The 115,343-nt window shown below is 61.7% G+C and carries 106 protein-coding genes and 4 tRNA genes (2 of these 110 only partly in view); 47 read left to right on the top strand and 63 right to left on the bottom strand.

Annotation, left to right across the window (positions count from 1 at the left end):
* Positions 1–894, bottom strand: partial view of an MATE family efflux transporter gene (locus QRN04_RS15955; RefSeq protein ID WP_284977001.1) — the 5' portion only. Its footprint begins 444 nt before the window's first position; 894 of the gene's 1,338 nt are visible here — the first part of the coding sequence; it begins with the start codon at positions 892–894; its stop codon lies off the left edge, out of view.
* A 67-nt stretch (positions 895–961) separates the two neighbouring features.
* Between QRN04_RS15955 and QRN04_RS15950 the strand changes: the two genes are divergently transcribed.
* The 3 genes from QRN04_RS15950 (at position 962) to QRN04_RS15940 (ending at position 4,618) form a co-directional block, all read left to right on the top strand.
* Positions 962–1,936, top strand: coding sequence for an acyl-CoA thioesterase (locus QRN04_RS15950; RefSeq protein ID WP_284977000.1), 975 nt, complete (start codon positions 962–964; stop codon positions 1,934–1,936).
* A gap of 200 nt (positions 1,937–2,136) precedes the next feature.
* Positions 2,137–3,183: a homoserine dehydrogenase gene (locus QRN04_RS15945; RefSeq protein ID WP_284976999.1), complete on the top strand. Its 1,047-nt coding sequence runs from the start codon at positions 2,137–2,139 to the stop codon at positions 3,181–3,183.
* Complete coding sequence (locus QRN04_RS15940) at positions 3,176–4,618, top strand: aldehyde dehydrogenase family protein (protein ID WP_284976998.1); 1,443 nt, start codon at positions 3,176–3,178, stop codon at positions 4,616–4,618. The genes QRN04_RS15945 and QRN04_RS15940 overlap by 8 nt, the downstream gene beginning before the upstream one ends.
* Before the next feature lie 21 nt (positions 4,619–4,639).
* On the opposite strand, the gene QRN04_RS15935 is transcribed toward QRN04_RS15940, so the two are convergent.
* Together QRN04_RS15935 and QRN04_RS15930 are read right to left on the bottom strand one after the other, a co-directional pair.
* The gene (locus QRN04_RS15935) at positions 4,640–5,095 is read right to left on the bottom strand and encodes an Lrp/AsnC family transcriptional regulator (RefSeq protein WP_284976997.1); all 456 of its coding nucleotides are present in this window, start codon (positions 5,093–5,095) and stop codon (positions 4,640–4,642) included.
* Positions 5,096–5,148: 53 nt separating this feature from the next.
* Positions 5,149–5,775, bottom strand: coding sequence for a TetR/AcrR family transcriptional regulator (locus tag QRN04_RS15930; RefSeq protein WP_284976996.1), 627 nt, complete (start codon positions 5,773–5,775; stop codon positions 5,149–5,151).
* Positions 5,776–5,877: 102 nt separating this feature from the next.
* Between QRN04_RS15930 and QRN04_RS15925 the strand changes: the two genes are divergently transcribed.
* The gene (locus tag QRN04_RS15925; protein WP_284976995.1) at positions 5,878–6,921 is read left to right on the top strand and encodes an agmatine deiminase family protein; all 1,044 of its coding nucleotides are present in this window, start codon (positions 5,878–5,880) and stop codon (positions 6,919–6,921) included.
* A 5-nt stretch (positions 6,922–6,926) separates the two neighbouring features.
* Complete coding sequence (locus QRN04_RS15920; RefSeq protein WP_284976994.1) at positions 6,927–8,693, top strand: amidase; 1,767 nt, start codon at positions 6,927–6,929, stop codon at positions 8,691–8,693.
* Here the strand turns inward: QRN04_RS15920 and dnaB are convergent.
* Positions 8,690–10,075: a replicative DNA helicase gene (gene dnaB / locus QRN04_RS15915; RefSeq protein ID WP_284976993.1), complete on the bottom strand. Its 1,386-nt coding sequence runs from the start codon at positions 10,073–10,075 to the stop codon at positions 8,690–8,692. The two genes, QRN04_RS15920 and dnaB, sit on opposite strands and share 4 nt — an antisense overlap.
* Before the next feature lie 607 nt (positions 10,076–10,682).
* On the opposite strand from dnaB, the gene QRN04_RS15910 reads away from it, so the two are divergent.
* Positions 10,683–11,156: a hypothetical protein gene (locus QRN04_RS15910; protein ID WP_284977019.1), complete on the top strand. Its 474-nt coding sequence runs from the start codon at positions 10,683–10,685 to the stop codon at positions 11,154–11,156.
* A 5-nt stretch (positions 11,157–11,161) separates the two neighbouring features.
* The gene (locus QRN04_RS15905; protein WP_284976992.1) at positions 11,162–11,740 is read left to right on the top strand and encodes a hypothetical protein; all 579 of its coding nucleotides are present in this window, start codon (positions 11,162–11,164) and stop codon (positions 11,738–11,740) included.
* A gap of 29 nt (positions 11,741–11,769) precedes the next feature.
* Here QRN04_RS15905 and QRN04_RS15900 read toward each other — a convergent pair whose 3' ends face one another.
* From QRN04_RS15900 to QRN04_RS15890, 3 genes are all read right to left on the bottom strand, one after another.
* Complete coding sequence (locus tag QRN04_RS15900; protein WP_284976991.1) at positions 11,770–12,399, bottom strand: FMN reductase; 630 nt, start codon at positions 12,397–12,399, stop codon at positions 11,770–11,772.
* Positions 12,400–12,584: 185 nt separating this feature from the next.
* Positions 12,585–13,781, bottom strand: coding sequence for an APC family permease (locus QRN04_RS15895; protein ID WP_284976990.1), 1,197 nt, complete (start codon positions 13,779–13,781; stop codon positions 12,585–12,587).
* Positions 13,778–14,740, bottom strand: coding sequence for a carbon-nitrogen hydrolase family protein (locus QRN04_RS15890; RefSeq protein WP_284976989.1), 963 nt, complete (start codon positions 14,738–14,740; stop codon positions 13,778–13,780). Before QRN04_RS15890 ends, QRN04_RS15895 begins: the two co-directional genes overlap by 4 nt.
* Before the next feature lie 118 nt (positions 14,741–14,858).
* Here QRN04_RS15890 and QRN04_RS15885 point away from each other — a divergent pair, with 118 nt between their 5' ends.
* A complete protein-coding gene (locus QRN04_RS15885; RefSeq protein ID WP_284976988.1) occupies positions 14,859–15,467 on the top strand; it encodes a TetR/AcrR family transcriptional regulator in 609 nt (202 codons plus the stop codon).
* A gap of 65 nt (positions 15,468–15,532) precedes the next feature.
* Here QRN04_RS15885 and QRN04_RS15880 read toward each other — a convergent pair whose 3' ends face one another.
* The 3 genes from QRN04_RS15880 to QRN04_RS15870 form a co-directional block, all read right to left on the bottom strand.
* Entirely contained in the window at positions 15,533–16,024 is a 492-nt protein-coding gene (locus QRN04_RS15880; protein ID WP_284976987.1) for an SRPBCC family protein, read from the bottom strand.
* 82 nt (positions 16,025–16,106) lie between these two features.
* Positions 16,107–16,844 carry a GAF and ANTAR domain-containing protein gene (locus QRN04_RS15875; RefSeq protein WP_284976986.1) on the bottom strand — a complete coding sequence of 246 codons (738 nt, stop codon included), beginning with the start codon at positions 16,842–16,844 and terminating at the stop codon, positions 16,107–16,109.
* A 77-nt stretch (positions 16,845–16,921) separates the two neighbouring features.
* Positions 16,922–17,821, bottom strand: coding sequence for a diacylglycerol/lipid kinase family protein (locus QRN04_RS15870; protein WP_502868812.1), 900 nt, complete (start codon positions 17,819–17,821; stop codon positions 16,922–16,924).
* A gap of 236 nt (positions 17,822–18,057) precedes the next feature.
* Here QRN04_RS15870 and QRN04_RS15865 point away from each other — a divergent pair, with 236 nt between their 5' ends.
* Genes QRN04_RS15865 through QRN04_RS15855 form a run of 3 tightly spaced genes read left to right on the top strand, consistent with a single transcriptional unit; the run spans position 18,058 to position 20,540 of the window.
* Entirely contained in the window at positions 18,058–18,270 is a 213-nt protein-coding gene (locus QRN04_RS15865) for a hypothetical protein (protein WP_284976984.1), read from the top strand.
* A gap of 43 nt (positions 18,271–18,313) precedes the next feature.
* A complete protein-coding gene (locus QRN04_RS15860) occupies positions 18,314–18,991 on the top strand; it encodes an ABC transporter ATP-binding protein (protein WP_284976983.1) in 678 nt (225 codons plus the stop codon).
* Entirely contained in the window at positions 18,978–20,540 is a 1,563-nt protein-coding gene (locus QRN04_RS15855; protein WP_284976982.1) for a DUF6297 family protein, read from the top strand. Before QRN04_RS15860 ends, QRN04_RS15855 begins: the two co-directional genes overlap by 14 nt.
* 22 nt (positions 20,541–20,562) lie before the next feature.
* Here the strand turns inward: QRN04_RS15855 and QRN04_RS15850 are convergent, their stop codons facing one another.
* From QRN04_RS15850 to rpsF, 5 genes are all read right to left on the bottom strand, one after another.
* Positions 20,563–21,414 (bottom strand): PhzF family phenazine biosynthesis protein, encoded by an 852-nt coding sequence (locus QRN04_RS15850; RefSeq protein ID WP_284976981.1) that lies wholly within the window; start codon positions 21,412–21,414, stop codon positions 20,563–20,565.
* Between the two features lie 109 nt (positions 21,415–21,523).
* Entirely contained in the window at positions 21,524–21,976 is a 453-nt protein-coding gene (gene rplI / locus QRN04_RS15845; RefSeq protein WP_284976980.1) for a 50S ribosomal protein L9, read from the bottom strand.
* A gap of 17 nt (positions 21,977–21,993) precedes the next feature.
* The gene (gene rpsR / locus QRN04_RS15840; protein ID WP_003800144.1) at positions 21,994–22,233 is read right to left on the bottom strand and encodes a 30S ribosomal protein S18; all 240 of its coding nucleotides are present in this window, start codon (positions 22,231–22,233) and stop codon (positions 21,994–21,996) included.
* A gap of 126 nt (positions 22,234–22,359) precedes the next feature.
* A complete protein-coding gene (locus tag QRN04_RS15835; protein WP_284976979.1) occupies positions 22,360–22,938 on the bottom strand; it encodes a single-stranded DNA-binding protein in 579 nt (192 codons plus the stop codon).
* Between the two features lie 55 nt (positions 22,939–22,993).
* The gene (rpsF, locus tag QRN04_RS15830) at positions 22,994–23,299 is read right to left on the bottom strand and encodes a 30S ribosomal protein S6 (protein WP_028267876.1); all 306 of its coding nucleotides are present in this window, start codon (positions 23,297–23,299) and stop codon (positions 22,994–22,996) included.
* A gap of 228 nt (positions 23,300–23,527) precedes the next feature.
* On the opposite strand from rpsF, the gene QRN04_RS15825 reads away from it, so the two are divergent.
* A complete protein-coding gene (locus QRN04_RS15825; RefSeq protein WP_284976978.1) occupies positions 23,528–23,866 on the top strand; it encodes a YnfA family protein in 339 nt (112 codons plus the stop codon).
* A gap of 74 nt (positions 23,867–23,940) precedes the next feature.
* Here QRN04_RS15825 and QRN04_RS15820 read toward each other — a convergent pair.
* A tRNA-Leu gene (locus tag QRN04_RS15820) sits at positions 23,941–24,023 on the bottom strand.
* Between the two features lie 166 nt (positions 24,024–24,189).
* On the opposite strand from QRN04_RS15820, the gene QRN04_RS15815 reads away from it, so the two are divergent.
* Positions 24,190–24,849, top strand: coding sequence for a DUF1345 domain-containing protein (locus QRN04_RS15815; protein ID WP_284976977.1), 660 nt, complete (start codon positions 24,190–24,192; stop codon positions 24,847–24,849).
* Positions 24,850–24,900: 51 nt separating this feature from the next.
* Here the strand turns inward: QRN04_RS15815 and QRN04_RS15810 are convergent, their stop codons facing one another.
* Both QRN04_RS15810 and QRN04_RS15805 read right to left on the bottom strand, forming a co-directional pair.
* Positions 24,901–26,319 carry an amino acid permease gene (locus QRN04_RS15810; protein WP_284976976.1) on the bottom strand — a complete coding sequence of 473 codons (1,419 nt, stop codon included), beginning with the start codon at positions 26,317–26,319 and terminating at the stop codon, positions 24,901–24,903.
* 223 nt (positions 26,320–26,542) lie between these two features.
* On the bottom strand, positions 26,543–27,859 hold the full coding sequence (locus QRN04_RS15805) for a M18 family aminopeptidase (protein ID WP_284976975.1): 1,317 nt from the start codon (positions 27,857–27,859) through the stop codon (positions 26,543–26,545).
* Between the two features lie 134 nt (positions 27,860–27,993).
* Here QRN04_RS15805 and QRN04_RS15800 point away from each other — a divergent pair, with 134 nt between their 5' ends.
* From QRN04_RS15800 to QRN04_RS15790, 3 genes are read left to right on the top strand one after another with little or no spacing between them, the layout of a single operon-like run.
* Positions 27,994–28,470 (top strand): hypothetical protein, encoded by a 477-nt coding sequence (locus QRN04_RS15800; RefSeq protein WP_284976974.1) that lies wholly within the window; start codon positions 27,994–27,996, stop codon positions 28,468–28,470.
* The gene (locus tag QRN04_RS15795; protein ID WP_284976973.1) at positions 28,470–29,219 is read left to right on the top strand and encodes a cyclase family protein; all 750 of its coding nucleotides are present in this window, start codon (positions 28,470–28,472) and stop codon (positions 29,217–29,219) included. Before QRN04_RS15800 ends, QRN04_RS15795 begins: the two co-directional genes overlap by 1 nt.
* A 29-nt stretch (positions 29,220–29,248) precedes the next feature.
* Entirely contained in the window at positions 29,249–30,037 is a 789-nt protein-coding gene (locus tag QRN04_RS15790; protein ID WP_284976972.1) for an IclR family transcriptional regulator, read from the top strand.
* Between the two features lie 72 nt (positions 30,038–30,109).
* Here QRN04_RS15790 and QRN04_RS15785 read toward each other — a convergent pair whose 3' ends face one another.
* Entirely contained in the window at positions 30,110–31,186 is a 1,077-nt protein-coding gene (locus QRN04_RS15785) for a metallophosphoesterase family protein (protein WP_284976971.1), read from the bottom strand.
* 141 nt (positions 31,187–31,327) lie between these two features.
* On the opposite strand from QRN04_RS15785, the gene QRN04_RS15780 reads away from it, so the two are divergent.
* Together QRN04_RS15780 and QRN04_RS15775 are read left to right on the top strand one after the other, a co-directional pair.
* Positions 31,328–31,957, top strand: coding sequence for a cation efflux transmembrane domain-containing protein (locus QRN04_RS15780; protein ID WP_284976970.1), 630 nt, complete (start codon positions 31,328–31,330; stop codon positions 31,955–31,957).
* A complete protein-coding gene (locus tag QRN04_RS15775; protein ID WP_284976969.1) occupies positions 31,954–32,409 on the top strand; it encodes a YkvA family protein in 456 nt (151 codons plus the stop codon). Before QRN04_RS15780 ends, QRN04_RS15775 begins: the two co-directional genes overlap by 4 nt.
* Before the next feature lie 11 nt (positions 32,410–32,420).
* On the opposite strand, the gene QRN04_RS15770 is transcribed toward QRN04_RS15775, so the two are convergent.
* From QRN04_RS15770 to QRN04_RS15715, 12 genes are all read right to left on the bottom strand, one after another.
* The gene (locus QRN04_RS15770; RefSeq protein ID WP_284976968.1) at positions 32,421–33,176 is read right to left on the bottom strand and encodes an IclR family transcriptional regulator; all 756 of its coding nucleotides are present in this window, start codon (positions 33,174–33,176) and stop codon (positions 32,421–32,423) included.
* A gap of 80 nt (positions 33,177–33,256) precedes the next feature.
* Complete coding sequence (locus QRN04_RS15765) at positions 33,257–34,720, bottom strand: amino acid permease (RefSeq protein ID WP_284976967.1); 1,464 nt, start codon at positions 34,718–34,720, stop codon at positions 33,257–33,259.
* A 185-nt stretch (positions 34,721–34,905) separates the two neighbouring features.
* A complete protein-coding gene (locus QRN04_RS15760; RefSeq protein ID WP_284976966.1) occupies positions 34,906–35,598 on the bottom strand; it encodes a response regulator in 693 nt (230 codons plus the stop codon).
* Positions 35,595–36,902, bottom strand: coding sequence for a sensor histidine kinase (locus tag QRN04_RS15755; RefSeq protein ID WP_284976965.1), 1,308 nt, complete (start codon positions 36,900–36,902; stop codon positions 35,595–35,597). The genes QRN04_RS15760 and QRN04_RS15755 overlap by 4 nt, the downstream gene beginning before the upstream one ends.
* A 27-nt stretch (positions 36,903–36,929) precedes the next feature.
* Positions 36,930–37,829, bottom strand: a complete 900-nt coding sequence (locus QRN04_RS15750) for an ABC transporter permease (RefSeq protein WP_284976964.1) — start codon at positions 37,827–37,829, stop codon at positions 36,930–36,932.
* 5 nt (positions 37,830–37,834) lie between these two features.
* Positions 37,835–38,779, bottom strand: a complete 945-nt coding sequence (locus QRN04_RS15745) for an ABC transporter ATP-binding protein (RefSeq protein ID WP_284976963.1) — start codon at positions 38,777–38,779, stop codon at positions 37,835–37,837.
* Positions 38,780–38,959: 180 nt separating this feature from the next.
* Entirely contained in the window at positions 38,960–40,465 is a 1,506-nt protein-coding gene (locus QRN04_RS15740) for a bifunctional phosphatase PAP2/diacylglycerol kinase family protein (protein ID WP_284976962.1), read from the bottom strand.
* 9 nt (positions 40,466–40,474) lie between these two features.
* Positions 40,475–41,677, bottom strand: a complete 1,203-nt coding sequence (locus QRN04_RS15735) for an MFS transporter (protein WP_284976961.1) — start codon at positions 41,675–41,677, stop codon at positions 40,475–40,477.
* The gene (locus QRN04_RS15730; protein WP_284976960.1) at positions 41,677–43,359 is read right to left on the bottom strand and encodes an ABC-F family ATP-binding cassette domain-containing protein; all 1,683 of its coding nucleotides are present in this window, start codon (positions 43,357–43,359) and stop codon (positions 41,677–41,679) included. The genes QRN04_RS15735 and QRN04_RS15730 overlap by 1 nt, the downstream gene beginning before the upstream one ends.
* 52 nt (positions 43,360–43,411) lie before the next feature.
* Entirely contained in the window at positions 43,412–45,409 is a 1,998-nt protein-coding gene (locus QRN04_RS15725) for a penicillin-binding transpeptidase domain-containing protein (RefSeq protein WP_502868811.1), read from the bottom strand.
* A 77-nt stretch (positions 45,410–45,486) separates the two neighbouring features.
* Positions 45,487–46,143, bottom strand: a complete 657-nt coding sequence (locus QRN04_RS15720) for a response regulator (RefSeq protein ID WP_284976958.1) — start codon at positions 46,141–46,143, stop codon at positions 45,487–45,489.
* Positions 46,140–47,414 (bottom strand): sensor histidine kinase, encoded by a 1,275-nt coding sequence (locus QRN04_RS15715; protein ID WP_284976957.1) that lies wholly within the window; start codon positions 47,412–47,414, stop codon positions 46,140–46,142. The genes QRN04_RS15720 and QRN04_RS15715 overlap by 4 nt, the downstream gene beginning before the upstream one ends.
* 194 nt (positions 47,415–47,608) lie before the next feature.
* On the opposite strand from QRN04_RS15715, the gene QRN04_RS15710 reads away from it, so the two are divergent.
* Positions 47,609–48,703 (top strand): ABC transporter permease, encoded by a 1,095-nt coding sequence (locus tag QRN04_RS15710; RefSeq protein ID WP_284976956.1) that lies wholly within the window; start codon positions 47,609–47,611, stop codon positions 48,701–48,703.
* Positions 48,704–48,727: 24 nt separating this feature from the next.
* Positions 48,728–49,429: an ABC transporter ATP-binding protein gene (locus QRN04_RS15705; RefSeq protein WP_284976955.1), complete on the top strand. Its 702-nt coding sequence runs from the start codon at positions 48,728–48,730 to the stop codon at positions 49,427–49,429.
* A 48-nt stretch (positions 49,430–49,477) separates the two neighbouring features.
* On the opposite strand, the gene QRN04_RS15700 is transcribed toward QRN04_RS15705, so the two are convergent.
* Positions 49,478–49,876 carry a winged helix-turn-helix transcriptional regulator gene (locus QRN04_RS15700; RefSeq protein ID WP_284976954.1) on the bottom strand — a complete coding sequence of 133 codons (399 nt, stop codon included), beginning with the start codon at positions 49,874–49,876 and terminating at the stop codon, positions 49,478–49,480.
* Positions 49,877–49,959: 83 nt separating this feature from the next.
* Here QRN04_RS15700 and QRN04_RS15695 point away from each other — a divergent pair, with 83 nt between their 5' ends.
* On the top strand, positions 49,960–50,565 hold the full coding sequence (locus QRN04_RS15695; RefSeq protein WP_284976953.1) for an NAD(P)-dependent oxidoreductase: 606 nt from the start codon (positions 49,960–49,962) through the stop codon (positions 50,563–50,565).
* On the opposite strand, the gene QRN04_RS15690 is transcribed toward QRN04_RS15695, so the two are convergent.
* The 5 genes from QRN04_RS15690 to QRN04_RS15670 form a co-directional block, all read right to left on the bottom strand.
* Positions 50,562–52,007: a phytoene desaturase family protein gene (locus tag QRN04_RS15690; protein WP_284976952.1), complete on the bottom strand. Its 1,446-nt coding sequence runs from the start codon at positions 52,005–52,007 to the stop codon at positions 50,562–50,564. The genes QRN04_RS15695 and QRN04_RS15690 overlap by 4 nt on opposite strands.
* On the bottom strand, positions 52,000–53,475 hold the full coding sequence (locus QRN04_RS15685; protein WP_284976951.1) for a glycosyltransferase family 87 protein: 1,476 nt from the start codon (positions 53,473–53,475) through the stop codon (positions 52,000–52,002). The genes QRN04_RS15690 and QRN04_RS15685 overlap by 8 nt, the downstream gene beginning before the upstream one ends.
* Positions 53,476–53,505: 30 nt before the next feature.
* Positions 53,506–53,646: a hypothetical protein gene (locus tag QRN04_RS15680; protein ID WP_284976950.1), complete on the bottom strand. Its 141-nt coding sequence runs from the start codon at positions 53,644–53,646 to the stop codon at positions 53,506–53,508.
* Positions 53,647–54,168: 522 nt separating this feature from the next.
* Entirely contained in the window at positions 54,169–54,750 is a 582-nt protein-coding gene (locus QRN04_RS15675; protein WP_284976949.1) for a histidine phosphatase family protein, read from the bottom strand.
* Positions 54,747–56,258, bottom strand: a complete 1,512-nt coding sequence (locus tag QRN04_RS15670) for a CCA tRNA nucleotidyltransferase (protein ID WP_284976948.1) — start codon at positions 56,256–56,258, stop codon at positions 54,747–54,749. Before QRN04_RS15670 ends, QRN04_RS15675 begins: the two co-directional genes overlap by 4 nt.
* A gap of 196 nt (positions 56,259–56,454) precedes the next feature.
* Between QRN04_RS15670 and QRN04_RS15665 the strand changes: the two genes are divergently transcribed.
* The 5 genes from QRN04_RS15665 to trxA all read left to right on the top strand — a co-directional run bounded on the left by QRN04_RS15665 (position 56,455) and on the right by trxA (position 62,470).
* Positions 56,455–56,958, top strand: a complete 504-nt coding sequence (locus QRN04_RS15665; protein WP_284977018.1) for an NUDIX hydrolase — start codon at positions 56,455–56,457, stop codon at positions 56,956–56,958.
* 26 nt (positions 56,959–56,984) lie between these two features.
* Positions 56,985–59,009 carry a murein biosynthesis integral membrane protein MurJ gene (gene murJ / locus QRN04_RS15660; protein ID WP_284976947.1) on the top strand — a complete coding sequence of 675 codons (2,025 nt, stop codon included), beginning with the start codon at positions 56,985–56,987 and terminating at the stop codon, positions 59,007–59,009.
* Positions 59,010–59,149: 140 nt separating this feature from the next.
* A complete protein-coding gene (locus tag QRN04_RS15655; RefSeq protein WP_284976946.1) occupies positions 59,150–60,964 on the top strand; it encodes an ABC transporter substrate-binding protein in 1,815 nt (604 codons plus the stop codon).
* A gap of 190 nt (positions 60,965–61,154) precedes the next feature.
* Positions 61,155–62,111 (top strand): thioredoxin-disulfide reductase, encoded by a 957-nt coding sequence (gene trxB, locus QRN04_RS15650; protein ID WP_284976945.1) that lies wholly within the window; start codon positions 61,155–61,157, stop codon positions 62,109–62,111.
* 32 nt (positions 62,112–62,143) lie between these two features.
* Positions 62,144–62,470 (top strand): thioredoxin, encoded by a 327-nt coding sequence (trxA, locus tag QRN04_RS15645; protein ID WP_284976944.1) that lies wholly within the window; start codon positions 62,144–62,146, stop codon positions 62,468–62,470.
* A gap of 5,203 nt (positions 62,471–67,673) precedes the next feature.
* Here trxA and QRN04_RS15640 read toward each other — a convergent pair.
* The 8 genes from QRN04_RS15640 to rpmH form a co-directional block, all read right to left on the bottom strand.
* Complete coding sequence (locus QRN04_RS15640) at positions 67,674–68,846, bottom strand: ParB/RepB/Spo0J family partition protein (RefSeq protein ID WP_284976943.1); 1,173 nt, start codon at positions 68,844–68,846, stop codon at positions 67,674–67,676.
* Between the two features lie 67 nt (positions 68,847–68,913).
* Complete coding sequence (locus tag QRN04_RS15635) at positions 68,914–69,927, bottom strand: ParA family protein (protein WP_502868808.1); 1,014 nt, start codon at positions 69,925–69,927, stop codon at positions 68,914–68,916.
* 129 nt (positions 69,928–70,056) lie between these two features.
* Positions 70,057–70,707: a 16S rRNA (guanine(527)-N(7))-methyltransferase RsmG gene (gene rsmG / locus QRN04_RS15630; RefSeq protein ID WP_284976941.1), complete on the bottom strand. Its 651-nt coding sequence runs from the start codon at positions 70,705–70,707 to the stop codon at positions 70,057–70,059.
* A 6-nt stretch (positions 70,708–70,713) separates the two neighbouring features.
* A complete protein-coding gene (locus tag QRN04_RS15625; RefSeq protein WP_284976940.1) occupies positions 70,714–71,259 on the bottom strand; it encodes a Jag family protein in 546 nt (181 codons plus the stop codon).
* Entirely contained in the window at positions 71,259–72,218 is a 960-nt protein-coding gene (gene yidC, locus QRN04_RS15620) for a membrane protein insertase YidC (protein WP_284976939.1), read from the bottom strand. Before yidC ends, QRN04_RS15625 begins: the two co-directional genes overlap by 1 nt.
* Before the next feature lie 16 nt (positions 72,219–72,234).
* On the bottom strand, positions 72,235–72,702 hold the full coding sequence (yidD, locus tag QRN04_RS15615) for a membrane protein insertion efficiency factor YidD (RefSeq protein ID WP_284976938.1): 468 nt from the start codon (positions 72,700–72,702) through the stop codon (positions 72,235–72,237).
* A complete protein-coding gene (gene rnpA, locus QRN04_RS15610; protein ID WP_284976937.1) occupies positions 72,650–73,060 on the bottom strand; it encodes a ribonuclease P protein component in 411 nt (136 codons plus the stop codon). Before rnpA ends, yidD begins: the two co-directional genes overlap by 53 nt.
* Before the next feature lie 43 nt (positions 73,061–73,103).
* On the bottom strand, positions 73,104–73,241 hold the full coding sequence (rpmH, locus tag QRN04_RS15605) for a 50S ribosomal protein L34 (RefSeq protein ID WP_011776797.1): 138 nt from the start codon (positions 73,239–73,241) through the stop codon (positions 73,104–73,106).
* A gap of 465 nt (positions 73,242–73,706) precedes the next feature.
* Between rpmH and dnaA the strand changes: the two genes are divergently transcribed.
* The 11 genes from dnaA to QRN04_RS15550 all read left to right on the top strand — a co-directional run bounded on the left by dnaA (position 73,707) and on the right by QRN04_RS15550 (position 85,894).
* Positions 73,707–75,125 (top strand): chromosomal replication initiator protein DnaA, encoded by a 1,419-nt coding sequence (gene dnaA, locus QRN04_RS15600; RefSeq protein ID WP_284976936.1) that lies wholly within the window; start codon positions 73,707–73,709, stop codon positions 75,123–75,125.
* Between the two features lie 573 nt (positions 75,126–75,698).
* Positions 75,699–76,823: a DNA polymerase III subunit beta gene (gene dnaN, locus QRN04_RS15595; protein WP_284976935.1), complete on the top strand. Its 1,125-nt coding sequence runs from the start codon at positions 75,699–75,701 to the stop codon at positions 76,821–76,823.
* A gap of 20 nt (positions 76,824–76,843) precedes the next feature.
* The gene (gnd, locus tag QRN04_RS15590; protein WP_284977017.1) at positions 76,844–77,773 is read left to right on the top strand and encodes a phosphogluconate dehydrogenase (NAD(+)-dependent, decarboxylating); all 930 of its coding nucleotides are present in this window, start codon (positions 76,844–76,846) and stop codon (positions 77,771–77,773) included.
* Between the two features lie 23 nt (positions 77,774–77,796).
* A complete protein-coding gene (gene recF, locus QRN04_RS15585; protein ID WP_284976934.1) occupies positions 77,797–78,990 on the top strand; it encodes a DNA replication/repair protein RecF in 1,194 nt (397 codons plus the stop codon).
* A complete protein-coding gene (locus tag QRN04_RS15580) occupies positions 78,977–79,531 on the top strand; it encodes a DciA family protein (RefSeq protein WP_284976933.1) in 555 nt (184 codons plus the stop codon). Before recF ends, QRN04_RS15580 begins: the two co-directional genes overlap by 14 nt.
* A 336-nt stretch (positions 79,532–79,867) precedes the next feature.
* Positions 79,868–81,946, top strand: coding sequence for a DNA topoisomerase (ATP-hydrolyzing) subunit B (gene gyrB, locus QRN04_RS15575; RefSeq protein WP_284976932.1), 2,079 nt, complete (start codon positions 79,868–79,870; stop codon positions 81,944–81,946).
* A gap of 57 nt (positions 81,947–82,003) precedes the next feature.
* Entirely contained in the window at positions 82,004–84,673 is a 2,670-nt protein-coding gene (gene gyrA / locus QRN04_RS15570) for a DNA gyrase subunit A (RefSeq protein ID WP_284976931.1), read from the top strand.
* Positions 84,670–85,395 (top strand): DUF3566 domain-containing protein, encoded by a 726-nt coding sequence (locus tag QRN04_RS15565; protein ID WP_284976930.1) that lies wholly within the window; start codon positions 84,670–84,672, stop codon positions 85,393–85,395. The genes gyrA and QRN04_RS15565 overlap by 4 nt, the downstream gene beginning before the upstream one ends.
* A gap of 113 nt (positions 85,396–85,508) precedes the next feature.
* A tRNA-Ile gene (locus QRN04_RS15560) sits at positions 85,509–85,582 on the top strand.
* A gap of 46 nt (positions 85,583–85,628) precedes the next feature.
* Positions 85,629–85,748: a DLW-39 family protein gene (locus tag QRN04_RS15555; protein WP_284976929.1), complete on the top strand. Its 120-nt coding sequence runs from the start codon at positions 85,629–85,631 to the stop codon at positions 85,746–85,748.
* Between the two features lie 70 nt (positions 85,749–85,818).
* Positions 85,819–85,894: transfer RNA gene (locus QRN04_RS15550), tRNA-Ala, on the top strand.
* A gap of 52 nt (positions 85,895–85,946) precedes the next feature.
* Here QRN04_RS15550 and QRN04_RS15545 read toward each other — a convergent pair.
* Positions 85,947–87,944 (bottom strand): glycoside hydrolase family 84 protein, encoded by a 1,998-nt coding sequence (locus QRN04_RS15545; RefSeq protein ID WP_284976928.1) that lies wholly within the window; start codon positions 87,942–87,944, stop codon positions 85,947–85,949.
* A 181-nt stretch (positions 87,945–88,125) separates the two neighbouring features.
* Here QRN04_RS15545 and QRN04_RS15540 point away from each other — a divergent pair, with 181 nt between their 5' ends.
* Positions 88,126–89,034 (top strand): DMT family transporter, encoded by a 909-nt coding sequence (locus tag QRN04_RS15540; RefSeq protein ID WP_284976927.1) that lies wholly within the window; start codon positions 88,126–88,128, stop codon positions 89,032–89,034.
* Between the two features lie 2 nt (positions 89,035–89,036).
* Here the strand turns inward: QRN04_RS15540 and QRN04_RS15535 are convergent, their stop codons facing one another.
* Together QRN04_RS15535 and QRN04_RS15530 are read right to left on the bottom strand one after the other, a co-directional pair.
* Positions 89,037–89,909: a glycosyltransferase family 2 protein gene (locus tag QRN04_RS15535; protein ID WP_284976926.1), complete on the bottom strand. Its 873-nt coding sequence runs from the start codon at positions 89,907–89,909 to the stop codon at positions 89,037–89,039.
* A gap of 179 nt (positions 89,910–90,088) precedes the next feature.
* Entirely contained in the window at positions 90,089–91,117 is a 1,029-nt protein-coding gene (locus tag QRN04_RS15530) for a hypothetical protein (protein WP_284976925.1), read from the bottom strand.
* Between the two features lie 153 nt (positions 91,118–91,270).
* On the opposite strand from QRN04_RS15530, the gene QRN04_RS15525 reads away from it, so the two are divergent.
* Both QRN04_RS15525 and QRN04_RS15520 read left to right on the top strand, forming a co-directional pair.
* Complete coding sequence (locus tag QRN04_RS15525; RefSeq protein ID WP_284976924.1) at positions 91,271–91,813, top strand: peptidylprolyl isomerase; 543 nt, start codon at positions 91,271–91,273, stop codon at positions 91,811–91,813.
* A gap of 21 nt (positions 91,814–91,834) precedes the next feature.
* Positions 91,835–92,689: a rhomboid family intramembrane serine protease gene (locus QRN04_RS15520; RefSeq protein WP_284976923.1), complete on the top strand. Its 855-nt coding sequence runs from the start codon at positions 91,835–91,837 to the stop codon at positions 92,687–92,689.
* 650 nt (positions 92,690–93,339) lie between these two features.
* Here the strand turns inward: QRN04_RS15520 and QRN04_RS15515 are convergent.
* The 6 genes from QRN04_RS15515 to QRN04_RS15490 all read right to left on the bottom strand — a co-directional run bounded on the left by QRN04_RS15515 (position 93,340) and on the right by QRN04_RS15490 (position 96,761).
* A complete protein-coding gene (locus QRN04_RS15515; RefSeq protein ID WP_284976922.1) occupies positions 93,340–93,990 on the bottom strand; it encodes a DNA-3-methyladenine glycosylase I in 651 nt (216 codons plus the stop codon).
* 72 nt (positions 93,991–94,062) lie between these two features.
* Positions 94,063–94,779, bottom strand: a complete 717-nt coding sequence (locus tag QRN04_RS15510; protein WP_284976921.1) for an alpha-ketoglutarate-dependent dioxygenase AlkB family protein — start codon at positions 94,777–94,779, stop codon at positions 94,063–94,065.
* The gene (locus tag QRN04_RS15505; protein ID WP_284976920.1) at positions 94,776–95,426 is read right to left on the bottom strand and encodes a methylated-DNA--[protein]-cysteine S-methyltransferase; all 651 of its coding nucleotides are present in this window, start codon (positions 95,424–95,426) and stop codon (positions 94,776–94,778) included. The genes QRN04_RS15510 and QRN04_RS15505 overlap by 4 nt, the downstream gene beginning before the upstream one ends.
* On the bottom strand, positions 95,423–95,956 hold the full coding sequence (locus QRN04_RS15500) for an RNA polymerase sigma factor (protein WP_284976919.1): 534 nt from the start codon (positions 95,954–95,956) through the stop codon (positions 95,423–95,425). The genes QRN04_RS15505 and QRN04_RS15500 overlap by 4 nt, the downstream gene beginning before the upstream one ends.
* Positions 95,956–96,465 carry a methylated-DNA--[protein]-cysteine S-methyltransferase gene (locus tag QRN04_RS15495; protein ID WP_284976918.1) on the bottom strand — a complete coding sequence of 170 codons (510 nt, stop codon included), beginning with the start codon at positions 96,463–96,465 and terminating at the stop codon, positions 95,956–95,958. The genes QRN04_RS15500 and QRN04_RS15495 overlap by 1 nt, the downstream gene beginning before the upstream one ends.
* Positions 96,466–96,509: 44 nt before the next feature.
* Positions 96,510–96,761, bottom strand: coding sequence for a cell division protein CrgA (locus tag QRN04_RS15490; protein ID WP_284976917.1), 252 nt, complete (start codon positions 96,759–96,761; stop codon positions 96,510–96,512).
* A 172-nt stretch (positions 96,762–96,933) separates the two neighbouring features.
* Here QRN04_RS15490 and QRN04_RS15485 point away from each other — a divergent pair, with 172 nt between their 5' ends.
* Positions 96,934–97,749, top strand: a complete 816-nt coding sequence (locus QRN04_RS15485) for a class E sortase (protein ID WP_284976916.1) — start codon at positions 96,934–96,936, stop codon at positions 97,747–97,749.
* Positions 97,750–97,919: 170 nt separating this feature from the next.
* Positions 97,920–98,561: an aminodeoxychorismate/anthranilate synthase component II gene (locus QRN04_RS15480; RefSeq protein WP_284976915.1), complete on the top strand. Its 642-nt coding sequence runs from the start codon at positions 97,920–97,922 to the stop codon at positions 98,559–98,561.
* A 48-nt stretch (positions 98,562–98,609) separates the two neighbouring features.
* Here the strand turns inward: QRN04_RS15480 and pknB are convergent, their stop codons facing one another.
* The 7 genes from pknB to QRN04_RS15445 are packed head-to-tail and all read right to left on the bottom strand — an operon-like array spanning position 98,610 to position 108,196.
* On the bottom strand, positions 98,610–100,547 hold the full coding sequence (gene pknB, locus QRN04_RS15475) for a Stk1 family PASTA domain-containing Ser/Thr kinase (protein ID WP_284976914.1): 1,938 nt from the start codon (positions 100,545–100,547) through the stop codon (positions 98,610–98,612).
* Positions 100,548–100,556: 9 nt separating this feature from the next.
* Entirely contained in the window at positions 100,557–102,383 is a 1,827-nt protein-coding gene (locus QRN04_RS15470; RefSeq protein WP_284976913.1) for a protein kinase domain-containing protein, read from the bottom strand.
* On the bottom strand, positions 102,380–103,837 hold the full coding sequence (locus tag QRN04_RS15465; RefSeq protein ID WP_284976912.1) for a penicillin-binding transpeptidase domain-containing protein: 1,458 nt from the start codon (positions 103,835–103,837) through the stop codon (positions 102,380–102,382). Before QRN04_RS15465 ends, QRN04_RS15470 begins: the two co-directional genes overlap by 4 nt.
* Positions 103,834–105,264, bottom strand: coding sequence for an FtsW/RodA/SpoVE family cell cycle protein (locus tag QRN04_RS15460; RefSeq protein WP_284976911.1), 1,431 nt, complete (start codon positions 105,262–105,264; stop codon positions 103,834–103,836). The genes QRN04_RS15465 and QRN04_RS15460 overlap by 4 nt, the downstream gene beginning before the upstream one ends.
* The gene (locus tag QRN04_RS15455) at positions 105,261–106,958 is read right to left on the bottom strand and encodes a PP2C family protein-serine/threonine phosphatase (protein ID WP_284976910.1); all 1,698 of its coding nucleotides are present in this window, start codon (positions 106,956–106,958) and stop codon (positions 105,261–105,263) included. The genes QRN04_RS15460 and QRN04_RS15455 overlap by 4 nt, the downstream gene beginning before the upstream one ends.
* 3 nt (positions 106,959–106,961) lie before the next feature.
* A complete protein-coding gene (locus QRN04_RS15450; protein ID WP_284977016.1) occupies positions 106,962–107,441 on the bottom strand; it encodes an FHA domain-containing protein FhaB/FipA in 480 nt (159 codons plus the stop codon).
* Positions 107,442–107,446: 5 nt separating this feature from the next.
* Positions 107,447–108,196, bottom strand: a complete 750-nt coding sequence (locus QRN04_RS15445; RefSeq protein WP_284976909.1) for an FHA domain-containing protein — start codon at positions 108,194–108,196, stop codon at positions 107,447–107,449.
* A 341-nt stretch (positions 108,197–108,537) separates the two neighbouring features.
* On the opposite strand from QRN04_RS15445, the gene QRN04_RS15440 reads away from it, so the two are divergent.
* Positions 108,538–108,620, top strand: a tRNA-Leu gene (locus QRN04_RS15440).
* A gap of 195 nt (positions 108,621–108,815) precedes the next feature.
* Positions 108,816–110,303 (top strand): FAD-dependent monooxygenase, encoded by a 1,488-nt coding sequence (locus QRN04_RS15435; protein ID WP_284976908.1) that lies wholly within the window; start codon positions 108,816–108,818, stop codon positions 110,301–110,303.
* 23 nt (positions 110,304–110,326) lie between these two features.
* Here QRN04_RS15435 and QRN04_RS15430 read toward each other — a convergent pair whose 3' ends face one another.
* Positions 110,327–111,034 (bottom strand): TetR/AcrR family transcriptional regulator, encoded by a 708-nt coding sequence (locus QRN04_RS15430; protein ID WP_284976907.1) that lies wholly within the window; start codon positions 111,032–111,034, stop codon positions 110,327–110,329.
* Between the two features lie 137 nt (positions 111,035–111,171).
* Between QRN04_RS15430 and QRN04_RS15425 the strand changes: the two genes are divergently transcribed.
* Positions 111,172–112,548, top strand: a complete 1,377-nt coding sequence (locus QRN04_RS15425) for a flavin monoamine oxidase family protein (RefSeq protein ID WP_284976906.1) — start codon at positions 111,172–111,174, stop codon at positions 112,546–112,548.
* Between the two features lie 69 nt (positions 112,549–112,617).
* Here QRN04_RS15425 and QRN04_RS15420 read toward each other — a convergent pair whose 3' ends face one another.
* Complete coding sequence (locus tag QRN04_RS15420) at positions 112,618–113,181, bottom strand: hypothetical protein (RefSeq protein WP_284976905.1); 564 nt, start codon at positions 113,179–113,181, stop codon at positions 112,618–112,620.
* A gap of 531 nt (positions 113,182–113,712) precedes the next feature.
* Between QRN04_RS15420 and QRN04_RS15415 the strand changes: the two genes are divergently transcribed.
* Positions 113,713–115,197 (top strand): C40 family peptidase, encoded by a 1,485-nt coding sequence (locus QRN04_RS15415; protein WP_284976904.1) that lies wholly within the window; start codon positions 113,713–113,715, stop codon positions 115,195–115,197.
* Positions 115,198–115,290: 93 nt separating this feature from the next.
* Positions 115,291–115,343, top strand: the 5' portion of a protein-coding gene (locus tag QRN04_RS15410) for a hypothetical protein (protein WP_284976903.1). 253 nt of this gene lie beyond the right edge of the window; 53 of the gene's 306 nt are visible here — the first part of the coding sequence; it begins with the start codon at positions 115,291–115,293; its stop codon lies off the right edge, out of view.

Here is a 115,343-nt window from a genome sequence, read left to right as displayed (position 1 = left end):
CAGCTCTTTGCCGATCAGCGCTTGGGCCGCAATGGCGAGTGCGTCCAATGCGAATGCCAGGAACGAAAAGATGGTCATGGCCAGCTGGTGGGCGGCCAAATTCACGGGACCTTGGGCGGTCACCACCAGAACCGTTCCCAGAATGGCGAGTCGAAGGCTCAGTGTCCTCAGCATCAACCAGGAACCCACCTTGGTCATGGTCCTGATGCCGTGCCAATCCGGCCCCAGTGACACACCGTGTCGCCGCGCGTTCCGTCCCACCATGACCAGATACACGGCAGCCATGGCCCATTGAGCGATGCTGGTGCCGATGGCCGAACCGGCAACTGATAAGTCCAACCCATAAACAAGGAACCAGTTCAGTGCGATATTCACGGCGAACCCTGCGGTAGCAACCACCAGCGGCGTCCGGGTGTCCTGAAGGCCTCGGAGCACGCCGGTTCCGGCGAAGATCAACAACATGGCCACGAGGCCCGGCATGGACCAGCGGAGGTATTCGACGGCGAATCCTCCCACGTCGCCGCCCGCACCCATGAGCCCAACGAGCGGCCGGGCAGCAACAAAACCGACAGCCGCGAGCGCCACACCAAGCAACAACGCCAGCCATACGCCGTCGCGCCCTGATGCCAAGGCCTTCCCCAGCTTTCCGTCGCCGATCGCGCGGGCCACTGCCGGCGTCGTCGAGTACGCCAAAAAGACCATGAGTCCGACCGCGGTGTAGAGGAGGGTGGAGGCCAACCCCACGCCGGCGAGTTGGTCGACGCCGAGGTGGCCGACGATGGCTGAGTCCGCAAGCAGGAACAGCGGTTCTGCGATGAGCGCGCCGAAGGCGGGAACCGCCAGTCTCAGGATCTCGTGGGCGTTGGAACGGGTGCTGATGGTGGTTCGGGACACCCGACAAGCGTAGTCGGGGTCCCGGACACACTGACGTCATAAAACCAAGCCCCAGTAAACTTCCAGCATGAGCGACGCTGCTTCCAATTCCGTGACCCTCCGCTTTTTGGCAGCACCCACGGACGTGGGCCATAGCGGATCGGTCGACGCCGGCACGGTCCTTGAGTGGGTGGATAAGGCAGCGTATGCGGCAGCGGTGGGCTGGGCGAAGACGTACTGCGTCACGGCGTATGTGGGCAACATTCACTTCGCCGATCCCGTAAACAGCGGTGACATGGTGGAGGTCACCTCCACCATCGTCTACACCGGCAAGTCCTCCATGCACATCCACACCGTGGTCAGTTCCCATGATCCGAAGGGCGGACCGGCGACCATGCACAGTCAATGCATGGTGATTTTTGTGGCGGTCGGGCCCGAAGGGAAGCCGGTGCCCGTACCCCATTTCGAACCCTCCACGCCCCGCGAGGTCGAACAACGCGACCACGCCCTCGCCCGTATCGACGTCCGCGAGCAGATCGTCAAGGCCATGAACGCACAGGAATATACCGACGCCGGTACGGCCGAACGCGTCGTCTTGCGGTTCCTGGCGTCCCCCACGGATGTGAACTGGGGCGGGAAGGTCCACGGCGGCATCGTGATGAAGTGGATCGACGAGGCAGCCTACGTTTGCGCTTCGCGCTACTCGGGCAAGGACACAGTGGCCGTGTTCTCCGGCGGCGTCCGCTTCTACCGGCCGTTGCTGATCGGGCATCTGGTTGAAGTTGAGGCGCGGCTGGTTTACACCGGCGCCAAGGGCATGCACATCGCCGTTCATGTCCGGTCCGGTGATCCGAAGACCGGCGAGATGAACCTGACCACGTACTGCCTTACGGTGATGGTGGCGCGGGATGACACCGGAACGGCCGTCCCGATTCCACCGTGGGTTCCTGTCTCCGCGGAAGACAGGAAGCTCCACGCCCATGCTCGGGAGCTCTTGGAGATTCGCGGCCGGGCTCCGGGAAACCGCCTCCCGGACCACCTGCTGCAGGCATCCGGCAGCTAGTGCGTGCGGAGCACGGGGCACGTGGCCGGCACGGGGGCAGGCGCACGGGGCCCGACAGATGGGCCGCCTAACCGGCTGATTTTGGACGTTTCGTCAGTACTCGCGAGCGGTTTGCTCCTAGTGGACTGACACTCCAGGGACCGAGGCTTGAAGGACAGCAACACAGTCCAGCAGCAACACAGTCCAGCCAAGGAGACAACGTGACCACTTACAACCTCGCCCTGATCGGTTTCGGCGGCGTCAACCGTGCTTTGGCGGAGCTCATCCGGGACGAACCCGAGCGCTTTGCCTCCCTCGGATTTGAGCTCCGCGTCGTCGCGATCACTGATCTGGCCTTCGGGTCACTCGTGCAGAGTGAGGGTATTGACTTGGCCGCGGTCCTCGCGATGCCCCGCGGATCCAGCTTCGAGAAACTCCCCGGTGGCAGTGTTGTCCCCCGGAACGAGGAACTCATCAAGAACTGCCCGGCGGACATCGTTGTGGAAGCTACGTTCACCAACCCCCTGACCGGGGAACCGGCCATCTCCCATGCCAAGTGGGCCTTGGAATCCGGCAAGCATGTGGTGACCACCAACAAGGGACCCGTGGCCTTGTGCGGACAGGAATTGCGAAGCCTGGCCGCCGCCAACGGTGTCCGCTTCGAGTACGAGGGTGCGGTGATGAGCGGGACACCGGTCATCCGAATGGCGCACAAGATGCTCGGTGGGCTCGAGCTCACCTCAGTCCAAGGCATCCTGAACGGAACCAGCAATTATGTGCTGGGCCGCATGGAAGCGGGCTTGGGGCTGGATCAAGCGATTGCCGAAGCCCAAGGCCTTGGTTATGCGGAGGCAGATCCCACCGCCGATATTGGCGGATCAGACGTTCGGTTGAAGGTGGCGATCCTGGCCAACGAGCTGCTGGGTGGCAACATCCGGCCGGGCGACGTCGATACCACCGGAATCCAAGACATCACCAGCGACGACGTGGCCCGAGCCCGGGCCGAGGGCCTCCGGTGGAAACTCGTCGGCGAGGCCCGGCGCGCGGATGACGGGCAGGTCCTGGCATCTGTCAGGCCCATGAAGCTGTCCCCCGAGCACCCGCTCGCAGGCATCTCCGGTGCCACCAACGCCCTGTCCTTCACTACTGACTTGCTCGGCCCTGTCACCGTTTCAGGCCCTGGCGCCGGGCGGGTGGAGACGGCTTATGCGCTGATCTCGGACATCATCGCCGTCGACGAGTTCATCAAGGCAGGCGTCAATGCTTAAGCCGGCCTTCACACCCGCTTCCGCGCAGGCAGCAGCACCGACCCTCGCCAGCGCCCCGTCCCAACCTGACCTGGTGGTGTTCAACAAGTTCGATGGGGCCGTCTTGGCCACGCTGCCGCAATGCACGCCGTCGGGGGTTGAACGGGAGCTACGACGGGCATTTGCCGCCGGGCCGATCGCCGCGTCCATGCCCCGGCATGAGCGTGGGCGGATCCTCGATGCCGCCGCCGGGCTGCTGGAAGAACGGGCCGAAACAGCTGCCGAGCTGATAGTGGCGGAGGCGGGCAAGACCTTCACCCAAGCCCGGAAAGAGGTCTCCCGAGCCGTCAACACCCTCAAGCTCTCGGCCGCAGAAACACGCCGGAATGTAGGCGAAGTTGTTCCGTTCGACTCATTCGCCGGTTCCGAAAACCGGCAAGGCTGGTTCACCCGGGAGCCCTTGGGGCTCATTGCCGCCATCACCCCGTACAACGATGCGCTGAACCTCGTGGCACACAAGATCGGACCGGCGATTGCCGGCGGCAACACGGTCATCCTCAAACCCTCGCAACTTACCCCCCTGACGGCCCTGTTCCTCGTTGACCTCCTGGTCGAATCAGGACTTCCGGCGGACTGCATCGTAGTGGTCCTCGGCGACCGGCGGGTGGCGCAAGCCATCATCTCCTCCAAGCTGGTCCGCATGGTGTCGTTCACGGGCGGCTTCGCCACTGGCCGGGCGATCGCCGCCAATGCGGGTATTAAGCGGTTGTCCATGGAGCTGGGCGGAAACGCACCGGTGATCGTTTTCGACGACGCCGACATCCCGGCTGCCGTTCAAGCCAGCGTGTCCGGCGCATTCTGGGCAGCGGGCCAGAACTGCATCGGTGCCCAGCGGATCCTGGTGCAACGGGCAGTTTTCGATTCCTTCCTCGAATCCTTCGTGGCCCGGACGGCGGGCCTGAAGGCGGGTGACCCGCGAAGTGAAGCGACCGACGTCGGCCCGATGATCAGCGCCGCCGCCGCAGCGGAGGCGAAGCGCAAGATCGACGACGCCGTCTGCGCCGGCGCGCGTTTGCTCACGGGCGGTTCAGTGGAAGGCGCTGTTTTGACGCCTGCTGTGCTCACTGGGGTACCGCGGGCGTGTGAGGCCTGGAGCGAGGAGCTCTTTGCACCGGTGGTCCTGGTGGAACCCTTCGATTCAACAGAGGAAGCGATTGAGCTCGCTAACGACAGTGAGTATGCCCTTCAGGCCGGGATCTTCACGGCGGACCTTCGTCGGGCACTCGACACGGCCAAAGCCATTGACGCCGGGGGCGTGATGATTAATGACTCGTCCGATTACCGCCTCGACGCGATGCCGTTTGGGGGTTCAAAGTACGGCAGCATGGGGAGGGAGGGAGTCCGGTTTGCGTATGAGGAAATGACGCAGCCTAAGGTAGTAGCGATCGCCTCATAGAGGGCGGCCCTGTGGGCCGCCTCAGAGAGGCAGCTGCCTGTCGATAACGGTCGACAGTGACAGTGCCGTAGTGATGTCCCTGACGCCGGGAAACTCGGAAACTTGCCGCCAGATCTCTTGGATCCGCCCGGCGTCGGGAGCCTCCACCCGAACCACCAAATCCAGCTCGCCGCTGACCACATCGCAGGTGGTGATCTCCGGGATGGAGCGCAAACCGGCGATCACGTCGCTGCCCCGCATCCTGTCGTGACGCTGAACCAGCAGAACCGCATTAACGGTAGGCCTGCCTTCGCCGGCTGATTCCTTGATGGTGTACCCGTTGATGTAACCATCACGTTCGAGGCGCTCGATGCGTTGCCGTACCGCGTTCCGTGAGAGCAGTACCTTCTCCCCCAACTGCGCCAGGTTGATGCGGGCATTGCGCCGAAGTTCGGACAGGATCTGGCCGTCCAACTCGTCACGCGGACTCTTGGGCACGGGCGCTCCTGAAGGGATGATGCAGACAACTGGACCAGCAAAGCCTAAAGCACCTAGTCCACGGCCAAAAGTCCGTCCGCGGCCCCCACCATTACCTCCACTGCCCGCGCCAGATGCGTTCCACGGTCAGGGACCCCCTCCCAGCGCACCAAGGCTTGGGCGTTGAGCCCGTCTACCATTCCCAATATCTGCCAAGCCACCGCTTGGGCGTCCGGCATGGAAAATTCTCCTGCTGCTTGGCCCTCATCGAGAACCACCCGGATGACGTCCTGCCAAGCATCCATTTGGCTCCGCACGGTGGCCGCTAACAGCTCACTGCGACGCCCGAGGGTCCATGCGTCCACCCACACTGCCGTCACGTCCAAACGCTTCGCTTCAAGCATGGTTTCCACCAGATAGCCCAAGCGCGCGCCGGGACCGGCGATCACTTCGAGGGTCGAACGGACCTCTGCGATCTCCTCTGAGACGATCGAGCCGAAGATGCGGGCAACCAGTGCCTCCACGCTTGGCTCGTAGTGGGCGATAAGTCCGGACGCCACTCCGATCCGAGCCGCTACTCCCCTCAAGGTGATGGCACCCAACCCCTCTTCCAAGGCGATGGCCCGGGCTGCGTCGGTGATCTCCTGCGCACGCTCGTGGGGTGCCTTGCGGCTGCTCGGTTTTCTCGGAGTGTTTGACATCACTTCCAAGTGTAAAATAGAATTTTGCTAATTGATCATATGATCAACAACGCACATCGGTTCCCTGCTGAAACACCCAAGTACTTGAAAGAAGGACCAACGATGACGTGGTCAATGCCCTCCGAAACCGCACGCCATGACCGAACCTGGATGGCATTCCCCCGCGCTGGACAAACCCTCGGCACTGATGAGGCCTCGGCCAATGAGGCGTACGACGCATGGTCTACGGTCGCCTTGGCGATCGCTGAGTTCGAGCCGGTAACAATGGTGGTGGATCCCAGCGAGCGTGAGCGCGCAGCGAACAGGTTGGGACGGGACATCGAGCAACGTGAGGCACCGTTGGACGAGTTTTGGATGCGGGATGTGGGTCCGACTTTCGTGATCGACGAGTCCCGGCCGGGCGTGCTCGGAGCTGTCGACTGGATATTCAACGGCTGGGGCGCCCCCGCATGGGCTGAGTGGCAAAAGAGTGCACAGCTTGGACGTTTCATAGCTGAGGAAGCAGGTGCTGAACTGGTTAGCTCCCTCCTTGTCAATGAAGGCGGGGCGATCCACGTTGATGGACGTGGCACGGTTCTCGCCACCGAGACTGTTCAGCTGGATCCGGCCCGGAACCCCTTCGCCGACAAAGCCGCCGTCGAATCCGAATTCGCCAGGACCATCGGGGCACAAAAGACTGTTTGGCTACCGCGCGGGCTGACCAGGGATTATGAGGATTTTGGGACGCGCGGACACGTGGACATGGTTGCCACCATGCCTGCACCCGGAAAAGTCCTGCTGCACGTGCAATCCAACCCGGAGCACCCGGATTTCGAGGTGTCCCGCAGCCTCAGGTCCTTCCTTGAGACCCAGACAGACGCCACCGGAGAAAAGTTCGACATCATCGACCTTCCCGCTCCCCAAGCCGTGCGCGACGACGAGGGATGGGTGGACTGGAGCTACGTCAACCACCTCGTTGTCAACGGAGGAGTCATTGCCTGTGGCTACGGTGAAGAGAAGGCGGACGCCATCGCCGCCGAGATCCTCGCCGATGCCTATCCCGGCCGCAAAGTGGTCACCATCGACGCCCGCCCGATCCTCGCCCGGGGCGGCGGCATCCACTGCATCACCCAGCAACAGCCTTCCACCCAGCCCGAAGGGAAATGACGATCATGCCTTTTGATGTCGTCGAAGCATCGATTAGCGAAATACGGGCAGCCTTGGATGCCGGAGACATCAGCAGCGAGGACCTGGTCAAGCTGTACTTGGACCGCATCGCCGAATATGACCACTCTGGTATCCGTTTGAACTCGGTTGTTGTTTTCAACCCGGATGTCCTGGCGGATGCGCGGGCCTCGGATGAACGCCGGGCCCGGGGGCTGCTGCTCGGCCCTTTGGACGGGGTCCCGTACACGGCCAAGGACAGCTTCCTCGTGAAAGGGCTCACCGCCGCAGCCGGCTCACCGGCTTTCAAGGAACTCGTCGCGCAGAAAGACGCGTTCACCATCGAGCGGTTGCGCGCAGGCGGGGCAGTCCTGATCGGCCTGACGAATATGCCCCCCATGGCCAACGGTGGGATGCAGCGCGGGGTCTATGGCAGGGCGGAAAGCCCATACAACAGCGAGTTTCTTACATCAGCCTTTGGCTCCGGCTCATCCAACGGCTCCGGCACGGCCACTGCGGCCAGCTTTGCCGCTTTTGGCTTGGGCGAAGAGACGTGGTCCAGCGGCCGGGCGCCGGCGTCGAACAACGCGCTATGTGCGTATACCCCTTCGAGGGGAGTCATTTCCGTGCGGGGCAACTGGCCGTTGGTGCCCAGCTTGGATGTGGTGGTGCCCCACACCAGGACCATGGCGGACATGCTCCAGGTTCTCGACGTCATTGTTGCGGAGGACACCGACAGCCGCGGCGACCTGTGGCGGATGCAGCCGTGGATTCCCCTTCCCAGGGTGTCGGACGTCCGGCCCGCCTCCTACGCGCCCTTGGCGCCAAGTGACGCGGGAGCGGCAGCGGAATCCTTGAGGGGCAAGAGGTTCGGCGTCCCCAAGATGTACATCAACGCAGACCCTGATGCCGGAACTGGCGAGCACCCCGGGATCGGCGGGCCAACCGGCCAGCGCATCCACACCCGGCCGTCGGTGCTCAAACTGTGGGACGACGCCCGGAAGGCACTCGAGGCAGCCGGGGCAGAAGTTGTACTGGTCGACTTTCCGGTGGTCTCCAACTATGAAGGCGACCGCCCCGGGTCCCCCACGGTGTGGACGCATGGCCTCGTTCCGCCGTCGTACCTCCAGCAGGAAGTCATGGAGCTCAGTGCCTGGGCGTGGGAAGACTTCCTGAGCGCCAACGGAGACCCTGAACTTTGTTCCCTGAGGGACGTGGACGGCGCATCCATTTTCCCCCACCCCGAAGGTGCCCTTCCTGACCGGTATACAGGTTTCGACGACGACATCGCGGCCTATCCCGAGCTCATCCGCACCGGAGCGGTGACTTCCTGGGCTGACATTCCATCCCTTGAACAAGGCCTTCGCGGCCTCGAACAGACGAGGACAACGGACCTTGAGGACTGGATGGATCTCAACGCCCTGGACGCCGTACTATTTCCCGCGGTGGCCGACGTCGGGCCGTCCGATATGGACCTTAACCCCGACTCGGCAGACCTGGGCTGGCGCAACGGAGTTTGGGTGGCAAACGGCAACCTCGTGCCGCGCCATCTGGGCATCCCAACCGTCACGGTTCCCATGGGCACCATGGCCGATACGGCCATGCCCGTGGGTCTGACATTTGCCGGAAGGGCCTATGACGACACGCTCCTGCTCAGCCTGGCTTCGGCCTTCGAAGCACTGGAACGACGGCGGACCGAACCACCGCGGACGCCTCGCCTGAGGGCGGCGGGGGGCCATGCGGCCCTCCCCATCACAACGGCTGGGGTCTCCTAGAAGCCGCCGCCACCAGCAGTGTCCCCGGCCATGTTGGCAAAGCGCGAGTAGTGACCTTGGAACGCAACAACGATGTCCTTGGTGGGGCCGTTACGGTGCTTGGCAATGAGGATGTCGGCCTCACCGGCGCGCGGCGATTCTTTGTCGTAGACGTCCTCGCGGTGAAGCAGGATCACCATGTCCGCGTCCTGCTCGATGGAGCCTGATTCACGGAGGTCGGACACCATGGGGCGCTTGTCCTGGCGCTGCTCGGATCCACGGTTCAGCTGCGACAGTGCAATGACGGGAACTTGGAGTTCCTTGGCGAGCAGCTTGAGTGCCCGGGAAAACTCGGAGACTTCCTGCTGGCGTGACTCCACTTTCTTGCCGGAGCTCATCAGCTGGAGGTAGTCGAGGATCACCAGTTTGAGGTCGTGCTGCTGTTTGAGGCGACGGCACTTGGCACGGATTTCCATGAGCGACATGTTGGGGCTGTCATCGATGAACAACGGGGCATCGTTCATTCGCCCCATGGTGGTGGCGATCTTGGACCATTGCTCGTCCTTGATGGTGCCCTTGCGAAGGTCCTGCAGGCCGATCGTCGCCTCAGCCGAGAGCAGGCGCATGGCGATCTCGTTCCGCCCCATTTCCAGGGAGAACATCACGGTTGCCAGATTGTTCTTTATAGCTGCGGAGCGGGCAAAGTCCAACGCGAAGGTTGACTTACCGACGGCGGGACGCGCGGCGATGACGATCATCTGCCCCGGGTGGAGGCCATGCGTGAGGTCATCGAGCTCGTAGAAGCCTGTTGGCACACCGGTCATGCCCTCGCCGCGGTGACCCGATGCCTCGATCTCATCCACCGTGGCTTCCATGACGTCCTTCAACGCCACGTAGTCCTCGGCGGTGCGCTTCTCCGCAACCGCGTACACCTCGGCCTGTGCTTGGTTGACGAGGTCTTCTACCTCGCCATCCTGGCCGTACCCCATCTGGACAATTTTGGTGCCGGCGTTGACGAGCCGCCGGAGTACCGCACGTTCAGCGACGATCTCGGCGTAGTAGCCTGCATTGGCCGCGGTGGGGACGGTTTGAATCAGTTCGTGAAGATAGGCCGGTCCGCCGATCCGGTTGATCTCCCCGCGCTTGGTCAGCTCGTCGGAGACCGTGACGGCGTCAGCCGGTTCACCCCGCCCGTACAGATCAATGATGGACTCATAGATCGTCTCGTGGGCCGGCCGGTAGAAGTCGTGGCCGCGAACGATCTCCACGACGTCAGCAATCGCGTCCTTGGAAAGCATCATGCCGCCCAATACCGACTGCTCCGCGGGAATGTCTTGGGGAGGCTTTCGGCTCGATTCGGATGACCTCGTGCCCTCGATTGAGTCCAAGTGGGTTACTGACAAAGCCGTCCTCCATGTGTGTACCGCATTTATTAGCTGATCCGGTTCTACATCGAGGCACAGACATTGAAACTTCAGTCGCCCGCGAAGAGGTCATGCAGCATGAGGAAAGTATCCACAAGTTTGTCCACAAGTCCGCCGGGGCGGCTTCACTTGAGGGCTGGCTACGAAGCGGATAGCAATCAAACCAATCACATTGGTACCTAGGTCAGGTACCCCAGCCACGCTAGTCGCGCATGGGCACCACGTCTAACTCGTTGTCAACACCCGCATGTGGATAACCGGTGATTCCTGTGGAATACGTGCCCCACGTTGTGCACAGACTGTGCGTTCAGTTGTGGATAAAGAATTTCTTTTGTCGGAAATCATGGCCTGACCTGCGGAAACGCTGAAATGAACCTGTGGAACAAATAAAGATTTGGTGGAAAACCATCCACAGGCGTGGCGGCCCCGCGTGTCGGAGGACCGGCCGGAAACGTGCTAAGCATGCCCGAAATGTGATGCATCTTACTCTTCAGGCAAGATGTGATAGCACGCTCTAACGGACCCTATTCCGGAACAGGAATGTGCTGTGGATAACCGAGTTCTGGCATAAGCTCTAAGCATGGGGATGAACATTGGTGACGTGGTGATGCTTGCCCTTCCGCTGGTAGTCCTCGTCGGCCTTCTTTGGGCACTTACCTCGGCCTTTAAACCACGCGATACCGGCCTTTCAGACGCTGAAAGATACCAGCGCGAACTGGCCGCGCGCTCAGCTGCGCACCAAGCTTCCCAAGTGCAAGCGGCCCTTGCTCTGAGGGCGCGCATCGAGGCAACTACGCAGCCCAGCCAGAATGCAGCGCAACAGACCCAGCAATCGGACCAAAACAGGATTGCCATCCAGGCACAGGCCGCACGAACCCAGAGCACGGGACAATCTTCGTCCCATCCGGCCGTGATGCCCAATGGCGAGCTCAACCCCCAGCTCGCCGTCCAGCTGCAGAGCCTTGTCCGCAACGGGCAGCGGATCCAGGCCATTAAAGTCCTGCGCCAGGCAACCCATTCGGATCTTCTCACCGCCAAGAACTACGTAGATCGGCTCTGAACCGCATGGAATCCATCCTCATTCCGCTCCTGATACTCATTGCGGTCGTAGCGGGGGTACTCCTTCTGACCCGGGCCGCGTCCAAGCACTCCCAAGAGGCGAAGGAGAGTGCCGCGGCCGCCAGTACTCCGAAGGAGCCGGCGGAACTAGCGCGGGAGTCGGCTGCCAAGCTAAACCAGGAGCAGCATCGCCGGCTCTACTCGCTGATCGCGCAGGGGCAGGGCATGGCCGCCATCAAGCTTTACCTTCAAGCTACCGGTGAGGGCCTGCGCGCCTCACGCGACGCCGTCGGCGCGCTGGCCGCCCATCCTCAACCGTTCACCCAGGAGGAGCCCGCACAAAGCCCCCTTGCCGACGAGGACGACGACGAGCCGGAGCGTTTCCCGTACCGGTACCGGGCAATCGTCAGCAAAGGCGATGTCACGCGTGAAGTCAGCAGCAACATGCTCAATGACGAGATCTACGGCAGGATCCGAACCCTGGCCAAGAGCGGGGATACCGAAGGTGCAGCCCTTGCCCTGACGCGCCACTCGGACATCAACATCAAGCAAGCGCGCGAATTCGTGGAGCTCATGGACGACTAGTTACCTAGGGGTTAGCTGCACACGCAGGCTTACCTGCCGCCGCCGGAGATCCCGGCAAGCAGCTGCTCAAAAGGAAGCGAGTCCAGCGTGGCGTTCTTGCGGCCCGGCTGCGGGCCGCTCAGCAACTGGACGAGTTCACCCGCTGCGCGGTCCACGCGGGCAGAAAGCGGCGAACCGCCGTCGTCGGTGTTGCCCCAATCCTGCGGCCCGGCAAAAACGCCGGTGGCGGCGATCCTGGTGCGGAGGTAGCTGAACAGGGGCCGCATGGCGTAGTCGAGGACCATCTGGTGACGGTCGGTGCCACCTGTTGCGCCCAGCAGCACGGCCTTGCCGTCCAGCGACTTGGGATCCAAGACGTCGATGAAGGACTTGAACAATCCGCTATAGGAAGCGCTGAAGATGGGGCTTACGGCGATGATGCCATCGGAATCTTCGACGCCGGCAATGACCTCGGCCAACCGAGACGCGGCATATCCAGTGACGAAGTTGTTGGCGATATCCACGGCGAGATCCCGCAGTTCCACCACGTCGATCCGCACGTCGTAGCCGGCCGCACGGAGCTGCCTGTCGGTAGAGGCGGCGAGCTGGTCGGCAAGCAAACGGCTCGACGACGGGACGCCAAGCCCGGCGGAAAGGACGGTGATGCGGCGGGTTTCCATGACATTCTCCTGTTGCTCGTTCACTTACTTTACATGCATTTGCATCTAAATCAATGAACAGTGCGTGGGCTGATGCTATTCCCGCTGTTCCGGCTAGCCGGTAGTAAATGCTGCGCGACGACGGCGGGTGCTCGCCGCGGGGGCGAGCACCCGCCGTCGTGGGGTGTTGTTGGCTGTGTAGTCCTTCAGGCTCCCAGCAGGGCCTCCGCCGTACCTTGGTTATCCTTCGGGTCTGCCTCCGTGTTCATTTCGGGTGGGGTCTTTCTGAATCCCTTGGTGAGGATCGCCAGGTAGACGATTCCCAGGGCGAGCCATCCCAGCCCGAGATAGATCGCCACAGGTCCGAGTTGGGTCAGGAGGTAGAGGTCAACGAGGGCTCCCAAAACGGGCATCACGAGGAATCCGAGGATCGAGGGCCTGGTCTTCAGCTTCCACTGACGGACGAAGTGGACGATGACACAGACGTTGACCATGGCGAAGGTCAAGAATGCGCCAAAGTTGATGAAGGAAGTGGCCGTGTCCAGGGAGAGGTTGATGGCCAGCATCGCGGCGGCACCCACGAGGACGAGGTTCAGCACGGGCGTTTTCAGTTTCGGATGCAAACGCCCGAAGAAGCGGCGCGGGAGCACGCCGTCGCGGCCCATGACGTACATCAACCGGCTCGTGCTGGCCTGGATGGCTACCAACACCGTGAGCAGAATGCCCCGGGGGATGTTTCGCTTGGGGTTGATTGTCTCTTCGCTCAAGGTGCTGACAGCGTCAAAGCCCAGGAATGAGTATGCGGCGATGGCGGCACCTGCCGAGACAGCTGCTATGGAGGTTGTGGGGTTCCAAAGCGGTGTGGTGCCGACGACGTCGGTGGCGGTAGTCAGGTGCCTGACGCACATGATCACGAACGCCGCTATGCCGACCATGGTCAGTGTCATGAGGGTCTTATTGACCCGGTCGGCCAGGACGATGCCCAAGACGTTGACCACGGTGGTGGCCAGGACGTTTATCAGCAGCCAGATCCAGACGGGAACTGCAGGGAACTGGGCGTTGAGGTACACGGATTGGATCAGCCAGGCGACCATCGGCAGGAAGAAGTAGTCCAGCAGGATGGCCCATCCCACCAGGAAGCCCACACGGGGGCCAATCATCTTCCGGGCGTAGGTGTAGGCGGAACCGGACGCCGGGAAGATGCGGGACATCTTGCCGTAGCTGAACGCGGTCAATGACATGGCCAGGGTTGCAAGGATGTAGGCCGCCGGGGTTGCCCCGCCGCTGCTGGAGGCGATGACACCGAAGGTGAGCATGACGATGGCCGGTGACATGTACGCGACGCCGAACATGACCACGGAGGCCAGGGACAGTTTGGCGGTGAGTTGGGGTGCGGAAGTCATGAGTCGGACCCTTTGCCGGCCGTTGCGGCGTCCCCTTCGGATTCCTCTACGCCTGATTCCTCCAGGCCTGATTCCTCCAGGCCTGGTTTCTCGGTTATCGGGCTCCAGCGGGTGGGGTCAAGGCGCCCGGAGTACAAGGGCAGGTCCAGGCTGTCCTGGAATTCGTCGAACTGTTGCCAGGGCCTGGTCACCCCGGCGGTGCCGTATTCGCGGGCATTGCTGACGTCGTCGAGGTCGATGACATCTGTCAGGACGCGAGACTCAGCCGTTTCGGATTCGACCCGGACCCGCCCCTGTGGGTCAACGAGCAGGCTTCTGCCCAGCCCTTCAGGCCCAGCGGCGTTGACGCTGGCGACGAAGACCTGATTCACGATGGCGTTGGCTTTGGCGATGATGACTTCCTGCGCCCGGTCGGACGTGGGAGTTTGCACGACGTTGAGGATGAGATCAGCCCCCATCCAGGCCAGGTGCCGGCTGCTTTCGGGGAACCACGCGTCGTAGCAGATGGAGAGACCCACCCTGCCTATCCCGGCCATGTCGAAGACCACGAATTCGGACCCGGCAGCAACGCGCTCATAGGGGCGCCACGGGAAGATCTTGCGGTACGACGCCACACGCTTTCCTTGTGGCGAGTAGGCCACGGAGGTGTTATAGATCTTGCCGTCGGCGCCACGCTCATAGAAACTCCCCGGAACGAGCCAGATGTTCAAGTCGCCCGCGAGCTGCGCCAGAACACGGCCTGTTGGCCCATCGAGGGGTTCGGCCATGGCCTCGATCATTGCCGGAACGTCCTCGGCGGGGGCGTCACCAAGGTGGTTGAGATGGAGTTCCGGATAAACGAACAACTTTGTCCGCGAGTGCATACGGGTCAAAAGCTCCAAGGAGGCGCTGAAGGCCGAAACATCGCTTCCCGGCACGCCAGCCGCCTGAACGAGGGCAAGAGGAAGGGGTCTGCTCATATCACTACCATTCTGGAGGGTGTGGTCCACGCCACAATGAATTAATTAAATAAAATTTAATTAATTAACTCGGGGCTGTCAAGGGTTCCGACTGTCCTGGGTATGCCATCATCGGTTAATGGCCCGACCAAAAGACCAGAAGAAGCGGCGTGAGCAGCTCATTGCGGCAACCGCAAACGCCGTCCTGCTGCATGGATCAACTGAGATGCGCCTGGCGGACATAGCCGAAGAAGCCGGACTGGCTTCCGCCTCCGTCCTCTACTACTACCCGGACGTCCAGGAGCTCTTCACCGCAGTATTTGAGAAGGGAAGCGTTCAATACTGCGAAGAGCGCGAGGCGCACGTCGCTCGGGAAACCACGCCGCTTGAACGCCTCCATGCCTGCATCCGCTCGGGGATACCCCGGACCGGTCCAGCCGAGGAGGCAAGCCGCATCCTATATGAGCTCACCCCGGTGGTGCTGCGCAATGAAGCAGCAGCAGCCCAACACAAATCCTTCATCTCCCGGCAGGCCGCCCTGTACGAACGCGTACTCGAAGAGTGCCAACGCACCGGCGAGTTCCGGCTCCTCATGCCCGTGAAAATCCTGGCCCGGAGCTTCGTGGCCCTGGAGGACGGCTATGGGATCGACGTCCTCACCGGCGCCATCACAGCCGACGAAGAAGAACAGTGGCTCCTCCAGTACGCCCAGACCGTGCTGGCGCCAGAGTCGATGCCAATCAGCTAACGGCTCTTGCCGACTCAAAGGAGGCGAAAAGCGCTATGCACCAGCGCCATCTGATGCAAACAGCCTCAGCCTTCGACCTGGTTTGGCGCCGCGTCCCCTTGGGCCTCTTGGTTCTTACGTCCGGCCCCACCGGCGGCCATGAGCTCCAAGCGCTTCAAGGTTTCCCGGTTACGCAGGTCGATCAAAGGGTCTCGTAACGCTTTGGGAACCAGTTTGCCGGGCCCGCGAACAGCGTCCTCGGCGATGGAAACCCGACATTTACCGTCGTCGAGGCCTTCGAGAGAGATGCGGACCTTGGCTTCGCCAATGGGCCACCCCCGGGCGAGCAGCTCGAGGGACACCCCCGGCTGCGCAGCGGTGACGCGGGTGCTGTCATTGATCAACAGCGGCCAGGAACCCACCGAGTGATGGAGCTGGGAGCCGACCTCCGGCCACTCCTCGTCCACGTCGCGGATCCGCGAAGCACCCACAACCCAACCGGAGTAGAGCCACCCATCGGCGATCACCTTCCAGACGTGGGCCGGCGGTGAATCAAAGACCTGGGTCACAGTGGACATGTGGATCCTTTCTACACGCCATCAAGCAACGGCATAGCCTTAAGCTAAGCATGCTTACTGATTGTCTGCCAGCAGCGGGAGATCAATCTTCGAAATGGGCCTCCGCCCGCTGCTGTCCTGACACACGGGCGACCATGTCCATCGCGATTGCATACAGTTTTTGGTTGCGATCGCTCGATGCTCTCCGGAGGACGTCGAACGCCTCGGCCTGGCTGCAGCGGTTCTGGGCCATGATCATTCCGCACGCCAAGTCGATCACCGTTCGGCTCTCCATGGCGGCCTTGAGGTCATCCCCGCGCTGGTCAGAAGCAGCAATCCTCAGTGCCAAACGCAGGGCCTTACTGGACATGTCAGCGAACAACACAGCGTCAGCGACCACACCCTCGGTGTACAGGCCCGCCTCGGGAGCAAAGAAATTCAATACCGCCTGCGAGTCATCGCCCAACGTCATAGGGACGCCCAAGGCGCTGTCGATTCCGGCGTGAAGCAACGCGTCCGAGTATTTCGGCCACCGCGGATCCGAATGCACGTCGCCCAAAAGAACGGGGACCCCACTATCGAGCGCGTCCACACACGGACCCTGCCCCAAGGTCTGTTCAATGCGGTCCAGCACGATTGCCCGTTCGCTGCTGCCGCCAATGGTCGCCGTCCGTTTGCGTCGACGCAATGTCACTGCGCATTCGATCCGCGTATTGGTGACCCTGGTCATCATCCCGGCGCCGAAGCCGGTCATGCCCTCCAAGAACGTCTTAACATCCTCCGTGGCGCCGATGAGATCAACCAACCGCTCAAAATCATCTGCCCAATCCTCGGCCACCATGGATCAAATCTAGAAGAACCGGGGGCACCCCACAACAGTTGCGTGATCCAACCTCGGTATCCCCGCTGGGTCTCCGTCTAACCGATGGTTGGCAGGACGCCCGGAGCGCTTTCCACCCTCACCTTGACCTCGGCGTCGACGGTCCTGACTTCTCCGTCCACCTGGTAAGGGAGGGGCTTGACGGTGGTGAACTCGTAACTGCTGACGCTCGGCTGTTCGCCCAATCCCTGCGTGGTGGCCCGCAACGCAGTCAGCAAAACTCGCCACTTGGGCATGTGCGGAAAGACGATCACCTCGAACTTCCCGTCCGACGGTATGGTCTCAGCTTCGCTAAGCGTGGCGTACTTGGCCATTTCGCGGATATTGGCGAAGACCAGGCTATCGAACTTGCGGCGCTTTCCGTCGGACTGCCGGATGGAGAACGGCTTGAACTTGGAGAAGGTCTTGATGACAGTCACCATTTCCTTCAAGGCACCTTTACTGCCCTTTTCAAGCTCCGTCGCAACCACGGGACTAAGGCCGAATCCGATGTACGAATGCGCGTACTCCAGTGGCTCGTCATCGTTTTGGCCGGTATGGATACGGAGGAGATCGATGTTCCGCACCCGGCCTTCCACAATGGCGTCCTCGAGCGGCTTGGTTCCTGTGATCCGGCTGTGATCGTTGGCGTTCCCGGCAGCAAGCACCGCGCAGACGGCCTTGGGGTTCCCCGCCTGCATCACCCCATTGACTACCTCGTTGTATCCACCATCCCCACTGACAGATACCACCAGGACACTGCGGTCCCCCGTGGCGGCGTCTCGGGCAAGATCGACGGCGTGGCCAGCGTGTTCCGTGGGCCGGAGAACGATCTCCGGCGCGTAGCTGATGAGGTCTTGCAGCTTGTCATGCAACTGCTGCGCGAGCTCAGGCGCGTCCCCCGTGCTGTTGGGATTGAAAATGATGACGATCGATTCAAAGGTCCGGGCAGAATCCATGATGTGCTCCTGGTTCATTGCGAGGTACCTTACAGGCGGCTGTTTCCCTCGGAAGCTCCCATCCTATTCGCAAAGCAACAGTGCCCCTCGCATAAGGCGGTCCGAAAGGGAGGGTCCGAACGGGGTTCCGCCTGGGCTCGGGACATGAAAGCATGAAATTGCGTCTTCAGAAGTGGGGACCTCAGGGACAATGAGCTGGCGGACGCTTCGGACGCCCCCAGCGGCGGGGAAAGTCCATGGAATCAGATCCACTGCAGACTGCAAGAACGCGGGTGCAAAAGCACGACATATCCTTTGATGACTTATGGGCTTGGTATTGGGCAAACGGGGGAAGCGCAGAGCCCGTCGACTTTGACGCCTACCTTTTCGGCCTCGAACGCCGCGATCCCTTCGACATGAAGATTCTCGCCTGGGCGATGGAAGACTTGGAGGAGCGCTCCCTCCTCTAATTGAGCGACACCTCCCCTAACCCGCGACAGTTACTGTTGACCCATGGCTACAGTTCTTGAGGCCGACAGACTGGTTGTGGGCTACGCCGGGTCGCCGGTGTGCGGTGAAGTGTCCGTATCAGTGAGGGCCGGCGAGGTCTTGGGAGTTGTCGGGATCAACGGTGCCGGCAAGTCCACTGTGGCGCGCACCATCGCTGGCCGGCAGGCTCCCTTGTCCGGGCATGTCAAGGTCCACGGACTCCTCATAGACCCCGACGCCGTGCCGTTTCGTCGCGAGGTCGCAGCGGTCTTCGACGAGGATCTCTTCTTCCCGTCCTTAACCGTGCGCGAGCACCTGCTTCTGATCGCCCGTGGTCACTCGTTGGACCAACCCGAAGCGCGGGTTGAGGAGGAACTGGCGTTCTTTGGGCTCGCGGGACGCGCGCACGCAGTACCAGATGCCCTCTCCTCGGGCCAACGTCGCCGGTTGCTTCTGGCGGCCGGGCTGATTCGTCCGTCGTCGCTCCTTATCCTTGACGAACCCGAACAGCGCCTTGATCCCCAAATGCGCGTGGCCATTGGCGGCCGCATTGCTCACCACGCGCGGTCGGGAGGTGCAGTTGTCTTGATAACCCATGATCCCCAGTTGTTGCTCGCCACCGCGTCCAGGTGTTTGGTGATCGACGAGGAAGTGCAGGAATTCAAGCCGGACAAGGGAGCGTCCATCATTGCCGGCTCTTAAAGCCCCCGCCTCCGGGAAACAGGAGTCCAGCCGCGTACTGTCCGCAGAAATCGTCCGCTTCACGCATCGTTCAGCGCGTCGGTATGAACGCCGGCAGATCTCTTGGAGCGACCGCTTCATCGACGTCTACAACAACGTGCTCGGACTCGGCGTCGCACTGGCCATGGCCGGTTCCTTCGTCTTCGCCATGCGGAACGAGATTGCCCTGCGGACCGCGGTGTCGAGCATCGTTCGGAAGCAGTGGTTCGTGCTGCCGCAGCCTGTGCTCTGGACCCTTCTGGGCTTGGCGGTCCTCGCCGCCATGAGCAACCTGTCCCGCAAGCTGGGACCGATCACCGTTACCGGGCCCGAAAGCACGTGGTGGCTTCCGCTCCCCCTCGACCGGCGTCCGATGGTTGGTCCCCGGTTCCTCCGGAAAGTAGCCCTTACCGCCGTGGGCTCAGCACTGGCTTATCTCTTGTTCAGCGTGATGACTTCCCTCGGCCGCAGCCCCGGGGAGCACCTCATCGCATCGGTTGCGTTTGGTGCGGCCGGCATGATTGCAGTGCTTTTGGCAGCAACGCAACAGCTCGGCATCATCCGAGGACGGCTCGGACGATTCGTGGCCGCACTGGTACTGCTCGTGAGTGCTGTTGTGCCTGCCCTTGCGCCCGGGCCTCTGCCCGCAGCGGCGCTCTGCGTGGCCGCCGTCGGGCTCTTGATACTCGTCGCACCCAGAGCCGGGCTGGTGAGCGGAGAAGAGCTGACGCGGGGAGGAGCGCTGGCCAGCCAGGCCAGTGCGTCGCTGTTCGCAATGGACTCCAATGAGGCGTTGCGCGCGCTGGGCAGTGAGAAACTGCCGTCCAAGAACGACGGCGGTCGGGCGGCTGCGTTCTACGGCAAGCCTGTCCGCGGGCCGGCCGCGGCCCTGATTCGTGCCGACATAGTGGCCTTCCTGCGTTTGCACCCACCCCTGCTTCCGCCCTTCGTTTGGCTCGGAGCGTGCGTGGCTTCGCTGCTGGTGGAAGGGGGGCTGCCGGAATTCGTACAGCTGGCAATCATCGTCGTTGCCGGTTGCGCCACCGCCGCAGGGATGGGCAGCATTGCCCGACGTGCCGCACTGGTACCGGAACTTGATGCATTGCTGCCGTTGAACGGAGCAGTGGTCCGAACCAGCAGGATACTGATGCCTGCAGCTGGCATGGCCCTTTGGATGGCCGTTCTCAGCGGAATATTGGTGCTGCTCGGCGCCGCAGATCCTGCCCTCGTCCTCGTGGGAGCCCTGGCAGGTGTAGGAATGGGCGCCGGGACGCTCCGCGCGGCCACGAGACCAGGGGCGGATTGGTCGATACCGCCGATTGAAACGCCTTTCGGCCCGGTTCCCCGGGCTCAACTCACATCAGTAATGCGGGGACTGGATGTGACCATCCTGGCGATGATTCCCGTGGTCTTCTCCCTGTACTTGGGACGTGTCCCGTTGCCGGTCATGGCGGTGCAGGCGGTGTTCAGCGCGGGTATTTTCCTGGTGGTTGTTCTCTCACGTCCGCGCCGTAGCCAGGGCGGGGTTTAGTCCTTTCCAGAGCAGTACTGCATCAGAGCATGACGGTGCCCTCGATGCACGTGCTCGACGCTCCGCCGACCCACACCACACCATCCACGGCCTGGACATGAATCCGGCCTGCCCGGCCCAGCACCGTGCCCTGCGCCGCAACGTACTCTTGAGGCGCACGGCCACTGCCGGTCAACCACTGTGCCGCCCCGGCATTGAAGCTGCCGGTCACGGGGTCCTCCGTCATGGCATCACCGGGGATGAACGTCCGGACCTCAAAATCGACGCCGGTTCCAGCCCGATGCGGCCCGATCACGCCTACTTTCAGCTCACCCATCTGCGCAAGGTCCGGGTCGATGGCGAGCACTTCTTCAGCTGAACCCAGGAGTACTCCGATCCACTCGGGTCCGTTGACTAACCAGGCAGCGTCGAGCACGGATTTTGCAGGAATCCGCAGACTTGCAGCCAACCTGTCCCGCAGCGCGTCGCTTACTGCCTCAAAACGTGTCAGTGGGGGCGCTGCAAACGCCAGGCGCCCGGCGTCGTGCTTGATCCGCACCAAGCCGGCGGCGCATTCCTGGACCACCACCCCGTCGGCCCTGGGCGTACCGCCTGCTTGGAGCCAGGTGTGCGCCGAACCCAGTGTGGGGTGGCCTGCGAACGGGAACTCCTCGCTCCCGGTGAAGATCCGCACCTTGTAGTCCGCGGTGGGGTCTGTGGGCGGCAGCAGGAACGTCGTTTCTGAAAGGTTGGTCCAGTTGGCAAAGTGCTGCATCGTTGCGGCGCTCAGCCCCTCGGCGTCGACGACGACGGCCAGCGGGTTGCCGAGGTATGGCACTTCTGAGAAGACATCGACTTGGTGGAACGGGCGGATACGTGCGGATTCTGGGGTCACTGCTGCAGGCTACCATCGGCGGGCTGGACCCGGCGCGGTTGCAGGTGACGAAAGCAAAGGACCCCCACCTCCGGAATCCGGCGGCGGGGGTCCTTCTTGCAGTCTGGGACTACTTCCCTGCTACGACCTCAAGGTCGATCACGGCGGAGACGTCCTCGTGCAGGCGAACATTGGCCTGGTACGAACCGACAGACTTGATGTGGTTCGGCAGTTCAACATTGCGCTTGTCGATTGCGCCGAGGCCAGCGGCCTCAACAGCAGCAGCGACGTCAGCCGGCTTGACCGTGCCGAAGAGACGACCGGACTCGCCGGCCTTCACCTCGAGCTTGACTTTCTTGGAGGACAGCGCGGAAGCCTGAGCCTGTGCAGCTTCAACCGAAGCGTGCGCACGAGCAGCACGGGCTGCCGTGATGGACTCGACCTGCTTCTCGCCACCCTTGCTCCAAGTCAGAGCGAAGCCGCGGGGCACCAGGAAGTTACGTGCGTAACCGTCCTTGACCTCGACGACGTCGCCAGCAGCACCGAGACCGGTTACTTCGTGGGTCAGAATGAGCTTTGCCATGTTAGTTACCCTTTCCCTTAGCCGCGGCCAGCGCCGGAGTAAGGCAGCAGTGCAACTTCGCGGGCGTTCTTGATTGCCTGGGCGATCTTGCGCTGTTCCTGAACGGTAACACCAGTTACGCGACGAGCGCGGATCTTTCCGCGATCGGAGATGAACTTGCGCAGCAATGCTACGTCCTTGTAGTCGATGACAGTGATGTCAGCGGCCTTCAAGGGGTTGGACTTTGGTTTGGGCTTACGGAGTTCAGCCTTAGCCATCGTGGAGCTCCTATTCTATGGAGCCCGTGGATATTGATCCACGGGATGGTGGTGTTCGACGGCCTTCCCCGCCCGGGTGCCTTTCGGCAAACTGGCGGCATCCGGCGTCGGACGATTTCTTGGTGTTTAGAAGGGAGGTTCTGAATCCGGGCCGTTGCCCCAGCCGCCTGCATTGCTGACACCGGGCGTAGCCCAAGGGTCTTCCTGCTGTGCGGGCTGGTTGCCGCCCCAGGTTCCTCCGGAGTTGCCGCCACCCTGGTTTCCACCAGGAGCGCCGCCTCCAAAGCCACCGGAATTACCGGCGTTACCGCCACCGAAGCCACCCTGACCCCCGCCGGAGCGCTGGGTACGGTTGACCTTGGCGTTTGCGTAACGCAGGCTGGGGCCGATTTCGTCGACCTCCAGCTCGATAACAGTGCGCTTTTCGCCTTCTTTTGTTTCGTAGGAACGGCTCTTCAAACGGCCTGAAACAATGACGCGCATGCCCTTTGTGAGGGACTCGGCCACGTTCTCAGCTGCCTCACGCCACACCGATGCGCGGAGGAACAGGGTTTCCCCATCCTTCCACTCATTGGACTGACGATCGAAGGTCCGGGGAGTAGACGCAATGGTGAAGTTCGCTACCGCCGAACCTGACGGTGTGAACCGCAGTTCGGGGTCATTGGTGAGATTACCGATGACCGTAATAGTGGTTTCGCCTGCCATCTACTGCCTCCTTGTTCGTTCCTGCGGGGTAAAGATTGAAAGCCGGGAGCTGAAATTACTCAGCTACAACCTTCTGCTCTTCGGGGCGGGTGATCTTGGTGCGCATGATGGTCTCGTTGAGACTCAGCTGGCGGTCAAGTTCCTTGGCGGTTTCAGGCTTGGCGGTGAAGTTCACCACGGCGTAGATACCTTCGGACTTCTTCTTGATGTCGTAAGCGAGGCGACGGCGGCCCCAGATGTCAACCTTTTCGATGGTTCCACCATCGGTGGTGATGACATTCAGGAACTTCTGAAGCGACGGCTCTACGGTACGCTCTTCGACCTCGGGGTCGATGATTACCATCAATTCGTAAGGACGCATATGTGAACCCACCTCCTTTGGGCTAAGCGGTTACGGCATTTCCGTAACAGGAGGTTCATTTGCGATGCTGCGCACACGCCCCCACCGAAAGACCGGCAGAGGGCGTAACACAGACTTCAACATCTTAGTGCATCTCCTGCACTCAAAGCTATTCGGCAGGATTGGGCCGTGGAAGCGCACGAGTTGTCTATGTGGATAACCGTACGTGCCACCCGTGATACTTGGACCATGACCGTCTTGAAGTCCATCACCCTCTTCATCCTTGCTGCGGCGGCGGAAATCGGCGGGGCGTGGCTCATCTGGCAGGCCATCAGGGAGGGCAAGGCCTGGTGGTGGGCTGGCTTGGGCGTGGTTGCGCTGGGAATCTACGGGTTCTTCGCTGCCTTCCAGCCTGAGGCCCACTTTGGCCGCGTTCTCGCAGCTTACGGCGGGGTGTTCATCGCCGGGTCTCTCGCTTGGGGAATGCTGGTGGATGGTTTTCGACCGGACCGCTGGGACGTCATTGGCGCCCTGGTCTGCATGGTCGGAGTGGCCGTGATCATGTTCGCGCCCCGCACTGGCAGTTAATCCTCACACCGGTACGTTGTCCGAACACGACGAAACCCCCGGAAGATTGCGGATCTTCCGGGGGTTTCACACTGTGCGCGGAGGGGGACTTGAACCCCCACCCCCTTTCGAGGACTAGCACCTCAAGCTAGCGCGTCTGCCATTCCGCCACCCGCGCAGGTGGTCAGGAGAAGCGTGTTTCATTTTCTCCTCGACAGCAGCAAAGACACTAACACGAAGAGCGGCAATCCACAGATTCGGGAGTTGGGGCGCCCGGGGATGGGCATGGTGTGGGCAGCGCGAGGCGCGCGTCCCTACCACCCCGAAATGGTTAGGGTGAATAAATGAACAACGTCAGAGAGAGACGCAGCCGGTTGCGGTTAGTCATTATGTTGGTGGCCGGAGCGGCAGCCTTCGTTGCCGCCGGAGTGCTGTGGGGGTGGGTGGACGCCCCCGCAGTAGGTTGGGCGGTGGCGGCGCTGATCTACGTAGTGTGGGTGTGGCTCGTCATCGCGCGCATGGACCCTGACGAAACCCGCCTCCACGCGACCTCCGAGGATCCTTCGCGCGCAGCTACGGACCTGCTGATACTCGCAGCTAACCTTGCCAGCATTGCCGCGGCCGCCGCCGTGATCGTCAATTCACACATCGACGGCTCGAACAGCCGCGTGTACGCGGCCGTTCTGGCTTTGGCGTGTGTAGCCCTTTCCTGGATGCTCGTCCAGACGCTTTTCACGCTCCGATACGCCGAGCTTTACTACAGTTCGAATAAAGGCACCGGCGGGAAGCCAGGCGGCATCAGTTTCAACCAGGACCGGCCACCGCAGTACACCGATTTCGCCTACTTGGCCACCAGCCTGGGCATGACCTACCAGGTGTCGGACACCAACTTGGAAAATCATCGGATCCGAGCCGAAGCCATGAAGCATGGCTTGCTCTCCTACCTCTTCGGCACGGTAATCCTCGCCGTCACCATCAACTTGGTCATCGGACTGGCGCAGTAGCCATCCCGCACGTCCACTGACAACCAAAAACCCAGCGGTTGGTGCCAAGGATTACGACGTCCGTCCTGCGCCAACCCCTGCGCGCTCGGTTTCGGTGCTGCCCACACCGGTGTCCAAGCGGCCGTTCCGGCGGCGATACCGCACGATGCCGATGACAACCACCACGGCAGCCAGCGCCAGCGAGAGGAACAGGGATTCCCGCGTGGATTCAATAATGATCATTCCGATGATGAGCGCCACGATGCTGCCGATGGAGATCCAGGTGAGGTAGGGGAAGAGCCACATCCTGAGTTCAAGTTGCTCGGCAGCGGCTCCCATGCGCCTGCGGAGGATGAGCTGGGAGACGGCGATGACGAGCCACACGAAGAGCGCAATGGCACCGGAGGTGTTTACCAGGAACAAGAACACTGTGTCCGGCGCAATGTAATTCAGGCCCACGGTGATGAACCCAACCACGGTGGAAGCCAGCACTGCTGCAGCCGGAACGCCGCGCTTGGAGATCTTCATCCACGACTTGGGTGCGTCACCGCGCTGGGAGAGGGAGAACAGCATGCGGCTGGCAGTGTAAAGACCCGAGTTCAGGCAGGAGAGCACCGAGGTCAGGACAACGATGTCCATGATGGTGCCGGCTCCCGGAATTCCGTAGAGCTCAATGACGGCCACATACGGGCTCTTAGCAACGGAAGCGCTGTTCCACGGCAGTAGCGTCACCACAATGGCGATCGAACCGATGTAGAAGATCAGGATGCGCCAAACAGTGGACTTCACGGCCTTCTTGACCGCGTCCACGGGGTTCTCCGATTCACCGGCCGCGATGGTGGCAATTTCCGCGCCGAAGAAGGAGAAAACCACCACGAGGATGCCGGCGAGCACCGCTCCCGGACCGCTGGGCATGAAGCCGCCCTTATCCAGGAGGTTGCTGACGCCGGGCGCCGGAACGCCCGGGATGAGCCCGAGGATGGCCGCGATCCCGGCGAGGAGGAAGATGACGATTGCCGTGACCTTGATGGAGGCGAACCAGAACTCGAACTCGCCGTAGGATTTCACGGATCCAAGGTTGGTCAGCGTCAGGAGGACCATGAGCAGCAGCGCCCAAACCCACTGATCCACGCCGGGAACCCAGCGGTGCATGATGGCCGCACCCGCGGTGGCCTCGATGCCGAGAACAATGATCCAGAACCAGGCATAGAGCCAGCCGATACTAAAACCGGCCCAGCGCCCCAGGGCCTTGTCTGCGTAGGTGGAGAATGAGCCGGTTTCCGGGTTGGCGGCAGCCATCTCGCCCAGCATGCGCATCACGAGGATGACAACCAGGCCGGCAGCGAGATAGGCAACGAGGATCCCCGGGCCGGCCTGCTGGATGGCAGCGCCGGAGCCAACGAAAAGCCCTGCACCGATCACGCCGGCGATGGCGATCATGGAGAGGTGCCGTGGCTTCAGGGACTTGGAAAGCTGTTGGTCAGCGTGCATGGATTGGCGCCGTCCTTTAGGTTCGAGGTAGGCCACAGTGGTGTGCCACGGGCCACATGACTAGATCACGCTAACGTGCCGGGACTGGGCGGGTACTGTGCGACCAAACATTTTGCCTGTGCTCCAATTGGCACGCCCGCACAAAAAGTATGATTTTAGGAAACAAGTGTTTCATCAGGGGAATCCACATGCCCGCCCTGAAGCGAGTGCTTGATGCTTTGCGTCAGGCGCCTGCGCGGAAGAACACCTCAACGACGTCGGTCAGGAACCGTGGATCCCGAACTCCGCAAAGTTCGCGCGCCGAATGCATCGACAGGAGCGGAACGCCGACGTCCACTGTTCGAATACCCAAACGGGTGGCGGTCAGCGGCCCAATCGTGGAGCCGCAGGGCAGATCGTTATTTGAGACGAACTCTTGGTACGGCACGCCGGCCGCTTCGCAAAGCTTCGCCCAAACTGCCGCGCCCGGGGCATCAGTGGCGTAGCGCTGGTTGGCGTTGATCTTCAGCAACGGCCCGCCGTTGAGGACCGGGCGGTTCACGGGATCGTGCCTCTCGGCATAGTTCGGATGGACAGCATGACCGGCATCCGCTGACACGCAGAACGACGCCGCAAGGGCCCGCCGCCGCTCGCTCACGGATGCACCAAGGCCGTCCGAGACGCGCGTCAAAATGTCCTCGAGAATAGGCCCGCAGGCGCCGGAGCGGGAATTCGAGCCGAGCTCCTCGTGGTCGAAAGCTGCCAGTACAGCGATGGGCCCGCTGGTTGGTTCGGCTGCGGCATGCGCGATCAGGGCAACCAGCCCGGCATGGGTCGAGGAGAGGTTGTCCAGGCGCCCGGACGCAAAGAACTCACTGTTGGCCCCGAAAACCGCGGGTGCCTGCGTGTCTGCCACTACGACGTCGTACCCGGCGATCCGGGCCGGATCCACAGTGGCGCCTTGAACACGATCGGCGAGCACCGCCAGCAGATCCGCCCCATCGGCACCCTCATCCCCGGCCTGGCCGAAGATGGGGTTCATGTGTTGCTGCTTTGACAGCAGCAATCCGTTGTCATTGACTCCACGGTCCAAGTGGATGGCCAGCTGCGGGAAGCGGAGGAGCGGTCCGGTGGCGGTGAGGTGTTCGGTGCCGTCAAGCAGGACCAGGCGGCCGGCAAGCTGGAGCTCCCTGTCCAGCCACGAGTTCAGGAGTGGTCCGCCATAGACTTCGACGCCGGCCTGAAGCCAGCCGAACTTGGCAGTGGTGGGTTTGGGCTTGAGTTTGAAGGAGGGTGAATCGGTGTGGGCACCCAAAATGTTGAAACCGGTGGTAGGCCCTGCGCCCTCGGGGGTCAGCCACGCGATCAACGCACCGTCCCGGACGATGTAGAACTTGCCGGCCCCGCCGGCCCACGGTTCCAACTCATCCAAGCGTGTGAATCCGGCGGCATTCAGCCTGCGGGCGGCTTCGTGCACAGCGTGGAAGCTCGACGGCGACGCCGCCACATACGCGCCGAGGTCCTGGATGTGGGCATCTGCTGCGGAGGCATTCGAAGACATTCACCGAGTCTAGCCGCGCATGGTCTAAGGCACCTCCATCGCCATGAATGTGCACAATGAACATTTTCATATGCTTGTAATGCTCATCACAATGTGCCACGATAGCGCCAGCAGCTCATCTCGGAAGGCTCCTCATGAACATTGAACTGAAACAAGTCCGCAAACTCCGCATCCATTGGCCCATCGAGGTTGGAACGATGACGCAGCTGGCCCGTGGCAACCTCACGGCGTTGGAAGCTGACGCCGGTATCGCTTTGCTGCTGCAGACTCTCGCGGACATCCCCGAGTTGGGCGGGTTCGGCAACTACCACCATGTTTTCGAGTCCTCCGCCGGGTTCGAAGGCTTCACCGTGGCCGAAGGCGCCAACCCCACCTTGGGGCTGGTGGGGCAACGAACCATTTCGCCAACGTTCGTTTTCACAACGTACTTTGACTACGCCATGAGCGAGGCAGAGGTCCAGGACATGATCCAACAGATTGTCCGCATTCATCCATGGGAAGTTCCGGTTATCGAAATTTCCGCACCCATCAGCGTCTCCACCAGCGTTGAGGCACCGGCTTTCGGCATGCCGGTTGTTGGCATGCCGACTGTCGAAAGCCAGGTGGCCTGATGCAGGGCACGTCTCCAGGGTTGTGGGCCGACTTGGCGGCGCTCTTGAAGGGCCGTACCTACACGGACCTTACCCATGCGTTCCACCCGGGCCAGCCACGGTTCGCGGCATTCCCCGATGAAACCCGCGAAGCCCTCTTCGACATAGAGAAGGGGGATGGCTTCACAGCCCATCGGTACTCGATCGTGGGTCAGTGGGGCACCCACGTCGATCCGCCGTCGCACTTCATCCGGGGCGGCTTGACCCTGGACAAGATTCCTGTCGAACAGATGCTGCTGCCGTTGGTAGTCATCGATATCAGCCAACGCGTGGACGCCAATCCTGACGCGACGCCCACCCTTGCGGACGTGCAGGGTTGGGAAGCCCGGAACGGGGACATCCCCGAGGGTTCGTTCGTGGCACTTCGCACAGGATGGAGCCGGCGGTGGCCGGACCCCGAGGCGATGGCAAACAAGGATGCAGCGGGTATCAGCCATACTCCTGGCTGGTCGCACGAGGTTCTCAAGTACTTGATCGAAACCCGGCACGTTTCCGCCGTGGGTCATGAGCAGACCGATACCGATCCCGGCATCGCGACCTCCCGGCAGGACTTCAGCCTGGAAACCTACGTGCTCGCCCAAGGAAAGTGGCAGATCGAACTCCTGGCTAATCTGGACGGTGTTCCAGAGGCAGGCGCGATCATCATCGCCACGTGGGCCAAACCGTTGGGAGGCAGCGGCTTTCCGGCCAGGGTCTTCGCGATCCACTGACGCGGGATGGGTGTGGCTAGAATCGAGCCATGTCAAAGACCTCCAGCATGGGCCGCGGGATGATGGCCATCCTCGCCCTCGGGGCCCGTCATGCGCAAGGGTACGACGGCGGTTCGGTCGCCGACATCGCGGCCCAGCTGGATAAAGACCGCAGCCAAGTGTCAAGGAGCCTCAAGGGTGCCCAGCTGGAGGGCTTCCTGGCCCGTAATGACCAGCGGAACTACAGCTTGGATTGGTCCATCCTGACGGACGCCCAGCTCGTTACGGAGCAACGGCTCCGGACCGACGGCCTCACCGCGCTGGAGGGCTTGGCCACCGAAACCAACGAGGCCTGCTTTTTGGGAGTGCTCAGCGGAAACAGCACCGTGACCATCGCTGAGCATGTTCCCGCGAGTGCCAACCTCGTGGGTTCCTGGCTGGGACGCCCCTACCCTGCCTACTGCAGCGACGCCGGCCAGGCCCTGCTATGGGATACGCCCGACCACGAGGTCCGCAAAGTCTTCGAATCCGTGGAGTTCCTGAAGCATGGACCCAACACCCCCCGCTCCGTGGATGACTTCCTGGACCGCCTCAGGACCTCCCGCGCCCGTGGCTACTCCATAGTTGACGAGGAAGCCGAACCCGGCCTGTATTCCCTCGCCGCTCCCATCCGGGATTTCAAGGGCGAGGTTGCCGCCGCGATACAGATCGTCGGCCCTAAGTCCCGCATGGAGCCACTGAGGGAGAGCCACGCCGTCGTACTGAACTCCTGGCGGGATTGGCTCGAATCAACTGTTGGGGGACCAGCAGATACCAGTCCGGATATTTTCGGGAGTTGAGCTTCGCGGCAGGTCCGGCACCGGTGAAGGCGCCGGACCTACCCGCTCATTTTGCTTCTGGGAAGTTGCTTTCTAGGAAGCCGGGTGCGTGAACGGAACGCGATCGAACGAAATGACGTTTGATGAGTCACCGGGATCCACGGTGACTTTCAGCCAGTCCTTGGCATTGTTGGAGCCGTCCACCGTGACCCGGGTCAGGTTCTTCGCTGCCGTGGCTTGGCCATAAAAGGACAACCACGACGAGCCGGCCGCCAAAGGGTGGTCCTGGTTATAGACGTGGCTGTCTCCATTGATTAGGTAGACCGGCCCTCCGAAGGAGTTCGATTCCTCGATCAGAGTCTGCACCAGGGGCTTGAAAGCGCCAAAGTCCGCCTGGCTCGGGGCAGCGACCGTAGGGTCGAACATATCCGCCTGAGTCATCACGACGACGGCACGGTCACCGTTGTTTCGTGCGGTGCGGAAGGTGTCCTTCAACTCCTCGATGTCGGCCCGGGTCCGCGTCTGAACCTCGCTCACTTGGGCGGCGGTGGGCTGGGTTTGGCCAAGGCCCGTCCAAGGCAACATCGAGTTGTCGCTGCCGGGGATATTGACGGCTGTGAAGGCAACCTCGTGCTTGCGGAAGCTGACGTTCTCGGGGAAGCCCTCCTTGGCTTGCGACTTCACCTGCATCGGTGCGCCAAGCGTGACGCCGGGCTTGGGAAAGAAGGTTTCCCGGACCTTGGCCAGCCTTTCTAGGGGGTTGTAGGCTCCGTTGTTCGGGCGATGGCAATCTGTCCATTCGTTGTCCCCCGGAGTGTAGACAAGCGGGGCCGTGAAGCTGTCAAAGTTGCTTTTGATGGCGTCGAAGTACTGGTCTGTGCACTGGGAAGACCCGTTCTTGATGTCACCTACGTGGGCGACGAAGCTCAGTTCCTTGTGCGCGTTGAGATCCTGGATGTAGGAAGGGAACGCTTGGATTTCGGCGGCACCATACGGCACGTCCCCGATCACTCCGAAGCTGAACCCATCCGTGTTGCCTTGGTGTCCGTTCCCGTTCGGCTGTCCCGACGGGCCGCCGTCGTTGGCTGCAAGGGCGGGCGGGGCCAGCAGCGTCGCGGACAGTAGCGCGGCCCCGACCGTTGCTATGGCGACTCTAGTCATTGAACGCATGAAACTCTCCTCATCGTTGTCCGATACCGGGACGAGGCTATTGGGATGAGCTGAATGACAGGAGTCGCCCACGTGAATCTTTGCCCTTTGCCATGAAGCAAGATGTCATAACCTACGGTAGGGAAAGAGGGATTTGTGGTGATGACTGACGGAAAGGGTGCCGCCTTGGAGAGCAACCGCTTGTTGCGTCGCGGGTTGGCCCTTGAATATGCCACCCTCGGCTGGAACGTGATCGGGTTGGGCATCCTGGCCGTGGCCGCCGTCGGTGCCTCCTCGCCGGCCCTGGCCGGATTCGGCCTGGATTCCCTGATCGAGGTCTTCGCCTCCGTAGTTGTGGTGTGGCAGCTTAAGGGTGTCCATGCTGACCGTGAGGCGCGGGCCATGCGGTTGATCGGAGTGGCGTTCGCGGTTCTGGCTGCATACTTAGTGGTCCAGTTGGTCATTGTGATCGCCAGTGGTGTCCGGCCTTCCGGCTCGGCCTTGGGCATTGGATGGACGGCGCTGACACTCGTAGTGATGCTGGGCTTGGCTTGGGGAAAGATCCGCACGGGCCGTGTCATGGGCAACCCGGTGCTGAGAGCGGAAGGCAAGATCACCCTGATCGATGCCTGCCTATCCGGCGCGGTCCTCATCGGGTTGGTCCTCAACGCATTGTTCGGGTGGTGGTGGGCGGACCCGCTGGCTGGGCTGGTCATCGTATACTACGCCGTTCGCGAGGCTATGCACGCTTTGAAGCCTGAACCCGGGGCGCCCGGGGAAGCGACGGCATGAACTGGTGGGAACCGGTGATCGCTATCATCGGTGGCGTTGCGCTGATCTACGGGGTCCTACTGATCCTGCTGGCCGTTTACGCCCGGCGGCACCCGGAGACAGTAGGCATGAGGGAAGCACTCCGGTTGCTTCCGGACCTCCTCATCCTGTTGCGCCGGTTGGCTGCTGATAGGACACTGCCACGCGGCATCCGCATCCGCTTGGTCCTACTGCTGGTCTATCTCGCCTCACCGATTGACTTGGTTCCGGATTTCCTGCCCGTACTCGGATACGCCGACGACGTCGTCATCGTGGCCCTCGTGCTGCGCTCGGTCATCCGCAAAGCGGGTGCCGGACCAATGGAGAAGCACTGGCCCGGCACCCCCGCGGGTCTCGCAATGATCGAACGCGTGGCCGGAATGTCGGCGACGCCTTCTGCTGGGCCCGGGACGGATGACGCCGGGAGGCAGTAGGTTCCCGAACGCTACCCTGCACCCAGCCGTAGGGCGGCTGCGTGCAGGGCACCGGCGATGTCCCCTTCGGCTTTCTCAATACTGGTCCGCCCACCCAAAACGCTGATGGCAGCCATGACGCTGCCGGCGGGATTCCGAATCGGGACGGCGGCTTCCCATACGTCATGCTCGAATTCTTCCGCCGCCAGAACGAGTCCCCTCGGCCGATCCCGGTCCATAAGGTCACTGACCTCAGTGACTGAGTGGGCCGCCGCAGGACCGCCGACGCCGATGAAGTTGACGTCCCTGAGCAGGGAGTCGAGCTGGGCCCGGGAGTGGTCCCACAAGAGCGCACGCCCCGAGCCGGTGCACCAAACCGGCGTGACCATGCCCGGTTTGGCGAACCCGCCCAGTACTGAATTGTTGGTGGAAGAGCGCAGCAGGAGGACCCGGACACCCTCGCGAACAGAGAGCCGTGATCTGAGGCCGAAGGTAGATACCAGCGCCTCCATCTCGGCCGCTGATTCCCGGACCCAGCCGACATTGAGCGAGGCGGCCAAACTGAAGAACCGGGGGCCCGCCCGGAAAGGACCTCGCTCCACGCGTTCCAGCAGTCCCAGATCGCAAAGCTCCTGCGCCAACCGCGAAACGCGGCTCTGCTCCATGTCCAGCTCCGCCGCCAGCTGGGAAACACCTAAAAGCTGGCGTCCCTGCTTTTCGCGGTCCGTTACCATGCGAACGAGGCGAAGGCCTTGAGCCAACGAGGACGCCTCGGGTGATCCCTCCAAGAAACGGCTCCTTCCGAAAAGCGCTTCGGCCATTCTGACATGCCGCCAAACCTACGGGTGCCCAGGCAACCTACGAATGTTCAGCCAACCTGCGCCCTGCGGCCATAGCGGAAGTGGAAGAACGCATAGCACGCGCCAACGAACGGTACCCCAAAGTACAAAGCAGCTACCTGGTTTGGGTCCATGGCAATGCCTATGAGGGAGATGAAGCACAAGGCGAATGCAAGAATCGGTACCAGCGGAAAGAGTGGGGCCTTGTAGGCAAGGTCGCTGACCCGACCGCCGTTGCGGACGAACTGACGGCGATGGAAAAAGTGCGATGCGGTGATCGACATCCAAACCCCCACCACTGCGAAACCTGCAACGGAGACGAGGGCCAGGTACACGGTTTCCGGGGCAACAATGCTGCTGATCAAGGAAGCCAACCCGCCGAGCATGCTCACGGAGAGCGCAGCCAGGGGTATTCCGCGGCGTGTCAGCTTTTTGAGGGCTTTGGGCGCTTGGCCCTCATCGGCCAAGGAGTAGAGCATGCGCGCACAGGAGAACAGGCCGCTATTGCCCGCGGACAGGAGCGCGGTGATGATGACGAAGTTCATGATGTCCCCTGCGAAAGGTATCCCCACCGAGGAGAAGACCGTCACGAAGGGACTCTCGTCCAGACCCACCTGGTCGAAAGGCACCGTAGCTGCGATCACTGCAATTGCGCCGACGAAGAAGATGAGAAGCCGAACAACGGTGCTGCGCATGGCTTTGGGAATGTTCCGTGCAGGGTCTGCCGTTTCGCCGGCTGCGACACCGATGAGCTCTGATCCGGAGAAGGCATAGAAGACAGCGAGGGTTGTTACGAGGACGCCGCTAAGGCCGTTGGGGAACAACCCGCCCGACGTGTTGAAGTTTTCGAAAAGGAACGGGTGATGGTCCGATTCCGACAGCGGGTGGAAGCCCAGGACAGCCGCTCCGCCGAACACGATGAGGGCAATAATTGCACCGACCTTGACAATCGAGAACCAGAACTCCGACTCACCGAAAAACCGTGACGACACCGCGTTGAGGCCGAAGAGAACCACAGCAAACACGGCACACCAAACCCAGACGTCCACGCCCGGAAACCAGCGTTGCATGAGCAATCCGGAGGCCGTGAATTCGGAGCCGATTGCCACGGCCCAGCACAGCCAGTAGAGCCATGCAGTGGCGAAACCGGTTGCGGGTCCAATGGAACGTGACGCGTAGATATGGAATGCTCCGGACACTGGGTAGGCAATGGCCAGCTCCCCGAGGCACGCCATCACCAGATAGACCACGAACGCCCCGATGAGGTAGGCAATGACCGCACCCAAGGGGCCGGCCTGGGAAATGGTGTATCCGGAGCTCAGGAACAATCCGGAGCCGATCACCCCGCCCATCGCGATCATCACGAGGTGGCGGGCACCCATTGACCGGCGAAGGCCCGTTACGGGTGCCGGCGCCACGTGGGTTGCTAGGGGGTCAGGTTCATGTTGCAGTTCCAAAGGGGCTGAAGGGGCTGACGAGGCTGAAGAATCCATGTGATGTCTCCGTTGTGTGACAGATGCTGACGGTACGCCTGGGACATCCGGGGTGTGGCTGCCTAAAAGGGCGTCTGTAGTGACGAAGGTAACACAAAGTTCTCGCCCGTGGTCATTAAAGACATTTATTAATGCATATGTTGCACACGATTACACCTTGTACCTACCCGGAGCCGGACCTATCGTCAGTAGTCCGGATTACTGGGCACCACAAGGCCTGTTTCGTAGGCGTACACCACGACTTGGACCCTATCGCGCAGTTGCAATTTGCTCAGAATCCGGCGGACATGGGTCTTCACAGTGGCCTCGGAGAGGAAGAACTTGTGCGCGATTTCCGCATTGGACAGGCCTTCAGCGATGGTCGTAAGGATCTCCGTCTCCCTCGGCGTCAGGCCATCAAGCAGCGGATCCCTGGGCGGCGTCTGCGGGCCACCCGGCACTGAAGCGCCCCGGACATACGTCTCCAAGAGCCGTTGGGTCACGCGAGGGGCCACGACGGCGTCGCCACTGGCCACCACCCGCACCGCCTGCACGAGTTCGGCGGGCGCAACGTCCTTGAGCAGGAAGGCGGACGCGCCGGCCTGCAGGCCGCTGAATGCGTATTCGTCAAGGTCGAACGTGGTGAGGATGATGACCCGTGCTTCCGAGGACAAATCCGCAATTCGGCGCGTGGCCTCAATGCCGTCCATCGTTGGCATCCGGACGTCCATCAGTACGACGTCGGGCTGAAGCGCCTCTACTTGGCGGGCAGCTTCGGCTCCGTCCGAGGCTTCCCCAACCACGGTGAGGTCTTCCTCGCCCTCAAGGATGAGGCGAAACCCCATGCGTAGCAGCGGTTGGTCATCCACCAACAACACCTTGATCCTGCTTTCGATCACGATTCCCCCTTTTCACCATTCCAGAGCAGCTCAGCGTGGACCGCCCAGCCTCCCCGTTTACCCGGCCCGGCAGTAACCGTTCCGGCATAGATTCCAGCGCGTTCCCGCATCCCCGCGATCCCCTGCCCCGAACCCAGGCCGCCGAGGCCAGCCATGCCGCCTGCGGTATCGGCGGACGCATCCCGGGTGCCCCGGCCGTCATCGAGCACGTCTATGGTGACCAAATCGCCGTCGCGGGTAACGTGTACATCCACTCGGCCCAGGGACCGGCCGTACCGCAGCACATTGGTCAGGGACTCCTGCACGATCCTGTAGACGGTCAGCTCCAATGCGGGGTCCGCTGGGAGGGCCGGGCCCATGTGTGCATAGTGCAGCGGAAGGCCCGCCGTACGGAATCCCTCCAGGAGCTTGGCCAGGTCCAGTCCCGAAGCGAGCGGGGTCAGGGGCGCGGGTTTGCCGGTATCGTCGCGCAACACCCCGAGGACCCGGCGCATGTCCGCCAAGGCTGCCCTGCCTGTCCGGGACAACTCGCCCAGAACCAGTCCCGCACGGTCCGGGTCTTTCTTGACCACTACTGCGGCGCCGTCGGAAAGACTGATCATCACAGTGAGCGAGTGGGCCACGACGTCGTGCATTTCCCGCGCTATCCGGTTCCGTTCGGTGACCTTGCCGAGCTGCGTGGTCCTGGCGGCCCAGGCGGCGATTTCGGACTCATGCTCCCTGCGCTGCCGTACAGAGATCCCGATGCCCGTTGCCAGTAGGTTCGAGAGCATGATGGTCACCGCGGTGGCGATGTTGTTGATCAGGTGAAAATTTTCCGGGACATCCTGAAGTGTCCCGGCGTTGGACGGGCTTGTCCACATGAACAGGTACAGGAGGCTTAGCGGCAGGCTCGCACCGATAAAAATTGCCAGCGCCGAGGCCCTGGGCTTGGTGGCCGCCATCGCATAGAGGGCAAACCACAGTCCTGCCGAAACGTTGGAGCCCCATGGGTTGAGGATCGTCGCGGCCACTTCCAAAAGCGCGACGGCCAGCACCACCTGGACGGGGAGCTCTCGCCGGAAGACCAACGCTGTAGCAATCAGCAGGAGCAACGCAACCACCAACCACTTGCCTTCGCCAATCGAAGCGATGATGGTGGGCAAGGCCAAAAGCAGGTAGCAAAGGACCACGACGGCGTTCATGGCGCGGGGGTGCTGGTAAAAGTACCGCCGGATCCGGCCCCTGCGGCGTTGGGTAATTTCAGCGAAGGACGCGTCGACCGTCATGGCCGCCGCGTCCTTCTGCAGTGGAGCTTCACTCATGGAACGAGCCTAGACGGGCTGCCCTGCCTAGACGTCCCGCTTCTTGATAACCAGCAAAGCCGGAATCAGGAACAGGAGGACGTAGCCAAGGAAGATGAGGCCTCCCTGCCAGGGGTCAATGACACCGTCCACGTGTCCAATGGCCAGGAACCGGCCGCCGGCCTCGCTGGGGATGTACTGGGGAACGTACTTCCAGAAATCCCCCGGGACCAATGAAAGGAATCCGGAAGCGATCGACAGAACAAAGAACAGCGCGACCAGCACTGTCACGCCACCCGCGCTGTTGCGCAGCAAAGCACCGAGTGAGAGTCCGATCAAGGCAACTCCGGCAACGTAGAGGCCGCCGGTGAAAATGCTGTACATCACGCCGTCGGTGGACCATGTCAGGTCCAGGTTGTAGCCACGGAAGACCGGCATGGCAATGAGGAAAGTCAGGAATGCCGCAATGGTGGTGATGACGTAGGAAACCACCACCAGGAGCAGTGCCTTCGCCAAAAATGCCGGAATCCTTTTGGGAACCGCATTCATGGTGGAACGGATCATGCCGGTGGCGTACTCCGAGGAGATAAACAGCACGGCAAGGGATCCCAACACCAAGGTGCCGATCTGCAGGCCCGCATTAGGCAGGTTGTAGAGCTCAAACCCGGAACCCTTGGGGAATGCACTCGTCAACAGCTCCGGAGTGACGGTCTGGCCCGCCTCCTTGGCACGTTGCGCTATCTGGTTGATGAAGGAGTAACGGATCAGGACGGCCAGCGCCCCGATTCCCACGGTGGCCACGAGCGTCAGAATAAGGAGGATCTGCGTGGATGTCAGCGAGCGGAGCTTGATCCACTCGGACTTTACGACGCCGCCAAAGGTCACCCCGCCGGTGCCTGCGGAAGAGCGTGTTGGCACGCCTGCACGGTTCTCAGTAGTGGTGCTCATGGTGCTTACTTTCCTTCCGGTGCAGCGGCGAGTGCGGGTTCACCGGACACATGCGAGTGGTACTCGACTTCGTCTTTGGTGAGATTGAAGTATGCGTCCTCAAGGGACGACACCTGAGGCGTCAGTTCATAGACCAAGACCTGGTTTTCGAGCGCAATCTGCGCAATCTGGCGCGCCTGCAACCCGGTAACCTCGAGGGTTTCAGTCTCGCTTTGGTCCACCCGGACGCCGTCGCCTACCAGCAGCGACGACAGGTGGCTCGTCGCGGACGTCCGCACCAGGACCTTCGCCTGCTGCGCACCGGCGATGATGTCCTTGACCGGCGCGTCCGCGATGATTCTGCCGCGACCGATGACAATCAGGTGATCGGCGGTTTGCGACATTTCGCTCATCAGGTGCGACGACAGGAAGACGGTCTTACCTTGGCTGGCGAGGTAGCGGACCAAGTTGCGGACCCAGAGGACGCCTTCAGGATCCAGCCCGTTGACGGGCTCATCCAGGATCAACGTCTGGGGGTCTCCCAGCAATGCAGCTGCGATGCCGAGCCGCTGTCCCATACCCAGTGAAAATCCGCCGGCCTTCTTCTTTGCGACGGCGCCGAGGCCGGTCATTTCGATGACCTCGTGCACCCGTGAGGTAGGTATGCTGTGCGTCGCAGCCATGGCGAGCAGGTGGTTGTAGGCACTGCGGCCCGTGTGGACTGCCTTGGCATCGAGCAGGGCACCTACCTGGTGCAGGGGATCCCTGTGCTCGGAATAGTGCCGGCCGTTGACCTTCACATCCCCCGAGGTAGGCCGGTCCAAGCCCATGATCATGCGCATCGTAGTGGATTTACCCGCGCCGTTCGGGCCCAGGAAGCCCGTCACCCGCCCGGCTTGGACGGTGAAACTGACACCGTCGACGGCGGTCTTCGCGCCATAGACCTTTGATAGGCCCTTTGCTTCGATCATGGAAGCGTTCCCTCCTCGGAGCACAAGTGCGTGCAAATGAGTTTTGACTGTACTCACCACGCTAGTCACGAGGAGCCCGGAAATCGCCTGTCCCAGGGATGATTCATGGGCCGCCCAGGGTAGTCCTCATGGATGACCTGAGGGGGTAGGTTCCTACTCTTGGTTTCTACCCGGTGGTTCCTACCCGGCGACCGGAAGGGCCGAATACACCGTGAGCTGCTGTGGCCTAACGATGAACTCCGCGCTCCGGACGCCGGGCTTGGGCTCGCCGTCGACCGCCAAAACCAGTGGTTCGCCGATCGCTTCCACAACCACCCTGGTTGCTTCCGTGAGGTGCGTGACTTTCGACGACGCGACGGTGCCCGTCAGGACGGACCACAGGAGCCGTGCACGGGCAAACGGCTCATCTGCGGTAATCATGCGCAGGTCGAAGACGCCGTCGTCGAGTACCGGACGCCGCAGGGGAGCGTGATCGCTCGGGTAGAACCGGCCGCGGCCCATGTAAAGAATCCAGAGCGTGTGCTTCACACCGTCAACCAGGAGGGTCGTGGGCGAACTCGTGGCGAAGGTCCGCAGGGATGCAAGTACTCCGGCGAGCGGTTTACCCAAAGCCAGTTCAAGCCGCTCCCGCCGGCGCACAAGGTTGGGATACAAACCGATGCTGGCCGTGTTCAGCATCGCCAGCTCAAGCGTCTCGGGCGAATCGGGGAGCCCGCGTTGAACCACTACATGTCCCAGGTCGACGGACGCAGCATGGCCATGGGTGACAGCGTCGATGGCGTCATCGATGGAACTGGTGCCAAGGTCACGGGCAAAATGGTTGAGGGTTCCGCCCGGGAGGACAAGGAGCGGGAGTGAATGCTCGACGGCGGCAGCAGCGGCAGCACCCACCGTTCCGTCGCCGCCCCACACGCCAAGCGCCACGGTCCCGGTCCGGGTAGCCGCGGCATCCATTTCCGCAGCGACGTCCTTATCTTCACCGATCTCGTGAATATACGCCTTGGGGAATATTTTGAGGAGCAGCTCACTGGTTTCGGGCGTGTAGGAGCCGCCCAGCACGTTGACGGCGATGGCCAGTCCCTCGCCGTCGGCAATGGCTGGTGCTTCGGCAGGAGTACGCCGCGGACTGGGTTCAGCAGGCCGGGCCGGCCACCAGCTACGCGTTAGGAGCGCCGCGCCCACTCCGATCGCCGACCCCAGGACAACATCCGTGGGCCAGTGCGCGCCAGTATGCACTCGCGAGTACGCGACCCCCGCAGCCACGGGCACCAGGGCCGCTCCTAACGCTGGAGAGACCATGCCAGCACCAACGGCGAACGCCACAGCTGATGCCGAGTGGCCGGACGGCATGGAGGAGCTCGATGGCTGTGGATTGACGAAACGAAAGGCCGGAAGAATGTCCGGATGGGGACGCCGACGCGGCAACAGCGTCTTGAACACGAGGTTGGTCACCCCGGAAGCAACAGCCAAGGAAAGCAGGCCGTGCACGGCAGCCCTCCTGGGCTTGCCGGGGATGGTTGCCATCGCGCCTGCTATGCCGAACCACAGCTTGCTCTTGGTCGCGGACGAGGAAAGCCTGCGGAAGAAAACATCGTGGCTGCCCTGGGGCTGGCGGGACACCGCCCGGACCAGGAACTGGTCAAAAGTTGCAACCTGTTGTGGGCCCATGCCCAAGAAGCCTCGCATGCCCTTACCCTAACGCTTGGACATCACCCGCAACGGTTTGGCAGCACCGGCCAATGCGAGGGCAACCAGCATGGGGGCCACGATCACGATCAGTGCCAAGTGGATTCCGGTGTGGTCGCCGAGGTAGCCCAGCAACGGCGGACCCGCCAGGAAGGCGACGTAGCCGATAGTGGACACTACTGAAACGCGTGCAGCAGCGTGGTTGGGATCATCCGCGGCGGCCGACATCCCCACCGGAAAGGCCAATGCCGCGCCGATACCCCACAGCGCCGCACCTGCACTGCCCAGCACCACGTTGTCGGCAAATACAAATAAGGACAGACCCAAAGCGGCCGCGGCCATGCTGGCACGAAGGACAGCCACCCGGCCAAACCGATCGATTGCCCTACCGCCAAAGAACCTCATTCCCGTCATCGCGGCAACAAAGAGCGCAAACATCAGGGCACCCGTGGATTCTGAGACGTTCAGGCCATCCACAGCTGCCTTGGCGATCCAGTCATTGCCGGCACCTTCGGTGAGTGTCGCACCGAGGACTACGACGCCGATGAGCAGCGTCCTGGAGTCCCGCCAAGCAGAAGGTCCCCGCCTTACGGGGGCACCGGCGTCGTGCGTCTCCATGGGGGCAGGGACCCACGGGAGGAAGTACTTCGGTGCTGTCAGGGCCAGGACAACTGCGACTGCCGCAATAACGATCAGGTGCTCGGGCAGGCCGATGCCTGCCTGCGAGAGGCCGGCTCCGATCAGGGCGCCAAGAAAGGCGCCTCCGCTGAACGCAGCATGGAACTGCGGCATGACGGTGCGCTTCAGGCCGTGCTCAACATCGGTGCCTTCGATATTCTGGGCCACGTCCCAAAGGCCTATGCCGATGCCGAAGAAAAACAGGGCCACTGCCGTGCCCGGAATCGATACCGCCATCAGCGAGACGGCGATGGACGCCCCGGCAACGCCGACCACAACCCCAGCCAGGCGAACGGTGTTGGCGGGGCCCAGTTTGCCCACCACCCATCCGGCCGAAGGTAGCGCCACGAGGGAACCAACGGCGGTGCAGAGCAGCAAGGTTCCCATCTGTCCGGACGTGAGGTTGAGCGCGTCCGCAACAGCGGGGATCCGGGCAGCCCAACTCGCGAAGACGAGGCCGTTGAGGCCAAAGATCAGGAATGTCGCTACCGCAGCGGCGTTCAGGCTGGCGGTGCTTCTTGAACTGATGGTCATCAGCAGGCACGCTCCACGCGCTTCTCGTCCCACACTGGTTCTTCGGACTCGTAGACCTTGCCATCGGAGCCGAAGATCAGGAAGCGGTCGAAGGACCTCGCAAACCAGCGATCGTGCGTCACTGCGAGGACGGTCCCCTCGAAGGCGTCGATCGCCCGCTCCAAGGCTTCACCGGAGTGCAGGTCCAGGTTGTCAGTGGGTTCGTCCAGCAGAAGGAGCGTGGCACCCGAGAGCTGGAGCAAAAGGATCTGGAAACGTGCCTGCTGGCCACCGGACAGGGAGTCGTACTTCTGCTCGGACTGCCCGGCGAGGCCGTAGGAGTCAAGGGCGCCGGCAGCAGACTCGCGGGGGAGGCCGGAACGGTGCTCGTCGCCCCGGTGCAGGATTTCCAACAACGTGCGTCCCAGCAAGTCGGGCCGGACATGTGTCTGCGCAAAGAAACCCGGCCGGATGCGGGCGCCGAGCTTCACGGTCCCTTCGTGCGGGACCTCAGCGATGACGACGTCGGATACCGGTAGGTGCTCGCGCTCCGGATCGGTGCCTCCGGTGGCGAGCAGCCGGAGGAAGTGGCTCTTCCCGGAACCGTTGGAGCCCAGCACTCCTACACGGTCTCCGAACCAAATCTCCGTGGAGAACGGCTTCATCAGGCCGGTAAGTTCCAGTTTCTCCGCCACGACAGCACGCTTTGCCGTTCTGCCGCCCTTGAGGCGCATCTTGACGTTTTGTTCTATGGGCAAGGCCTCAGGCGGCCCTGCTTCCAGGAACTTGGCCAGCCGCGTCTGCGCCGCCTGGTACCTGTTGGCCATGTCCGAGCGGAACGCAGCCTTGTTCTTGTACATGTTGACGAGTTCCTTGAGCTTGACGTGTTCCTCGTCCCAACGCTTCCGGAGTTCCTCGAAGCGCGCGTTGCGATCCGCCCGGGCTTCAACATAGGAACCAAACCCGCCGCCATGGATCCACGCGCCGGCGCCATTGATTCCCGGCTCAAGGGTCACGATGCGACCGGCAGCATTGTTGAGCAGCTCCCGGTCGTGGCTAATGAACAACACGGTCTTTTTTGACTCATTGAGCTTGGACTCGAGCCAGCGCTTGCCGGGAACGTCCAGGTAGTTGTCCGGCTCGTCAAGGAGCAGAAGCTCATCGGGGCCGGCGAACAGGGCCTCGAGGACCAGCCTCTTTTGCTCTCCACCTGACAACGTCGAGGCACGCCGGAACTGGGCTTTGTCGAATGGGATGCCGAGTGCGGCCATGCAGACCTCATCCCACACGGTCTCGACGTCGTACCCCCCGGCGTCTCCCCAGTCCACGATCGCTTGGGCGTATTTCATCTGGGTGGGTTCGTCGTCGTGCTCCATCATGGCCAGCTCAGCGTCCTCCACCGCCTTGGCAGCGGCCGCGAGGCCCGCTTGGGCAGTAGAGACCAGAAGGTCTCGCACGGTCGATTCGTCTCGAACCTGGCCAACGAACTGCCTCATGATGCCCATGTTGCCTGACCTGCCCACGGCCCCCTCGTCGGGGGTGAGGTCACCGGAAATGATTTTGAACAGCGTGGTCTTCCCTGTTCCGTTGGGCCCGATCAGCGCGGTTTTAGTACCGTCGGGGACCTTGAATGTCACACCGTTGAGCAGCTGGGTGCCGTCGGAGAGGAAGTAGTCGATGCCGGAAACGTCTATATGGGCCACTGCCCCATCCTCCCACGGCGACGTATTTGATACCCGCCGAACAGTAGCTGAATCAGCCAGCAGCAGTAAGGAACGACTTCAGCAACGGGCCGCTGGTGGTGGCACCCAAGCCACCGTCTTCCACGAAGACCGCCACCGCCAAGTCACCATGCGTAGCAACGATCCAAGCATGTGTCTTGGGTGGGTTGTCATTGCCGAATTCCGCAGTTCCGGTCTTCGCTCCTACTGGCAGGCCCGGCACCTTGGCCAGGAACCCTGCGTGGCCGGAGGTGACAACCGCCTTCATCATGTCAGCCAAGCCGGCGGCCTCCGCCTTGATGATCGGCTGGGTGGATGCCGGCGAGGGTCTTGCAGTGGGCGAGGCTGTTGCAGTGGCCGGGGCTGTTGAAGACGCGCCGGGGCTTTGTGTGTTTTGCGCCTGGGTGGCCAAAGCGTTCGCATTCACCACGAGTTGCGGCGAGACGGGAGCGCCGTTGGCCACGGAGGCAGCCATGACAGCACCGGCGAGCGGGGACAAGAGCACCTTGCCCTGCCCGATCATCGATGCCGCGTGTTCCGTGCCTTCGGCAGCCGCCGGTACAGATCCCAAGAATGCATCGGCGCCCAGCTTTGGAGCGTCCACGGCCACACCCAAAGCCTGTGCCGCAGACGCCAACTGCTCCTGGCTCACGGTGTCGCGTTCACTGATGAAAGCCGTGTTGCACGAGTGTGCGAAGGCATCGCGAAGCTCTATGGATCCAAGGGAGGTTTCGGGGTACCCCTCGGAGTTCTTGAAGGTCCGGCCATCCACCGTCAGCGTCGGAGTGCACTGCACCTTGGTGTCCGGGGTGGCCCCTTTACGGAATAACGCGAGGGAGTCGACAATCTTGAAAGTGGATCCGGGAGCGTACTGGCCTAACATCGCCGTGTTGTAGCCATTACTACCCGGACCGGAAGCTGCCGCCAGGACTGCGCCCGAGGACGGCTTTATGGCAACAATGGCGGAGGCCGGCCCGACCCCTGTCAAAGTGTCCTCCGCCAGCTGCTGCAGCTTAAGATCCAGGGTGGTCTTGACGGCGGTTCCGGCAGTGGGAGGTACCGAGAAGAACACCTTGGCCGCCGGAGCCTGCCCAACGGTGGTGGTCGCGGGCTTGCCCACCACCTCCACGCCGTCCTTCCCGCGCAGGGCGGAATCGTACTTCTGCTCCAGCCCGCCGGTGCCCGTGGTCTCCCCGGCACGGAGGGCACCGTTTGACTTCTGGATTTGCTCGGCGCTGGCCTGGCCCACACTACCCAGAACAGCACGCGCGAACGTGCGTGTCGGTGCCAGGGACAAGGAATCGAGGATGCTTACGCCGCCCGGTATCGCAACAATCTTGGCTTCGTTGATGTCGGCGGTGTAGGCACGGAGAACCAAGCCCTCAACAAAGGCCTGGGGACCGGCCGCTGCCACTTGTTTGGCGTATTCTTCAACGTCGAGTCCCAGAAGGGCAGCCATGGCACGCGCCGAGGAGCCGACTTGGTCCGCGCCCACCTTGGTCTTGTCGATCCCTACCCGGAAAACCGGGCGGTCCTGCACGATTGGAGCGTCGCCGGCACCCAGGATCTGGCCGCGCTGTGCGGGCACCATGGTGACAGACAACGTCTCCCCCTCGGCCAGTTGCGGCGCCAGCATGGCCGGGTTCCACTGCACAGCCCACTTGCCGCCCGTTTTCTTGAGGCTGGCCTGGGAACTGTACTCCCATGCGGCCGAGCCGATGGTCCACGTGTACTTCAGCGGGAAGGTGGCGGTGTCGCCGTCGAGCTTTACATCACCGGACGTCACGGACGGCTTGGTTCCCAAACCTTGGAACACGGCCTTGAGTTGATCATTGGCGGCGGACACATCCTTGCCATCCACAGCCAACTGCCCGACGTCGAGCGCTGCCAAAGAGGAAGCGAGCTGTTTGGCCGCCGCGTCCGCGCCAGCACGCGCGTCATCGCAAGCAGAGAGCGATCCTGCCACCGAAAGGGCTACAAGGCCAAGGACCAGCTTCTTCTGTATTTTGCCGACATGCGCCGTTTTCCCCATCATCCCCATTTCCCACATTATGCCCGGTTCCTACAACAGTTTCTTGTGATGCCCAGTGGACGGACGGGAGTCGGTGTTCAGTGCCCGCGGATGATCCTGCGCTGCGTTGCCACGGCAATCGCCGCGGTGCGATTGTCCACGCCGAGCTTGGAGTAGATGTGCACCAAGTGCGTCTTCACGGTGGCCTCGGAGATAAAGAGCTGCTTGGCCATGGCCCGGTTACCCAGGCCGGTGGCCAGCAGTTCCAAGAGCTCCACCTCCCTGCCACTCAAGGCCGGCGACGGGTTCCGGATCCTGCCCATGAGCCTGGCCGCCACTTCCGGTGCCAGCGCGGTTTGCCCGGCTGCGGCTGACATCACGGCCTGCCGGATCTGCTCGGGCGGAGCGTCCTTGAGCATATAACCGCTCGCGCCGGCCTCCACAGCGGCAAGGATGTCTGCGTCCGTGTCGTACGTGGTCAAAATCAGCACCGGGGGAGAGGGAGTTCCGGCCTCGCCCGCCTTGATCTTCCTGGTTGCCGTCACGCCATCCATGCCCGCGCCCATCTGCAGGTCCATGAGCACCAACTCCACGGGCTCACCGAGGGTGTGAAGCCTGCCCAATTCAGCCAAGGCGGCGTCTCCGTCCGCTGCTTCAGCCACCACTTTGACGCCCGGGAAGTCCGCCAACATGGCCCGTAAACCTGCCCGGACCACCGGATGGTCATCCACCAGCAGTATCCGAATACCGCTCACGCCGTTCCTTCCTCAGTAGGCAGCGGCAACCGTATGGCCACCACCGTCCCCTCTCCGGGCGCCGATTCGACGTCGAAACTGCCCCGCAGCGAAGCAACCCGTTCGCGAATGCTCATAAGCCCGACGCCGGTGCCGTCGCCACGGGCTGAACCGGCCGCCGTCGACGGCTCGAAACCCACACCGTCATCGAAAACATCCAGTGCCACGCCGGCATCGAGGAAACTCAAAGTCACTACCGCCGTCCGCGCGTGGGCGTGTGCCCAGACGTTCGCCAGGGAGGCCTGGGCAGCCCGGAGAAGGGTGGTCTGGTAGGCGCTGGGCAGTCCCACCGGCATTCCAGCCGACTCGAAACGGCACTCAAGGTCCGTCCCTCGGGCGGCCGCCTCCGCCTCGGTCTTCGCGCACAGCCTGTGGAGCGTTTCCACGAGTCCTGATTCCTCAAGGGTTGGTGAACGCAGGCCGCGCACAAAGCTGCGGGCCTCCGCCAGGTTTGCCGAGGCGGTGTCCTGCACGATCCTGAGTCGCTCCTTAGCGGTTTGGGTATCACCGCCGTCCAATGCCTTTTCGGCGGACCTGCCCATCAGGACGATGCTGGAGAAGCCTTGCGCAAGGGTGTCGTGGATCTCGCGTGCCAGGCGTTCGCGCTCGGCCAGCATCCCGGCGTCGTGTTGGGTCTGCGCAAGCTCAGCCCGGGTGCGGCGGAGGTCATGGGCCACTATGCGCTGGTTTTCGGCTTCGAGGAACAGCGCGCGGTACGCCAAGCCGGTGACCACGGCGAAGCCCGCCCCAAAGAGGGGGCCCAAGACCATCGGAAGCTGCAGGCCGCCGTCGGCCGCTCCGCGGTTATGGAACCACAGGGCGCCCACCAGCAGCGCCGTGCTGGCGGCAATCGCCGGCAGGGCCCAACGCTGGGGGAGCAGGTGAAGTTGCAGGAAAAACAGGGGGAAGGCCACCCAGGCGAAGTCACTGCTGACGAGCAGGAGCAGCAGCCACAGCAACATCACCAGGGCCAACCACCAACGGGCGTAGGGCGCTGGATTGAAGCGGACTGCATCACCGGCGTGACGCTTCTCCAAGGCCGTGCCGGCGAGATAAACCACAGCCAGCAGCGCAGAAAGTCCCAAGCCGGCAGAAAGGGCCACAGGCGATGGCGCAGTTCCCACTCCAGCCAGCAGGCGGACCACAGCGACCAACAGCAGGACCGCGAAGCCTACGTGCAGGCTCACACGCAGCACGCGCAAAATGGTGGCCGTGCCCGGAGGTGACTGCATCCCACCAGCGTATCCTCGGCCACCGTCCCAGCGGTCCATATTCCAAGAGCCAACGCCTGAATCAACCAATCGGATGATCTACCAACCAAACCAACGGATAGCGCGAATCCATCTTCTTCCCGATTCCATCGGGCCGCATTGACGGAAATGTTGGATGTGCCGGGACCAAGCCCGCATCCAAACAAAGGAATCCGATGTTTCTCGCCATTCGCGACATCCGTTTTGCCAAGGGCCGCTTCGCGCTCATGGGGAGCGTCGTCGCCCTGATTACCCTGCTGCTGGTCATGTTGTCTGGGCTGACGGCCGGTTTGGGCAACCAGTCCACCTCCGCCATCGAAGCCCTGCCGGCACAGCAGATTGTCTTCGGAGCACCTGCCGGCGGTAGGCCCAAAGCGTCCTACACCGAATCGGAGATTTCCACAGCCCAGCTCGAGGCCTGGCGGGAACAGCCGGGCATCACTTCAGCGCGGGCACTCGGAATCAGCCAGACCCGGATTCAGTCCTTGGGTGCTGGCGGACTCCCCAGCGGGACGGCAAACGTTGCGGTGTTCGGCGGATCCGCCGCGCCGACGCCGCTGGCGGACGGGAACGCCGCAGACGGGAACGTGATCGTGGGCAAAACTCTCGCTAAGGATTTGGCATTGGACACGGGCAGCCGGGTCCGCGTTGGCGGTGTCGACCTCACCATCACGGCCGTGGTGGAGGACCAGTGGTACTCCCACACAGGAGTTGTCTGGACAACCCTGGCGACCTGGCGATCCATCGCGCATGCCGCGCCGGGCACGGCGACCGTCCTGGAAGTAACGCACGACGCCGGGCCCTCCGTGAACTTCGACGCCGCCAATGCGGCAGCGGGAACCGTCAGCACTGATCCTGTGGGTTCGTTCCAGGCCTTGGCCTCGTACAAAAGTGAAAACGGCTCACTGATGCTCATGCAGGCGTTCCTCTATGGGATATCGGCTCTGGTGATCATCGCGTTCTTGACCGTGTGGACAGTGCAGCGCACCCGCGACATTGCCGTGCTCAAAGCGCTCGGTGGCTCTTCGGGCTACATCCTCCGCGACGCATTGGCCCAGGCAGCCTTGGTGCTCGTGGCCGGCGCCGCGGTGGGGGGAGTCGCCGGCTTGGCCGGGGGACTGTTGGCCGCCCAAGCAGCACCATTCCTCATCACGCCCGTAACCACCCTGCTCCCAGTAGCTGGAATCATCATCCTCGGACTCGGGGGTGCCGTCCTCGCCGTCAGGACAGTAACGCGGGTTGATCCCCTGCTTGCCCTTGGCGGCAACTAGTACATCCTCCGAAAGGCATATATTGTGAACACTCCATTGAACATCGTCAACGTCTCCCTCGACTATCCTGACGGCGGCACCACCCTCAAGGCCTTGGACGCCGTCAACCTCACGGTGAACCAAGGGGAGTTCCTGTCCCTAGTGGGCCCCTCAGGATCGGGAAAGTCCTCCCTCCTTGCCGTGGCAGCGACCCTTATCAGGCCCACTTCCGGGTTGGTCTTCGTCGATGGGCAGGACGTCTCCGCTCTGACTGAAACCGAACGAACATCCTTGCGCCGGGACAAGGTGGGCATCATCTTCCAGCAACCGAACCTGTTGCCCGCACTGACCGCCGTCGAACAGTTGCTGATCCGGGAACACTTGCGCTCTAACCGGCTGCGGGAATCCCGCGCCAAAGCGTTGGAGCTGCTCGACGTCGTCGGGCTTTCCGCTGCCGTCCACAAACGGCCGCATCAACTCTCCGGCGGTCAGCGCCAGCGGGTGAACATCGCGCGGGCACTCATGGGCAGACCGACAGTGCTGTTAGTGGATGAACCGACGGCAGCGCTCGATCACGAACGCAGCGGGTCGATCGTGCAACTGCTGCGACGGGTCACGGACGAATTTTCGACTGCTACCGTCATGGTCACCCACGACACCGAATTCCTACCTGTGACCGATACCGTCGCGACCATGCGGGACGGACGGGTCAGCCGCGCGCACGTCCCGGCGCCACGGCCTAACTAGCGCGCATGAGTGTTTGTCAGGGACACCGGGAGCAACCGCTCATGCCAGCTACTTGGGGGAACCGATGAGGGATTGGTCCTGCGCGTCGTCATAAGCGTCGCGGGCCTCCAAAATGGCAGGGACGTGGCTTTCCGCCCATTCGCGCAGCATGGACAAGGGCTCCAGAAGGGACTTACCTACGGCCGTCAGCTCGTAATCCACCCGCGGCGGCACTTGGGCATGGACGGTACGCGTGATCAGCCCGTCGCGCTCCAACGTCCGCAACGTTTGAGTCAAGACCTTCGGTGTCACTACGTTGACCATCTTGCGGAGTTCGGAGAACCGCACCGGCCCGTCGCCGAGAACTTGGATCACCAAGGACGCCCACTTATCGCCAATGCGCTGGAAGATCACGCGCGACGGGCAGTTCGGGTCCATCACGTTGGCAGGAAGGGTGCTGGTATCCATAAGGTAACTCAGTTTCTTTGAAGCTATCAGTATCGAATAGATACTGTTGTCGTATTGCAAGCATACCAACCGCTAGGAGAGCAATGAAAATCGCAGTTTACGGCGCAACGGGCATGGTCGGCAGCCAGATCGTCAACGAATCCATCACTCGCGGCCACGAGGTCACGGCCATCTCCCGCAAGGGTGCGGAGATTCCTGGAGCTACAGCTCAGGCCGCGGACCAAGCCAACGGGGAGACATTCGCGTCCATAGCAAAGGACCACGACGTCGTCGTGCTGGCCACGGGCCCGAGCCGCACCGGCGGGGACCATGGAGAATGGCTCGACGCGATGGCCACTGCGTTCAGCAATGCTGAAGGCACCCGCCTCATGATCGTCGGCGGTGCTGGCACGCTGGAAATCGACGGCGTCCGCTTGCTCGACTCTCCCGATTTCCCGGAGGCTTACAAAGCAGAGGCCACAACCGCCGCCAAGGCCCTTGAAGCAGTGAAGCAGAGCCCCGAGACGCTCGATTGGACTGTCCTTGCTCCGGCGCCGGTCATCCAGCCCGGTGAGCGCACCGGCTCCTACAACATCGCCAAAGACTCTCCAGCGGGGAGCAGCATCTCCACCCAGGACTATGCCGTAGCCATGCTTGATGAGATCGAGAGCCCCGCGCACCGGCGTGCCCGCTTCACCGCGGCAAACTAGAGCCTGAGGCCTAGCCCGGGTACTTGCTTCTGGAATATGTCTTTGAGGGCATGTTTCGCGGCATGGTACCCGGGCATCCCCGTGACGCCGGGGCCGGGCGGCGTGGACGACGAACACAAGTACACGCCCTTGACCGGAGTGCGCCAAGGAACGGTGGACACCACTGGCCGCTTGAGCAAACCGCGCACGTCAACCCGCCCGGCACTGAAGTCTCCACCCACGTAGTTCTCGTTGTACGCCGACAGGTCCGCCGCCGTCGTGGTTTTCGATGCAACAACAACATCGCGGAAGCCGGGGGCGTAATTCTCTATACGGGCGGTAACTGCCTCAGCCATGTCGACGTCGGACCCCGCCGGTACGTGGCAATAGGTCCAGAGAATCTGGTGTCCGGCAGGGGCGCGGGTCGGATCAACCACGGACGGCTGGGAGACCAAAACGTAGGGATTGGCAGGGTGCTTGCCGGAGGCCACCTGATTTTCTGCCTCGGCGATGGAAGCGCGGGAACCCCCCACGTGCACGGTGCCTGCCTTGGCAAGCCCGGCTGCTTTCCAGGGGACCGGCCCGGACAGGATGAAGTCCACCTTGCACGCTGCATTCCCGAAACGGAATGTTTCGAGTGCCTTCCTGTACCTGCCAGGGATTTCCGCTCCGCCCAAGCGAGCAAGCGTTGGCGGGGCCACGTCCAAGAGGATTGCCCGCGCCGGACGGACTTGGTCAAGGGAGTCCACGCGCTGGTCCGTATGGATGGTGCCGCCGTGGGCCATGAGGTCCTCCGCCATCGCATTCGTGATGGACGCCGAGCCGCCAACAGGTACTGCCCAGCCACCCGAGTGCGCGAGGACTCCCAGGAGGAGACCTGCCCCGGTTGCGCTGAGGGAAGGCAGTGCTGAGACGGCGTGGGCCATGACTCCAGTGATCAGGGCCGGTGCTGCCTCTTCGCAAAAACGGCGGTTCCAAAGTGGTGTGCCTTGATCGAAGGTGGCAAGCCCGAATCGGATAGCGCCCAAGGGATCCCGGGGTACTCGGAGCAGTTGGTTGGACGTCAGGTCCACCACGCCCTCCACATGCTCCAGGATAGGGCCCATCAACCGCTTATACGCCGGACCGTCTGCTCCAAGTTCCGCCGCTGTTCTCTCCAGCGATTGAAATGCCAGCGCCGCTCCACCCACATCCAAAGGCGCGCCGTGCTGAACCTCGGGCACACGCAGCTCGACGCGGTCGGCAAGGTCGAAAGAGCGGAAGAACGGCGATGCCAAGGCCATTGGGTGAACGGCCGAACAAATGTCATGGAGATGCCCGGGCTCGATGAGTTCCGTGGTCCGGGTACCTCCTCCAATGGTTGCCCCGGCCTCGTAGACATGCACGTCAAGCCCCGCGCGTGCCATGACGAGTGCTGCGGCAAGCCCATTAGGACCGGCTCCGACGACGGCGACATCAACCATTGCTGCTAGCCTCCGTTGCTGGGGTGCTTGAGCGGCGGCCGCGGATCACGAACCGACCGATCACGAACCGGTCGTCAGCGCCGTCGAAGGGACCGCCGTGGGGGTCATCCTGGCCGCTGGCCCTGATCGGGTCATTGGATGGGATCCAGATTTCCCACGCCACGCGCGCCATGAGATAAGCGGTGGCAACCATGTGCAGAACCACGGCCAACACGTAATAGGACATGTCGATATTGTGCTGCGCCGCACCGCCGCTGGTGGCTTGGCCGAGGTACATCCAGATGGCCGCCCAGTGGAGTCCCTCTGCCGCCTGCCAGATCAGGAAGTCACGCCAGCGTGGGCGGGCCAGTGCGAGGAGCGGAATCAGCCAGATAACGAACTGTGGCGAATAGACCTTGTTGGTCAGGATCAAGGCGGCCACAATCAGGAAAACCAGTTGGGCCAACCGGGGACGGCGCGGCGCGGCCAAGGCCAAGGCTCCAATGAAGGCGCAGGCCAGCAGGAACAAGGACAGCGCCAACACGTTGATGGTCCCCGCATCGATCTGTCCGCCATGAAGCCGATCCGCAACGAGGTTGTAAGCGAACCACGGTGAGCTGTAACCGGCCGGGCGGTCGCGCGTGAACGTGAAGAAATAACCCCAACCGGAGGGATTAATGGCGGCAATGGGGAGGTTCACGGCCAGCCACGCGGCCAGCGTTGCACCGGCGGTGACCAGGAACGTCCGCAGCTTGCCGGTCCGGAGCGCTAGAACGAGAATGGCGCCAAGGATCAAGAGCGGGTACAGCTTGGTGGCAGCCCCAAGGCCAAAACAAACGCCGGCCAAAACGACTTTGTCGCGTGCGAAAAAGTACATCCCCAGAGCCAGGAGTCCCACGGCCCACATGTCCCAGTTGATGAAACCGGCCAAGACTATTCCAGGTGCCAGAGCTACCATCGCCGCATCCCACGGACGGTGCCTATTGATCCGGGCAGTGAGAAGTACCGTGACAATCCACACCGCGACGATCAACGTTGCGTTGACATCGAAGTAACCAAGGACTCGTTCATCGCCGGTACCGTGGCCCGGAACCAGGAGCGCCGTGACCCCGGCAACAATTCCCATCAGGACCGGGTATTCGAACTGACCACCCTGGGTGAAGAAGGGAAAAACGCCGTCGCCGAGGCCACGGTTACGGAAGAGCTCAGGGAAGTCCGAATAGCAGGTGGCGTAGAACTGATCCGGGGTGTGCCAACCGTTTACCCGGCAATAGTCCTTGGTCAATACCGCCACGAGGGCGGCGATCACCGTCAGAATGATAAGGACCAACTCGATGCGGAACAGGCCGGGGGAGATCCTGCCAGGCGACGCGTGCCTCCCCAGGGGACCACCCACAAGCTCCGTGAAATTGCGGAGCAGGGGGTCGCTGCGACTGGGAACCACAAAGCGGGCACGTTGAGGTTGGCTGCGCGGCTTGGTCTCCTGCATGGGTCGAGCTTACCGTCACGTAACCCGGCATCAGCGGATGAGTCCCAACTGGTGCAAGGCAACGTAGACGTCTTCACGGCGCTGGTCGAGTAATTTGTCATTGAATAGGGTGCGTTCCTTACGAGCTGTGACGGTCTTGAAGAAACGCATGTCTTCAGGGCGCTTTCGCATAGCTCACCTCCTTTCGGTGGAATAGCCTGCGTTTGGACGCAACAATTTGAGGCATTAATCTGTAGAGAAAATGCCAAAAGGGAATAGTTCGGGGACGATAATGACGGGTATTCCGCATGCGGCGGATATTGATTCGTGACGTAGTCTGCGTGCCTTGCAACCAACTACTCAGGACGCCAGCCATTCAAGATGGCGAACACAATCACTGGCGGCAGGGGCCGGCTTAGTGGGCCAGGAGCCTTAGTGAACCAGGAATCTGTCAGAGAGAAAAACGGCGCCGATCAGCAGCAGAGGTGGGAGCAGCATTGACGGTCAACGTCCGTCCGCTAGTCAAAGTAATCATTTCCCAACCTCCTTCCGGCCGTAACAGCCTGCTGTGGCATTCAATCGATCGACAAATCCGGAGAATGCGCGCCTTGTTCCCGGCGAGCCGCTCTGGGAACAAGATATAAGCTACCTCATGCCCGCGGACCTTGACCAGCACAATTCGCTAATTTGCCACAAGTTTTTCTGAATTGTTTTCTAGAGGCCCCAACGGACAATCGCAGGCGTTCTCTTATCCCATCCCAAAGTGCACACCTTCGCGGTTCCCAAGACAAAGTGGCGCCCCTCGCGGGCATCCATTTCGAGCCATCGGGCCGTCAGGATCCTGGAGAAATGCCCGTGGGCAACCACCAGCACATTATCCATTCCGGACTCCAGCACCCGTCCGATGATTTTGTCGGCCCGGGCAGCAACCTCGTCGAGCGTCTCACCATTGGGTACTCCATCGGTCCAGATGAGGTACTCGGGGTTGTCCTTGCGGATGAGGTCTGAGCTGATGCCTTCGTAGTCGCCGTAGTTCCATTCCACGGCGAGTGGCTCGTGGACGGCGTCGGGATATCCGGCGAGCTCCGCGGTGCGGCGGGCGCGGCGCAGCGGCGAGGTCAGGACGAGATCGAAGTCAATGCCTTCCAGCACTTTCCGGGCCTCTACGGCCTGCTGCTCGCCCTCCACTGTGAGGGGAAGATCGGTCAGGCCCGTGTATTGGCCGCTCTTGGACCATTCCGTCTCACCGTGGCGGAGGATCCAGAGCTGCGGGCGTGGTGAGGTCGAAGGGTTCATGAGGGCTCCTCTGTTTCTTCGCGGTCCGCCACTGTGGATGCTGTGGACAGTTCAGTCTCGTCCAAAGGCTCGACGACGGCGGACTCAGGTTGCGCTTCCCACCAGGACAGGAGCTTCCGCTCGGCTTCGTCCGGGTCGAGCGGCCCGTGTTCCATGCGTTGCTCCAAGAGGAACTTGTAGGCTCGTCCCACCACCGGGCCGGGTTTGAGTCCCAGAAGCGCCATGATCTGTGCGCCGTCGAGGTCGGGCCGAACGGCTGCCAATGATTCCTGCTCCAGAAGCGCCGTGATGCGGTGCTCCAGGTCGTCGTAGGCGAACGACAATCGATCGGCTTTGCGCTGGTTCCGTGTGGTTACGTCCGATCGGGTGAGCCGGTGCAGGCGTTCCAGCAGGGGACCGGCGTCGGTAACGTATCGGCGCACGGCTGAATCCGTCCACCCGGCGTCGCCGTAGCCGTAAAACCTCATGTGCAATTCGACCAGGCGGGCAACAGCCTTGATGGAGTCGTTGTCGAAGCGCAGTGCTTTCATCCGTTTAGCGGTCAGCTTCGCACCCACGGCGTCGTGGTGCCGGAAGCTCACCGCACCGCCTGGTTCGAAGCGACGCGTGGCGGGCTTGCCGACATCGTGCATGAGCGCGGCGAACCGCAGCACAAAGTCGGGCCCGGGAACCGGCCCATCAGGTCCCGTTTCCAGTGCTGCTGCCTGTTCGAGGACTTGGAGCGAGTGCTGGTAGACGTCCTTATGCCGGTGGTGCTCGTCGGCTTCCAAGCGCAGGGCTGAGACCTCCGGAAGCACGAAATCAGCCAAACCAGTGTCCACCAGGAGGTCAATGCCTTCTCTGGGGTGGGCTCCGTTGATGAGCTTGACCAGTTCTTCCCGAATACGTTCTGCCGAGATGATCTTGATCCGGTCCGCCATCTGGGACATGGCGAGGCGGACGTCGTCGTGAACGGAAACGCCGAGCTGTGACGCGAAACGTGCCGCGCGCATCATCCGGAGGGGATCATCGGAGAAGGAAGCCTCAGGTGCGCCGGGTGTGGCGAGCTCGGAAGCGTGCAGGTCGCGGACGCCACCAAAGGGATCAACCAGTTCCAGTCCCGGCAAGCGCAACGCCATGGCATTGATGGTGAAGTCCCGGCGCAGCAGGTCATCGGTCAGGGAGTCGCCGAAGGCCACCACGGGCTTCCGGGAATCGGGATCGTATGCCTCAGCGCGATACGTTGTGACTTCGATCTGGAAGCCGCTCTTCTTCATGCCGATCGTGCCGAAAGCGCGGCCGATCTCCCAGAAGTTGTCTGCCCATTTCCTGATGACTGCAATGGTCTGGTCCGGCGTCGCGTCCGTGGTGAAATCCAGGTCCGGGGACGTGCGCCCGAGGAAGAGGTCGCGCACTGGGCCGCCCACCAGTGACAGCTCGAATCCGGCGTCGACGAACCGCTGCCCGAGGTCGAGCACCACCGGGTCAATGGTGAAGTTAACAGAAGAGCTGTGCAGTACGTGCGCCATAGTTCCTTAAGCTTGGCAGATTTTTGCGCCGCGTTGGGCCACTGTTCAATGTGAAATCCGGATGCGGCGCGGCGGCGGTCTCCTGCAGTCCACCCCGTGGCCATGTCCCGGTCATCACTGGAGGGCAAGAGTCGTTAGAGTGGACCTCATGGCCAATCCGATTCCGAGCGCTCCCGGCAGGAGGACAAACGCACCGTTGCCGTCGGCAATTGGAGCGCATGTCGCGCCTGTTCCTCAGCACCCGGCACAGGCCTCCCTTCCCACCGTCGAGGAGGTCTCGGCCGGTGGCGTTGTTGTTGACACGTCCGACGACGACCTCCGGGTTGCGATCATTGCCCGCGTTAATAGGGGTGGCCGGCTTGAGTGGTGCCTTCCCAAGGGCCACCCGGAAGGCCGCGAGAACAACGAGCAAGCCGCCGTCCGCGAGATTGCGGAGGAGACGGGCATTGAGGGCAACATCCTGGCACCGCTGGGGAGCATCGACTACTGGTTTACCGTCAGCGGCCACCGGGTCCACAAAACCGTGCACCATTTCCTGTTGCAGGCAACAGGCGGAGAGCTGACCATCGAGAACGATCCCGACCACGAAGCCGTGGACGCTGCCTGGGTTCCCCTTCAGGAATTGGCCCGAAAACTGTCCTTCCCGAACGAACGCCGCATCGCCGATTTGGCGCGGGAAGTGCTGCCAGAACACCTCTGAGCCGGACGCATGGGACGATATAGACGATGTCTGTAGTCAAACAAACCCCCTCGGTTCAGTCCGGAGAAGCACGTTCCAGCGCCATCATGGCTGCAGGGACGCTCGTTTCCCGGTTCCTTGGCTTCGCCAAAACATGGATGCTCGGTGCAGCCTTGGGCTTGGGCTCAACGGTCAATGACACGTTCATTAATGCGAACAACCTGCCGAACCTGATCTTCCTCCTGGTGGCCGGCGGCGTCTTCAATGCCGTCCTCGTCCCGCAGATCATCAAGGCCAGCAACGCCCCGGACCGCGGCGCGGACTACATCAGCCGCCTGCTGACCTTGGCTGTTTTGGTACTTTTGGGGCTGACAACGCTGGTGACCATCGCCGCTCCCGGCGTCATTGACCTGACCACGCAGGGGTATTCAGAGCAGCAAAAGGCCTTAGCTGTCACGTTCGCTTTCTGGTGCCTGCCGCAAATCTTCTTCTACGGGCTGTACGCGCTACTCACCCAGATCTTGAACGCACACGGAGCATTCGGACCCGCCATGTGGGCACCGATCCTCAATAACGTCGTGGCCATCGCCGGCCTCGGAATGTTCATTTGGATCCTGGGCGCCAACGTCACCAATCCCCACACACTGGATAACTGGGGGCCCACCCAAACCCTCCTGGTGGCCGGGTTCTCCACGTTCGGCGTCCTCGCCCAAACGGCTATCCTGCTGGTTCCTGTTTTTCGGCTGCGGCTGGGTTTGCGTCCCCGGTTCGGTTGGCGCGGCGTGGGACTGGGCCAGGCGGCCAAGCTCAGCGCGTGGACGTTGGCGACTGCCGCCGTCGGGCAGTTGGCATTTCTGTACGTCATGAAAATTGCCACGATTCCTGGTGCTGAGCGGCTGCGCCTCAATGATGCGGGGGAGACCACCGCCGCATCGACGCTGCCCGGCAACGCAGTCCTGGAAGTTGCCAGCCAGCTGTACCTGCTGCCGCATTCGATTATTGCGTTGTCGCTGGCAACGGTCCTCTTCAACCGCATGACGAGGGCCTCGCAGGACGGCAACAAAGCCGAACTGCGTGACGCCCTGTCCCATGGTCTGCGCACCATGGCGGTTGCGACGGTTTTCGGGGCGTTGGCCCTCTTCGCGCTGGCCGGCCCGTTGGGCATGTTCTTCTCCGGCGGCAAACCGCAAGACGGCGTCATGCTGGCCCAGACCTTGACCATCCTGGCCTTGAGCACTCCGTTCATGAGCGCCAACTTCATGATGTCCCGCGTGTTCTACGCCAACGAGGACGCCCGAACACCCCTTTACGTCCAGCTGCTTCTCGCTGTGGTGTACGTAGTGGGCGCTTTCATCATTCAATTCCTTCCGGTGGGCCAGATCATCTACGCGATCGCCATCCTCTACACCCTCGGCAACATCCTTTCCGTTGTGATCAGCGTGGTGTTCCTGCGGCGGATGCTGGGCCATCTGGACGGTCCCCGAATCGCGAATGCGTACATCAGGATGGGCTATGCCGGCCTGGGATCGGCCGTCTCTGGTGCGCTGGCACTGTGGCTGTTGGGTAGCTACCGTGCCGACGGTTTCGCATGGAGCAGCCGCCCGGCCGCCCTGGTGACCGTGGTCGTCGTCGGGCCCGTCATGCTGCTTGCCTACCTCGTGTTGCTCCGGGTCTTCCACGTCACTGAACTCCGTGACCTCCTGCGTCCTTTGCTGGGACGTTTGGGCCGCGGCGTCCCGGTCCCCGCCGGGACCTCTGCTGAACCCACGACGGCGACACGCGCCACGGTCTCCGATGACACCGGGTTGATCCCGCGCATCTCGGGCGAGTTCGACGCCGCCTCTTTCAGGGCAGGACCCGCAGTGCAGCCGCAACGCCCCGACCACCAACCGCGCACTTCACATCATGAAAGCGTCGAGGTTCCCACCGAGTACCTTCCCGAGGAGAACGAACCCAGCACGGCTCGGGCCAGTAGGTTCCATCCCCAGGTTCCACTCCCGGGCCGGCACACCTACCAAGGTCATGCCGGACAGAATCCCTATTTTTCTTCGCGCAACGACTCCGGTGAATGAGCCGTGCCGCCAACACAGGCCGCGGGCCGCAATCGGCTAGGCTAGAAACGAATATAGGTAGTTGCAAAAACGGTTGAACCGGCTCGGCCGGGCCAGCCGCGTGCAGGACCCGCAGCTCCCGGACAGCCTAGGAGGAACACGTGTCCCACCCGATCGACGTCGGATCAGTACTTGGCGGCCGCTACAAGGTCACAGCCAATGTGTTGACCTCGCATGACCAAGATCAGGTGCTCGACGGCGTGGACCAGGTCCTCAACCGTCCCGTGAGCATCCTCGTTGCAGGCCCCGGAAATGCCGAGCAAGTTGCACAGAGTGCCCGCGAAGTAGCCACGGGGGAGCGCCCGGGCCACGTCCAGATCCTGGACCTCGGTATCAGTGAGAACACCACATACCTGATCACGAACCACAGCAGCGCTCCTGACCTGTTGGACTTGGTGGTTGCCACCAACCCGCCGTACATCGAACCGTTCTTCACCGAGACACTCGGCAGCGAAATCTTCGGCGAGCCGCGTACCTATGAACCCGAGACGTACGACGGCCTCTACGAGGACGACGAGCACGAAGCCGAGTACATCCAGTACGACGAAAACGGTTACCCCATCCAGTCGCAGCTTGATCGGCAGCCCACGTCTGAAGGTGCGTCGTCGGGTCCTTCGGGCAACGTGCCACCCATGCCCGCCGCCAACCCGGCCCCCAAGGGCGGGTTCGCCGGCAAGCTGGCCGCAGCCGCTGCCGGTGCCGGTGCTGCGGGTGCCGCTGCCGCCGCTGTACTGAAGAACGCCGGTTCCAAGAATCACGACGCCGGTACTGCCGCGGAAACTACGGCCGCGGCATCAAGTGCCAATGACATTTCACCTGTGGCTGCCGCGCCGTCCGCCACCGCAGAACCTCAAGTCCAGAATCCGGCACCTCCGGCGCCGGTACAGCCTCCCACCGAGGCGGCTCCGATTCAGGCGCCCGCTCAAGCAGCGCCCACCCAGGCTGTTGCCCCTGTGGCTCCGCCCACCGAGGCAGCCCCTCCAGTGCGGCCCCAACCTGTCGCCAAGCCTGCCACGCAGCCCAAGGTCTCACTGTGGTCCGAGGAGGACTACGGCTTCGCTGGTGAAGACTCTGCTGCTGCGCCGGCAGGGGGTGCCAGTGCCGCAGGTGTCGTCGGCGCTGCAGGTGCATCCGCCGCGCTTGGCACCGCCCCGGGCAACGGCCCCGCACATTCCGGGTACGACCGGAAAGCAAGCAACTTTCCGGCGTCGGCTGCGGTGCAGACCGACTACCAAGAGGACGAGACCTACGAGTATGACCGTCCGCAGAAGGAACCTCGTTCCATGCGCTGGTTGGTCGGGGGCCTGCTGGCGGCTGTTTTGATCGTTGGTCTCATTCTCGCAGTTACCAATCTGGGAAGCCTGATGCCCCATGCGGCTGCCCCGGCGCCGACACAAACGGCGGCGCCGCAACCCACAGGAGCAGGTACGGCGAGCCAACCGCCGTCAGCGGCACCAACTGCTCCGCCAGCGCCGCCTGCGATAGACGGAATCACCCGGCTTGGCGATTTCCCCTTCGCGGCCACGTTCGACAAGGACCTTGTGAAGGCCTTTGACGGCAATGCTGCCAGCTACTGGTCGGACATGGAGTTCGCCACCGCTGACTGGGGTGGGCTGTCCGGAGACGTGCCGCTGGTTATCAAGCTCAAGGAACCCACTTCCGTCAGCTCCGTGGTCTTGGACCAGCTGGGGGGCTCTGGTGGAAGCATCAGTGTCTTCACCAACGATCGCCCAGCGATGGATGGGGCGAAGCTCGTCGGTACCAATAGCTTTACGTCGCCGGAACTGACGATGCCTCTTTCCGCACCGACTCAGACCCAGTACGTGATCGTGGACATCAAGACCCTTCCCAAATTGGCCGTGCCCAAGACCCGTTACGGTTATGGCTTGCGCCTGGCCGAGGTACAAGTCCACTAACTGCTTCACTCGGTTCCACCTCGGTCATAGGGAGTCCCGCTGCGGGGCGGTTAGCCCACAGACGGTAACCTGAATGGTGGTGGCTTTTTGGGTCCCCAAAGCAAATCGGAATATTTGGGGCCCATCAGGGGTTGAGTCAGGTGGCTGCCCCGAAAGCCGCAGCATCGACTAAGGAAGAGGTTCACGCCAAGTGAGCAGTGCAGAAAACAACGCCTCGCAGGTGCGCGACGTCATCATCGTAGGTTCAGGCCCCGCCGGTTACACAGCCGCCGTCTACACCGCCCGTGCCAACATGAAGCCTCTGCTCATTGCCGGTTCCGTCACTGCTGGTGGCGAATTGATGAATACCACCGACGTCGAAAACTACCCTGGTTTCCCTGAGGGAATCATGGGCCCGGACCTGATGGAGAACTTCGAGAAGCAGGCTGCCCGTTTCGGCACTGAGATCTTGTTCGAAGACGTCACCAACTTGGAGCTCGACGGCGACATCAAGACGGTGACGATCGGCACGGGGGAGACCTTCCAGGCTCGGGCGATTATTTTGTCCACCGGTTCTGCCTACCGTGAGCTCGGGTTGGTCAACGAGAAGCGCCTTTCCGGCCACGGTGTTAGTTGGTGCGCAACCTGCGACGGTTTCTTCTTCAAGGACCAGGACATCGCGGTGGTTGGTGGCGGTGACTCGGCCATGGAAGAAGCCCTCTTCCTGACCAAGTTTGCCAAGTCAGTCACGGTGGTCCACCGGCGCGATACCCTCAAGGCTTCCAAGATCATGGCCGACCGAGCCAAGGCGCACGAGAAGATCACGTTCGCGTGGAACTCCGCCGTCGAAGACGTTCTGGGTGGTGACAAGGTCACGGGCCTGAGATTGAAGAACCTCGTTGATGGCACCGAGAGGGAGCTCCCGGTAACCGGGGTGTTTGTTGCTATCGGCAACGATCCCCGCACTGATCTGGTCCGGGGGAAGGTGGCGCTGACTCCTGAAGGAACCATCGCTGTTGACGGCCGAAGCTCACGAACAGACATCCCAGGTGTCTTCGCAGCAGGGGATGTCATTGACCCCACCTACCGGCAAGCCATTACAGCTTCCGGTTCTGGCTGCGTTGCCGCGCTCGACGTCGAGCATTTCCTCGCCAACCTGAACTCCTAAGCTGCCCACACCACCGTTCGAAAGGAAAAGTTATGAGCAACGCAAAAGACGTAACCGACGCTAGCTTCAGCACCGATGTCCTGGCTTCTGAAAAGCCGGTGATCGTGGACTTCTGGGCAGAGTGGTGCGGGCCGTGCCGCAAACTCGGTCCCATCCTCGATGAGATTTCCGTCGAGTACAGCGGGAAGATCGAAGTCGTCAAGGTCAATGTCGATGACAACCCGGCCATCGCAGCCGAATACGGCATCACGTCCATCCCTGCCGTGTACCTGTTCAGCGGCGGCGAAGTAAAGAACACGGTCATCGGTGCCCGGCCGAAGCAGTACTTCGAGAAGGAATTTGCGGACGTACTGTCGTAACAACGCATCTGGTTCTAACCGCAGGAATCACTGCTAGGTAAGAGCCGATGGCTAGGGAAACCTCCGGGTGTCTCCAGCCATCGGCTCTTCTGTTTTTCACGCGAATGAAACCGTTAGCGTATTCTTTCGAATCGTGAATGGTCCAGGAAGCGCTGGTTTGGCCTCATCATGCTCGCTCGTGCTTTCATTAGCTTGGGGTAGGGCCCAGCGCTGGCTGCAGCGCTGACGATCCCGGATCTAGGTCCCCGTTCATGCGGTGCGGTTCATGAGGCCCACGTCGTAGGGTGCATCGACGCCGTAGCGAGGCAGGGGAGACGGTAGCCTCTTTCCCCTGCCCGCTAGTCGGCCGGGATGCCATCCTCGGCAAGCCCTTCGCCCCATGACGGAATTAGATGGAAGCAACGGTCGCAGGTCTCTCCCGCCGAACTGCACCCGGAGCAGGGAAGTAAGTGCTTCTTTGCCCAGAACCTTGTGTTTCACGTGAAACACAAGGCGATCGCTTAATCAGACCGCCGCTGGATCGGGCTCTATCGTCCGCGCTCCGTGCACGGCATTTTAATGTCCCTAAGTACTTCTTCCTGAACTGAACTGTCGGGGCCGCATCTGGTCCCCGGCCCACCGGGCGCGGAGCGCACAGCTCGCTCGGGATGGCGCCAAGCCGTGTCCGGGCAGCGACCGGGCGGTTGAATGCACTTCTATTCAATTACCGCGCAACCTAGCCCGACGCCGGCTCCACGGTAAGACCAATCACGCCCGGAGACACATTGGCGGCCCGACGGGCGGCTACTCCACGCCCCCCTAGAATCGTTGTTGTTGGGGCGCTCACCCTCACATGCTTGCCATTCTGCCGTCCCGCAACAGAATCACGGGAAACCGCGGCCGGTTCGTCAGTAGGTCAGGGGGTGGTTGGGCTCAAGCGGCGCATTCTGCCAAGCACCTGCGCAGTCCCTGGACCCTATTCTCCCGCAGGGTGAGAACGCCTGATGACAAACTATGAATCGGTGCGTCGGGGCTGTGCCTGCGTGGTTGAACATTCAAAGCCACACAATTGAGCACGTCGCCCTCCGTGTGGGGATCTTCAGCGCCACTGTGGAACGAACATCGCGGTGATCAGTTCGATCTTGCAGCCCCGGAACCGACAATGGAAATCGTGGCGAACTGAGGGGCCTCGATCCAACTTAGGCAAACAAGCGCAAAGTTTCACGTGAAACATCTTGCGAAGCACTCTCAGCGCATCGGACCCCGGAGGTAGCAGCATCTTGGGTAGTCGAGACAAATGCTGAACCGTTTCGCGTTGCCCGCTGCGCGGAGTTGCCCGCCATGCTCTGTTCTTCCGGTTCCATTAGTCAGCTATGTAGAGAATGACGTCGGCGGTCCAACCGAAGCCCACGACTTGACGTCCATGGAACCTCAGAAAGATGCCATCGACCAGAGGCGATATTCGAATGCACTGTGCGCTTGGGTTAGACGCACAACGCTCGAAGCGCTGGACGACCCACAAAACATTGTTACAGCTGCTCTTCGCGGGGATTGCGCCTTCGATCGACGGAAAGTGGTGAATCGGTCCGCACCAAGCACGTATGGTGAGCGAAGGGCAGCCCACTCCACGCCTGAATTCAAGCACCGTCATGTTCTTGCGGCATCAGCTACCTACCGCTGTTTCACGTGATACTGCGCGCTGGATATACGCCGGGTTAGGCGCAAGCACGGAACCACTAACGCGACCGCTATCGTGGCGAGCCTTGGAGACAAATCTCCGCGGCCTCAGAAGGCAGACAGATCAAGGTCTCTGACCACACGAAAGGCTAAGTTCTCTCTGTGCCGCGGTTATCATTGCGGACGGCACCCAGGCGGAGGACCGGTGCGTATTCGAGTAGTTCAAGATAGTTTGCCTTCCGGAGGAACTTGCTCCATGGGGCCACTTGTATGTTTCACGTGAAACATACTCGCCCTGAATACGGTCCCAACGTTTCACGTGAACGTACGCAGGCCCGGGAGAAGCTACTTGCTCGAAGACATTGTGTCCAACCGAGCCGTAGAAGAGGGGGTCTCTGGGGACCTTGGCCTATTAGGGCAGCGTCTGGTGGACCAGTGGATGTAGACCTGAGAGAGTCGTGCCTGACCACCGACCGGTGGTCAGTTCGCACGCCTAACCTCAGAGTGAGCTGTCCCTAGTCCACGGACACTCCACGTCCGACGGACAACCCAACAACGAAGAATGGATCTATCCCGCATCACACGGCGCGAGAGCGCCTCTCCGGCGGCCTGAAACGACCACATGAATTCAAAAGGCCGCGCACCTAAATCATGGCTCAGGCGTACAGAGACACCGTGCCTGTTCTTGGCTAACCGCGAGGTCCGCGCTGTGCCACCATCCCCCCGGATCTCAGGCGTCCTCAGGCGGCGGAGGAAGAGACCGGTCCTCACGGCCGTCGTGGTCCACAGCGGCCATCTGCGCCACCCCCAACGTCGGGCCAGCTCCGACAGGCCAGAAACCCGCTGCACAAGTAGGGCCGGGCCGGATGGGAAGACCAACTCCCACGCAGCAGTCCCGCCTGTTGAGCGACGAGGATTTGGAACAATCCGAGCGGTCCCAAGACATCCGATCAATCCGGGCGGACGGTCGTGGTTTGTACTCATCCTTTTCAAGGGAACAATCGACTAGGGAGTTCCAGGGGCCTCGGTTCACGAGGCGCCTTGGTCGCCCCCACCGTGCCAAACTTTGGGCTGGCGAGGAAATACAGCATCCGAGACGAATCTGGGTGGTGCCGAACCCGCCTCCTAGCTTCAGATCAGTGTGCGAATCAGATGGCAGTCTCACCGCAACCATGAAATTGTGCACAGACTTATCCACAAGGTTTTCCACAGCCCCGTGAGGGCATGACGAATACCGGCTAGTCCAATCCCTCAGCGTCGTGCGGCGGCGCTTCTGCGCCGCCTGTCAGAGCGTGCTAGCCTCATTCCCAATGGCGGCGGCTAGGCTGCGTTTGGAACGGAAAAGTGCGGAGATCTGCTTCCAAGTGGCGCAAATTGGGCCGTTTTGACCGAACTGCGGCACATTTACCGACGAACCGGATCCCGGCTAATCGCAGGTGCGAGAACAACACGGTGCTCTTCGCGGTGGCTGGTGGAGAGCCTCTACGCTGGCAACAGATGGGGCAGTGTGTCACCGCGGGACCAGCCATTATGGACAAGGTTTTCCCCAAAGTTATCCACAGGGGTTTCCACCGGCCACGACGTAATCAACAAGCCTAGCAACCCGTGCTCCTCGAGTTATTCGAACGTCACGCGTGGATTGTTTCACGTGAAACAATCGCCTCTGTTCTGTGCCCCCAAGTCTGGCGAATTCGCGTGGCATGTGCTTCCGGGCCGTTGACCGTCATTTGCCACCGGCGAGACTACACCAGGGGTCCATAGTCCATGCCAGACAACATCAGATGATTTACACGACCCTACGCCTTGTACGTGCTTTCAGGTTCACACCAGGATGCGGCAAGATAAGTCCGCGCGGCGGGGGCGTAGGACACAAGAACCCGACGACGACGGATCCGAAAGCCGCCGCATGTGGAGTATTCAAGAACCTAGATCTGGGCTTGGGCAGAGACCAACCCTCGGCCGGCATGAATTGGGGAGTAGCAGCGCACGGTCTGCTGAGACATCGAGAGTCCCTTCATGGGTCGAGGAGACGGTGTGCCGCCTCCCCGCATCTGCCGAACGCGCACTCTCTGAGTCCGTGAGCCGGAGCTTGCTGAAGTGTGCCATGCTCGGTCGATCCATTCACGCGCTCCACCAAAGCACCTAACAGGCCTCCATGGCGTGCGGTCAGCCGTGTTCACCTCAAGCTCGCTGTTGGCGTCGCTAGATAGATCTGACAGCGGCTACGAGGAAGGACGGCCAGATCCTCACCCTAATAGCCTGCGCGGTTGATCCCGAATTCGGGGGAGACCTGAACCTGGCGAGCGAAGGGGTAACCTAGGCCGGGGCACTGGGTTAGCATCGCTGCCACTCGTCGCCGGCGCCAGTGGACACTCCTAACTCAAGACGGACCGCGTCGACAGCCGTAGCTTGCGCGCCATAGCGTTCGACGGTTCCACGTGGACTGGGTGAAACGGGCCCATCACGGGCCACGCCTCAACGAACCCCTAGGGACACAGGGTAGGGGCCCCACCATCGCCTGCATAATTTCTCTCCACAGGCCCCTGCGTAGATCCTGCGGCCGCGTCGGGGGAATTGATTATCAGAGACACCTTGGGGGAGCTGCCATACACAGGACGGCGCCTGCACCAAGACCCAACGATGCCGGCGCCACTGTCGTTGAAAACAGCGATTCAACTCAGACACCGAACACCGGCCCTGCATATCGAGGCTGGCTATTTGCCCTCCGCACCTGGGAAGCCTCGCACAGCACCGCGACTGAGATTTAACTCTCAGTAAGCTTACGCCGCGCGATGTTTCACGTGAAACGTCCTTGCTACCTTTCCCAGCACCAGAACAGCGACCTTGTCGGAGGGCCTGCAGCCCGCCATCCTGACGCGTGCAGACGCTGAGCTGCCCATGACTCGTCTTAGGGTGTAAACGGCACAGACGCTCCCGCAGTCGCACGATAACAGTGCGTCGGACAACACGCTCCGACAAGCCCAAACCACCAACAGTGTGACCGGCAGCCGAGCATCACGGCACAATTGAAGGACCTACGGCTGAGGGATCAACGACCCGGTGGCAGGGGCGTATTCCTCAGCAGGCCTACTGCGGGTAGAGCGGCACCATGTTTCACGTGAAACATGCGAGCCCCGAGTTGTCTTGCTCGCAATCATTGGCCGTACTCAGGGAGTGATTCACTTTTCGGAATTGAGTATCAAGACCTCCCGCATTTCCTAAACCGTGGACCGCACGAATATGCAGGGATAGGCCCCGCACTGTTTCTATCACGTGGAGCACGGAGGCTGGGTCCAGAACAATGACGCTCTCTTACTGAGGCTCACACCAAACCCACCAATCGAATAGCCCCCATTCATAAAACGGGAACGACGCCAATGTCCATGGGGCCTGTTAGCCAGTGTCACCGCACATCAGCAATGTTTCACGTGAAACGGCCATCGTTGCCACTAGGTTAAAGAAGATCCGCAGGACCGCCCTTGCCGGGCACCACCCAAAGCAAAAGAGGGGCTGTCTGCAACAGACAGCCCCTCCATATCAAAAAATCCTAAGCTTCGGCGCCAGGACCGAGCACATCCATGATTCGGTTAAGATCTTCGACGCTAGCAAATTCGATACTAACCCTGCCCTTTCGAGCACCAAGGGTAATCTTTACGTTCGTGTCCAAGCGGTCAGACAACGATGAGGCCAGATAATCCAACCGTTCATGACGCGCGTTCGGCCTGGGAATCTTACTCTTTTCAGGAACTGCTGGATCTTGGTAGAGCGACACCGCCTCTTCCGTTGCCCTAACGGACATTCCCTCAGCTACGATTTTCTGCGCCAGGCGCTCCATGGCGGCCGCGTCGGGTAGTGCAAGCAGTGCCCGCGCATGACCCGCCGAAATTACGTTTGCGGCAACCCGGCGCTGGACAAGCGGTGGCAGCTTCAGCAAACGGAGAGTGTTGGAAACTTGAGGTCTCGACCGGCCAATGCGATCAGCCAACTCCTCGTGGGTAGTTCCAAAGTCCTCCAACAATTGCTGATATGCCGCAGCCTCTTCCAATGGATTGAGCTGGCTCCGGTGGAGGTTCTCGAGAAGTGCATCACGGAGTAAGTCGTCGTCGGTGGTGTCGCGAACGATCGCGGGGATTGTTTCCAAGCCAGCGGCCTGAACTGCACGCCATCGACGCTCGCCCATGACCAGCTCGTACGGTTCTCCACCCTTTTCGGTTGAAGTACGCACAACAATTGGCTGGAGGACGCCTATTTCCTTGACCGAGTGAACAAGCTCGGCCATGTCGTCTTCATCGAAGACGGAACGCGGCTGCTTTCGGTTGGGGTGTATATCCCCAACTGGTATTTCCGCGAAGCGAGCTCCGGGGACTTCCACTAATTCCACGCCCGCGTCAGCGCTGGCAGAAGACCGTGGCTCGGCGTCCTCTACGGGTTCGGGTCGGCTTGAGTCCTTTGGGGCTCGTTTTGCCGGCGCGCCCTTAGCTGCAGACGGCACCTTAGCAGCTGTAGCGGCACGGGGCCTCGTCAAGGACTCAGCCTTGGAATCGCCGGCGGCCGACGCGTCAAGTGAAGCCTCCTCAGGCGATTCAACGCTCTTGCGGGCTTCAGGAAAAAATAGATCCACGGGTCGGGAGGTCGAGACACCGCCCCCTTGGGCACCGGCCGGCGAGCTAGGAATGAGAGCCCCAAGACCCCTGCCGAGGCCCCTTCGCTTTTCACTCATGTAGTCATCCCTCCGATGGAAGCGTCGAGCACGGATCGGCCCAGACTGTTGCGGTGTTTCAAGAATTCTATCGTTCGGCGATTTCAGCGGCGGCTTCCATGTAGGAGAGGGCACCGCTGGATGAAGGATCATAGGTCATGACCGTCTGCTGGTAGCTTGGTGCCTCCGAGATTCGGACCGAGCGGGGCACCACCGCACTCAATACCTGATCTGGGAAATGCTGCCTGACCTCGGACGCCACCTGTGCTGCCAGGTTAGTTCGACCGTCATACATCGTCAAAAGAATCGTGGATACTTCAAGGTCAGCGTTGAGATGCTTCTGAATCATCTCGATGTTCTTGAGAAGCTGGCTCAGGCCTTCCAACGCGTAGTACTCGCACTGTATAGGAATGAGGACTTCGCTGGCAGCGCAGAATGCGTTGACGGTGAGCAGACCCAGGCTCGGGGGGCAATCGATAAAGATGAAGTCCAACCGGTCCTCGCCGTTCTTCGCCCGTTCCTTGGCGTAGACGTCAATGGCCCGGCGAAGTCGCTGCTCACGAGCAACCAGCGACACGAGTTCGATCTCCGCGCCGGCCAAGTGGATCGTGGCCGGCGCGCAGATCAGGTTGGGAATGTCGGGGCACTGAGCGACGACGTCCTTCAGCGGAAGATCATTAATGAGGACGTCGTAAATGCTGTCGACGTCGGCGTGGTGCTCGATGCCAAGAGCGGTCGATGCGTTGCCTTGGGGATCGATGTCGATAACAAGAACGTTAAGGCCCGCAGACGCCAGGGCCGCTGCGATGTTTACCGTTGTGGTGGTCTTACCCACCCCGCCTTTTTGGTTGGAAACGGTGAAAATCCGCGTGCCATCGGGTTTGGGCAATTCCCGCCCGATCAGCCTCTCACGCCGACGGGTCTCGTTGGCCAACTGCCGCGCGATGGGGCTGGAGTCATCAATGGAATCCATGACGTTTTGCGCTCCATTTGAGACGGTTTCACGTGAAACGGCAGCGTTCTCAACCGACTTGGTTTGCACTATTGCGGACTGAAGGGACGAAGAGGGCGTAGCCATGGCGCGAGCCGACCCTAAAGACATAAAGGGGGGGATTCGCTGCGTGGAGGTTTCACTACTGCCCACTGGTCGCACTCTCACTCTCATTCGGCGCTTGCTGCCGATCTCTAGCCTAACCGCTCAATCGCCGACACGCGGGAACTCGAACGGGACCTACGGAGTCTTTCGGGGCTTGTTGACGATGATCCTCACCACGGTGGTGGGTTCCTCCAAAAGCTCCTGTCCGCAAACCACAACCGACGTCTGAACGCCCCCGAGTTTCCGGATAACCTTTTTGGCTTTCTCAATCTCTTCTGCGGCACTCCGCCCCTTGATGGCCACCACTTCTCCATGGCCATCCAATAACGGAATAGTCAGGCCAGCCAGATTCGCCAAGGCGGAAACTGCCCGCGCGGTGACTACGTCCGCCGTCACCATTCCGACAGCGAGCTCAGCTCTGGTCCGCATGACGGTGACGTTGTCCAGGCCGAGATCATCGACTACCTCTTGCAACCAAATGACGCGCCGCTCAAGCGGTTCGATCAGGGTCAGTTCCAAGTCCGGCCGGGCGATGGCAAGACACAGCCCAGGCAGGCCGGCACCGGACCCGACGTCGGCAACGTGACTGCCCGACGGTATTGCAGACTCAATAACCGCGCAGTTCAAAACGTGGCGGCTCCACAACCGCGGCACCTCACGCGGACCTATAAGCCCACGCTCAGTACCGGATGTGGCCAAGTGCTCCACATAACGCTTGGCGAGATCCAAGCGTTCTCCGAAAATCTTCTGTGCTGCTTCCAGTTCAGCTGAGGTGATATCAACCATGGGCCGTCAGTCGGCCGAGACGACGATGTGGCGGCCTGCCCCTTCGCCCTCCGACTCGGAAACAAACCCAAGCTCGGCCACAGCGTCGTGAACGATCTTGCGCTCGTACGCGCTCATCGGTTCGAGGGCTACCGTCCCCCCGGCCTCCTTGACCTTGGCTACTGCGTCTTCGGCAATTTCCTGCAGAACGCCGGCGCGCTCCTTACGGTAACCGTTGATGTCCAACACCAAACGGGAACGATTCTCTGTTGCCGACAGAACAGCCAGGCGTGCCAGCTCTTGAAGCGCTTCGAGGACCTCGCCGTCGGGGCCCACGAGGCTATCCAGGGCATCGGACTCCTCGTCTGTGCCAATGGAGATGTATGTGCGCCCATTGCGAACCTCGATGTCGATATCGCCGTCGATATCAGCGATATCAAGAAGTTCCTCGAGGTAGTCAGCTGCGATATCGCCTTCCTCTTCCAGTCGGTTTGCAGTCTTGGACTGGCTTTCCTCCTGCGAATCCTCGTCGGTCACAGCGGTAACAACTTCTTCAGTGCTCTCGGCAGACATTACTTCTTCTTCCTGTTCTTGCGTTGTGGCTGGACGCGCTGAGCTCGAATGTCAGCTGCGGCAGTCGCAGCAGCAGCCTCGGCCTCGTCGTCGCGCTTCTTCCCGCCCAGCATCGGCGGCAGTCCCTTGGCAGCGCGGCGCTGTTCAAGAGCCTTGGCGGCCGGTGAACCGGGGGTCGGCATGCGTCGGATAACGAAGAACTGCTGGCCCATGGTCCACAGGTTGGTGGTGGTCCAGTAGATGAGTACGCCGATGGGGAAGTTGATGCCACCAACGCCGAAGACGAGCGGCAGGATATAAAGCATCATCTTCTGCTGCCGCATGAAGGGGCTGGCCATGGCGTCCTCGGACATGTTCTTGGCCATGATCTGCTTCTGCGTGATGAACTGCGAAGCCGTCATGGCAACGATCATCACGAGGCTGAGAATCACAACGGAGACATTGCCGCCATGCAACAACGCGGACGAAAGCGGTGCTCCAAAGATGCTTGATTCGTCGAACTCAACTACCTGCTGGGCGCTCATCGCTCCAATGCCGGTGCCTGCGTTCTTGGCGCTTGAGATCCCTGAAAGTACCTGGAACAAGGCGAAGAAGAACGGCATCTGGATGAGCATCGGCAAACAGGCCGAGAACGGGTTGGTGCCGTGGTGCTTGTAAAGCGCCATTTGCTCCTGCGCCATGGCCTGGCGGGAGAGCTGGTCCGTTTTGCCCTTGTACTTCGCTTGGAGTTTCTTCAGGTCCGGCTGCAGAAGCTGCATGCCGCGCTGGGCCTTGATCTGCTTGACGAAGACAGGAATGAGGGCTGCTCGGATCACCAACACCAAGCCGATGATGGAAAGAGTCCACGTCCAGCCGTTACCTGACGGCAAGCCGATGGTGCTCAACCCCTCATGGAAACCCACCATGATGATCGACACCAGCCATTTGAACGGGAACAAGATTGTCCCAATGAAGTCCATACGATATCCCTATTCCTCAGGCCGCCGAGCGGCCTTCTTCATCAGCCTGAGCAGCCAAGAACTGGTCCGGATTGTTCAGTACAACAATTGTGGGCGTCCGGCCTTCAGGCCAATGACGATGACCGGCGGGGACATGGTCCACTCCGCCGGCGTTCCAGGGGTGGCACTTGGCGAGCCGCTTGGCTGCAAGCCAACTGCCCTTCACAGCACCGTGCACGGTTACTGCCTCGAGCGCATAGGCCGAGCATGAAGGAAAGAAACGGCAAACCTGGCCGTACAGGGGCGAAATGACCTTGCGGTACGCCTTCAGTAAAAGAATGATGATGTTTCGGGGCAGGTTCCAGAAAAATCCGGCCACCGCTGGCCAGCGGCTTGGTCCCGAACGCTTGGCCGTGGGCACGCTTGAAGAAGGAACGACGGCGGTGCTGTTCTTACGCACGCGGTGTCCCTTCCGTTGTGGTGCCGTTGTGGTTCGACGAAGCATTAGGCGGAACCGATCCGCCCAAACGCTTCGTCGTCGCTGCCAATGCGGCGTTGTAGTCGGAGAGAAGCTGCTCCCAGCCCGCTGATGCTGCTGCTGGCAGTGCCCTCACGACCACCGCCAGGCCCGTTCCGTGCTGACACAGGGAAAGGGCAGCCGCTTCCCTTAGTCTCCTCTTAACGAGGTTTCTAGTCACGGCGTTCCCGACGGCTTTGGAGACAATGAAACCGATACGACTCGGCTCCCCGACCCCCAGGGGGGCCGCATATAACACTAAGTTCCGGCGTCCATTGCGGACGCCGGAACGTACAGTTGTTGAAAAATCGGCAGAAGTCCTGAGACGGTTAGGGGTGGCTAGCACCGGAGAACCTTCAAAAAGACTCTGACCGACAAGTCAGTTGTATTTATGCCGACAGTTCGACGCGGCCCTTGCCGCGACGGGCAGCCAGGATGGCGCGGCCTGCACGGGTACGCATACGAAGGCGGAAGCCGTGCTTCTTGGCCCGACGGCGGTTATTCGGCTGAAAAGTCCGCTTGCTCACGTTAGTTACTCCAGTGGATCAAAGGTGCGCCCACCCGATCAGAAAAGGGGAAGAACTGGCCGACGCTAAGTTTTGTATGTGCCTGCCGCCGTTGCCATCCATACGTTGAACGTACGGACCTGCAACTCATCTCAAAAGCGGACACAAAGGACTTCACAACGTTAGGGCAAAAAGACCGCCACAGTCAAACCGGGAGCCTGCCGCAGGACTATCCACAGCTGTGTCCAGTGATGGCTCACAGCCTGTGGATGAAGTGGCTCACAGAGGCAAATACCGAACCACAGCCGTGTAATTATCCACAAGCAACTTCCCAGCTATCTTCTACGGTTTTCATCCCCTAGAGTGGCTCAGTAGCCCAATCTCCACCCGCTGTGTATAACTCTGTGGATCATCACTGGAACAGCGCAGGACGGAGACACTCTGGCTGCCAGCATCGCCGGCAAGCAAGTATTTAGGAACAGATTGATGACAGTAGACGAAGCCAACCACGCCAACACTGTCGGAAGTTCCTGGCGTAGGGTGCTGAACCTGTTGGAACAAGACGATAGGGTCACCCCCCGCCAGCGCGGTTTCGTCATCCTCGCCCAGGCGCAGGGCCTGATCGGATCCACCCTCCTGGTAGCCGTTCCCAATGAGCTCACCCGCGAGGTCCTGCAGACCCAAGTCAAGGACGCCCTGGACGAGGCTCTCCGCAATGTCTTCTCGGATGACATCCGCTGCGCGATCGACGTCGACACGGACTTGGTGCCGGTCCACGTGGAGCCGGAGCCCGCCGTCGAACTGTCCGCTGTGTCGGACTTTGCCGACCCGAAACCGCAGCCGACGCCGCCCAGCACCTCCCACGAATTTGGTCGCCTGAACCCGAAATACATCTTCGACACTTTCGTTATCGGCTCCTCCAACCGCTTCGCGCACGCAGCCGCCGTCGCAGTGGCCGAGGCACCAGCCAAGGCGTATAACCCGTTGTTCATCTATGGTGACTCCGGACTTGGCAAGACTCACCTGCTGCACGCAATCGGGCATTATGCGCGGCGCCTCTACAGCGGGATCCGCGTCCGCTACGTGAACTCAGAAGAATTCACCAATGACTTCATCAACTCAATTCGTGATGACGAAGGCACCAGCTTCAAGACCACGTACCGGAACGTCGACGTCCTGCTGATCGACGACATCCAGTTCCTGGCCGGCAAGGACCGGACGCAGGAAGAGTTCTTCCACACGTTCAACGCCCTGCACAATGCCAACAAGCAGGTTGTTATCACCTCCGACCAGCCACCGAAGATGCTCGCTGGATTCGAGGACCGGATGACGTCCCGCTTCGAATGGGGCCTGCTGACGGATATCCAGCCGCCCGAGCTGGAAACCCGCATCGCCATCCTCCGCAAGAAAGGCCTCAGCGAAGGCCTCTCGGCACCGGACGATGCTTTGGAATACATCGCTTCGAAGATCTCGAGCAACATCCGTGAACTTGAGGGCGCGCTGATCCGTGTCACAGCTTTTGCAAGCCTCAACCGGCAGCCCGTTGACGTGGCCTTGGCGGAAATGGTCCTCAAGGACCTGATTACCGATGATGGCGCCCAGGAAATCACAGCCAAGCAGATCCTCGACCAGACTGCGGACTACTTCAAACTCAGCATGGAAGAACTCTGCAGTAAGTCCCGTACCCGGACATTGGTGACCGCACGGCAGATCGCCATGTACCTCTGCCGTGAACTCACGGATATGTCCCTCCCCAAGATTGGCCAGGAACTCGGTGGCCGGGACCACACCACCGTCATTCACGCCGACCGGAAGATTCGCGAGCTCATGGCTGAGCGCCGTGTGATTTACAACCAGGTTACGGAGCTCACCAACCGCATCAAGCAGCAACAGCGCGACTCCTAGCCTCACACCTACCTCGCCTCCACATACCTTATTAACAGGCACATGTGGATAAGCCTGTGGATGGTTAAGGGGACAAGCGTGCTTAATGGGCTTAAAACCCTTAAGCCGTCTGTGGATCGTCAAAACAGGCGTTGGGAGTTGTCCCCATCCACACCCTGTTTAAAACCCAGTTAACGCACAGTTCGTGAACAGGGCTTAACCGCGGAGGGTCGCGGCCAGAGCGGGTTATCCACAGTTTCCACAGCAGTTATTAACACTACGAATCCCAAAAAATTGAAATCCCTCAAATAACAATCTCGTTCTGCCGACCCAACCCCAGTCCCGGAAACACCCCAAGGACCAGGGTGACGTGAACCCGGACTGTCCCCACAGGGTGTGCCGTCACGGCTGGAGATGGGTTAATCCAGGATCTTCCGGCTAAGCTGTCAGCAGCGCTCCCATCCCTGGGTCTGTTTGTGATTCGCTGAGTGCGAACCATGCAGGTTCCAGCCCAGGCGAATGCAGATTTGGCGGGCTCGATCACGAGTTCCGCAGCTATGTTTTGGTACCAGCAATGAAAGGCGGCACCCTTCCGTGAAGTTCAGAGTCGACCGTGACGTCTTGGCAGAAGCCGTTACCTGGACCGCACGGTCACTGTCTCCGCGGCCGCCCGTACCCGTGCTTTCGGGTCTGCTCCTCAAAGCTGAAGCCGGAACGGTTAGCCTCTCAAGCTTTGACTACGAAACCTCGGCCCGCCTCGAGATTCCGGCGGACATCGCCACCGAGGGAACCATCTTGGTTTCCGGACGCCTGCTGGCTGACATCTGCCGCAGCCTTCCTTCAGCTCCCGTGGATGTGGAGACCGACGGCAACAAGGTCACGCTGACCTGCCGCCGGAGCAGCTTCCACCTGGCCACGATGCCCGAATCCGAGTATCCCGACCTCCCATCGCTGCCCGCGGTCAGTGGCACATTGCCCGGAGACGCGTTCGCTCAAGCGGTGTCCCAAGTCATCATTGCCGCCAGCAAAGACGACACCCTTCCGATTTTGACCGGGGTTCGGATGGAGATCGAGGACGATCTCATCACCCTGTTGGCGACCGACCGGTACCGCCTGGCCATGCGGGAAGTTCCTTGGAAACCAGTGACACCCGGCATCTCCACAAGTGCGTTGGTGAAATCCAAAACACTCAATGAGGTAGCCAAAACCTTGGGCGGTAGCGGGGACATCAACCTTGCACTTGCGGACGATGACAGCCGCCTTATCGGCTTTGAAAGCGGTGGAAGGACCACCACGTCGCTTCTGGTCGACGGTGATTACCCCAAGATCCGCTCGCTGTTTCCCGATTCGACTCCGATCCATGCCACGGTGGCAACACAGGACCTGGTTGAGGCCGTTCGCCGCGTCTCACTTGTGGCTGAGCGCAATACGCCGGTCCGCTTGGCCTTCACCCAGGGCCTACTGAACCTCGACGCCGGAACCGGAGAGGACGCCCAAGCGTCCGAAGAACTCGAAGCCCAACTTTCCGGTGAAGACATCACGGTAGCTTTCAACCCGCACTACCTCGTTGAAGGCCTGGGTGTCATCGAAACCAAGTACGTTCGGTTCTCGTTCACCACGGCTCCCAAGCCGGCCATGATTACGGCGCAAGCCGAAGCCGACGGCGAGGACCAGGACGATTACCGTTACCTCGTGATGCCGGTACGCCTGCCTAACTAACCCCTCCATAACGGCGCTGCATCCATCAGTTTTCCTCCGTCCCATCGCAGAAAAGAGTCACCCCTATGCACATCGGACTTATCGGCCTTGGAAAAATGGGTTTCAACATGCGCGAGCGTTTGAGGCAAGGCGGTGTTGAAGTCACGGGCTTGGACCGCAACCCGGACGTGACAGACGTTGCCTCGCTGGACGAACTGATCGCAGCACTCCCCACCCCGCGCATCATCTGGGTCATGGTTCCCTCCGGTGATATCACGGATTCCGTCATTTCCGAGCTCGGCGAGAAGCTTGACCAGGGTGATTTGATTATCGACGGCGGCAACTCACGCTTCACCGAAGACCAAAAGCACGCGGCTGCCCTCGCTGAAAAAGGCATTCGGTTCGCTGACTGCGGCGTTTCCGGCGGCGTTTGGGGCCTCCAGAATGGTTACGGGCTCATGGCCGGTGGAGCTGCCGAGGACATCGACCTGGCCATGCCGATTTTTGATGCCTTGCGTCCTGAAGGTGACCGGGCGGACAGCTTTGTCCACGTCGGTGGAGTCGGAGCGGGCCACTACGCGAAGATGGTGCACAACGGCATCGAGTACGGCCTCATGCAGGCATACGCCGAAGGCTACGAGTTGCTCGCGGCCAAGGATATCGTGACAGACCTCCCGGGAACTTTCCGTGCGTGGCAAAAGGGGACCGTTGTCCGGTCCTGGCTCCTGGACCTCATGGTCAAGGCGCTCGACGAGGATCCGGGCTTGGCCTCCATAGATGACTACGTGGAAGACTCGGGCGAGGGCCGCTGGACTGTTGAAGAGGCCATTGCGAATGCGGTTCCTGCGCCTGCCATCACCGCGGCGCTCTTTGCGCGGTTCGCTTCCCGCGAAGACACATCGCCGGCCATGAAAATGGTCTCGGCCGTGCGTCACCAGTTCGGCGGACACGCCACGCGTCCGGCCAGCTAGGACGCGGGAGTCCAACAAACGGCGTGTACCTCGAACATCTATCGCTGACGGATTTCCGCAGCTACGCCCAGGTTGATCTCAAGCTGGGGCCCGGAGTGACAATACTGGTCGGCTCGAATGGGATTGGTAAAACCAATCTCATGGAAGCCATTGGATACCTGGCAACTTTGAGCTCACATCGAGTGAGCACGGATGGCCCTTTGGTCCGCTTTGGTGCCGACCGTGCCTTGATCCGGGCCCGGTTTGTCCGGGGCGAGCAATCTACGGTCATTGAGGTCGAGATCAACGCCGGCCGTGCAAATCGAGGGCGCATCAACCGAGGGAACCCTGTGCGCGCCAGGGATATCCTGGGGATTTGCCAAACCGTCCTCTTCGCACCGGAGGACCTGGCATTGGTCAAGGGTGACCCTTCGAACAGGCGGCGCTTCCTGGACGAGCTGTTGGTGAGCCTCGTACCGCGGCATGCTGCCACACGTACGGACTATGATCGGGTGCTCAAACAGCGGAACGCACTCCTCAAATCGGCACGAACCGGCAAGTTCACGGCCGGCCACGAGGCCACGCTCGACGTTTGGGATCAGCACATGGCACGCGCCGGCGCTGAGTTGCTGCATGCCCGCTTGGAACTCGTGGAGCGTTTGGGCCCGCACCTCAATAACGCTTACGCCCAACTCACCGATGGTTCCAAGCCCGCTGCCGCCGTCTACCGATCCACCATCCAGGACATCTTGGACGACGACGGCGGTTCGGCCAGTTCAGCGACTGAAGAGTCGCCGTCCGGCGAAGACCTCCGGCAACTGTCCGTCGACGAACTCACGGACCGGTACGTGCAGGCGTTTGCAGCATCGAGAAAAAAGGAACTTGAACGGGGCATATCCTTGGTTGGGCCCCACCGCGACGAATTGGAACTGGTGCTGGGGCAAGCCCCCGCCAAGGGGTATGCCTCCCACGGCGAAACGTGGTCGATGTGCCTGTCCCTGCGTCTGGCGTCCTACTACGTCATGCTGGATGATGCCCGGACGGGTGGTACGGCGCCGATCCTCATCTTGGATGATGTCTTTGCCGAACTTGATGTCCAGCGGCGACGTAAACTTGCTGCAATAGTTGCCGGTGCCGAGCAGGTGCTGGTGACAGCCGCCGTCGAGGCCGACATCCCAGAAGATCTGTCCGGACGGCGCGTAACCGTTGTTCCGGGAGGCATCGATGGCGAAGGATAGCCGCGAGGGACTTCAACCTGGCCGAGACCCTGACGAAATCGACGCAGCCCAGGCAGCGCTTAACCGCATGCGCGAAGCGGCCGCTGCGCGTGGAGAGGTCCGGCAACGGGCTCCGCGGCCAGGTTCGGTTCCCAAACGCAAAGGCGTGCGCGACACCAAAGGATTTTCCCAGTTCCACGGGACGGGGCGTGACCCGTTGGGGCTAGGAAAAGTAGTGGGCCGACTGGTTGCAGAACGTGGTTGGACCTCGCCGGTGGCTGTCGGTTCGGTCATGGCCGAATGGGAAACACTGGTAGGAGCGGACATCTCCGCCCATTGCACGCCGGAGAGTTTTACCGATACCACGCTGCACGTGCGCTGTGATTCCACAGCGTGGGCAACCCAGCTCCGCCTGTTGAGCACGAGTCTCCTTGAGTTGTTTCGCAACGAGCTGGGAGAAGGAGTAGTGACCAGCATCCAGGTGCTCGGTCCATCGGCTCCCAGTTGGCGAAAAGGTGGACGCAGCGTCAATGGCCGTGGTCCGAGGGATACCTACGGCTGAGGGGCGTACAGGGACTATCAACGGCCCGGAGCCGTATAGGCACCCATCGGGACCACCACGCGGCCGCTGAAGATGGGGCCAGCGGCCTCTCGTGGCCATATTCAGCTGTGGGCTGCCCCTGTATTTGCAAAGATTCCCGCGTTTCCACGATAGAATTGGCGTAGATCACTGAGCGCCGGTGGAACATCGCCGGGAACCTGAATCCATCCTGTGGCATGAGGGCAACCTGGCGGCGGAGTAGCCGGCGCAATCAGTCACGTGCCCGTTGACGGCCGCACTCGCTGCGAACGTTGCCGGGAGCGGCCGTCATCGAATACAGAGGAGTCGAAAGCGCCTGTGGCTAACGACAATGCAGAGACCTTGGCAGTAGAACCCGAAGAGGAGACTGCTCCCAAGCCTGATACGCCCGCAGCGACACCGAGAGAGTATGGCGCCAGCGACATCACGGTGCTGGAGGGTCTCGAAGCGGTACGCAAACGCCCCGGCATGTACATCGGCTCCACTGGTCCCCGCGGCTTGCACCACTTGGTTTATGAGGTGGTGGACAACTCAGTCGATGAGGCCCTCGCCGGGTACTGCACCCACATCGAAGTTACCCTCCGCGCCGATGGCGGCGTCCAAGTGGTGGACAATGGCCGTGGCATTCCGGTTGATATCCACCCCACCGAGGGTAAGCCGACCGTTGAAGTGGTCATGACCATCCTGCACGCAGGTGGAAAGTTCGGCGGTGGCGGGTACGCCGTTTCAGGCGGCCTTCACGGCGTGGGCATCTCCGTGGTTAACGCCCTGTCACGCCGGGTTGAGACTGTAGTGCGGCGCCAGGGTCACGTGTGGAGCATGACATTCGCCGACGGCGGCAAGCCGCAAGGCGGCCTCGTGAAGGGCGAAGCCACGGATGAAACCGGGGTCTCCCAAACGTTCTACCCGGACGGAACCATCTTTGAAAGCACCGAGTTCGATTTCGAAACGCTGCGCGCGCGATTCCAACAGATGGCATTCCTCAACAAGGGCTTGCGAATCACCTTGACCGACGAGCGGCCTGCTGCTCGTGGCGGCGAACCGGATCTGGACCTTGACGCCGTCGCAACCGAGGGCGAAGTTGCAGCCGAGCACCGGACAGTGGTGTATCAGTACGACGACGGGCTCCTGGACTACGTCAAGCACCTGAACTCAAGCAAGAAGGTGGAGATCGTCCACGAAGACGTCATTGCTTTCGAAACAGAAGACACCGAACGGCACATGGCCCTTGAGGTGGCGATGCAGTGGACCACTGCATATTCGGAGAGCGTCCACACATACGCCAACACCATCAACACCCATGAAGGTGGAACCCACGAAGAAGGGTTCCGCGCGGCGATGACGTCACTCATCAACCGCTATGCCCGCGAGAAGAGCATCATCAAGGAAAAGGACGACAACCTTACCGGCGATGACATCCGGGAAGGCCTGACCGCTGTCATTTCGGTCAAGCTTTCCGAACCCCAGTTCGAGGGCCAGACCAAGACCAAGCTGGGCAATTCCGAGGTCAAGGGGTTCGTGCAGCGCGTTGTCACAGATCAACTTGGTGACTGGCTTGAACGAAACCCGGGCCCGGCCCGCGACGTGATCCGCAAGGCCATATCTGCAGCCCAGGCTCGCATGGCGGCCCGGAAGGCGCGCGACAATGCACGGCGGAAGAGTCCCCTGGAATCCTTCGGCATGCCAGGCAAGCTGTCCGACTGCTCCTCCAAGGATCCTTCGCGCTGTGAGGTCTACCTGGTGGAGGGTGACTCCGCCGGCGGATCGGCCAAGCGTGGGCGGAACCCTGAAACACAAGCCATCCTGCCGCTGCGAGGCAAGATCCTGAACGTGGAGCGCGCGCGCCTGGACAAAGCATTGGGTAACACGGAAGTCCAGTCCATGATCACGGCTTTCGGGACGGGGATCGGCGAGGACTTCGACATTTCGAAGCTGCGCTATCACAAGATCGTGCTGATGGCGGATGCCGACGTCGATGGGCAGCACATCACCACTCTTTTGATGACCTTGCTGTTCCGTTACATGCGCCCTCTCATCGAGAACGGCTACGTCTACTTGGCCCAGCCGCCCCTGTACAGGATCAAGTGGTCCAATGCTGCCCATGACTATGTTTACAGCGACCGCGAACGCGACGACACGATCCGCAAGGGTGCGGCCATGAACAAGCGCCTGCCCAAGGATAACGGCATCCAGCGTTACAAGGGCCTGGGCGAAATGGACTACACCGAACTGTGGGACACCACCATGGACCCGGATCGCCGGACGCTCCTGCAGGTCACCATGGACGACGCGCTGGCCGCCGATCAGACCTTCTCAGTACTGATGGGTGAGGACGTCGAATCACGCCGTAACTTCATCCAACAAAACGCCAAGGATGTCAGGTTCCTCGATATCTAGGGCATAGAGCACTAGATATTCCTGAACCGACATATACCTGAAACGGAAACTTAAATTATGAGTGACGAAACTCCTGAAGTCCCGGCGGAACCCAACGCAGACGACGTCGTCATCGAAGGCGATCTCCTGACTGACCGCATTGAGCAAGTGGACCTGCAGACGGAAATGCAGCGGTCGTACTTGGACTACGCCATGGCGGTGATTGTCGGTCGCGCCTTGCCGGACGTCCGTGACGGCCTCAAGCCGGTACACCGTCGCGTTTTGTATGCCATGTTCGACGGCGGCTACCGCCCCGATCGCTCCTTCAACAAGTGCGCCCGCGTGGTCGGTGACGTCATGGGTACGTACCACCCCCACGGCGACATGGCGATCTACGATGCTTTGGTGCGCTTGATCCAAGACTGGACCATGCGCTATCCGTTGGCGCTTGGCCAAGGCAACTTCGGTTCTCCGGGAAATGACGGCGCTGCGGCACCGCGTTATACCGAAACCAAGATGGCCCAGCTCGCCATGGAAATGGTCCGGGACATCGACGAGGAAACCGTCGATTTCCAGGACAACTACGATGGCAAAAACCAGGAACCCACCATTTTGCCGGCGCGGTTCCCCAACTTGCTGGTCAATGGTTCCTCAGGCATCGCCGTCGGTATGGCCACCAACATTCCTCCGCATAACCTTCGTGAAGTGGCTGAGGGTGTGCAGTGGGCGTTGGAGAACCCCACGGCCACCCGCGAGGAACTCCTCGAAGCCCTGTTGGTGCGCATCAAGGGGCCTGACTTCCCCACGGGTGCCACGATTTTGGGCCATAAGGGCATCGAGGACGCTTACCGGACGGGCCGCGGCTCCATCACCATGCGCGCAGTGGTCAACGTCGAGGAATTGCAAGGGCGCACCTGCCTTGTCGTCACTGAGCTTCCCTATCAGGCAAACCCGGACAACCTGGCCATCAAGATCGCTGAACTGGTCAAGGACGGCAAGATCCAGGGCATCGCCGATCTCCGCGATGAGACTTCGGGCCGTACCGGCCAGCGCTTGGTTATTGTCCTCAAGCGCGACGCTGTCGCCAAGGTTGTCCTCAACAACCTCTACAAGCACACGCAGCTGCAGGACAACTTCTCGGCGAACATGCTGGCAATCGTCGACGGCGTGCCACGCACCTTGAGCCTTGACGCGTTCATCAGGCACTGGGTGACGCACCAGATGGACGTCATCGCCCGTCGCACCCGGTACCGCCTCCGCAAGGCTGAAGAAGAAGCGCACATCCTGCGTGCTCTCCTCAAGGCGTTGGACATGCTGGATGAGGTCATTGCCCTCATCCGGGCGTCCAACACGACAGAAGCCGCCCGCGAAGGACTTATGGAGCTCCTTGAGATTGATGAGCTCCAGGCGCGCGCCATCCTGGATATGCAGCTACGTCGTTTGGCGGCCTTGGAACGCCAAAAGATTCAGGATCGCCATGCTGAACTCGAGGCGATGATCGAGGAGTTCAACGCAATCCTTGCTTCAGAGGAGCGCCAGCGCCAAATCATCAGCGAAGAACTCGCCGAGATTGTTGCCAAGCACGGTGACGATCGCCGCACGCACATCCTGATGGGTTTCGACGGCGACATGTCCATGGAGGACTTGATCCCGGAAGAGGAAATGGTGGTCACCATAACCCGCGGCGGTTATGTGAAGCGGACCCGCAGCGATAACTACCGTTCGCAGCAGCGCGGCGGTAAGGGCATCAAGGGCGCCCAACTGCGCGGGGACGACGTCGTGGAGCACTTCTTCGTGACTACTACGCACCACTGGCTGCTCTTCTTCACCAACCTCGGCCGCGTTTACCGGGCCAAGGCTTATGAGTTGGCGGAGGCCGGCCGCGACGCAAAGGGCCAGCACGTTGCCAACTTGTTGGCCTTCCAGCCGGATGAGCATATTGCACAGGTCCTGGACCTTCGCGACTACCAGCAAGCTCCGTACCTCGTGCTCGCCACGAAGAACGGCCTGGTGAAGAAAACCCGGCTGGAGGACTACGACACCAACCGCACCGCGGGCGTTATTGCCATCAACCTCCGCGATGAGGACGAGCTGGTCTCGGCCCAGTTGGTCAGTGAGACGGACGATCTCCTGTTGGTTTCCCGTAAGGGCCAGTCGATCCGCTTCACTGCAACCGACGACGCGCTCCGCCCGATGGGCCGTGCGACCTCCGGAGTAACAGGCATGAAATTCCGGGAAGACGACGAGCTCTTGGCCGCTGACGTGGTTCAGGACGGTTCATTCGTCTTCATCGTGACCGAAGGTGGTTACGCCAAGCGGACCGCCGTCGAGGAGTACCGCTTGCAAGGCCGCGGTGGTCTGGGGATCAAGGTCGCGAAGCTTGCTGAAGAGCGTGGCGACCTTGTAGGTGCTTTGATCGTTCAGGAAGAAGATGAAGTACTGGTTGTCATGGAAGGCGGAAAGGTTGTCCGCTCCGCCGTGACAGGTGTTCCTGCCAAGGGTCGGGACACCATGGGCGTTATCTTTGCCAAGCCTGACAAGAATGACCGCATTATCGAGGTGGCACGCAACGGCGAACGCGGACTGGAAACGGATGAATCCGATGACGGTGGCGCGGATGACGTAACGTTGGCTGCAGACGAAGTTGCCTCTGAGGTGACCAGCATGGCCGAAACGGATAACGACGCAGACCCGGACAACGGAACGGGCGCGGAGCTGAACGAAGAAAACACCGGAGGTAACGAGTGAGTAATTCCGACTCATATCCCAAGCCGAGCACAGGTGTCCCCGGCGGACTCCGGCAGCCCTCGGGCAACGCCCAGCCAGGAACACCGGCACGGCCGCAACAGAATCCGGGAACCGGCGCCTCCGGTGCGGGAGCGGCAGGCGCGCGCCCGGCTGGCGCACCCACCCAGCGTCCTACTGGCGCACCCGGCCAGCGTCCTGCTGGTGCGCCTGGTCAGCGACCTGTCCAAGGTGGTCAGCGTCCTGCTGGTGCGCCTGGCCAGCGCCCCGTTCAGGTTGGCCAGCGTCCTGCTGGTGCGCCGGCCCAGCAGCGCGCTGCTCAAGGGTCCCCCGGCTTGGTAAAGCCGGCTCCCAAGGCCAAGGTCCGGCGCGCACGACTTCTGGTCAGCAAGGTTGACCCGTGGTCCGTGCTGAAAATGGCGTTCTTGCTGTCCGTCGCACTGGGCATCGTGACCGTCGTCGCAGCAGTTGTGCTCTGGACTGTGTTGGATCTCACGGGAATCTTCAACCAGGTGGACAGCCTTTTGGGTACCCTTGCCGGATCCGAAAGTGGGGGCTTTGAACTCAAGAAGGTGGCTTCCCTCGGTCAGGTGGCGTCCTTCGCAACGATCATCGCCGTCGTGAATGTCGTTTTGCTCACGGCACTGTCGATGCTCTCGGCCGTCCTCTATAACATTTCCGCAACGTTGGTTGGCGGCATTGGCGTCACTCTGACGGATGACTAGTAAAAAATCGCGGAAATACGCCGAAATTGGTGGAATTTCCGCGCGGATTTGCCTCGATTTGAGATCGGTCCGGGATGTGCTGTACAGTCATATCTCGGCCCGATGAGGCATCGGGGCGTATAGCTCAGGCGGTTAGAGCGCTTCGCTGATAACGAAGAGGTCCCAGGTTCAAGTCCTGGTACGCCCACGGAACATAACAGGTTCAGGTAACACTGAACCGGAATGAGGTACTTGTGAAGAAGTTGCTCGTAGTTGTAGCAGCAGCCATCGCAGGTGTCCTGGTTTATAAAAAGAACCAGGAATCCGAAGCCCGAAAAGAAGTATGGAGCAAGTCAACCGATACGGTGGATTAGCCCCTGGCCGCAGATTCGACTGGTAATTGCCAGTGTTGAATTGGGGTATGATTGACGGGTTGCTTCTTATGGGGGCATGGCGCAATTGGTAGCGCACCTGCTTTGCAAGCAGGGGGTTCGGGGTTCGAGTCCCCGTGCCTCCACCATAAGAAAGTCCCGGCCAGTATTGGCCGGGACTTTTTGCTTTAACGTCCAAGGCTAGCCGGCAGGGACCTTTTGGAGAGCTTGATCCAAGAAGGCTTTGAGTTCTCCCTTTCCCAACACCGGGGTGACGACGCCGAGGTCCAAGGTGGGCTGTGTGGCGGCAGCGGCTGCTGTCTCGGCGCTTTGAACCTCCTTGCGGGCTTGGGTAACTGCCTGGACATCGCCCTTCTTGGCCGCGTCCAACATCGCGATGGCCTCCTGCACACCTCGACCGTACTGTGCCGCTGCTGCGGTCCAATTCACGGCGTCATTGGCGAAGCCCGGCTCCGCCATTTGGGGCAGCAGCTCGGGGAGCCGTTGGAGCAGCTCCGCGCGCGCTAGCAAGGCCCCGGACGGTGACCGGCCGGCGTCGTACGCTGACCAGAACTGGTTTATATCCGCCGTCAGCGCGGGGGCCGACGGCGTCAGCGCATCACCTTGCCAGTCCTGGTTAAGGTCCGCGAAAGCCCTGACTCCGGCCTGGACATCCGGGGCTGGACCTGCCACGGCGGTCAAAGCCGCATCCATGGACTTGGCGGGATCGTAGGCAGGCCCGTTCCACGACAGGTCCGCGTAATTGAAGATAGCGGGCAGCGATAAGTACGCCTCGATCATCGGGTTGGTAACAATACCCCTGATCGCTTCGTTGAGATCGGAGTCGCGTCCCTTTACCGGCGCCAGGAAGATGTGGTCCTGCGAATAGTCATTGACGGGGTAGTTGTCCCAGATCACGATGTTCCGCTTCGTTCCGGGGCTTCCATAGCTCTGCTGGGCTGTCTCGGCAGAACCACGGGTGATCCGGTGGGACACCACGTCCTCGCCCGTCCACTGAACCACGATTTCGGGATTGAGTGCACGGCCCAGTGCCTTCTTGTAGGGGGTGCTTCCGGAACCGTTGTAGAAAGTGGGGACCATTTGAAGAGGCTGGATGTCCGGCTTCTTGGATATGAACCGAGCATTGACGTCGTTCAGGAACGAAGCTTCCGCTTTCCCGAGACCAGCCTCGGTGGAACCAAATTCCTTCACGTCCTCATCGCACTGGACCTTGGTGTCGATGTCGTCAAGGGGAATCACAAATGAGCGCACGCCCAAGCTGTAGAGGGATTCAAGCTTGGCTACCGCGGCATTTAGGTCCGCGACACTTGAGTAGCAAATATCCAGACCCGGGGACAGCGAATAGGCGAACCGGATGTGGTTCGCCGTTGCGGTGTCAATAAGCTCTTGCAGTTCCCTGAGTTGCTGATTCGAATACAGGGTCCGCCACTGATCCCGGAGAAGCGGATCGTTCTTCGGGGAGTAGATGAAGGTGTTCATCTTTTGTTGGGCGGCGAACTTGATGACATCCAAACGGGCTTGATGGGACCAAGGGATTCCATAAAAGCCCTCGATAACGCCTCGGGTCTGCATCAACGGCCAGTCGCTGATGAGGGCGGCGGGCACTGTTCCATCCTTGAGGAGTTGCCTGAGGGTTTGGACAGCGTGAAAGATCCCGTCACCGTCTCGTCCCACCAAGACCGCGGTGGGTATCCCGGCCGATGTGCCAGTAGCGATCGCATACCCCTCCGGGTGTCCAAGAGCGTCCTGGTTAGCGGCTGTGCTATCCCGTCCGAGAGTCGCGAGAACTGCGGACACTTGGGGGTCGCTGGCAGCGCCGAGGTACACGGCGGACGAGCCCGACATCGGATTGCTCAGGGAGGTTACGGTCTCCGCCGTCCCGCCTGCGCCCACCACAAGTGCTTGGACTGCCGAGACGGAGGCCTGGTCCGTTCCAGCCGCTGCCACGACGTAGACATGCCCGTTCAGGGGAACTGGTTTACCCGACGCCGCTGAGGCGTGCTGCGGCACAGGGTAGATGGCAGGCAAACCCGGTGCACCCGGACTCGTTGCGCTTCCAGGAGCGGAATCGGTTGCGCTTCCAGGAGCGGAACCGGCGTTTGATTGCTTGTACTGCACCAGAACGAACCAACCCGCGACCAGGAGGACCGCCGCCACGATACCGGTCGTGACAAGCATTAAAACCGACCGTCTGCGCTGCGTGCCCCGATCTCCCGGTGATGTGTCCACTAGATGCCCCTTGAGTGTGCGATCGGCAGCCCTGTGACCTGCGGCGACGGGATCCACCTGTAGTGATAAGACAACCACACAGACCCGGGCGCAGATAGGGTGCTTGGCTTCGGGACACTAGGGTTGATCCGTGAACCTTCTTATCGCCACCCTCGGGGTCCTCGGCGTGGCTTCCTCCGGGCCGTTGATCGCAGGAACCCTCGGGGCTACCTCGGTGACGGCCTTGGCGATCGCATTCTGGCGTAATGCCATCGGCGCAGTTGTGATGGCAGCACCCGTCGCCCTACGCAGGCCGACCGAATTCGCCAAGGTCACGCGGCGCGAATTTGGGTGGTCATCTGTTGCGGCAGTTGCCTTGGCACTGCACTTTGCATGCTTTATTACAGCACTGCAGCTCACCTCTGTAGCAGCTGCAACGGCCTTGGTTTGCCTGCAGTCCGGATGGATTGCCATTTTCCAGTCATTACGGGGCACAAGGCACCGCTGGCCCGTGCTTGTGGGTTTAGGGATAGCATTCGGTGGAGTGGTCGCCATCACGGGTTTCGACACCGGATCTTCGCCCACCGCACTCCCGGGCGACATCCTGGCCTTGGCGGGCGGCGCACTGGCAGGGCTGTACACCTTGGCTGGCGGGAAAGCGCGCCAATCGATGGGAACAGGAACCTACACCACCCTCTGCTACGGGATGTGCGCGGCTATCGTTGCTGTGTTGGCCCTGGCGAGCCACCAGCCGCTTGCAGGGTTCGACGCCGGAGGCTGGCTCGGGATAATCTCCGTCACCGTCTGTGCGCAGCTGGTGGGGCACACGGCGTTCAACCATTTGTTGGCGACCATGAGCCCCCTCTTGGTGTCCATGATTATCTTGCTGGAGATTCCGGGAGCCGCGCTGCTGGCCGCTATCTTCTTGCACGAAACTTTGCCGGCCGGGACGTATTCAGGCCTGGCCATGATTTTGGCCGGCCTGGTGGTGGTTGTCACCGGGCAGCGCCACAACCGCGCCTCAGCGGAGCGGCGTGAGGCCGAACTCGGCACTGACTGAAGTCAGGGCCCGCGCCGTCCTGCGGGAACGGCGTTCATCGTGTGGATGGCGCGCAGCACCTTGGCAGGAAAATATACCGAGAAGAAAACGACCATGGGTGCCTTCAACGCGATTTTGTTGACGTTGTGGGCCTTATACGTGCGATCAAACCGCGTGACGTAGTAGCGGTAATCCTTTGGCGAATCCTCCAGCCGGCGGGCGGACATGCCCGAGACCATGTGGGGTACGTACTGGATCTTGAGGTCGTGGTCAAAGAGGTGCAATGACAGGTCTATGTCCTCATGCATCTCGTCTTTTTCGTCCAAGCAGGTTTCGTTGCGAATGATCTCCCAAGCGGTTCGACGGATGGCCATATTGGAGCCGAAGAGGAAATGGTACTGATGCTTGGCCAAGCGCAGCATGAGTTGGCGCATCTTGTCGTCCGCTTTCAACCCAAAGCGCCGCATAGGCATGTCGTAATAGACCACGGGGCCCGTGGTTGCTTGCACCGACCGGTCGACGAAGGCCTTCTGGACTTGTTCGACCCAGTCGGGCTCTACCACCGAGTCGGCATCGATTCGTCCCAGGATGTCACCGCTGGCGCTATCCAGCCCAATGTTCCGTGTGGGAATCAGACCCTGTGCCTTGTCCTGCTGGAGCAGGATGATGGGGCTTTCCGGATATTCGTCCTGCATTTGGCGCACGAAGGCCGCGGTGCGGTCTGTGGAGCGGTTATCCACGACAATGATCTCGTCAGCCGGGACGGATTGGTAGATGGCAGCAAGGAGGCACTGGCGTATAACACTTTCCTCGTTATACGCCGGGATGACAATGGAAACCCGAGGGGCGCCAAGGGCATCCGGGGGCACGTCCACGAAGGGACCTTCAGCTGGCATCCCCATCAATCTAACACCCGGGCAGCGCGCTTGGTCGGTCGACTTGGTTAAGTGTGGACAAACACTGAAGGGGACCCTGGCTGTGCCAGGATCCCCTTCAAAGGACTGCTTGGTGCCTCTTCCCGCCGTCGGCGGTTTGATTCACCGACTAATTATCGATAACCAGTCGAGGCGCTTGATTAGCTGTGGGCGCCGTTGGATTCCGGGGTGGAGTCCTGGTTCTCATCGGACTCTTTGTTGCGGCTGGCCGCGATGTTCTTGACCGCAGTCTTCGCGTCCGTGGCTACCTTCGCCGAGTGCTCTCCCGAATCCTGCGTGGTGCCCTCCCCTGCATCCTCCGCTGTGCCCTCCGAGGTCTCATCCGCGGTGGTCACTGATGCGGGTTCAGCCTCAACATCGGTGGTTGTGGGCGCGACATCCGTTGCGGCAGGCTGGCTGGCCGCTGCTTCGGCAGCTTCGGCAACTGGCGCCGGCGTCGGCTTGGGAGTAACCGGAGAAGGCGTCTTCCACGGATCCTCCACGGGCTTGGAGGCCTTCCACGCGGCGACACCCGCGGCGGCAGCCGCAGCGATGACTGTCAGGATCAACCATCCGCGCTTCTTGGGCTGCTGTTCTTTGCCCAACTTAGCCGTCCTGCGCTGAGCCTTATCCAGCTGCGCGGTTGCGGCCTTGGCAGCCTCCTCGGCCGCGGCTTGCAGATGCTTGCTGGTGGCCTGCGCTTGCTGCTGGACGCTGTGCACAACGCCGGAGTCCACCAGTTTCTGCGCTACGGCATCCACTTGCGCGGGAGCGTTTTCCAGAACCTGGTGCACCACCACGGAGGCCTGGCCCAGCTGTTCGGACAATTTGGGCAAGTATTCAACAACTACTTTGTCCCGGGCCTGGCCAAGCACCGGAGTGGCCTTGTTCAAAGCCTCTTGGATCTTGGGTGTCGCGTCTTCGACTGCATCATGGATCTTTGGCGCAAGCTGCGCCAGCCCGTCCTGGATCCGCGGCGTAACTACCGCCACGCCGTCGGCGAGGTTGTGCGCAGCGGACTTCAGCCCCTCTTGGATCTTGGGGGAAGCGCTGTCGATACCGTGCTGGATACGCGGAACAGCCCAATTCACGGCTGCTTCCACACGGGGCGCAGCCCAGTCGCGGGCGTTGTCAACGCTGGCCGCCACGGATTGTTCGAGGTCGCGGGCAATACGGTCTGATTTCTTCACAACTACCTCCCGATACACATGCTCGTTTGTTGCTAGCCTACGTCGCTTAGTGAACACGGGCTATTCATCTGCCCGTTTCGTCCCGGATTTCACCCAGCGCGGAACCGGCTTCACGGCAACGTTGGCGATGACCCTGCATGGAAGAATGGATTCATGACCATCGCAACTGCAAAAGCAACGATCCACACCACCCTCGGCGATATCAAGGTTGACCTCTTCGGCAACCACGCGCCCAAAACGGTCGCCAACTTCATTGGCTTGGCCACCGGCGAAAAGGCGTGGAACCACCCCGAAACCGGTGAGGACAAGACGGGTACGCCGCTTTATGACGGCACCATCTTCCACCGCATCATCAAGGACTTCATGATCCAGGGCGGCGATCCCCTGGGCCGCGGCGTCGGCGGACCGGGCTACCAGTTCGACGACGAGATCCACCCGGAACTGACCTTCAACGCTCCCTACAAGCTGGCCATGGCCAACGCGGGTGTGCAGATGGGCAAGGGAACCAACGGTTCACAGTTCTTCATCACCACGGTCAACACCGACTGGCTGTTCGGAAAGCACAGCATCTTCGGTGAGGTTACCGACGAAGACTCCCGCAAGGTAGTAGACGCCATCGAGGGTGTCCGCACGGGCATGGGCGACCGTCCTGTGGAGGACGTCGTCATCAAGAGCATCGACATCGAACAGCTCTAACCCACGCGCTGAACCAGTCAGATGAGCTACGGAATTCCGTCGGCTGAGCCGTCCGCCGCCATCCCGGTTTGCCCACGGCACCCGGACCGGCCCTCCTATGTGAGGTGCCAGCGATGTGGGCGTCCAGCGTGCCCCGAATGCCAGCGGGCGGCCGCCGTCGGATTTCAATGCATTGACTGTGTCAACGAACAAAAACGTTCGACGCCGACATACCGTGCGCCGTATGGCGGTGCCCTGGCGGCGGGCAGGCCGCTGGTGACGTATTTGATCATCGCCCTGTGCGTGGTGGTCTACATCCTCCAGTGGGCACTCCCCGGTGACCTCGTTTTCCAGGATTTCGCTTATGCGAACATCTTTGCCGGCAGTGAACCGTGGAGGATGCTTACGTCCGCGTTCCTGCATTCGCAGGGCTTCCTCCTGCACATTGTCCTCAACATGTACTCGCTGTGGATATTCGGGCAAGTCCTTGAGCCGTTGCTCGGACGTCTTCGATTCCTGGCCGTCTACCTGCTGGCCGCGGTGGGTGGCTCCGTGGGCTTCCTGCTTCTGACCCCCACAGTCCCTCCTGTTGGACTGGTTGGCGCGTCCGGAGCGATCTTCGGCCTCTTTGGAGCCCTGTTGGTGGTCCAGCGCCAACGTGGTGGCCAAACGAGGCAGCTCTGGATCCTGATCGTGCTTAACGGCGTCATTGGCTTCCTGGTGCCGGGCATTGCATGGCAAGCCCACCTTGGCGGCCTTATTACAGGTGCGATCGCTGCAGCCGCGATTACATACGCCCCTCGCGGTAAGAGCCAAGCGCTGATTCAGGCGGCCAGCCTGGTGCTGGTTCTCGGGGTCTTGGCTGCTATCACGTGGTTCCACGTATCTGCTTCCTAGCTTGCTCGGGCCAAGCCGCTTGTCCACAAGCGTTATCCACAGTGTGAGTAACTTACATTCGTGTAGTTAGAACGGCTGCCCATGCTGTGACTGGCTGGGCCGGAAGATATCCCCCAAAAGGTATGGATCTTTCCACATCTGTGGATAACTTTGTCCCATCTTCCTTGGATTCTGTGGACAACTTCTAGGCTCACAGGGGTTTGTGGGGAAAAGTCAACCAAACGGCCGCCGTGAGGCTTTAATCAACAGGCTTATCAACAGTGTTAATAACTTACACACGTGTAGTTTCCTTGCCGCGTGGGCGCTCATGACGCCGCGATTGCCGGATATTGCCCTAGGGCCGGATGCGTTTTCCCCAGCTGTGGATAAGTTGTGGGAATGGGATTGTTGTTATGTGGATAACCTTGGCGGCCGCGGCAAGCTCCGGGCGATAGTTCGGGGGCCAAGCACGCAAGCGTTGCCTAGTCGCGGCCGCCCCACAACGCCTCCGGCCTGAACAGCGAGTGAAGCCTGGTTCAATATCCACAGCCTGATGCACAGTGGGCATAATCCAGCCAAAGGCGCAGAGGACGCCGAATAGGCCTAACCGCACCGTTTCCGGCTTCGAATCCAAGGATGTCCACAGAAGTTATCCACGGCTGTGGATAAAGTTACACACTTCTGTGGACAGGTGCGGTGGGCTCGGTGGCGTGGGAAGGCAATGACCAAACCCCGGACGAACCACGACGATGACTGTGTAGCAGGTGGGTATCAACGATTCCGACGGCCTCCATCAGCGCGTACATGGTCGTTGGACCGACGAAAGCGAAGCCCTTCTTGCGCAATGCCTTGGACAATGCGATGGATTCGGCGGACGTGGTGGGGATATCGGCTATCGTGCGCGGTTCTGGCGTTGAGGTCGGCTGGAACGACCAAACAAAGTCCACTAGGCCGCCTTCTTCCCGCAGCGCAATGGTGGCCTTGGCATTGGTGATGGCCGCCTGGATCTTGAGGCGGTTGCGGACAATGCCGGCGTCCAACATCAGACGCTGTACATCGGCGTCGGTAAACGCCGCGACGGACTCCGGGTGGAAGTCCAGGAACGCTTTCCGGAAAGCCTCCCGCTTGCGCAGGATGGTGACCCAGGAAAGGCCGGCTTGGAAGGCTTCCAAGCTGATGCGTTCATACATGCCCTGTTCGTCACGGACCGGCATTCCCCATTCGTGATCGTAGTACGCACGAAGGAGGGGGTCACTGGCCGCCCAAGCGGGGCGGGGCAGTCCGTCGTCGCCGATGACAGTGCCGTTTTCCAAGGGGCTCATACGCACTTCTCCAAGAGCGGCCAATCGTTGTTCAGTGGCCAGTAGTCGTTTCAGGGATAGTCTGCCCCATGGCTATGACAGTCCGGTGACCCTCATGGTGATATTGATTCGACCATGCTCCAGCCCGCAATCTTGGGGAGCGGTCCCGGCGAAGACTTTGGGAATGCCATGAAACGCAAATCTGGAGGGGCCACCGAAGACAAACAAGTCTCCTGATCGCAGCAGGACGTCAGTGTATGGCTTGGTTCGCGTTTGTGTGTTGCCGAATCGGAAGCGGCAGGTATCTCCGATACTCAGGGACACCACCGGCGCATGAGAAGCCTCGTCCTTGTCCTGATGCATGCCCATTGCCGCGCCGTCCTGATACCAATTGACCAGCGCAGCATCAGGAGTGTAATCACCGGCCAGTGCGGCCAGCGAGGGGTCGGCCGCTACTTCCGTGGTGTACGCGGCAGCGAGGGCTTTCCGTCCTAGGCGCACCATCCAATCGGGCAGGTCCAGCACCGGCTGTCCGTTGACGTCGGAGGCAGTCCGCGTGTACTTGTACGGCTGCCAATGCCACCCCAGGCAAACAGTGCGAACAGACATTTGGTGTCCACCCGGAAGCGTGGCCGCCCGAAGGGGAACGGGTCCTCGCGTCCATTCACCGAAACGTTCCACGATCCATCTCTGCTGCACAGGCGTGAGCCAGCCGGGAACATGCACAGCCCCCGGCCCCACCAGGCGTGGACCGGCGTCGTCGACTGCAGGCTGGACCAGCTCCAGCTCAAACAGCCCATCCTCGCTCATGCTACCGCTTCAAGGGCCAGCAGGGTGTGCTTGGCTTCAGTACCGCCCAGGTAGCCCCCATAGCTGCCGTCGGACTTGACCACTCGGTGGCATGGCACGATGACGGGCAGCGGGTTGGTGGCACAGGCAGTTCCCACAGCCCGGACCGCGTTGGGGCTCCCCGCGGCCTGTGCCACTTGGGCGTAGCTCTCGGTATGCCCGTAAGCGATTTTGGGTAAGTGGCGAAGGACGCTGAGCCGGAAACCGCGCGACAGCCGCAGGTCCAACGTGAGGTCGAATTGCCTCCGGGTGCCACTGAAGTACTCGTCCAACTCACGCGCGGCCGCGTCCAAGCGCGCCGGGGCGTGCAGGATGCGCGGGCTGACGGAATCGGCCAATCCTTGCAGGACGTCCTGGTGGTTCTCACGTTCGAAAGCTACCCTCATGATTCCGCGATCAGTGGCGGCCAGAAGAAGGCTGCCGAGCGGAGAGTCCACCACCCGATAGGCGATGTCCAACGTGTGCATCAGTTGGGCGTCCCGGGCCAACCTGGCTTGGAGGCTGGCGAGGGCAAGTTCAATGCCCACGTCCAGCGGCTCCAACAGGGACGCAACCTGGGCGTCGTCCGGAAGGGAGTCAGGGGTCTCGTCCACAGGTTCAGAGGTCACGGCATGTCAACTTTCACGGAGGAGCGGGCCATTGCCGAAGCAGGCGCCAGGAGGGCGCGGAGGGATTTCACGCCGTCCGCGCCGGCCCGGCGCGCGGCCTCGGGGGTTCCGCCCACAAGTGCCGCGATATCGCTGTACGGAAAACCGGCCAGGTAATGGAAGGCGACCACTTGGCGCTGCTTAGGCGGAAGCTTTCCGACGGCGTCGAGCAGTTCCGCCTGTCGGTCACCGGGAATCCCAAGGAGTGAAACCTGCTCTGGTGGTTGGTCCACGGGCACCGCGCGCCGGCCTCGGGCGCGCAGGTGGTCGATGCATTTGCGGTGGGCGATGGTGACTAGCCACGCTTCCAGATTCGCTTCCGGCGCCAGGGCAGGGTAGGCCTGCAAAGCGGCCAGGAAGGTTTCAGACCAAGCGTCATCGGCGTCATGCAATCCAAGGACGGCCCGGCACACTCGAAGGACGGTTGCCCCTTGTGCCTGGACCACCGCCTCAAAGGGCTCTTTAGTCTCGCCTTGATGCCCGGAGCGCATCAGAAGAGCTTGCTCTCTTTTGCTGCGGGAGGTTCTTCCAACTCCAGGAGGAAGCGCTTGTTGGAAAGGCCACCTGCGTAGCCGGTGAGTTGGCCTTTTCGGCCGACAACACGGTGGCAGGGGATGATGATGCTCAGTGGGTTGCGGCCCACCGCCGAGCCCACCGCCTGGGCGAGATGGGAATCACCGAGTTCCAGGGCCAGCTCCCCGTAACTTATGGTTTGCCCAAAGGGGATGTGTTGCAGCCGCTCCCAGACTTTCTCTTGGAAGGTGTCTCCCCTGACGGAGAAGGGCACATTGAACTCCACGCGGCCGCCGCTGAAGTACTCACCGAGCTCATCACGTGTCTGCACGAAAACGGGGTCCTCGATGCGCGCAGGCTGTCCGAAGTAATCTGGCGCAGGCATGTGCCAGTGACCTTCATAGAAGATCCCCGTCAGGTACTCTCCGCGGGCAGTAAGCGTTAACGTCCCGAGCGGCGAATCCAAGGTTGTGTGCCTGCTGTTCATATCCTGTAGACGCCCTAGGCCGTTCAGATGTGAGGTGCGGATTCCTACGAACGCCAGCGGGTGGTCATGAGGAATCCGACGATTGCGATTCCGAAGCCGGCGACGATGTTCCATGAGGACCAGTCCGGTACAGGAAGGCGGCCCTCGGAAATGTAAAAGGTGATGATCCAGAGCAGGCCGATGATCATCAGGCCGAACATCACAGGTTTGTACCAAACCGGATTCGGCTTGTACTGCTGGGCGGTGGAAGTCTGGGCCTGACGGGCAGGCCGCTTGCGGGGCTTGGACTCGGGCACGGATCCTCCTTGGCTGTGGGATAAATACCCGTTGCGTCAAGCCTTGATATCCTGCAGGAAAGGAATTTCCAGCGGACATCGGGCATACGACGTTCCGGGTGGCTCTAGCTGTCAAGTCTAGCGCCAACCAGATACGCACCTGCGCCGACCGCGCCCGTTCTGAGGAGACCCCGTGGCGCATCAGCAGACGACGCCATCTGCTGCGCCTTACGGGGCAACAGAGCCCCATGAGCCGCGGCCGCTTTCACCGAAGCGGCGGGGTCCCGGCGACGTGTTCCGGTTGATTTGCCGGATCCTGGGTGAGCTCCTCATCACCGCGGGGATTGTCCTGCTTCTTTTTGTGGCATGGGAGCTATGGTGGACCAACGTAGAAGCCGATGCCAAACAGACCGAGGCCGTCCAAAGCTTCGCGCAGCACTTCACCGGTCCTACCGCACCGGCAGCTACCGGCACCATCGACTATGGCACCCCTGTAGTAGGTAAGGCCCCAGCCCACGGCCAGACCATCGGCATCATGTACATCCCGCGATTCGGCGCCGACTACACCCGCCCCATCATCGAAGGAACCAGTGCCGACGTGCTGGACACCTTGGGCCTGGGACACTACGGAAGCACCAGCATGCCAGGTGCCATTGGCAACTTTGCGGTGGCCGGACACCGGCAAACCCACGGCGCGGTCCTGGACAACATCCACACACTGGTTCCCGGGGACAAGATCTATGTACAAACAGCCGACGGCTACTACACGTACGTTTTCCGCAACAACCAGATCGTCCTCCCGAACCGTACCGACGTCCTGATGCCCGTTCCTACGCAAGCAGGGGCTGCAGCCAAGGAGAGCATCCTGACTATGACGAGTTGCAACCCGCGCTTCGGGTCCCAGGAACGCATTATCGCCTTCTCGGTGCTGGAAAGCTGGCAACCGGCCTCAGCCGGGCCGCCGTCGGCAATTGCAGCCCAAGTAGCCCAAGCCCGAGGAAAGGGATAACGGATGTACGCCTGGATTTTCCGGAATCTTCCGGGACCGCTTTGGGTCCGGATTCTGACGTGCTTGGCGTTGGTCGCCGTAGCCTTGGTGCTCATGGCGCAGTACCTGTTCCCTTGGTTATCCCAATTCACCACCTTGACCGACTCAACGATTGGTTCAGCGCAACAGCCATGAGCACAACAAAAATTCTCGTAGTGGATAACTACGACAGCTTCGTTTACACCCTGGTGGGGTACTTGCAGGAGCTCGGTGCGGAGACCACCGTGGTCCGCAACGACGACGTCACGCTTGCCGAAGCCATCGAACTGGCGGCCGCCCGCGACGGTGTCCTCATCTCCCCGGGCCCTGGCACTCCCGCCGAGGCGGGGGTATGCATCGAGCTCATCAAATGGTGCGGTGAAAAGGGCAAACCGATGCTCGGCGTCTGCCTCGGCCACCAGGCACTTGCTGAGGCGTACGGCGGCGTGGTCACCCATGCACCGGAGCTGATGCACGGAAAGACGTCTCCGGTGCAGCATGCAGGCACCAGCGTGTTTGCCGGGCTCCCGTCGCCGATCACTGCAACCCGGTACCACTCGCTCGCGGCCGTTCGTGACTCGATCCCCGATGTCCTTGAGGTCACCGCTGAGACTACCAACGGTGTGGTCATGGGGTTGCAGCACAAGACCGCCCCTTTGTGCGGTGTTCAGTTCCACCCGGAGTCCGTACTTACCGAGGGTGGATACCAGATGCTGGGTAACTGGCTCGAGTCACTTGGCATGGCCGGGGCGGCCAAGCGGGCATCCACGCTGAGTCCCTTGATAAAGCAGTGATGCCTGTAAGGCAGTGATGCCTGTGTAAAGCATTGGTGGCTGGCGCGGTTACTTCTTTGGCCCGGTGACCTTAGTAGGCGTGGGGGTAGGCGTATCCGTGGCCGCGTCCGTTGGGGTCGGCGTAGGAGTCGGCGTCGGGACCGGAGGCGGCGCGGGAGCCTTCGCCACGGTGACAGTCACAGCCTTGCCTTGATCGACCTTGGTGTTGAATGCATCGCTTTGGGCTGTCACCTTACCGGGGTCCACCTGCGAGTTCTCTTGTTCCACGGCCACCATGGCCAGGCCATTGGATTTGAGCAACGCCTCCGCCTCCGCGACAGGCAGGCCAATCAGCTGCGGCACCACGACCTTGCCCGTGGAGACCTGGAGTTCCACCTTGCTTGAGGTCGCCATCGGCACACCCGGCGCCGGGCTGGTATTAATGACAACGCCTGCCGGGACAGTGGGGCTGTCAACCATGGTGGTGGTGACATCCCCGGTCATACCCAGCCTGCGCAGAGCGTCCCGAGCGTCCAGTTCGGTGCGGCCCACAATATCCGCGGGAATCGTGACGGCACTGGGGCCGCTGGAAATCGTGAGGACAATCTCCGCGTTCGGCTCCACCATGGTGCCCGCTGCCGGCGTCGTTCCCACTGCCTTGTCTTTGGGCACCGTATCGCTGGAAGCCCGCACTGATTTGGGTACCAGTTTGGCGGTGTATAGGTCCTGGATGGCTTGCGACTCGGTCAAGTTGGCCACTGTGGGCACCGCAACTTTCTGAGACTTTTGCGGTGTGCTCATGATGCTAAAGAGCCAGAAACCCACGCCACCGAGGACGATCAGCGTGAAAATCACCAGGGTGGCCATCCAAGCCCGACGCCGGGACTTCTGGCCGGCGGGCAGTTCCCTTTCAGGAGGCAGGCCTAAGGGAAGTGGTTCTTCCAGATGCTCGTGGAGCGGCTCGGCGTAGGCGTCTTCTTTGAACTGGCCAACGTCCAGGAAACCTACGGCAGTGGTGCTGAGAAGGTGCGTTGCCGGGTCTTCGGGTTCCACGAGATCGTTCGGATCGGTGGGAGCCTCAGAGGCTGGAAGTGCTGGGACCGCAATGCCGTTGCTTGCAGCCCTGAGGGCCCGGCGGAAAGCGGCAGCATCCTGGAAGCGGTCGGATCGGCTCTTCTGCAACGCTTTGACCAAAACCGAGTCCAGGGCCTCGGAAACGTCCGTGTTGTAGGAGCTGGCCAACTCCGGCGTCTCCCGAACGTGCTGATAAGCAACAGAGACCGGGCTGTCCCCGATGAAGGGCGGCCGGCTGGTCAAGAGTTCGTACAAGAGGCAACCCGCGGAGTACAGGTCACTGCGTGCGTCCACCGTTTCACCGCGGGCTTGCTCGGGCGAAAGATACTGGGCGGTCCCCACAACCGCCTGAGTTTGCGTCATTGTCGCCGCCGAATCGGCCATGGCCCGGGCAATGCCGAAGTCCATGACTTTGACCTCACCGCTATCGGCGCACACCATCACGTTGGCGGGTTTGATATCCCGGTGGACGATGCCTGCCCTGTGGCTGTATTCCAACGCCGAAAGAACACCCAGGGTGTATTCCACCGAGTCCGCAACGCTCAACTCGCGAGCCTTGATCATGTCCCGCAAGGTCCGCCCGGAAACGTACTCCATGACGATATAGGGGACGCGCACATCCTCGCCCGGACCTCCAGGAACCGAATATTCGCCGGTATCGAAGATGGCCACGATGGACGGGTGGTTCAATGCCGCCACAGCCTGGGCTTCGCGCTTGAACCGGGCTTGGAATTGGGGATCGCGGGCCAAGTCAGCCCGGAGGACCTTGACGGCGATAGTCCGTCCCAGGAGCGTGTCCGTGCCACGGTAAACGTCGGCCATCCCGCCACGACCGATCAGCTCGCCGAGCTCGTATCGGCCATTGAGGATGCGCTGGGAACTCACAGGGCTGCTCCCCTCTCTATGCGCTGGACCGGGACGTGGCATGGACATGGACGTTACTTACTTGCTCGGGGTGGGAGAGCTCGAGGCCTTGGCGCCGGTGTTCGGAGCGCTCGAGGGAGCGGCTGCTTTGGACAGGTGGTAAGTCACCACAGAACCTGTTTGAACCTTGGTTCCTGCAGGTGGGTCGGAGCTGACAAAGGTACCCGCCGCTTGGCCGGGGTTTCCGTTGACCGGATCACCAGCCACCCAACGCAAGTTCGCGCCGTCGATAAGGCCTTGGACCTGTATCTCGGACAAGCCGACACCGATGCTCGGCACGGAAACCATCTCGGGACCCTTTGAGTACTGCACCGTGATCATCTGTCCCGGGTCCACCAAGCCCGTGGGGTCAAGGTTCGTCACCGTTCCAACGGGCGCCGGGTTGAACACCTGAACGCCGGTAACTCCCAAGCCCATACCCCGCAGTGCCGCACTTACGGCCGCGAATGGCTGGCCCAGGTATTGCTCGGGGATCACGTTGATCTTCTGGGGAGTGGACTGTGAAGGTGTCGCTGAGGGCGCCTCCGATGTCTCACTCGGGGTAGCGGACGGGCTCGGGGCGGTTGAGCTCTGGCTGGGCGTGGAGGCAGCGGACACGCTCGGCGCGCTGCTGGGTGAGAAGAAGCCCGACTGGGAAATCAGGAAACCAACCAAGGCGAACAGGACCAGGAGGATCAAAGCCACCAAAGGCCACGTCCAAGGGCTTCGCTTCCGCCGTTCCGGCTCCGGCTCGTCAAAGTTCTCCTCGGTGTAGAGGACTTCCTCATCGTTCAGCTGGCGTTCGGCCTCAAGGGCGTTGGCTCGGCCGAGATGATTATCGGCCGACGCCCCCGCAGCTCCGAGTGCCGCACCGGCTGCGCCGGCGCCCAGTACCGGAAGCGCGGAGGTCGCCGTCGTCGAATGTTCACGTCCGAAAGGGGAACCGACGACGCCGGTGGGCGCCGTGGCCGTGTCGATCGGGGCCGTGAGGTCCCCGGCGCCTTCGTACAGCAGCATTCCCGGAACTGCGGCGTGGGCCGTCGCGATGTCGCCGTTCCGAATGGCTTCGGCGGCTTCGGCCAGCTTGATGGCGTTGGCCGGACGGTTCTTGGGGTCCTTTGCAAGCATCGACATCAACAGAGCCCGGACGGGCAGGGGCAACGTCTCCGGGAGCGGCGGCGGAGCATCGTTCACCTGGGCCAGCGCGATGGCAATTTGTGATTCGCCGGAGAACGGCCGATGTCCCGAGAGGCATTCGTACCCGATCACGCCCAGTGAATAGATGTCCGAGGACCCCGTGGCAGTTTGGCCGGTGGCCTGCTCGGGAGCGAGATACTGTGCAGTGCCCATGACCTGGCCGGTCTGGGTCAACGGAACCTGGTCCGCCAGGCGAGCGATACCGAAGTCCGTCACTTTGACGCGGTTGTCCGGAGTGATCAGGAGGTTGCCCGGCTTGATGTCCCGGTGGACGAGGCCCTGTGCATGGGCCACGGCCAAAGCGCGGGCGGTCTGCCCAATGATCGAGAGCGTCATATCCGGAGAAAGAACTTGCTCGCGTTCGAGGATGGCGCTCAGCGGGTGGCCCGGCACGAGCTCCATGACCAAGTAGGCGGATCCTGCCTCTTCGCCGTAGTCGAAGACGTTAGCGATACCCACGTGGTTGAGCAGGGCGGTGTGGCGTGCCTCGGCCCGGAAGCGCTGCAGGAACCCGGGGTCTCCGGTGTATTCCTCCTTGAGTACCTTAATGGCCACGATCCGGCCAAGGATTTGGTCCTTGGCTTTCCAGACCTCCCCCATGCCGCCAATCGCAATACGACTGGTCAGCTGGAATCTGCCGCCGAGTGTGATTCCTGAAGTAGGCCTCACTTGTTCAACACCGCCTCAAAAATCTTCTTTGCGTTCGGACTGGTTAGCTTGGCGCCGGTGAGCACATCCACACCCTCCATGACGATGGTGACGGCCACTTGCGGGTCGTTCGCCGGGGCAAATCCGGTAAACCATGAGTTGTTCAAGCCGGAGGTACCCAACTCCGCCGTTCCGGTTTTGCCGGCCACCTTGATTCCTTGCACCGCCGCACCCTTGGCGATGCCGTTATCCACATCGCCGGTCATCCATTCGGTAATCTGGCTCGCGATGGCTTGGGTGGTACTGGTCCGGAGGGACTCGGGCTTGAACTCGCTGATAACGCGGAGATCGGGTGCCCGGACAGTTTTGACCAGATTGGGCTTCATCTGGACCCCTCCGTTGGCGATTGCCGCCGTCATGAGGTTGATCTGCAGCGGGGTCGCCTTGACGTCACGCTGGCCCACGGCCGACTGCGCGAGTTGGGCCTGGTCCAATCCCTTGGGGAACACACTGACGGCCTGCTGTAGCTTCAGCTGGTCCCCGAATGTATCTCCGAAGCCGTACTTGGTGGCCTGCTCCCGGATGGCATCCTGGCCCAAATCAAGGGCAACGCTGGCAAACGGGGTGTTGCACGACTGCTCCAAGGCAAAGGCAAACGTTGCGGTCTCGCGTGTGTCGCAATTACCGCCGGCGTAGTTGGGCAGGCTGGCCGTCGACCCTGGAAGAGGCAGGCTGCTGGGGTTGGGAAGCACACTGTCCTTGTTGTACTTGCCCGAGTTAAGTGCCGCCGTTGCATCCACGAGCTTGAAGACCGAACCGGGGGACAAGAGGTTGCCTGTGGGTCCGCTGACATTTTGATTCAGGTTGATCCCGGGAACCTGGTTCAGCTTGCTGTAGTTGGCTTGGGCCGCGGCAGCGTCGTGCGTCGCGATCAGGTTCGGGTCATAGGACGGCTTGGACACCATGGCCAGGATGGCACCCGTTTTGGGGTTGGTGACGACGATTGAGCCGCGCTGCCCGTCAGGGATGAGGTCATAGGCCAGCTGCTGGATCGCCGGATCCAGGGTCAGTTCCACGGAAGCGCCCTTGGGTTCATTGCCGAGGAACATCTGGCTGACACGATCCAGGAAAAGCTGGTCCGAATTGCCGGCCAAAGTGTCTCCCATGGACTGCTCCAGGCCGGTGGACCCAAAACCCTTGGAGAAGTATCCGGTGACGCCGGCATACAGCTCGGGCTGGTTGTACTTACGCTGGAAAGCGCATGTCTCCGTTCCCGCCACGGACTCCACGATGGGCTTTCCGCCAACGATGATCGCACCGCGATCATTGCAAAACGATGCCAGGATGGCGCGTTGATTCCACGGATTGGCGTTGAGATCGTCCGCGCCGATCACTTGGACGTAGCTGATGGCACCGAAAATCAACGCGAACATTGCGACGGCGGCTATCCAGGAACTGCGAATTGCCTGGTTCATTGTTGCCTCACCGCCTCTGTTGCTGTGTTGGGTGTTTGTCCTGTGACCGGCTTACGCACAGTCGGGCTGCTGCTGGTCGCGGGTGGTTTATTCACCATGGGGCTGGTGTCCACGGGACCGCGGGCAGTATGGGAAATCATGAGCAGCAAGCCGACGATGATCCAGTTGGCAAGCAGTGACGATCCGCCGGCCGCGAGGAACGGAGTGGTCAGGCCCGTCAAGGGAATGAGTCTGGTGACCCCGCCGATGACCACGAAACACTGCAGGGCAATGGCGAACGAGAGCCCACAGGCCAGGAGCTTCCCGAACGCATCCCGTGTTCCCAAGGCGGCGCGGAATCCGCGGGTGAAGAGCAAGAGATAGAGCATGACGACGGCGAAGAGCCCGATGAGGCCCAGCTCCTCGCCGATCAAGGCCACGATCATGTCACTGTTGGCAAAAGGAACCAGGTCCGGCCTGCCCTGGCCGAGGCCCGTGCCGACCAGTCCGCCGTCGGCCATTCCGAACAGGCCCTGCACGATCTGTCCGCTACCGCCCGGAGAACGGCCAAAGACCTCGGGAGTGAAGGCATTGATCCAGCTGTCGATACGGTACGCCACGTGCGAGAAGATTTTCGCCGCGAGGAAGCCTCCGCCGATCAGCAAGGCCACACCGATCACAACCCAGGAGATACGGCTGGTGGCTACGTAGATCATGACGATGAAAAGCCCGAAAAACAGGACTGAGGAGCCGAGGTCGCGCTGGAACACCAGAACGCCGATGCTCACCAGCCAAGCGGTGAGCATGGGACCAAGATCCTTGAACCGAGGGAACTGCATGGGCCCGATCTTCCTGCCGGCAAGCAGGATGAGGTCCCGGTTTGAAGAAAGATACCCTGCAAAGAATATAGCGAGAGTTACCTTGGCGACCTCGCCGGGCTGAAAGGTCATGGAGCCAACGCGGATCCATACGCTGGCGCCCAGAACGTCACCGGCAGAGATGCCGGGAACGAGGGGAAGTATCAGCAATAGGGCACTCGCGGCCAAGGAAATAAAGGTGAAACGCCTCAGTACGCGATGGTCTTTAAGGAACCAGATGACGGCGACAGATACGGCCATGGCAAGGAGCGTCCACCGAAGCTGGTTATTGCCGGTGTCCTCCCCGGGGGCGTCCATGCGGTGGATAAGCGCGAGGCCAAGTCCGTTCAAGGCGATCACAATAGGAAGTATTACTGGATCGGCATATTTTGCCCGAATGCGAAGCACCAAGTGGAAAGCGAACGCTGCGACGGCCAGCAGGCTCGACTGGAACCAGAAGTCGCCATTCAGGCCGTTGGTGGAGTTGATGCTGACCAAAGCGCTCGCTCCAATGCCGACCGAAAGCGCAAGCACCAAGAGGGCCAGCTCCACGTTTCGCCGGGGCTTGGGAGCCGTCTCATCGTGGATCATTTTGACGCCTCACAGTGTGTCGGGACCGGCGAAGGTGTAGGGCTGGCCACGGCAGCGGTACTGGGTATGGCGGGGGCGGTTGAACGGGACGGCGTAGGCGAGGGGGTGGGCTTGGCGGAGATGCTGGGGCAATCCGCCGACGCGCTGCCTGTGTTCTTAAGGTTTTCCACGATGCGCTGGGCGTCGCGAAGATCACCGGCCGGGACGGTTTGCTGGACGCTCTGCTGACCGTATTCCGGCAAGGAATCCACTTTAACATCCGTCACCGACTCCAGCCGCGAGAGCTGAAGGGGACCCAAGCGTTGGGAAATGCCATTGAAAATGGCAACCCGCTGGTCGTATTCGCCCACGTAGTAGCGGGTCTGCGTCCACGCGTAGCCAAGCCAAAGACCAACCACGACGCCGAGAACAACAACCGCCGCGACGGCCGGCATGAGCCAGCGAATCCGACGACGGGGCGGTTCTTCGACTTCCTCGCGGTCCTGTTCGGCTTTATGGGTGAGGACCATGGCGGCGCGACGCGCCACTGTGCGGCCGGCCACCGTGGGAATGGACCCGGTCTCGGCTGCGGTGGCAGCGGCACCTACAAGCTCGTGCGGGCGGCTCGCCAATTCCTCCCGGAGAACCTCGGCGGACAGATGTTCACCGAGGTGCGGATCTGTGGTGACAGGCGGCTCGGCGGATTCTTCCGGAGACTCCGAGCCGGATTCCGTGTCCGAGTCGGTGTCCGCGTCGGTGTCCGCGTCATCGGCCTGCGGAGAGTCGGACGCGGCCGGTTCGGCTCTTGGTGGCTGCTCAGTCTTGGCCGTCGGCGCGGGTTGGACGTCGGCTTTGGGCTCTGGTTTCGGGTCTGATTTGGTTTCGATAACCGCGACGACTGCCGGGGCCGGAACGACGTCGACGGCGGCCGTGTTGGCGTCGTCGTCGGTCTCCTCAACGATCTCCAGCATGACGACGGTGACGTTGTCCGGGGCGCCCGCCTCAAGGGTGAGGTTGACCAGGAGCTCAGCACATTCACGCAAGTCAGGCGTTTCCCGAACGGTTCGCTCAACAACATGGCCAGCCACGTAGTTGAGGCCGTCCGAGCAGAGCAGCCAACGTTCTCCCGGCTGGACGTCCAGGACGTCCAAGTCCAATTCCGGACTGGCGTCCACGTCACCGAGGACGCGCATCAAAACGTTCTTGTGCGGGTGTGTCTCGGCTTCTTCCGGGCGAAGCCTGCCTTCGTCAATGAGGCGCTGCACAAACGTGTGATCCACGCTGACTTGCTCGAATGTCTTGTTGCGCAGCCGGTAGGCGCGGGAATCCCCAATATGGGCAAAGTGGAGCTTGCGGTCTTCAAGAAGCAGTGCCGTGACCGTGGTCCCCATCCCGGAAAGTTTCGGATTCTGGTGGACGAGCTCGGACAGGAGGGAATTGGCTGTCTGGATCTCGTCCGCGAGGACTGTGTCCGCGCCCTCGGGATAATCGTCATGATCGAGGTGGATCATATCCAGCACGGTGGAGGCGGAGGCTACGTCGCCACCGGCGTGACCGCCCATGCCGTCGGCGACCACCGCGAGGTGCCGCCCCACGTACGCGGAGTCGTCATTCTTCGAGCGGATGCGTCCTACGTCGGAACGCGCCGCGTAGCGCATGATCAGCGGGCGCTCCGCGGGTGTGTCCTTGGCTCGGCTAGTCTCGGGCGAGGCCATGGATCACGGCCTCAATTCAATGACCGTCTTGCCGATTCTCACGGGGACACCGAGCTCAACGGGCAGGGCCCGCGTGAGCTGTTGATCGGCCAGATAGGTGCCGTTGGTAGAACCGAGGTCTTCGATGAACCAGCGGCTTCCTTGCGGGAAGAGTCGTGCATGGCGGCCGGATGCGTAGTCGTCCTCAAGGACGAGCGTCGCTTCCTGGGCGCGGCCCAACAGGATAGGACTCGCGGCCAGGGGCAGCGTGGTTCCCTTGAGTGGCCCTTCGGTTACTACCAGGTTGCGGGCATGTTGGATGGCCGGCTGCGCAGGAGCCGCGAGCTCGGGATGCTTGCGCACCTCGCGGGCCGTGGGTGCACCGGTAGCTGCCTTGCGACCGATCTGGAAATCGCGGCGCATGGTGGAGACGATGCTGAAGATCAACACCCAGAGCAATAGGAGGAATCCGAAGCGGAGGGCAGTAATGGTCAGTTCGCTGATGCCGTTCACGCATGGCCCCCCGGCGTTTGGGGAAGTAGGCGGAAGATGATCCTGGTCCGTCCCATGGTGATGGTGGATCCGTCGGTGAGCTCCACGCTGCCGTTTACCTTATGTCCGTTGACGTAGCTTCCGTTGGTGGAGCCAAGGTCGACGGCCCAGGTGCCGCCATTCTCGGCCCTGACTTCGAGGTGCTTCCGGGACACTCCCGTGTCGTCCACCAAGATGTCAGCCTCGGACGAGCGGCCAAGGACCACAGAGGGGGCGTTCAGCGAATAGCGTTGTCCGTTGATATCCAAGACGGGCTGCAGCCGCACGGGCTGCCGGGCGGGTGCTGCCGGAACGTGGGCGGCGTGTGGCTGTGCAGGAGCGGCCGCATCCGACGTCGACTTCTCGGTCTTGGAAGTAATCTCGAAATGTCCGGCCCGTTCCTGCTCATTGCGCCGGAAGGAGATCCGGACAGGTCCCTGAAGAATGTAGCCCTGGCTGCGCACGTGTTCAATGACGACGTCGCACAGTTCCTCCGCAAGGGGCGTTCCCCATTCCTGGGCCCTGGTGAAGTCCTCGTCGCTGAGGAGTACATCAAAAACGTTGGGGGCAAGCGTGCGCCCTGCAGAAATAGTGAGGGCTTGGTTGTCCAATTCCCTACGTAAACGACTGGCAATCTCCACCGGCTCGACACGTGCCCGCGACCCCGTGGAGAAGACATTACGGACGGCCTTTTCAATACCGCGCTCGACTTTGTCCAGCAAACCCATGGTCGTTCTCCTTTCCTTGCCGCGGCACCCACCGTGCCTGGTCCGATAGTCCGTACGTGGCCCGTCGACGCACACAGCAAAGTACGCGCCAAACGGCCCTTCCACTCCCCGATACTACTGGGACTGACTGTGATTGGCCTTAATCCACAACGCCCTCGGGCCCGGAAAAGTTCGATTACGAGGTCAGCCCAGCCCGTGCCGCTCGCGGCAGACCGCGGCCGCATGGTGATGGGGAAGCGCGACGATTGGTGTTTTGCCGGAGGTGTCCGTTATGCTTGATCTCGCTGCTTTTGAAGGAATCGAAGCCGGGAAACCCGCTGAAAGCCTACAAAAGAAGTTGCGCGCGAGTGGCGGAACGGCAGACGCGCTGGCTTCAGGTGCCAGTATCCGAAAGGGTGTGGGGGTTCAAATCCCCCCTCGCGCACGCAATGTTAAAGAGCCCCGGTCTTAGGATCGGGGCTCTTTTGTTTCCGGAGCGGACACCCACGTGCCTATATGTTCCACCTTCGCCTCCATCTTCAGGATATCGGTGGGCAGGGGCCTTGCCGCAAGGGAGGGTGTACGCCATACGCTGCTCGGTGTGCTCATAAACGGAGCACATTACCGGTAGGGGGATGGCGTGACCGATGTAATCGTGGTGGGGAGTGGACCAGCCGGCATGATGTTGGCCGGTGAGTTGGCTCTGTGGGGCGTGGACGTCGCGATTTTGGAGCGGCGCGATACCGGGGACTTACCGGAGTCCCGCGCAGGCGGCTTTCACTCACGCACCATCGAAGTGCTTGATCAGCGAGGCATCGCCGAGCCTTTCCTGGCCGCGGGTAAGACAGGACAAACGGCACGGTTCGGCAACTCCGTCCTGGATATCAGCGATTTCCCCACCCGGCATCCTTACGGGCTTGGCCTATGGCAAAGGCAAATGCGGCCAATCCTTGAGGGCTGGATCCATGACCTCGGAGTCCCGGTTTATCGTGGAACTGAGGTGGTTGGCTTCGTCCAGGACCAGGCCGGGGTGGACGTCGAACTCGCCGAGGGTGCCAGCCTCAGGACCAGGTTCCTTATTGGTGCCGACGGCGGCAGGAGCGTGGTCCGGAAGGCCGCGGGCATTGAATTCCCGGGCTGGGAGGCAACGCGAAGCAACCTGATCGCCGAGGTGGAAGTGTCCGGAGAACCGCCGTCCGGCATGCGTCAAGATGAAACAGGGGTGCACGGCTTCGCCCTGCTGGAAGACGGGCACACCTACCGAGTGGTCACAACGGAGCGGCACTTGGGCTCGGGCGATGCACCCTCGCTGCTTGATCTCAGTGATGCCCTCAAAGCTGTTTACGGTACCGACTTCGGTGTGCATTCACCGACGTCGATTTCGCGCTTCACCGACGCGACCCGTCAAGCCGCCACTTACAGGAACGGCAGAGTTTTGCTCGTCGGCGACGCCGCGCATATCCACTACCCGGCCGGGGGCCAGGGAATCGGATTAGGACTCCAAGACGCGGTCAATCTGGGGTGGAAGCTCGCTCAAGTGGTCAAGGGCACGTCAGGCGATTCACTCCTGGACACGTACCATGCCGAGCGGCATCCCGTGGCTGCACGCGCGCTGCAACACTCGATGGCCCAAACTGTGCTCCAGCGCCAGGACCCGCGGAGCGCAGCGCTCGGCCAAACCATCGCCGACTTGATGGTCATGGATGAGCCTCGCAAGCACGTCGCCGCGCTGATCCATGGTTTGGACATTACTTACGATCTTGGCGCCGGCCACCCTCTCCTGGGCCGCCGCATGCCCGATTTGGACCTCTCCATTGCCGGTGTTGAGGGTCCATCGAGGGTTTACGCGCATCTCCGCGACGCCAGGGCCGTGCTGCTGAATCTCGCCGAACCCGGCAGGTTCGACGTCGGGCGTTCAGGTTTCGACGTCGGGGCCTGGGCCCGGCAGGTCCGGCTGGTTGATGCACGGTGCACCGCAACGTGGGAGCTGCCCCTGATCGGGAAGGTGGAGCCCCCAACCGCCGTGCTGATCCGGCCTGATGGGTATGTGTGCTGGGTGGGCGAAGGAACTGACCAAGGTTTGATGGAAGCGCTCACCCGTTGGCTCGGCGTCGGCTCCGGTTCCTGACGTCGACCCGGACCGGCCGGGCCCTAACCCCGGAGGCCGTATTCCGTCATAGCCGAGAAGCCCGCAATCAAGGCCTCGAGCCCCAGGCTGAAGGCAACATCTGTGGGCCGGGGGTGGCGTTCCGCGGCAAGCCGATCCACGGCAGCCGTGAAATTGGGTACCTGCTCGGCGAGGTTGCCGGCGTCGAAAATGTCCTCCGGGGCGGTGACGTCGTAGGCCGCGCCGAATACGAAGGCTTCCAAGGCGACGATGGCCGAAATGATCTTCTCTTCGGGAAACCCGGCCTCGCGGAAGCCCGCGGTGACCGCCTCATACATGGCAAGGGTTTTGGGTGCGTTCGCGACCGGGAGCACAGCGATCACCGGGATGAGGGGTGTGTGCGCGGAGAAGACGTCGCGGTAGGACCAAGCCCACTGGCGCACGGCGGCGGCCCATGGTTCAACTCCAAACGCGGAAACATCCACCATGGCGGCCAGGTGATCTTCCAAAAGCAGCAACACGTCGTCCTTTGACGCCACGTGGTTATAGAGGGCGGACGGCGCGACGCCCAGGGTTTTTGCCAGCGCGGCCATGGTGAGTCCGTTGTAACCTTTGGCGCTGATCAGCTGCAGGGCCGCCGTCGTAATCCCCGCTTGATCCAGGACGCGCGCCATGGGTCGGCCGGCCCGGCGTCGGGACTTGCCGACGGCGGCGCCGGATGCGGGCTCGGGTGCGGGGGAGGGTGCGGGCATCGGAGGCCTTTCTGCTGCCGTGTCCCCAGCATTATTCCATCGGGTCTTCACAGAGGTGGAGTTGAACGCTATTATCGTATAAATGAATGGCATTCATTTATTGGTCAGCCACCACGGACGGCCACTGAGAGGACATCATGCAGAATCTTGATCGCGACGTTGTGATCGTCGGTGCCGGACCGTCAGGGTTGACGGCGGCACGCGAATTGAAGAAGGCCGGACTCAGCGTCGCAGTGCTGGAAGCACGCGACCGCGTGGGTGGCCGTACCTGGACGGACACCATCGACGGTGCCATGCTCGAAATTGGCGGCCAGTGGGTCTCTCCTGACCAGACAGCACTCATTGCTTTGCTGGACGAGCTCGGCCTGGAGATGTACTCGCGTTATCGCGACGGCGAGTCGGTGTACATCGCCGCTGACGGAACGCGGACTAAGTACACGGGAGACACATTCCCGGTCAACCCGACCACCAAGGCCGAGATGGACAAGCTGACGGCCATCCTGGACGGGCTTGCAGCTGAAATCGGCGCCACGGAACCGTGGGCACACCCCAAAGCCCGCGAGCTGGACACCATCTCTTTCCACCACTGGCTCCGCCAGAACTCCAGCGATGAGGAAGCCTGCAACAACATCGGCCTCTTCATTGCAGGTGGCATGCTCACCAAGCCCGCGCACGCGTTTTCCGCGCTGCAGGCCGTGCTCATGGCTGCGTCAGCCGGTTCATTCACCCACCTGACCGATGAAGATTTCATCCTGGACAAGCGCGTCATCGGTGGCATGCAGCAGGTTTCGCTGCTCCAGGCAGCCGAGTTGGGTGCCGACGTCGTACTCAACAGCCCGGTTCGCAGCATCACGTGGGACGAGAACGGCGCAACGGTTGTATCTGAACAGGCAACTGTCAACGCGCGCTACGTGATCATGGCCGTGCCGCCGAACCTGTACTCCCGCGTTTCGTTTGATCCGCCTCTTCCGCGTCGCCAGCACCAGATGCACCAGCACCAGTCGCTCGGCCTGGTCATCAAGGTCCACGCCGTGTACCGCACGCCTTTCTGGCGCGAAGACGGCCTGTCCGGGACCGGCTTCGGCGCAGGTGCTTTGGTCCAAGAGGTTTACGACAACACGAACCACGGCGATTCCCGCGGAACCTTGGTGGGCTTTATCTCGGACGAAAAGGCCGACGCCGTGTTCGAGCTCAGCGCCGAAGACCGTAAGAAGGCCGTCCTGGAATCCATCGCCGGCTTCCTGGGGGAGAAGGCGCTCACCCCTGAGGTCTACTACGAGTCCGACTGGGGCTCGGAAGAATGGACCCGTGGGGCGTACGCCTCCAGCTACGACCTCGGCGGCCTCCACCGCTACGGCAAGGACCAACACGCGAACGTCGGACCGATCTACTGGTCCTCGTCCGACCTCGCCGCAGAGGGTTACCAGCATGTTGACGGCGCCGTGCGGATGGGCCAAGCAACGGCTGCCCGCATCGTCGAGGCGCACAAGCTGTCCGCGCTGCCGGTCGCCTAGGCGCCCAGGTTCGCTCAACCGGCAGGCTGGGGAGATTCACTCTCCGGCCTGTCGGTTGCCCGTTTTAAGTCAGCCCGGCGCGGGGAGTGCCGGGGCAGGCACACCGGCTGCCCGTTCGGCTCTAATGAGTGCCTGTGCAAGATGTTCGACGGCGGCCCGGTAGTCAGTGCCCGCTGTGACCTTGCAGCGCTCGGCCTCGCGCATCGCCTGGGTGAATGCGGCCGTTTCCGCAGCCCTCACGTCCGTCATGGCAGGGAAGTCGATGGTTTGGGCAGGGTCCAGTTCGTACTGCTGCCAGTGCCGCAGGACCTCGGCGTGACGGGCAGCGTCCGCGACAAAACCAGTACGACGCCGGGGCTCGGCTGCGTGAATACGTTCCACTTTCCGGGTGGCTGCCAAGGTTCCTGCCGCCGTCGCCATTACCGTCACCAGCATGATCAGTGCGGCGGGTGGCCAGAGCAGCGCAGGAACGATGACGCCGGGAAGGACCACCACCGAGCCGGCGAACACGTCCCAAAATATTGCGTCCGGCTCGGGCCCAGGCCCATGGGTCAGTTTCCTGTGAAGAATCAACGTTGTAGCTGCTGTTGCCAGAATCAGGGCAACACCCCACAGGAATATCATCGCGGGCATCGGGCACCTCCAAGCGAACTCGCTGCTTTGCATTCAGTATGCGGCCCCACGTGTGGTTTTGGTACTGAAATTTTGGCCGGTCATGCGGCCGCCGCTCCCCCCCCCGGGATGCCCGCGCGGGTCATTGGTTCAAGAAGCGCAGCGCGTGCTTGATGAACTCGTCGGGCTTAGTCGCATGGACCAGGTGGCCGGCGTCGGCAGTGATCAGCTGGCCCCGCAAATTAACCGCTAGACGGTCCTGGACGCGCTCAGGGCCGACGCAACAGTGTCCCAATCCTCTGCCGGTTCGCCTGTGGCGGGAAGTAGAACCATAGGGGGTAGCCGCGGGACCCAGCAGCGTCCCCGACCCGCGACACACCCCCCGCGGCGCCACCGCGAATCACACCCTTGTGGTTTATGTTACTGATGTGACTGTTGTTGCTAATGTGCCGGAGCTCACGTAACCTCAGGACTGCGGGGAGCAGCTGAGGGGCGCGGTCGCGCCACTTCCAGGACCTCGCTCCCACCCTTACCGTTTCGAGGTTTCTGTACATGGCTTTATACCGATCCGCCCGCACGACGGCGGTGCTGTGCGCCGCCGTCGTACTTTTTGGCGCGGCGGCAACTCCGGCAGCCGCCGCACGCCCTTTGACCTCTCCCTTCGCTGTGCGTGCGTCTTCGGACGTGCCCTCGCCTGAGGAGATTGCAGCGGCGAAGGCCAGCGAGACGGCGACGGCGGACGAGGTCACCGCCATTGAGCGGATCCTCGCGGACGCGGCCGGTGCCCAGCAGGCCGCATCTGCGACTGCCATGCAGGCCAACAACGCGTACAGCGATGCCTTGGTGGAGCTGCAGGAAAGGACAAAAGCCGCGTCGGTTGCCGCGGCCCGGGCCTCTGCGGCGCGGGAAGAGCAGGATAAGACACGAAAACAGGTGGGGCAGCTCGCCGCCGACCTGTACCGCAATGGCGGAATGGATCCGGCCCTCGTAACGCTGACCGGCGGCGGCGAAAGCATGCAGCAGGCCGCCACACTGGAGGCCCTTTCAGCCAAGCGAAGCCGCGACTTTGACGCCGCGGTTAGCGCCGCCACCGCATCCCGGTCCCTGTCGGCAGCTGCCGATGAGGCCAACAAAGCCGCGGACGACGCGGCAAAGACGGCCGAGCAGCGCAAGACGCAGGCCGAACAGGCCAACGCCGCGCAGGTCAAAGCGGTGGCCGACGCGAAAGCGCAACGGGCCACCCTGGTGGACCAGTTGGCCCAGCTCCGCAACACCACTGTGGCCCTTGAGTCGGCCCGCGTGGATGCGCTGGACCGGCAGCGTGAAGAGGCGCGGTTGGCAGCGCTGACCGCCGCCTCTAACCAGGCACCGCAGGATCAGGCGGCCCAAAACACCGCCGCTTCACCGGGGACGCCGGCGCAGGCAGGTGCGCCCGCAGCCCCGGCTCCGGCCGCGCCTGCTCAGGCAGCGCCCGCTGCCCCTGTCCAAGCACCCGCTGCGCCCGCTGCGCCGGCAGTTCCCGAACCGGTCGCACCGGCACCCGAACCGGCGGCGCCCGAACCAGCTGCGCCTGCACCGGCGCCTGCCCCGGCCGCGCCTGCTCCGGCCGCGCCCGCTCCGGCACCTGCGCCCGCTCCCGCCCCCTTGCCGCCATCCGCGGGTTCGGGATCGTACGAAGCAGCGGTTTCGGCTGCCTTGGGTAAGGTCGGTGCACCGTTCTACTACCAGTGGGGCGGTACCGGGCCCTATGGCTTTGACTGCTCTGGACTCGTGCAGAGTGCGTTTGCCGCAGCCGGGATGTACCTGCCCCGTACCGCCTCGCAGCAGTATGCTGCTGCGCCGGTCCACGTTCCCCTCTCGCAGGCCCGCCGTGGCGACCTGCTGGTATGGGGTTCAGCGCCTAACTTCTACCACGTGGCCATCTACCTGGGGAACGGACAGGTGGTGCAAGCCTTGAACCCACAGGAAGGCATCACGGTCTCGTCCATCAGTTCAATGGTGGGCATGGACCTCTACCCGTACGCCGCCAGGTACTAGCCACTGGCGCGCGACTGCCGGAACCTGTGACCGCCCCCAGGCTGGTTGGTGCTCCGGCCCGCCCTCTTGCCCGTGCTGCGAGATGATGAGGACATGAACGACCAGGATCCGGATCTCTGGGAGGAATTCGACAAGGACAACAACGC

The organism is Arthrobacter sp. efr-133-TYG-104 (genome assembly GCF_030208915.1).
In the GTDB taxonomy this organism is placed as follows: domain Bacteria; phylum Actinomycetota; class Actinomycetes; order Actinomycetales; family Micrococcaceae; genus Arthrobacter.
The sequence above is the reverse complement of the archived record's forward strand: the minus strand, read 5'-3'. Positions and strand labels throughout refer to the sequence as shown.

Coding starts and splice junctions, on each gene's coding strand:
- QRN04_RS15950 (WP_284977000.1), top strand. CDS start 962: ATGAGCGACGCTGCTTCCAATTCCGTGACCCTCCGCTTTTTGGCAGCA.
- QRN04_RS15940 (WP_284976998.1), top strand. CDS start 3,176: ATGCTTAAGCCGGCCTTCACACCCGCTTCCGCGCAGGCAGCAGCACCG.
- QRN04_RS15930 (WP_284976996.1), bottom strand. CDS start 5,775: ATGTCAAACACTCCGAGAAAACCGAGCAGCCGCAAGGCACCCCACGAG.
- QRN04_RS15925 (WP_284976995.1), top strand. CDS start 5,878: ATGACGTGGTCAATGCCCTCCGAAACCGCACGCCATGACCGAACCTGG.
- QRN04_RS15920 (WP_284976994.1), top strand. CDS start 6,927: ATGCCTTTTGATGTCGTCGAAGCATCGATTAGCGAAATACGGGCAGCC.
- QRN04_RS15910 (WP_284977019.1), top strand. CDS start 10,683: ATGAACATTGGTGACGTGGTGATGCTTGCCCTTCCGCTGGTAGTCCTC.
- QRN04_RS15905 (WP_284976992.1), top strand. CDS start 11,162: ATGGAATCCATCCTCATTCCGCTCCTGATACTCATTGCGGTCGTAGCG.
- QRN04_RS15900 (WP_284976991.1), bottom strand. CDS start 12,399: ATGGAAACCCGCCGCATCACCGTCCTTTCCGCCGGGCTTGGCGTCCCG.
- QRN04_RS15895 (WP_284976990.1), bottom strand. CDS start 13,781: ATGACTTCCGCACCCCAACTCACCGCCAAACTGTCCCTGGCCTCCGTG.
- QRN04_RS15890 (WP_284976989.1), bottom strand. CDS start 14,740: ATGAGCAGACCCCTTCCTCTTGCCCTCGTTCAGGCGGCTGGCGTGCCG.
- QRN04_RS15885 (WP_284976988.1), top strand. CDS start 14,859: ATGGCCCGACCAAAAGACCAGAAGAAGCGGCGTGAGCAGCTCATTGCG.
- QRN04_RS15880 (WP_284976987.1), bottom strand. CDS start 16,024: ATGTCCACTGTGACCCAGGTCTTTGATTCACCGCCGGCCCACGTCTGG.
- QRN04_RS15875 (WP_284976986.1), bottom strand. CDS start 16,844: ATGGTGGCCGAGGATTGGGCAGATGATTTTGAGCGGTTGGTTGATCTC.
- QRN04_RS15870 (WP_502868812.1), bottom strand. CDS start 17,821: ATGGATTCTGCCCGGACCTTTGAATCGATCGTCATCATTTTCAATCCC.
- QRN04_RS15865 (WP_284976984.1), top strand. CDS start 18,058: ATGGAATCAGATCCACTGCAGACTGCAAGAACGCGGGTGCAAAAGCAC.
- QRN04_RS15860 (WP_284976983.1), top strand. CDS start 18,314: ATGGCTACAGTTCTTGAGGCCGACAGACTGGTTGTGGGCTACGCCGGG.
- rplI (WP_284976980.1), bottom strand. CDS start 21,976: ATGGCAAAGCTCATTCTGACCCACGAAGTAACCGGTCTCGGTGCTGCT.
- rpsR (WP_003800144.1), bottom strand. CDS start 22,233: ATGGCTAAGGCTGAACTCCGTAAGCCCAAACCAAAGTCCAACCCCTTG.
- QRN04_RS15835 (WP_284976979.1), bottom strand. CDS start 22,938: ATGGCAGGCGAAACCACTATTACGGTCATCGGTAATCTCACCAATGAC.
- rpsF (WP_028267876.1), bottom strand. CDS start 23,299: ATGCGTCCTTACGAATTGATGGTAATCATCGACCCCGAGGTCGAAGAG.
- QRN04_RS15825 (WP_284976978.1), top strand. CDS start 23,528: ATGACCGTCTTGAAGTCCATCACCCTCTTCATCCTTGCTGCGGCGGCG.
- QRN04_RS15815 (WP_284976977.1), top strand. CDS start 24,190: ATGAACAACGTCAGAGAGAGACGCAGCCGGTTGCGGTTAGTCATTATG.
- QRN04_RS15810 (WP_284976976.1), bottom strand. CDS start 26,319: ATGCACGCTGACCAACAGCTTTCCAAGTCCCTGAAGCCACGGCACCTC.
- QRN04_RS15805 (WP_284976975.1), bottom strand. CDS start 27,859: ATGTCTTCGAATGCCTCCGCAGCAGATGCCCACATCCAGGACCTCGGC.
- QRN04_RS15800 (WP_284976974.1), top strand. CDS start 27,994: ATGAACATTGAACTGAAACAAGTCCGCAAACTCCGCATCCATTGGCCC.
- QRN04_RS15795 (WP_284976973.1), top strand. CDS start 28,470: ATGCAGGGCACGTCTCCAGGGTTGTGGGCCGACTTGGCGGCGCTCTTG.
- QRN04_RS15790 (WP_284976972.1), top strand. CDS start 29,249: ATGTCAAAGACCTCCAGCATGGGCCGCGGGATGATGGCCATCCTCGCC.
- QRN04_RS15785 (WP_284976971.1), bottom strand. CDS start 31,186: ATGCGTTCAATGACTAGAGTCGCCATAGCAACGGTCGGGGCCGCGCTA.
- QRN04_RS15780 (WP_284976970.1), top strand. CDS start 31,328: ATGACTGACGGAAAGGGTGCCGCCTTGGAGAGCAACCGCTTGTTGCGT.
- QRN04_RS15775 (WP_284976969.1), top strand. CDS start 31,954: ATGAACTGGTGGGAACCGGTGATCGCTATCATCGGTGGCGTTGCGCTG.
- QRN04_RS15765 (WP_284976967.1), bottom strand. CDS start 34,720: ATGGATTCTTCAGCCTCGTCAGCCCCTTCAGCCCCTTTGGAACTGCAA.
- QRN04_RS15755 (WP_284976965.1), bottom strand. CDS start 36,902: ATGAGTGAAGCTCCACTGCAGAAGGACGCGGCGGCCATGACGGTCGAC.
- QRN04_RS15750 (WP_284976964.1), bottom strand. CDS start 37,829: ATGAGCACCACTACTGAGAACCGTGCAGGCGTGCCAACACGCTCTTCC.
- QRN04_RS15745 (WP_284976963.1), bottom strand. CDS start 38,779: ATGATCGAAGCAAAGGGCCTATCAAAGGTCTATGGCGCGAAGACCGCC.
- QRN04_RS15740 (WP_284976962.1), bottom strand. CDS start 40,465: ATGCGAGGCTTCTTGGGCATGGGCCCACAACAGGTTGCAACTTTTGAC.
- QRN04_RS15735 (WP_284976961.1), bottom strand. CDS start 41,677: ATGACCATCAGTTCAAGAAGCACCGCCAGCCTGAACGCCGCTGCGGTA.
- QRN04_RS15725 (WP_502868811.1), bottom strand. CDS start 45,409: ATGGGGAAAACGGCGCATGTCGGCAAAATACAGAAGAAGCTGGTCCTT.
- QRN04_RS15715 (WP_284976957.1), bottom strand. CDS start 47,414: ATGCAGTCACCTCCGGGCACGGCCACCATTTTGCGCGTGCTGCGTGTG.
- QRN04_RS15710 (WP_284976956.1), top strand. CDS start 47,609: ATGTTTCTCGCCATTCGCGACATCCGTTTTGCCAAGGGCCGCTTCGCG.
- QRN04_RS15700 (WP_284976954.1), bottom strand. CDS start 49,876: ATGGATACCAGCACCCTTCCTGCCAACGTGATGGACCCGAACTGCCCG.
- QRN04_RS15695 (WP_284976953.1), top strand. CDS start 49,960: ATGAAAATCGCAGTTTACGGCGCAACGGGCATGGTCGGCAGCCAGATC.
- QRN04_RS15690 (WP_284976952.1), bottom strand. CDS start 52,007: ATGGTTGATGTCGCCGTCGTCGGAGCCGGTCCTAATGGGCTTGCCGCA.
- QRN04_RS15685 (WP_284976951.1), bottom strand. CDS start 53,475: ATGCAGGAGACCAAGCCGCGCAGCCAACCTCAACGTGCCCGCTTTGTG.
- QRN04_RS15680 (WP_284976950.1), bottom strand. CDS start 53,646: ATGCGAAAGCGCCCTGAAGACATGCGTTTCTTCAAGACCGTCACAGCT.
- QRN04_RS15675 (WP_284976949.1), bottom strand. CDS start 54,750: ATGAACCCTTCGACCTCACCACGCCCGCAGCTCTGGATCCTCCGCCAC.
- QRN04_RS15670 (WP_284976948.1), bottom strand. CDS start 56,258: ATGGCGCACGTACTGCACAGCTCTTCTGTTAACTTCACCATTGACCCG.
- murJ (WP_284976947.1), top strand. CDS start 56,985: ATGTCTGTAGTCAAACAAACCCCCTCGGTTCAGTCCGGAGAAGCACGT.
- trxA (WP_284976944.1), top strand. CDS start 62,144: ATGAGCAACGCAAAAGACGTAACCGACGCTAGCTTCAGCACCGATGTC.
- QRN04_RS15640 (WP_284976943.1), bottom strand. CDS start 68,846: ATGAGTGAAAAGCGAAGGGGCCTCGGCAGGGGTCTTGGGGCTCTCATT.
- QRN04_RS15635 (WP_502868808.1), bottom strand. CDS start 69,927: ATGTCTTTAGGGTCGGCTCGCGCCATGGCTACGCCCTCTTCGTCCCTT.
- rsmG (WP_284976941.1), bottom strand. CDS start 70,707: ATGGTTGATATCACCTCAGCTGAACTGGAAGCAGCACAGAAGATTTTC.
- QRN04_RS15625 (WP_284976940.1), bottom strand. CDS start 71,259: ATGTCTGCCGAGAGCACTGAAGAAGTTGTTACCGCTGTGACCGACGAG.
- yidC (WP_284976939.1), bottom strand. CDS start 72,218: ATGGACTTCATTGGGACAATCTTGTTCCCGTTCAAATGGCTGGTGTCG.
- yidD (WP_284976938.1), bottom strand. CDS start 72,702: ATGCTTCGTCGAACCACAACGGCACCACAACGGAAGGGACACCGCGTG.
- dnaA (WP_284976936.1), top strand. CDS start 73,707: ATGACAGTAGACGAAGCCAACCACGCCAACACTGTCGGAAGTTCCTGG.
- QRN04_RS15580 (WP_284976933.1), top strand. CDS start 78,977: ATGGCGAAGGATAGCCGCGAGGGACTTCAACCTGGCCGAGACCCTGAC.
- gyrA (WP_284976931.1), top strand. CDS start 82,004: ATGAGTGACGAAACTCCTGAAGTCCCGGCGGAACCCAACGCAGACGAC.
- QRN04_RS15545 (WP_284976928.1), bottom strand. CDS start 87,944: ATGCTTGTCACGACCGGTATCGTGGCGGCGGTCCTCCTGGTCGCGGGT.
- QRN04_RS15535 (WP_284976926.1), bottom strand. CDS start 89,909: ATGCCAGCTGAAGGTCCCTTCGTGGACGTGCCCCCGGATGCCCTTGGC.
- QRN04_RS15525 (WP_284976924.1), top strand. CDS start 91,271: ATGACCATCGCAACTGCAAAAGCAACGATCCACACCACCCTCGGCGAT.
- QRN04_RS15520 (WP_284976923.1), top strand. CDS start 91,835: ATGAGCTACGGAATTCCGTCGGCTGAGCCGTCCGCCGCCATCCCGGTT.
- QRN04_RS15515 (WP_284976922.1), bottom strand. CDS start 93,990: ATGAGCCCCTTGGAAAACGGCACTGTCATCGGCGACGACGGACTGCCC.
- QRN04_RS15510 (WP_284976921.1), bottom strand. CDS start 94,779: ATGAGCGAGGATGGGCTGTTTGAGCTGGAGCTGGTCCAGCCTGCAGTC.
- QRN04_RS15500 (WP_284976919.1), bottom strand. CDS start 95,956: ATGCGCTCCGGGCATCAAGGCGAGACTAAAGAGCCCTTTGAGGCGGTG.
- QRN04_RS15495 (WP_284976918.1), bottom strand. CDS start 96,465: ATGAACAGCAGGCACACAACCTTGGATTCGCCGCTCGGGACGTTAACG.
- QRN04_RS15480 (WP_284976915.1), top strand. CDS start 97,920: ATGAGCACAACAAAAATTCTCGTAGTGGATAACTACGACAGCTTCGTT.
- pknB (WP_284976914.1), bottom strand. CDS start 100,547: ATGTCCATGCCACGTCCCGGTCCAGCGCATAGAGAGGGGAGCAGCCCT.
- QRN04_RS15465 (WP_284976912.1), bottom strand. CDS start 103,837: ATGAACCAGGCAATTCGCAGTTCCTGGATAGCCGCCGTCGCAATGTTC.
- QRN04_RS15460 (WP_284976911.1), bottom strand. CDS start 105,264: ATGATCCACGATGAGACGGCTCCCAAGCCCCGGCGAAACGTGGAGCTG.
- QRN04_RS15455 (WP_284976910.1), bottom strand. CDS start 106,958: ATGGCCTCGCCCGAGACTAGCCGAGCCAAGGACACACCCGCGGAGCGC.
- QRN04_RS15445 (WP_284976909.1), bottom strand. CDS start 108,196: ATGGGTTTGCTGGACAAAGTCGAGCGCGGTATTGAAAAGGCCGTCCGT.
- QRN04_RS15430 (WP_284976907.1), bottom strand. CDS start 111,034: ATGCCCGCACCCTCCCCCGCACCCGAGCCCGCATCCGGCGCCGCCGTC.
- QRN04_RS15425 (WP_284976906.1), top strand. CDS start 111,172: ATGCAGAATCTTGATCGCGACGTTGTGATCGTCGGTGCCGGACCGTCA.
- QRN04_RS15420 (WP_284976905.1), bottom strand. CDS start 113,181: ATGCCCGCGATGATATTCCTGTGGGGTGTTGCCCTGATTCTGGCAACA.
- QRN04_RS15415 (WP_284976904.1), top strand. CDS start 113,713: ATGGCTTTATACCGATCCGCCCGCACGACGGCGGTGCTGTGCGCCGCC.